Annotated in this window: 92 protein-coding genes, 1 pseudogene and 1 riboswitch (1 of these 94 running past the window's edge); of the genes and pseudogenes, 48 read left to right on the top strand and 45 right to left on the bottom strand. The window is 65.5% G+C overall.

The window, feature by feature from the left end:
* From F3J43_RS17800 to F3J43_RS17790, 3 genes are all read right to left on the bottom strand, one after another.
* Positions 1–8,655 (bottom strand): non-ribosomal peptide synthetase (locus tag F3J43_RS17800; protein WP_166889492.1); only part of this gene is annotated, 8,655 nt, incomplete at its 3' end.
* Between the two features lie 165 nt (positions 8,656–8,820).
* The gene (locus F3J43_RS17795) at positions 8,821–9,597 is read right to left on the bottom strand and encodes an AraC family transcriptional regulator (RefSeq protein ID WP_166889489.1); all 777 of its coding nucleotides are present in this window, start codon (positions 9,595–9,597) and stop codon (positions 8,821–8,823) included.
* Positions 9,598–9,607: 10 nt separating this feature from the next.
* The gene (locus tag F3J43_RS17790) at positions 9,608–10,150 is read right to left on the bottom strand and encodes a helix-turn-helix domain-containing protein (RefSeq protein WP_166889486.1); all 543 of its coding nucleotides are present in this window, start codon (positions 10,148–10,150) and stop codon (positions 9,608–9,610) included.
* 154 nt (positions 10,151–10,304) lie between these two features.
* Here F3J43_RS17790 and F3J43_RS17785 point away from each other — a divergent pair, with 154 nt between their 5' ends.
* Together F3J43_RS17785 and F3J43_RS17780 are read left to right on the top strand one after the other, a co-directional pair.
* Complete coding sequence (locus F3J43_RS17785; protein WP_166889483.1) at positions 10,305–11,087, top strand: aldolase; 783 nt, start codon at positions 10,305–10,307, stop codon at positions 11,085–11,087.
* 33 nt (positions 11,088–11,120) lie between these two features.
* Positions 11,121–12,014: a dihydrodipicolinate synthase family protein gene (locus tag F3J43_RS17780; RefSeq protein ID WP_166889480.1), complete on the top strand. Its 894-nt coding sequence runs from the start codon at positions 11,121–11,123 to the stop codon at positions 12,012–12,014.
* A 98-nt stretch (positions 12,015–12,112) separates the two neighbouring features.
* Here F3J43_RS17780 and F3J43_RS17775 read toward each other — a convergent pair whose 3' ends face one another.
* The 4 genes from F3J43_RS17775 to F3J43_RS17760 all read right to left on the bottom strand — a co-directional run bounded on the left by F3J43_RS17775 (position 12,113) and on the right by F3J43_RS17760 (position 15,651).
* Positions 12,113–12,466 carry a hypothetical protein gene (locus F3J43_RS17775; protein WP_166889477.1) on the bottom strand — a complete coding sequence of 118 codons (354 nt, stop codon included), beginning with the start codon at positions 12,464–12,466 and terminating at the stop codon, positions 12,113–12,115.
* Positions 12,467–12,704: 238 nt separating this feature from the next.
* On the bottom strand, positions 12,705–14,123 hold the full coding sequence (locus F3J43_RS17770; protein ID WP_166889474.1) for a short-chain fatty acid transporter: 1,419 nt from the start codon (positions 14,121–14,123) through the stop codon (positions 12,705–12,707).
* A 137-nt stretch (positions 14,124–14,260) separates the two neighbouring features.
* Positions 14,261–14,917, bottom strand: coding sequence for a CoA transferase subunit B (locus tag F3J43_RS17765; RefSeq protein ID WP_166889471.1), 657 nt, complete (start codon positions 14,915–14,917; stop codon positions 14,261–14,263).
* A 35-nt stretch (positions 14,918–14,952) separates the two neighbouring features.
* Positions 14,953–15,651: a CoA transferase subunit A gene (locus F3J43_RS17760; RefSeq protein ID WP_166889467.1), complete on the bottom strand. Its 699-nt coding sequence runs from the start codon at positions 15,649–15,651 to the stop codon at positions 14,953–14,955.
* Positions 15,652–15,772: 121 nt separating this feature from the next.
* Between F3J43_RS17760 and F3J43_RS17755 the strand changes: the two genes are divergently transcribed.
* Positions 15,773–16,678 (top strand): LysR family transcriptional regulator, encoded by a 906-nt coding sequence (locus tag F3J43_RS17755; RefSeq protein WP_166889463.1) that lies wholly within the window; start codon positions 15,773–15,775, stop codon positions 16,676–16,678.
* Positions 16,666–17,487, top strand: coding sequence for an aldo/keto reductase (locus F3J43_RS17750; RefSeq protein ID WP_166889460.1), 822 nt, complete (start codon positions 16,666–16,668; stop codon positions 17,485–17,487). The genes F3J43_RS17755 and F3J43_RS17750 overlap by 13 nt, the downstream gene beginning before the upstream one ends.
* Positions 17,488–17,512: 25 nt before the next feature.
* Here F3J43_RS17750 and F3J43_RS17745 read toward each other — a convergent pair whose 3' ends face one another.
* A complete protein-coding gene (locus tag F3J43_RS17745) occupies positions 17,513–18,658 on the bottom strand; it encodes an AAA family ATPase (protein WP_166889457.1) in 1,146 nt (381 codons plus the stop codon).
* Positions 18,659–18,672: 14 nt separating this feature from the next.
* Entirely contained in the window at positions 18,673–19,533 is an 861-nt protein-coding gene (locus F3J43_RS17740) for an RNA ligase family protein (RefSeq protein ID WP_166889454.1), read from the bottom strand.
* A gap of 330 nt (positions 19,534–19,863) precedes the next feature.
* On the opposite strand from F3J43_RS17740, the gene F3J43_RS17735 reads away from it, so the two are divergent.
* Both F3J43_RS17735 and F3J43_RS17730 read left to right on the top strand, forming a co-directional pair.
* The gene (locus F3J43_RS17735) at positions 19,864–20,529 is read left to right on the top strand and encodes an HAD family hydrolase (protein WP_166889451.1); all 666 of its coding nucleotides are present in this window, start codon (positions 19,864–19,866) and stop codon (positions 20,527–20,529) included.
* Positions 20,530–20,667: 138 nt separating this feature from the next.
* The gene (locus F3J43_RS17730; RefSeq protein WP_166889448.1) at positions 20,668–21,396 is read left to right on the top strand and encodes a DUF899 domain-containing protein; all 729 of its coding nucleotides are present in this window, start codon (positions 20,668–20,670) and stop codon (positions 21,394–21,396) included.
* Positions 21,397–21,399: 3 nt separating this feature from the next.
* On the opposite strand, the gene F3J43_RS17725 is transcribed toward F3J43_RS17730, so the two are convergent.
* From F3J43_RS17725 to F3J43_RS17705, 5 genes are read right to left on the bottom strand one after another with little or no spacing between them, the layout of a single operon-like run.
* Positions 21,400–21,777 (bottom strand): response regulator, encoded by a 378-nt coding sequence (locus F3J43_RS17725; RefSeq protein ID WP_166889445.1) that lies wholly within the window; start codon positions 21,775–21,777, stop codon positions 21,400–21,402.
* Between the two features lie 44 nt (positions 21,778–21,821).
* The gene (locus F3J43_RS17720) at positions 21,822–23,048 is read right to left on the bottom strand and encodes a hybrid sensor histidine kinase/response regulator (RefSeq protein WP_166889442.1); all 1,227 of its coding nucleotides are present in this window, start codon (positions 23,046–23,048) and stop codon (positions 21,822–21,824) included.
* Complete coding sequence (locus F3J43_RS17715; protein ID WP_166889439.1) at positions 23,042–23,617, bottom strand: chemotaxis protein CheB; 576 nt, start codon at positions 23,615–23,617, stop codon at positions 23,042–23,044. The genes F3J43_RS17720 and F3J43_RS17715 overlap by 7 nt, the downstream gene beginning before the upstream one ends.
* Positions 23,614–24,435, bottom strand: a complete 822-nt coding sequence (locus tag F3J43_RS17710; RefSeq protein ID WP_166889436.1) for a CheR family methyltransferase — start codon at positions 24,433–24,435, stop codon at positions 23,614–23,616. Before F3J43_RS17710 ends, F3J43_RS17715 begins: the two co-directional genes overlap by 4 nt.
* Positions 24,436–24,439: 4 nt before the next feature.
* Positions 24,440–27,889 carry a response regulator gene (locus F3J43_RS17705; RefSeq protein ID WP_205297938.1) on the bottom strand — a complete coding sequence of 1,150 codons (3,450 nt, stop codon included), beginning with the start codon at positions 27,887–27,889 and terminating at the stop codon, positions 24,440–24,442.
* A gap of 272 nt (positions 27,890–28,161) precedes the next feature.
* Here F3J43_RS17705 and F3J43_RS17700 point away from each other — a divergent pair, with 272 nt between their 5' ends.
* The 8 genes from F3J43_RS17700 (at position 28,162) to F3J43_RS17665 (ending at position 37,258) form a co-directional block, all read left to right on the top strand.
* The gene (locus tag F3J43_RS17700) at positions 28,162–28,512 is read left to right on the top strand and encodes a response regulator (RefSeq protein WP_166889429.1); all 351 of its coding nucleotides are present in this window, start codon (positions 28,162–28,164) and stop codon (positions 28,510–28,512) included.
* An 80-nt stretch (positions 28,513–28,592) separates the two neighbouring features.
* The gene (locus F3J43_RS17695; RefSeq protein WP_166889426.1) at positions 28,593–29,792 is read left to right on the top strand and encodes a glycosyltransferase; all 1,200 of its coding nucleotides are present in this window, start codon (positions 28,593–28,595) and stop codon (positions 29,790–29,792) included.
* A 142-nt stretch (positions 29,793–29,934) separates the two neighbouring features.
* Positions 29,935–30,333, top strand: coding sequence for a MerR family transcriptional regulator (locus tag F3J43_RS17690; protein ID WP_166889422.1), 399 nt, complete (start codon positions 29,935–29,937; stop codon positions 30,331–30,333).
* Between the two features lie 20 nt (positions 30,334–30,353).
* The gene (locus F3J43_RS17685) at positions 30,354–31,253 is read left to right on the top strand and encodes a hydroxymethylglutaryl-CoA lyase (protein ID WP_166889419.1); all 900 of its coding nucleotides are present in this window, start codon (positions 30,354–30,356) and stop codon (positions 31,251–31,253) included.
* 679 nt (positions 31,254–31,932) lie between these two features.
* Positions 31,933–32,172 carry a DUF3203 family protein gene (locus F3J43_RS17680; protein ID WP_166889416.1) on the top strand — a complete coding sequence of 80 codons (240 nt, stop codon included), beginning with the start codon at positions 31,933–31,935 and terminating at the stop codon, positions 32,170–32,172.
* A gap of 121 nt (positions 32,173–32,293) precedes the next feature.
* Positions 32,294–33,703, top strand: a complete 1,410-nt coding sequence (gene ccoG, locus F3J43_RS17675) for a cytochrome c oxidase accessory protein CcoG (RefSeq protein WP_166889413.1) — start codon at positions 32,294–32,296, stop codon at positions 33,701–33,703.
* Positions 33,704–33,753: 50 nt separating this feature from the next.
* Positions 33,754–35,163 carry a GntR family transcriptional regulator MpaR gene (gene mapR / locus F3J43_RS17670; protein WP_166889410.1) on the top strand — a complete coding sequence of 470 codons (1,410 nt, stop codon included), beginning with the start codon at positions 33,754–33,756 and terminating at the stop codon, positions 35,161–35,163.
* Between the two features lie 55 nt (positions 35,164–35,218).
* A complete protein-coding gene (locus tag F3J43_RS17665) occupies positions 35,219–37,258 on the top strand; it encodes an ATP-binding protein (RefSeq protein WP_166889407.1) in 2,040 nt (679 codons plus the stop codon).
* Positions 37,259–37,264: 6 nt separating this feature from the next.
* Here the strand turns inward: F3J43_RS17665 and F3J43_RS17660 are convergent, their stop codons facing one another.
* Positions 37,265–38,011: an SDR family oxidoreductase gene (locus F3J43_RS17660; protein ID WP_166889404.1), complete on the bottom strand. Its 747-nt coding sequence runs from the start codon at positions 38,009–38,011 to the stop codon at positions 37,265–37,267.
* A gap of 186 nt (positions 38,012–38,197) precedes the next feature.
* Entirely contained in the window at positions 38,198–39,427 is a 1,230-nt protein-coding gene (locus F3J43_RS17655; protein ID WP_166889401.1) for an acyl-CoA dehydrogenase, read from the bottom strand.
* Positions 39,428–39,566: 139 nt separating this feature from the next.
* Here F3J43_RS17655 and F3J43_RS17650 point away from each other — a divergent pair, with 139 nt between their 5' ends.
* Positions 39,567–40,493, top strand: a complete 927-nt coding sequence (locus F3J43_RS17650; RefSeq protein ID WP_166889398.1) for a LysR family transcriptional regulator — start codon at positions 39,567–39,569, stop codon at positions 40,491–40,493.
* Positions 40,494–40,783: 290 nt separating this feature from the next.
* Positions 40,784–41,938: a cysteine desulfurase family protein gene (locus F3J43_RS17645; RefSeq protein ID WP_166889395.1), complete on the top strand. Its 1,155-nt coding sequence runs from the start codon at positions 40,784–40,786 to the stop codon at positions 41,936–41,938.
* Positions 41,939–41,974: 36 nt separating this feature from the next.
* On the opposite strand, the gene F3J43_RS17640 is transcribed toward F3J43_RS17645, so the two are convergent.
* The 4 genes from F3J43_RS17640 to nfsB form a co-directional block, all read right to left on the bottom strand.
* Positions 41,975–42,172 carry a hypothetical protein gene (locus F3J43_RS17640; protein ID WP_166889392.1) on the bottom strand — a complete coding sequence of 66 codons (198 nt, stop codon included), beginning with the start codon at positions 42,170–42,172 and terminating at the stop codon, positions 41,975–41,977.
* Positions 42,173–42,192: 20 nt separating this feature from the next.
* Positions 42,193–42,330, bottom strand: coding sequence for a hypothetical protein (locus F3J43_RS17635; protein ID WP_166889389.1), 138 nt, complete (start codon positions 42,328–42,330; stop codon positions 42,193–42,195).
* Between the two features lie 138 nt (positions 42,331–42,468).
* Positions 42,469–42,843, bottom strand: a complete 375-nt coding sequence (locus F3J43_RS17630) for a DUF1801 domain-containing protein (protein WP_166889386.1) — start codon at positions 42,841–42,843, stop codon at positions 42,469–42,471.
* A 61-nt stretch (positions 42,844–42,904) separates the two neighbouring features.
* Positions 42,905–43,558, bottom strand: coding sequence for an oxygen-insensitive NAD(P)H nitroreductase (gene nfsB, locus F3J43_RS17625; protein WP_166889383.1), 654 nt, complete (start codon positions 43,556–43,558; stop codon positions 42,905–42,907).
* A gap of 104 nt (positions 43,559–43,662) precedes the next feature.
* Here nfsB and F3J43_RS17620 point away from each other — a divergent pair, with 104 nt between their 5' ends.
* Positions 43,663–44,583, top strand: a complete 921-nt coding sequence (locus F3J43_RS17620; protein ID WP_166889379.1) for a LysR family transcriptional regulator — start codon at positions 43,663–43,665, stop codon at positions 44,581–44,583.
* Positions 44,584–44,626: 43 nt separating this feature from the next.
* On the opposite strand, the gene F3J43_RS17615 is transcribed toward F3J43_RS17620, so the two are convergent.
* The 3 genes from F3J43_RS17615 to F3J43_RS17605 all read right to left on the bottom strand — a co-directional run bounded on the left by F3J43_RS17615 (position 44,627) and on the right by F3J43_RS17605 (position 47,656).
* Positions 44,627–45,523, bottom strand: coding sequence for an alpha/beta hydrolase (locus F3J43_RS17615; RefSeq protein WP_166889376.1), 897 nt, complete (start codon positions 45,521–45,523; stop codon positions 44,627–44,629).
* Between the two features lie 169 nt (positions 45,524–45,692).
* Positions 45,693–46,454 carry an AraC family transcriptional regulator gene (locus tag F3J43_RS17610; protein ID WP_166889373.1) on the bottom strand — a complete coding sequence of 254 codons (762 nt, stop codon included), beginning with the start codon at positions 46,452–46,454 and terminating at the stop codon, positions 45,693–45,695.
* Positions 46,451–47,656, bottom strand: coding sequence for a sugar transporter (locus F3J43_RS17605; protein WP_166889370.1), 1,206 nt, complete (start codon positions 47,654–47,656; stop codon positions 46,451–46,453). The genes F3J43_RS17610 and F3J43_RS17605 overlap by 4 nt, the downstream gene beginning before the upstream one ends.
* A gap of 218 nt (positions 47,657–47,874) precedes the next feature.
* On the opposite strand from F3J43_RS17605, the gene F3J43_RS17600 reads away from it, so the two are divergent.
* A complete protein-coding gene (locus tag F3J43_RS17600) occupies positions 47,875–49,191 on the top strand; it encodes a hypothetical protein (RefSeq protein WP_166889367.1) in 1,317 nt (438 codons plus the stop codon).
* Positions 49,192–49,203: 12 nt separating this feature from the next.
* Here F3J43_RS17600 and F3J43_RS17595 read toward each other — a convergent pair whose 3' ends face one another.
* Positions 49,204–50,256 carry an NAD(P)-dependent alcohol dehydrogenase gene (locus F3J43_RS17595; protein WP_166889364.1) on the bottom strand — a complete coding sequence of 351 codons (1,053 nt, stop codon included), beginning with the start codon at positions 50,254–50,256 and terminating at the stop codon, positions 49,204–49,206.
* Between the two features lie 178 nt (positions 50,257–50,434).
* Between F3J43_RS17595 and F3J43_RS17590 the strand changes: the two genes are divergently transcribed.
* Positions 50,435–51,340 (top strand): AraC family transcriptional regulator, encoded by a 906-nt coding sequence (locus tag F3J43_RS17590; protein WP_166889361.1) that lies wholly within the window; start codon positions 50,435–50,437, stop codon positions 51,338–51,340.
* A gap of 23 nt (positions 51,341–51,363) precedes the next feature.
* Here the strand turns inward: F3J43_RS17590 and F3J43_RS17585 are convergent, their stop codons facing one another.
* The gene (locus tag F3J43_RS17585; protein WP_166889358.1) at positions 51,364–51,960 is read right to left on the bottom strand and encodes a TetR/AcrR family transcriptional regulator; all 597 of its coding nucleotides are present in this window, start codon (positions 51,958–51,960) and stop codon (positions 51,364–51,366) included.
* Between the two features lie 92 nt (positions 51,961–52,052).
* Here F3J43_RS17585 and F3J43_RS17580 point away from each other — a divergent pair, with 92 nt between their 5' ends.
* Positions 52,053–52,667, top strand: a complete 615-nt coding sequence (locus F3J43_RS17580; protein ID WP_166889355.1) for an NAD(P)H-dependent oxidoreductase — start codon at positions 52,053–52,055, stop codon at positions 52,665–52,667.
* A gap of 24 nt (positions 52,668–52,691) precedes the next feature.
* Here F3J43_RS17580 and thpR read toward each other — a convergent pair whose 3' ends face one another.
* Complete coding sequence (gene thpR / locus F3J43_RS17575) at positions 52,692–53,258, bottom strand: RNA 2',3'-cyclic phosphodiesterase (protein ID WP_166889352.1); 567 nt, start codon at positions 53,256–53,258, stop codon at positions 52,692–52,694.
* A gap of 216 nt (positions 53,259–53,474) precedes the next feature.
* On the opposite strand from thpR, the gene lpxO reads away from it, so the two are divergent.
* The 3 genes from lpxO to F3J43_RS17560 all read left to right on the top strand — a co-directional run bounded on the left by lpxO (position 53,475) and on the right by F3J43_RS17560 (position 55,507).
* Positions 53,475–54,374, top strand: a complete 900-nt coding sequence (gene lpxO, locus F3J43_RS17570) for a lipid A hydroxylase LpxO (protein ID WP_166889350.1) — start codon at positions 53,475–53,477, stop codon at positions 54,372–54,374.
* A 146-nt stretch (positions 54,375–54,520) separates the two neighbouring features.
* Positions 54,521–54,859 carry a carboxymuconolactone decarboxylase family protein gene (locus tag F3J43_RS17565; RefSeq protein WP_205297944.1) on the top strand — a complete coding sequence of 113 codons (339 nt, stop codon included), beginning with the start codon at positions 54,521–54,523 and terminating at the stop codon, positions 54,857–54,859.
* A gap of 78 nt (positions 54,860–54,937) precedes the next feature.
* Entirely contained in the window at positions 54,938–55,507 is a 570-nt protein-coding gene (locus F3J43_RS17560) for a GNAT family N-acetyltransferase (RefSeq protein ID WP_166889333.1), read from the top strand.
* 114 nt (positions 55,508–55,621) lie between these two features.
* Here F3J43_RS17560 and F3J43_RS17555 read toward each other — a convergent pair whose 3' ends face one another.
* Genes F3J43_RS17555 through F3J43_RS17540 form a run of 4 tightly spaced genes read right to left on the bottom strand, consistent with a single transcriptional unit; the run spans position 55,622 to position 61,498 of the window.
* Positions 55,622–57,808 carry a lipase family protein gene (locus F3J43_RS17555; RefSeq protein ID WP_286184748.1) on the bottom strand — a complete coding sequence of 729 codons (2,187 nt, stop codon included), beginning with the start codon at positions 57,806–57,808 and terminating at the stop codon, positions 55,622–55,624.
* An 18-nt stretch (positions 57,809–57,826) separates the two neighbouring features.
* On the bottom strand, positions 57,827–58,603 hold the full coding sequence (locus F3J43_RS17550) for a hypothetical protein (RefSeq protein WP_166889326.1): 777 nt from the start codon (positions 58,601–58,603) through the stop codon (positions 57,827–57,829).
* Positions 58,587–59,456, bottom strand: a complete 870-nt coding sequence (locus F3J43_RS17545; RefSeq protein ID WP_166889323.1) for a DUF4123 domain-containing protein — start codon at positions 59,454–59,456, stop codon at positions 58,587–58,589. The genes F3J43_RS17550 and F3J43_RS17545 overlap by 17 nt, the downstream gene beginning before the upstream one ends.
* Entirely contained in the window at positions 59,453–61,498 is a 2,046-nt protein-coding gene (locus F3J43_RS17540; protein WP_166889320.1) for a type VI secretion system Vgr family protein, read from the bottom strand. The genes F3J43_RS17545 and F3J43_RS17540 overlap by 4 nt, the downstream gene beginning before the upstream one ends.
* Before the next feature lie 318 nt (positions 61,499–61,816).
* Positions 61,817–62,021: riboswitch (cobalamin riboswitch) on the top strand.
* On the opposite strand from F3J43_RS17540, the gene F3J43_RS17535 reads away from it, so the two are divergent.
* The 10 genes from F3J43_RS17535 to F3J43_RS17490 all read left to right on the top strand — a co-directional run bounded on the left by F3J43_RS17535 (position 61,977) and on the right by F3J43_RS17490 (position 73,704).
* Complete coding sequence (locus F3J43_RS17535) at positions 61,977–64,256, top strand: TonB-dependent receptor (protein ID WP_502706617.1); 2,280 nt, start codon at positions 61,977–61,979, stop codon at positions 64,254–64,256. It overlaps the preceding riboswitch by 45 nt.
* A 116-nt stretch (positions 64,257–64,372) precedes the next feature.
* Positions 64,373–65,212, top strand: a complete 840-nt coding sequence (gene yghU / locus F3J43_RS17530; protein WP_166889317.1) for a glutathione-dependent disulfide-bond oxidoreductase — start codon at positions 64,373–64,375, stop codon at positions 65,210–65,212.
* A 192-nt stretch (positions 65,213–65,404) separates the two neighbouring features.
* Positions 65,405–67,108, top strand: a complete 1,704-nt coding sequence (locus F3J43_RS17525; protein WP_166889314.1) for an amidase — start codon at positions 65,405–65,407, stop codon at positions 67,106–67,108.
* A 144-nt stretch (positions 67,109–67,252) separates the two neighbouring features.
* Positions 67,253–67,954, top strand: coding sequence for a helix-turn-helix transcriptional regulator (locus F3J43_RS17520; protein WP_166889311.1), 702 nt, complete (start codon positions 67,253–67,255; stop codon positions 67,952–67,954).
* A 14-nt stretch (positions 67,955–67,968) separates the two neighbouring features.
* On the top strand, positions 67,969–68,886 hold the full coding sequence (locus tag F3J43_RS17515; protein WP_166889308.1) for a pyridoxal-phosphate dependent enzyme: 918 nt from the start codon (positions 67,969–67,971) through the stop codon (positions 68,884–68,886).
* 155 nt (positions 68,887–69,041) lie between these two features.
* The gene (locus tag F3J43_RS17510; RefSeq protein WP_166889305.1) at positions 69,042–69,665 is read left to right on the top strand and encodes a TetR family transcriptional regulator C-terminal domain-containing protein; all 624 of its coding nucleotides are present in this window, start codon (positions 69,042–69,044) and stop codon (positions 69,663–69,665) included.
* 34 nt (positions 69,666–69,699) lie between these two features.
* Complete coding sequence (locus F3J43_RS17505) at positions 69,700–70,365, top strand: M24 family metallopeptidase (protein WP_166889301.1); 666 nt, start codon at positions 69,700–69,702, stop codon at positions 70,363–70,365.
* A 276-nt stretch (positions 70,366–70,641) separates the two neighbouring features.
* Positions 70,642–71,739, top strand: a complete 1,098-nt coding sequence (locus tag F3J43_RS17500) for a carboxynorspermidine decarboxylase (protein WP_166889298.1) — start codon at positions 70,642–70,644, stop codon at positions 71,737–71,739.
* A 36-nt stretch (positions 71,740–71,775) separates the two neighbouring features.
* Positions 71,776–73,020 (top strand): saccharopine dehydrogenase family protein, encoded by a 1,245-nt coding sequence (locus F3J43_RS17495; protein ID WP_166889295.1) that lies wholly within the window; start codon positions 71,776–71,778, stop codon positions 73,018–73,020.
* Between the two features lie 195 nt (positions 73,021–73,215).
* Entirely contained in the window at positions 73,216–73,704 is a 489-nt protein-coding gene (locus F3J43_RS17490; protein ID WP_166889292.1) for a signal peptidase II, read from the top strand.
* A gap of 94 nt (positions 73,705–73,798) precedes the next feature.
* Here F3J43_RS17490 and mqo read toward each other — a convergent pair whose 3' ends face one another.
* Positions 73,799–75,310: a malate dehydrogenase (quinone) gene (gene mqo / locus F3J43_RS17485; protein ID WP_286184746.1), complete on the bottom strand. Its 1,512-nt coding sequence runs from the start codon at positions 75,308–75,310 to the stop codon at positions 73,799–73,801.
* A gap of 213 nt (positions 75,311–75,523) precedes the next feature.
* Between mqo and F3J43_RS17480 the strand changes: the two genes are divergently transcribed.
* The gene (locus F3J43_RS17480) at positions 75,524–76,741 is read left to right on the top strand and encodes a putative DNA modification/repair radical SAM protein (protein WP_166889286.1); all 1,218 of its coding nucleotides are present in this window, start codon (positions 75,524–75,526) and stop codon (positions 76,739–76,741) included.
* The gene (locus F3J43_RS17475; protein WP_205297937.1) at positions 76,738–77,574 is read left to right on the top strand and encodes a TIGR03915 family putative DNA repair protein; all 837 of its coding nucleotides are present in this window, start codon (positions 76,738–76,740) and stop codon (positions 77,572–77,574) included. The genes F3J43_RS17480 and F3J43_RS17475 overlap by 4 nt, the downstream gene beginning before the upstream one ends.
* Positions 77,575–77,590: 16 nt before the next feature.
* On the opposite strand, the gene F3J43_RS17470 is transcribed toward F3J43_RS17475, so the two are convergent.
* Complete coding sequence (locus F3J43_RS17470) at positions 77,591–78,061, bottom strand: hypothetical protein (protein WP_166889280.1); 471 nt, start codon at positions 78,059–78,061, stop codon at positions 77,591–77,593.
* Between the two features lie 166 nt (positions 78,062–78,227).
* Between F3J43_RS17470 and yddG the strand changes: the two are divergent.
* Positions 78,228–79,108, top strand: a pseudogene (yddG, locus tag F3J43_RS17465) (aromatic amino acid DMT transporter YddG).
* On the opposite strand, the gene F3J43_RS17460 reads toward yddG, so the two are convergent.
* On the bottom strand, positions 79,089–79,577 hold the full coding sequence (locus tag F3J43_RS17460; RefSeq protein ID WP_166889277.1) for a VOC family protein: 489 nt from the start codon (positions 79,575–79,577) through the stop codon (positions 79,089–79,091). The pseudogene yddG and the gene F3J43_RS17460 overlap by 20 nt on opposite strands.
* Positions 79,578–79,780: 203 nt before the next feature.
* Here F3J43_RS17460 and F3J43_RS17455 point away from each other — a divergent pair, with 203 nt between their 5' ends.
* Together F3J43_RS17455 and F3J43_RS17450 are read left to right on the top strand one after the other, a co-directional pair.
* Entirely contained in the window at positions 79,781–80,599 is an 819-nt protein-coding gene (locus F3J43_RS17455; RefSeq protein WP_166889274.1) for a protein phosphatase 2C domain-containing protein, read from the top strand.
* Between the two features lie 84 nt (positions 80,600–80,683).
* Positions 80,684–80,884, top strand: coding sequence for a hypothetical protein (locus F3J43_RS17450; protein WP_166889271.1), 201 nt, complete (start codon positions 80,684–80,686; stop codon positions 80,882–80,884).
* 124 nt (positions 80,885–81,008) lie between these two features.
* Here the strand turns inward: F3J43_RS17450 and F3J43_RS17445 are convergent, their stop codons facing one another.
* On the bottom strand, positions 81,009–82,346 hold the full coding sequence (locus F3J43_RS17445) for an OprD family porin (RefSeq protein WP_166889268.1): 1,338 nt from the start codon (positions 82,344–82,346) through the stop codon (positions 81,009–81,011).
* Positions 82,347–82,632: 286 nt separating this feature from the next.
* On the opposite strand from F3J43_RS17445, the gene F3J43_RS17440 reads away from it, so the two are divergent.
* Positions 82,633–82,962: a DUF2790 domain-containing protein gene (locus F3J43_RS17440; protein WP_286184723.1), complete on the top strand. Its 330-nt coding sequence runs from the start codon at positions 82,633–82,635 to the stop codon at positions 82,960–82,962.
* Positions 82,963–83,099: 137 nt separating this feature from the next.
* On the opposite strand, the gene F3J43_RS17435 is transcribed toward F3J43_RS17440, so the two are convergent.
* Positions 83,100–83,984, bottom strand: a complete 885-nt coding sequence (locus F3J43_RS17435) for a LysR substrate-binding domain-containing protein (RefSeq protein WP_166889265.1) — start codon at positions 83,982–83,984, stop codon at positions 83,100–83,102.
* 103 nt (positions 83,985–84,087) lie between these two features.
* Between F3J43_RS17435 and F3J43_RS17430 the strand changes: the two genes are divergently transcribed.
* Positions 84,088–85,074: a DMT family transporter gene (locus F3J43_RS17430; RefSeq protein ID WP_166889262.1), complete on the top strand. Its 987-nt coding sequence runs from the start codon at positions 84,088–84,090 to the stop codon at positions 85,072–85,074.
* Here F3J43_RS17430 and F3J43_RS17425 read toward each other — a convergent pair.
* The 9 genes from F3J43_RS17425 to F3J43_RS17385 form a co-directional block, all read right to left on the bottom strand.
* Entirely contained in the window at positions 85,055–85,759 is a 705-nt protein-coding gene (locus F3J43_RS17425) for an HvfC family RiPP maturation protein (RefSeq protein WP_166889258.1), read from the bottom strand. The genes F3J43_RS17430 and F3J43_RS17425 overlap by 20 nt on opposite strands.
* Position 85,760: 1 nt before the next feature.
* Positions 85,761–86,585 carry an HvfB family MNIO-type RiPP peptide maturase gene (locus tag F3J43_RS17420; RefSeq protein WP_166889255.1) on the bottom strand — a complete coding sequence of 275 codons (825 nt, stop codon included), beginning with the start codon at positions 86,583–86,585 and terminating at the stop codon, positions 85,761–85,763.
* An 82-nt stretch (positions 86,586–86,667) separates the two neighbouring features.
* Positions 86,668–87,198: an HvfA family oxazolone/thioamide-modified RiPP metallophore gene (locus F3J43_RS17415; protein WP_166889253.1), complete on the bottom strand. Its 531-nt coding sequence runs from the start codon at positions 87,196–87,198 to the stop codon at positions 86,668–86,670.
* 158 nt (positions 87,199–87,356) lie between these two features.
* Positions 87,357–91,832: an NEL-type E3 ubiquitin ligase domain-containing protein gene (locus F3J43_RS17410; RefSeq protein ID WP_166889249.1), complete on the bottom strand. Its 4,476-nt coding sequence runs from the start codon at positions 91,830–91,832 to the stop codon at positions 87,357–87,359.
* 144 nt (positions 91,833–91,976) lie between these two features.
* A complete protein-coding gene (locus F3J43_RS17405) occupies positions 91,977–92,537 on the bottom strand; it encodes a DUF4174 domain-containing protein (protein WP_166889246.1) in 561 nt (186 codons plus the stop codon).
* Positions 92,538–92,707: 170 nt separating this feature from the next.
* On the bottom strand, positions 92,708–97,225 hold the full coding sequence (locus tag F3J43_RS17400; protein ID WP_166889243.1) for an NEL-type E3 ubiquitin ligase domain-containing protein: 4,518 nt from the start codon (positions 97,223–97,225) through the stop codon (positions 92,708–92,710).
* Between the two features lie 86 nt (positions 97,226–97,311).
* Positions 97,312–101,775, bottom strand: coding sequence for an NEL-type E3 ubiquitin ligase domain-containing protein (locus F3J43_RS17395; RefSeq protein WP_166889240.1), 4,464 nt, complete (start codon positions 101,773–101,775; stop codon positions 97,312–97,314).
* An 87-nt stretch (positions 101,776–101,862) separates the two neighbouring features.
* Positions 101,863–104,223 (bottom strand): DNA polymerase II, encoded by a 2,361-nt coding sequence (locus tag F3J43_RS17390; RefSeq protein ID WP_166889237.1) that lies wholly within the window; start codon positions 104,221–104,223, stop codon positions 101,863–101,865.
* Positions 104,224–104,315: 92 nt separating this feature from the next.
* On the bottom strand, positions 104,316–105,521 hold the full coding sequence (locus F3J43_RS17385) for an MFS transporter (RefSeq protein ID WP_166889234.1): 1,206 nt from the start codon (positions 105,519–105,521) through the stop codon (positions 104,316–104,318).
* Between the two features lie 114 nt (positions 105,522–105,635).
* On the opposite strand from F3J43_RS17385, the gene F3J43_RS17380 reads away from it, so the two are divergent.
* Positions 105,636–106,541, top strand: coding sequence for a LysR family transcriptional regulator (locus tag F3J43_RS17380; RefSeq protein WP_166889230.1), 906 nt, complete (start codon positions 105,636–105,638; stop codon positions 106,539–106,541).
* 48 nt (positions 106,542–106,589) lie between these two features.
* Here F3J43_RS17380 and F3J43_RS17375 read toward each other — a convergent pair whose 3' ends face one another.
* Positions 106,590–107,510 carry a LysR substrate-binding domain-containing protein gene (locus F3J43_RS17375; RefSeq protein ID WP_166889227.1) on the bottom strand — a complete coding sequence of 307 codons (921 nt, stop codon included), beginning with the start codon at positions 107,508–107,510 and terminating at the stop codon, positions 106,590–106,592.
* 186 nt (positions 107,511–107,696) lie between these two features.
* Between F3J43_RS17375 and F3J43_RS17370 the strand changes: the two genes are divergently transcribed.
* The 7 genes from F3J43_RS17370 to F3J43_RS17340 form a co-directional block, all read left to right on the top strand.
* Positions 107,697–108,473 carry a YqcI/YcgG family protein gene (locus F3J43_RS17370; protein ID WP_166889224.1) on the top strand — a complete coding sequence of 259 codons (777 nt, stop codon included), beginning with the start codon at positions 107,697–107,699 and terminating at the stop codon, positions 108,471–108,473.
* 2 nt (positions 108,474–108,475) lie between these two features.
* Complete coding sequence (locus F3J43_RS17365; protein ID WP_166889220.1) at positions 108,476–109,102, top strand: LysE family translocator; 627 nt, start codon at positions 108,476–108,478, stop codon at positions 109,100–109,102.
* 35 nt (positions 109,103–109,137) lie between these two features.
* Positions 109,138–110,238, top strand: a complete 1,101-nt coding sequence (locus F3J43_RS17360; RefSeq protein ID WP_205297935.1) for a hypothetical protein — start codon at positions 109,138–109,140, stop codon at positions 110,236–110,238.
* Positions 110,239–110,331: 93 nt separating this feature from the next.
* Complete coding sequence (locus tag F3J43_RS17355; RefSeq protein ID WP_205297934.1) at positions 110,332–111,078, top strand: hypothetical protein; 747 nt, start codon at positions 110,332–110,334, stop codon at positions 111,076–111,078.
* 86 nt (positions 111,079–111,164) lie between these two features.
* On the top strand, positions 111,165–111,863 hold the full coding sequence (locus tag F3J43_RS17350) for an AzlC family ABC transporter permease (protein WP_166889216.1): 699 nt from the start codon (positions 111,165–111,167) through the stop codon (positions 111,861–111,863).
* Positions 111,860–112,174: an AzlD domain-containing protein gene (locus F3J43_RS17345; RefSeq protein ID WP_011534512.1), complete on the top strand. Its 315-nt coding sequence runs from the start codon at positions 111,860–111,862 to the stop codon at positions 112,172–112,174. The genes F3J43_RS17350 and F3J43_RS17345 overlap by 4 nt, the downstream gene beginning before the upstream one ends.
* Positions 112,171–112,863, top strand: partial view of an AraC family transcriptional regulator gene (locus F3J43_RS17340; RefSeq protein WP_166889213.1) — the 5' portion only. The gene runs 144 nt beyond the window's last position; the window shows 693 of its 837 coding nt (coding positions 1–693); the start codon lies at positions 112,171–112,173; the stop codon falls past the right edge of the window. The genes F3J43_RS17345 and F3J43_RS17340 overlap by 4 nt, the downstream gene beginning before the upstream one ends.

The raw sequence follows: 112,863 nt of genomic DNA, 5'->3' as shown, positions 1-112,863 counted from the left end.
CAGTTCATCGACGTGCTCGCCGGCAATGGCCGCCGGCGGCAGGTGCAGGGTCGCGCCGACGCACAGGGCCGGCCAGGCTTCCCAGGCCATGGCGTCGAAGCCGAAGCCGGCGACGCTGGAGGTGTGCGCCCCTGCGCCCAGTTCGAAGGCGGCGCCGTGCCAGTGCACCAGGTTGGCCAACGTGTGATGCTCGACCATCACGCCTTTCGGCTGGCCGGTGGAACCGGAGGTGTAGATCACATAGGCCAGTTGCTGGTCGTCCAGCCCCTCGACGACCGGGTTGGTGTCCGGCTCGCCGCGCCATGCATCGCCATCCAGCGCGACACTGGCGACCTCGCCCACCAGGCCGGCGGTGGCCGCCTCCACCAGCACCAGCGCCGGGGCGCTGTCGCTGAGCAGGTAGGCAATCCGCTGCGCCGGATAAGCCGGGTCGACCGGCACATAGGCTGCGCCGGCTTTCAGCACGGCGAGCATGCCGACCAGTCGTTGCGGGCCGCGCTCCAGGCACAGCGCCACGCGGTCGCCACAAGCCACGCCACGACGGATCAGGTAATGGGCCAGGCGGTTGGCGCGCTGGTTCAGCTCGCCATAGCTCAGGCGCTGCTCGCCCTGCACCACGGCCAGCGCCTCAGGCGCCTGGGCCTCGACCATCGCCTGCACGGTCTGCCCTTTGGGGTAGTGAACGGCCGTGGCATTGAAGTCCACCAATACCTGCCGAGCCGATACCTCATCCAGCAGCGGCGCGTGGTCGAACGCTTGTTCCGGAGCCTGTTCCAGGCTGTGCAGCAACTGCGCCAAGGCCGCGACCATCCACTGCGCCACTTGCCCGGCCTGAATGCCTTCGACCGCCAGCACGCTGAGGCTGAAACCCTCGCCAAGGTCATCGACGCTCAGGGTCAACGGGTAGTTGCTGCGCTCCTCGCCACCCAGCAGGCGCACGCCTTGCCAGATACCCTCGCCGTCACGAGCGGCCGGGCCGGCACTGTGGCGGTAGTTGAGCAAGGCGCTGAACAGCGGCGCCGTGCTGGCCACGCCGCTGCAGCGCTGGGCCAGGGCCAGCGGTGCATGCTCATGGCCGAGCAGCGCCGACAGCCGCTGGTGGGTGAGTTGCAGCGCCTGCGCCACCGGCAACGCCACGTCCACCCGCAGCGGCAAGGTGTTGATGAACATGCCCAGGGCCCGGTCGGCGCCCTCGCCGCCTTGCAGGCGGCCCATCAGCACGGTGCCGAACACCACGTCGTGGCGACCGGCCAGTACCCCGACCACCCGGGCCCAGGCCAGGTGCATCAGGCTCGCGGCGCTGACCCCGCGCTGCCGGGCCTGCTCACGCACGGCCCGCGCCAGTTCGCCCGGCAGGTGCTGCTCGGCCTGGTCAAGACGGCCGCCATCGCCCTGCACATCGGCCAGGCCGTAAGGCAGGGTCGGCGCCTCGACATCGCCGAGCTGCTGGCGGAAGAACGCTTCATGGGCTGCCTGCGCATCGCCCAGGCATACCTGGGCCACATAGTTGCGGTATGGCACGGCGGCCGGCAGTTGGGCTGCGTGGCCGTCCAGCAGTGCCTGCATCTCCTCGCCGATCACGGCCATGGCGGCGTGGTCGAGGGTCAGGTGGTGGAACTGCAGCAGCGCCACATACTCGCCCTGGCGCGGATCCCGGGCGTAGACCAGGCGCAGCAACGGCGCCTGAGTCAGGTCCAGGCGCTGGTGACGGGCATCGAAACGCGCTTGCAGGCGTTCGAGCACCGCGTCCTCACCCAGGTCTGCGACTTCGCTCAGGCTCAGACGCGCCTGGCGCCAGACCACCTGTACCGGCTCGGCCAGCCCTTCCCACAGCACCGCGGTGCGCAGGATGTCATGGCGGTCGATCACCTGTTGCAAGGCGCCGGCCCAGGCTTGCAGGCGCTCGAGGCTGTCGAAGGCCAGGCGCGATTGCAGCAGGTAGGGGTCACCTTCGTCGGCGCTCAGGTGATGGTAGAGAATGCCTTGCTGCAACGGTGCCAGCGGGTAGATTTCCTGCACGTTGGCGGCGCCGCCCGGCACCGTGGCGACGATACGATCGATGCTGGCCTGGTCGAGGGCGATCAGGCTGAGCATGTCGGGCGTGATGTGCGTGGCATTGCCGGGCACACGGTTGGCCGGGACTTCGATCTCGCGGCCACTGCCCACCGCCGCGGCCAAGGCAGCCAGCGTCGGCTGGGCGAACAGCACGCGCACGTCGGCGTTCAGGCCGGCCTTGCGCATGCGCTCGATCAGGCTTACCGCCAGCAGCGAGTGGCCGCCCAGTTCGAAGAAGTGGTCGTGACGACCGACCTGCTCGACCTTGAGCACCTCGGCCCAGAGCGCGGCCAAGGCCACTTCGATTGCGCCCTGCGGTGCCTCGAAGGTGCGGCTGACCACGGCATCGCTGCCCGGCTGCGGCAGCGCGCGACGATCAAGCTTGCCGTTGGCGGTCAGCGGCAGTGCCTCCAACTGCACGTAGGCCGCGGGCAGCATGTAGTCCGGCAGTTGACCTTGCAGGCGCTCATGCAACTCGGCGATAGCAGGCGCCACGCCGTTGGTGGTGAAGTACGCCACCAGGCGCTTGTCGCCCGGCGCGTCCTCACGCACCACCACCGCGGTGTCGCGCACGCCGGCGCACTCGCCCAGCCGCGCCTCGATCTCACCCAGTTCGATGCGGAAGCCCCGCAGCTTGATCTGCTGGTCGGCACGGCCCAGGTAGCGCAAGGTGCCGTCGGCCTGCCAGCAGACCAGGTCGCCACTGCGGTACATGGTGCCGCCATTGAACGGATCGGCCAGGAAGCGCTCGGCGGTCAGCTCCGGCTGGCCCAGGTAGCCCAGGGCCACACCGTCACCGGCGATATACAGCTCGCCCACGGCCCCCACCGGCAGCAACTGCTGACGGGCGTCGAGCACGTAGCAGCGGCCATTGCCGATCGGTCTACCGATCGGAATGCTGCCCTCGCCCACCTGGGTGATTTCATGGGTGGTGCTGAAGGTGGTGGCCTCGGTCGGCCCGTAACCGTTGAGCAGATGCTGCGGCGCACCGTTGCGCAGTACCCGGGCGATCACCGCCGGGTCCAGCACATCGCCGCCCACCATCAGGTAGCGCAGCCTGCGGAACGCCGGCAACAGGTCGTCGGCGAACTGATGGAACAGCCCCGCCGTCAGCCACAGCACCGTCACGCCCTGCGCCAGCAGCACCTCGCGCAGGGCCTGGCGCGACAGCACCTGGTCCTGGTCGATCACCACCACCGCGCCGCCGTTGAGCAGCGGCGCCCAGACTTCCAGGGTGCTGGCGTCGAACGCCGGGTTGGAGGCGAAGGCCACCCGGTCCTGGCTGTTGAAATCGGCGAAACCGTTGTTGATCGCCAGGCGCACGATGGCCCGGTGTGGCACCTGCACGCCCTTCGGCGTGCCGGTGGAGCCGGAGGTGTACATGATGTAGGCCGCACAGCCCGCGTCCACCGCCAGGCCCAGGTCCTCGGCCGCATGGCCGCCGAGGTCCAGCAGGTCGAGCTCGACACGCCGGGCACCGTCCAGATGCGGCTGGTCGCTATGGGTCAGCAGTACCTTGGCCTGGCTGTCCCCGACCATGAACGCCTGGCGCTCGGCCGGGGCATTGGCGTCCAGCGGCACGAACACCGCCGCGCACTTGCTCACCGCCAGTTGCGCACTCAGCAGGTCGAACGAGCGCGGCAGCAGCAACGCCACCCGGTCAGCCGGTTGCACACCGAGGCCGATGAGGTGGTGGGCCAGGCGATTGGCCTGGGCTTCAAGCTCGGCATAGCTCCAGCGCCGTTGGCCATGTACCACGGCCAGGGCCTCGGGGGCCCGCTGGGCATGGGCTTCGAACAGCGCATGCAGCGGCAGTTCGCGCGGATAGTCGCGGGCCGTGGCATTGAACTGCTGCAGCACCCGCTCGCGCTCGGCGGCAGGCAAGCCCGACAGGCTGTGCAAGGCCTTGGCCGGCGCCTGTTCCAGCGCAGCGACCAGGTGTTCCAGGGCCGTCGCCAGCAACTGGCAGACCTGCCCGCCTTCCACCGCCACGGTCGCCTGCACGGTCAGCCTGAAGTCGCTGCCATAGTCGTCGACGCTGACCACCAACGGGTAGTTGCTGCGCTCCTCGGCGGCGAGCAGCTCGATGCCGTTCCAGGCTGGGCCGTGGGCATCGCTTGATGTGCTGTGACGGTAGTTGAGCAGGCTGGTGAACAGGGCCTGGGACGCCGGCACGCCGCTGCATCGCTGGGCCAGGGCCAGGGATGCCTGCTCATGGGCCAGCAGCCGCGCCAGGCGCTGATGGGTCAGGCGCACGCCGTCGGCAACGCCGGCAGCGCCGACGCTGACCCGCAGCGGCAAGGTATTGATGAACATGCCCAGTGCCCGGTCGGCGCCTTCGCCACCCTGCAGGCGGCCCAGCAATACGGTGCCGAACACCACCTCTTCGCGCCCGGAGAGTTGCGCCAGCACCTGCCCCCAGGCCTGGTGCACCAGGCTGGCGACGCTGATCCCCAGCACCCGCGCCTGCTCGCGCAGGCGCGCGGCCAGGGCCGAGTCCAGCGGCAGACGGCTGTCGCGCACCGCAGCGGCCTCGACCTTCGCCTCGCGCAGGCCGAACACTTCGGTCGGTTCGTCGATATCGCCCAGCAGCTCTCGGAACAGCGCCTCGTCAGCCTCGACATCAGCGCCCAGGCGGGCCTGGGCCACATAGTTGCGGTACGGCACGCTCGGCGGCAGCTCGCGTTCGCCACGTAGCAACGCGCCGACCTCGGCCACCAGTTGCTCGACCGCCGTGTGGTCGAGCAGGATGTGGTGCAGCAGCAGGGTGGCCTGCAAACGGCCGTCTTCGCGATGACTGCTCAGGCGCATCAGCGGAGCCTGGCCCAAGTCCAGCCGGGCGACTTCCAGCGCCGGGCTCAGTTGCAGCGGCGCCTCGCGCCAGACCACCTGTACCGCCTCCTCGAGGCCCTGCCAGTGCAGGCTGGTGCGCAGAATGTCGTGGCGTGCGATCACCTGGTTCAGCGCCGCGACAAAGGCCTCGAGCTCGGCGTCCCCGGCGAAGGCGAAACGTGCCTGCACCACATAGGGGTCGGCCCCCTCGCTGGCCAGGTGATGGTAGAGAATGCCCTGCTGCAACGGTGCCAGTGCATACAGGTCCTGGACGTTGGCCGCGCCGCCGGGGATCTGCGCCAGCACGCTATCGAGCGCGGCCTGGTCGAGGCTGGCCAGCGGCAGCAAGTCCGGGGTGATGTGCGTGCAACCGGCCGTGATCCGGTTGGCCGGCACGCTCACGCCACCTGCTCCGCCGACCGTGGCCGCCAGCGCGGCCAGGGTCGGCTGGCCGAACAGCACCCGCACGTCGGCCGCCAGGCCCTGCTGGCGCATGCGCTCCACCAAGCGCACCGCCAGCAGCGAATGGCCGCCGAGTTCGAAGAAGTTGTCATGCCGGCCAACCTGGGCCACGCCCAGCAGGTCGGACCAGATCGTCGCCAGCGCCTGCTCGGTCGCGCCCTGTGGCGCCTCGTGGCGACGCTGGGGCAATTCAGGGGATGGCAGCGCCTTGCGGTCGAGCTTGCCGTTCGGCGTCAGCGGCATCACCTCGAGGTGCACGAACAAGGCCGGCACCATGTACTCCGGCAACTGCGCCAGCAGCCTTTCACGCAGCTGTTCCGGCGCCTGCGCGACGCCGCTGTACCAAGCCACCAGGCGTGGCCCGCTCTGGGCATGCTCATGCACCAGCACCACGGTTTCACGTACCCCCGGCACCCGATCGAGGGCCGCCTCGATCTCGCCCGGTTCGATGCGCAGGCCACGCAGCTTGATCTGGTGGTCGTTGCGACCAAGGAACTCGAGGCTGCCGTCGGCGCGCTGGCGCACCAGGTCGCCACTGCGATACAAGCGCTCGCCCTTGACGAACGGGCTGTCGATGAAGCGCTCGGCCTGCTGCTGCGCCAAACCGAGGTAGCCGCGGGCAACGCCGGCGCCACCGATATGCAGGTGCCCGGCCACGCCCCAGGGCAGTGGCTGGTCGGCGCTGTCGAGCACGTACAGGCGGGTGTTGTCGATCGGCCGGCCGATCGGCAGCGCGCCCTGGGGCAGCGGATCCTGCGGGTCCAGGGTGAACACGCTGCAATCCACCGTGGTTTCGGTAGGGCCGTAGACGTTGTGCAGGCGCGCCTGCGGCAGGCGCTCGCGCACCTGCCGGGCCAAGGCTTCGGTCAGTTCGCCGCCACCGCAGACGATGTCGGTCAGGCTGCTGCAGCGGGCGCTGTCGGGTTGCTCCAGGAACTGCTGCAGCAGGGCCGGGACGAATTGCACCACGCTGACGCGCTCGTGCTGGATGAGCTCGGCCAGGTACTGCGGATCGCGCTGCCCGTCAGGGCGCGCCAGGACCAGGCGCAGGCCGCTGCACAGCGGCCAGAACAACTCCCATACCGAGGCATCGAAGCTGATCGGGGTCTTGTGCAGCAGCGCACCCTCGGCGCTGGCCGGCCACAGGCGGGCACTCCAGCGCACCAGGTTGACCACGTTGCGGTGCTCGACCATCACCCCCTTGGGCAGGCCGGTGGAACCAGAGGTGTAGATCACATAGGCCAGGTGACGCGGGGTCAGCCCGGCGACTGGCGGCGCGTCGGCCGGCTGCGTCGTCCAGCTCGGCTGGTCAAGGTCGATCAGCGGCGCCGCGCCATCTTGCACCACGTGCCGGGTCGCAGCGTGTACCAGCACCGCCAGTGGCGCGCTGTCGGCAAGCATGTGGCGGATCCGCTCGACCGGGTAGCTCGGGTCGACCGGGACGTAGGCGCCACCGGCCTTGAGGATGGCCAGCAGGCCGACCAGCATCGCCGGGCCGCGTTCGACGCAGACGGCCACTCGCAGGTCCGGACCGACGCCCAGGCCCACCAGGTGGTGCGCCAGGCGGTTGGCTTGCTGGTCGAGCTGGCGGTAGCTCAGCTCGCCGCCGTCGAAGCTCAACGCGATCGCGTCGCCCTGCTCGCGCACCTGCTGCTCGAACAGCGCATGCAGCGGCGTGTCCAGGTCGTGGGCCACGGCACTGGCATTGCACGCCTCGAGCAGATGCTGGCGCTCTTCGCCGGTCAGTACCGCCAGTTGCAGCAATGGCCGCTCCGGCTGCTGCTCGAGGGCCTCGACCAACTCGCCGAACACCTGGCCCAACTGCGCGCACAGGCGCTCGGCGCCCCAGCTGGCCAGGGCCTGGACCGTCAGGCGCAGGTCCTCGCCCAGGTCGTCCACCGCCAGGCTCAGCGGGTAGTTGGTACGTTCCTCGGCACCGATCACGTCGATGCCCGGCGCCACCGGGATCACCTCGGCGGCATCGCCGGCGGCGCTGTGGCGGTAGTTGAGCATGCTGTTGAACAGCGGCGTCGGCGCGGTCACGCCGCTGCAGCGCTGGGCCAGGGCCAGTGGCGCCTGCTCGTGGCCGAGCAGCGCGGTGAGCTGGCGGTGGGTGGCCAGCAGGCCGTCGCGCACGCCCTGCCCGGCCAGGTCGACTCGCAGCGGCAGGGTGTTGATGAACATGCCCAGCGCCTGCTCGCCGCCCTCGCCCGCGGCCATGCGCCCGAGCAGCACGCTGCCGAACACCACCGCGTCGCGCCCGGACAAGGCGCCGAGCAGGCGCGCCAGGCCCAGGTGCATGATGCTCGCCGGGCTGACCCCGAGGGTCCGCGCCTGGGCGCGCAGGCGCCGGCTCAGGGCCGGGTCGAGGGTCAGCCGGGCTTCTTCGACGGGTGCGTCGGCCACCTCCTGCACACCGAAGGCCAGGGTCGGCTCGTCGATATCCGCCAGCATGTCGGCGAAGAACGCCTCGTGGGCCTGTTCGTCCAGGGCCATGCGCGATTCGGCCAGCAGGTCGCGGAACGGTACCGGAGCCGGCAGCCACTCGCCCTCGCCGGTCAGGTGCGCCTGGATCTCGCGGCGCACGATGTCCAGGCCGGTGTGGTCCATCACCGTGTGGTGGAACAGCAGCAAGGCCACCACCTGCTCGCCTTCGCCACGGGCATGGACCAGTCGCAGCAGCGGGGCCTGGCCCAGGTCCATACGGTAGTGACGGCTGTCGAAACGGGCGCGCAGGCAGGCCAGGGCGTCCTCGCCCGGTGCCGGCTGCAGGCATTCGCGGGCCAGCGGGGCGTGGCGCCAGACCACCTGCACGGGGGCATCCAGGCGCTCCCAGCGCATCGCCGTGCGCAGGATGTCATGGCGCTGGATGACCCAGTCCAGGGCCTCGGCGAAGGCTTCGAGGCGCGCCGGGTCGGCAAAGCGCAGCTGCGCCTGCAGCACGTAGGGATCGCCAGTAGCGGCGCTGAGGTGGTGGTAGAGCATGCCCTCCTGCATCGGTGCCAGGGGGTAGATGTCCTGCACGTTGGCCACGCCGCCAGGGACGCTGGCGACAATGCGGTCGATGGCGGCCTGGTCGAGGCTGACCAGCGGCAGCATGTCCGGGGTGATGCGCAGCGCCGGGCTCAGCCACTCGCCGCCCTGCTCCGCGAGCATCTCCAGCAAGGCCGGCTTGTGCGCGGCCAGGGCGTCCCACAGGGCGTCGTCGAGCGCATCGTCGGCGCCATCGACGATCAGGTCGGCCGCCTCGCGCTGGAGTCGGATCGCACGGGTGGAGAGCGCTGCCATGAGTTCGCTGAAGAGCATCGGTAAGCATCCTGCTTTGCCAGTCGGAAATGCTCGGAACGCTAATGGATCGGGGGGGACGGACATGACAGGGGAAGGGGGGACAAGGGCCAAGACCGCGGCGCGCGGCGCCTGGCCGGTGTCTGCACAGTTATCGCGAGCGGCCTCCAGGGGCAGGCAAACCGCTCAGGCTTGCCGGTAATGCCCCGGCGTCGTCGCCAGATGCCGCTTGAACGCCCGTTGCAAGTGGGCCTGGTCGGCGAACCCGGCCTCCAGCGCCACCTCGGCGATCGGGCAGCCGGCCCGCAACCGCGCCCGCGCGTGCTGCACCCGCTGGTCGAGCAGGTAGGCATGGGGCGACAAGCCGAAACGCTTGCCGAACGCGCGGATCAGGTAGGCCCGCGACAACCCCGCCGCGGCACAGATGTCCTCCACGGTCAGTGGGTCGAGACGGTGGGCGCGGATAAACGCGGCGGCCATCTCCAGCCGCGGATGGCGCGCAGCGCGCACCGCCACGCCGCCCTCGAGAAAGCCCGGCAGCGCGGCGAAGAACGCCGCCAGCCGGGCTTGCTTGTCCATGGCCTCGGGGTCGAACAAGACGGCGAACAGCTCGAGCAGCCGTCCATACAAGGTGCCCGAGGTGCTCAGGATCGCCTCGGGCAAGACGAATCCCTGCGCCTGCAGCCAGGGCATGTCGACGAACAGCATCAGGTAGGACCAGGGCTGGCCTTCGAGCGGGTTGCAGGTGTGCACCACGCCAGGGTTCATCAGCACCGTGCTGCCCGCCGCCACCTGGTGCACCTGGCCGCCACTCAGGTAGCTGCTGCGCCCGCCGGTGATGACCCCGATGGAGAAACTCTCATGGGAGTGCGCGGCGTAGCACACCTGGCGCCCATCTCCGACGCGCCGGGCCTCGACGAAGGGCAATGCCGGGTCGCGCCAGAACCGCGAAGCCTCGATCATCGCCCTGCCCTCAACCTTCGCCGCCCTGCACCACCACCAGCAACTGCGCCTGGCGTTCGCCGACCGAACGCAGGCGGTGCGGGGTCTGGGCATTGAAATGCAGGGCGTCGCCGGCCTCCAGCAAGACGCGCTCGCTCATGAAGTCCACCTCCACCTGCCCCTCGTGGACGAACAGGAACTCCTCGCCCTCGTGTTCCTTGAAGGTCGGGTCGCTGAACGTGGTCGGTGGCTGGATCAGGAACGGCAGCAGGCTGCGCTGGCCGACCTGCGAGGTGAGCACCGCATACCCCGGCCCCTCGCCGCCGCCCACCAGCGCCTGGCGCTCGCCCCGGCGCACCAGGCTGTAGCGGGCCTGGCCGTCGTGCTCGCCGTCGAACAGCTCCTCGACATTGACGTTCAACGCTCGCGCCAGCTTCAGCGCGGCGGCGATCGACGGCGTGTTGAGGCCGCGCTCGACCTTGGACAGGTAGCTCTTGGTCAGGCCGGACTTGTCGGCCAGCAGCTCCAGGGTGATGCCCAGTTTCTTTCTCAGCAGTTTCAGTCGGATAGACATGTGACGCGGATTTCCCGAACGAACGCACTTGCTTATGACACTTTGTGTCATATAGGATTATTTGTGTCATCTGATGGCCCGCCCCCTCACCGTCCAAAGCTCGGGGGCGAGCCAGCCCTGACATCCGTCATCACGCCACAGAGGAAAGCGCCCCATGGCCAATACCCTTACCCACAGCAAAGACCAACTGGTGCAAAAGGCACTGACACAGATGCAAGGCTCGCTCGCGGATAATACGTGGACTGTGCGCGAAAAGCTGGCCCTGACCTGCCGAATTCTCTTCGACCACGGCCACGACTCGGGCCTGGCCGGGCAGATCAGCGCCCGCGGCCCGCAGCCTGGCACCTTCTATACCCAGCAACTGGGCCTGGGCTTCGACGAGATCACCGCCAGCAACCTGCTGCTGGTCAACGAAGACCTCGAGGTGCTGGAAGGCACAGGCATGCCCAACCCGGCCAATCGCTTCCACAGCTGGGTTTACCGCGCGCGCCCGGACGTCAGTTGCATCATCCACACCCACCCCACCCATGTCGCCGCCCTGTCGATGCTCGAAGTGCCGCTGCAGGTCTCGCACATGGACCTGTGCCCGCTCTACGAGGACTGCGCATTCCTCCAAGCCTGGCCGGGCGTGCCGGTGGGCAACGAGGAAGGCGAGATCATCAGCGCCGCCCTGGGCGACAAGCGCGCCATCCTGCTCTCGCACCACGGCCAGCTGTCCACCGGCAGCAGCATCGAGCAGGCCTGCGTCTATGCCCAACTGATCGAGCGCGCCGCGCGTCTGCAACTGCTGGCGATGGCCGCCGGCAGCATCAAGCCGATCGCCCCGGAGCTGGGTCGCGACGCCCACGACTGGATCGACCGGCCCAAGCGCCACGGCGCCGCCTTCAACTATTACGCCCGCCAGGCCCTGCGTGCCCATACCGACTGCCTGAACTGATCCCTTTACGCCTTGCTTGCGGAGCCTTGCACAATGACTAACCCATTCCACGGCATCATCGGCTACACCATCACCCCGTTCAGCGCCGACGGCGAACAGCTCGACCTGCCCGCGCTGGGCCAGTCCATCGACCGCCTGATCGCAGACGGCGCCCACGCCATCGCCCCGCTGGGCAGCACCGGCGAAGGCGCTTATCTGAGCGACAGCGAATGGCGGCAGGTCGCCCAGTACAGCCTGGAGCGCATCGCCAAGCGCGTGCCGAGCATCGTCAGCGTCTCCGACCTGACCACTGCCGGCGCCGTGCGCCGCGCCCGCTTCGCCCAGCAGCACGGCGCCGACGCGGTGATGGTGCTGCCGGCGGCGTACTGGAAGCTCAGCGAAGCCGAGATCCTCCAGCACTACCGCGCCATAGGCGCGGCCATCGACATCCCGATCATGCTCTACAACAACCCCGCCACCAGCGGCACCGACATGCCGGTGGAGCTGATCCTGCGCATTGTGCGCGAGGTCGATAACGTGACCATGGTCAAGGAGAGCACCGGCGACATCCAGCGCATGCACAAGCTGCAGTTGCTTGGCGAGGGGCAGGTGCCGTTCTACAACGGCTGCAACCCGCTGGCGCTGGAGGCGTTCGTGGCAGGTGCCACGGGCTGGTGCACGGCGGCGGCCAACCTGATTCCCGAGCTGAACCTGCGTCTGTACCAGGCGGTGCAAAGCGGTGAGCTGGAACAGGCCAAGGCGCTGTTCTACCGGCAGTTGCCGTTGCTCGACTTCATTCTCAAGGGAGGCTTGCCGGCGACCATCAAGGCCGGGCTGGGCATGACCGGCCTGCCGGTGGGCGAACCACGGCGGCCGGTGTTCGGGCTGGATGAGTCGGGGCGCAGCACGCTGAAGGCATTGCTGGACACCCTGCGCAACCTCGACTGATCATTTTCCAGCAGCGGGCAAGTCCACGGCACATCGCGACCGCTCGGACGGTCGCGGTGGGCTTGCCGAAACGATTCGGGCAGGCGCCTGCCCGAATCTCAACATTCGATGCCGATCAACCACTGGGTCTTCGCAGCATTGCTCCGGTCGAGGTCGGCGCGTCGTACGACCGGCGCGGTGCAGCCACGCGGCTCGATATAGGGCTGAGCGACGGCCGCCGCCTCGTTCACCGACAAGGGCTTGCCGTCATCACGCTGGACACTGATATAGAACGGGTTCTGGAACGGAATGATGTAGCTGTCCAGGGTATAGCGCGCGCCTTGGCTTTCGAGGTTGGCATGGTACTCGTCGAAACGGGTCAGGCGGCTGGTGTCCAGCGCGTCCTGGGTGGCGCAGCCTGCCAACAGCGAGCCCATGAGCATGGTGCTCAGGCAGGTCGAAATCGTCTTCATTGCAACTCCTGATGGATGAACGTCTAGTCAAACAAGGCGCGATATTAAATTGACATCACCCGACATGCAATCAGCCATGCCGCGGGCTTGAGCTGATCAGGACGACAAAGGGGTCTGGCTGGCAGAGCAAGTGCCACCGGCGCATCAGTCACCAGCAGGAGCGGTCTTGTGTCGTGGGAGGACCGCAAAGCAGCACCGGCGATCCTTGCCGGCGCGCCATGCAGCCCGCGCCCCCGCCTTACGGCATCACCGGCGGCACATACTGCAAGGTCGTTCCCAGTGCCCACAGCAACACCAGCACCAACGGCACATGCACCAGCAGCTGCACGAACGAGAAGCCGATCAGGTCACGCGCCTTGAGCCCCAGCACACCCAGCAGCGGCAGCATGTAGAACGGGTTGATCAGGTTCGGCAGCGCCTCGGCGGCGTTGTAGATCTGCACCGCCCAGCCCAGGTGATACTGCAGGTCGTTGGCCACCAGCATCACGTACGGCGCCTCGATGATCCACTTGCCACCCCCGGACGGGATGAAGAAGCCCAACACCGCCGAGTACACGCCCATCAACAGCGCATAGGTGTCGTGGGTAGCGATCTGGGTGAAGAACAGCGAGATGTGGTGGGCCAGGGTCTGGGCATCGGCGCCCTTGACCTGGGTGAGGATGGCGGCGATCGAGCCGTACAGCGGGAACTGGATCAGCACCCCGGTAGTGGTCGGCACGGCGCGGGCCACGGCATCGAGGAAGCTGCGCGGACGCCAGTGGAGCAAGGCGCCGAGCATGATGAACAGCAGGTTGTAGGTGTTCAGCCCGGAAATCGCGGTGATCGCGGGCTTGGTGGCGAACTCCTGGTACAGCCAGCCGGCGGCCAGGGCCACCAGCAGCAGGATCAGGATCGGGCTGTGCTCCAGCCATTCGCCCGGCCGGGTGCGCTGCGCCGGCGGCGGCGCGCTGAAGCTCGGGTCGACGCCGCAGTCCGCGGCGCTGCGCGCGCTGTTCGGGCCCGGCGCGGTGGCATAGGCGATGACCAGCGACACGATCACCAGCACCGCCAGCATCACCCCGGACTGCCAGAGGAAGATGGTCTCGGTGAACGGGATCACCCCGGTGATCGACAGGATCGACGGCGGCAGGCTGGCCGGGTTGGCCTGCAACTGCGCGGCCGAGGACGACAGGCCCAGCGCCCACACGGCGCCCAGGCCCAGGTAGGCGGCGGCGCCGGCGGCGCGGTAGTCCATCTTCAGGTCGCTGCGCCGGGCCAGGGCACGTACCAGCAGGCCGCCGAACACCAGCGACAGCCCCCAGTTGAGCAAGGAGGCAAGCATCGAGATCAAGGCCACCCAGCACACGGCCGAACGGCCGTTGCGCGGAATCCGCGCCAGGCGGTCGATCAGGCGCGCGGCGGGCGGCGAGCTGGCCACCACATAGCCGCCGATGACCACGAAAGCCATCTGCATGGTGAACGGGATCAGGCTCCAGAAGCCGTCGCCGAAGGCCTTGGCGGTATCGGTGGGCTTGGCGCCCATGGCCAGGGCGCCAAGGCACACCAGCACCACGGCCAGGGCGGCGAACACCCAGGAGTCGGGGAACCAGCGTTCGGCCCAGTTCGAGCAGCGCAGGGCAAAGCGGGCGGAGCGGCTGTCTTGGATATCAGCGGCCACGATATTTTCCTTTTTCTGATTGTTATAGGACTGAAACGGCGTCGCCCCATCGCGGGGCAAGCCCGCTCCCACGAGGGATGCGTGGTCCTTCGTGGGAGCGGGCTTGCCCCGCGATGGGGCGCTTGCAACGGGGCTGCTTAGAAGGTCATTTCCCGCACATCGTCCGGCACGATCAGCTTGCCGGCAGTCTTCGCGACGATTTCCTCGACACTCACCCCCGGCGCGGTCTCGCGCAGGATGAAGGCGCCGTTCTCGATCTCCAGGTAGGCCAGGTCGGTCAGTACCTTGCGGATGCAGCCGGCACCGGTCAGCGGCAGGCTGCACTTGGTCAGCAGCTTGGATTCGCCATCCTTCGAAGCGTGGGTCATGGTGACGATGATGTTCTCGGCGCCGGCCACCAGGTCCATGGCGCCACCCATGCCCTTGACCAGCTTGCCGGGGATCATCCACGAGGCGATGTTGCCCTCCACGTCCACCTCGAAGGCACCGAGCACGGTGAGGTCGACGTGACCGCCACGGATCATGGCGAAGGATTGCGCCGAATCGAAGATCGACGCGCCACGGCGGGCGGTGACGGTCTGCTTGCCGGCGTTGATCATGTCGGCATCGATGGTGGCTTCGGTGGGAAACTCGCCCATGCCCAGCAGGCCGTTCTCGGACTGCAGCATCACGTCCATGTCGGCGGGCACGTAGTTGGCCACCAGGGTGGGGATGCCGATGCCCAGGTTGACGTAGTAGCCGTCCTTCAGTTCACGGGCGACGCGTTGCGCCATCTGTTCGCGGGTCAGTGCCATGGTCAGGATCTCTTTGTTGTTCTCGAGGACGGCGCTCAGGCCTTGACGGTGCGCTTTTCGATGCGCTTTTCGAAGGTGCCGAGGATGACCCGGTCGACATAGATGCCCGGGGTGTGGATCTCGCTGGGCAGCAGCACACCAGGCTCGACGATCTCCTCGACTTCGACCACGGTGATCTTGCCGGCGGTGGCGGCCAGCGGGTTGAAGTTCTGCGCGGTGTGGCGGTAGACCACGTTGCCGTAGTGGTCGGCCTTCCAGCCCTTGACGATGGCGAAGTCGCCGGTGATGGATTCTTCGAGGATGTACTTGCGCCCGTTGAACTCGCGCACCTCCTTGCCTTCGGCGACCGGGGTGCCGTAGCCGGTGGCGGTGAAGAACGCCGGGATGCCGGCGCCGCCGGCGCGCATCTTCTCGGCCAGGGTGCCTTGCGGGGTGAGTTCGACTTCCAGTTCGCCGCTGAGCAGCTGGCGTTCGAATTCGGCGTTTTCGCCGACGTAGGAGGCGATCATCTTGCGGATCTGCCGCTCTTCGAGCAGCACGCCCAGGCCAAAGCCATCGACGCCGCAGTTGTTGGAGACCACGGTCAGGCCCTTGACGCCACGGCGCTTGATCTCGGCGATGAGGTTTTCGGGGATGCCGCACAGGCCGAAGCCGCCAGCCAGCACCGTCATGTTGTCGGTCAGGCCTGCCAGGGCCTCTTCATAGGTTGCTACGCGCTTGTCCAGTCCGGCCATGCTCAGTCGCCTTTTGTAGTTGTTGGAACCGTACGGTCATCTTCACTGTAGTCGACTGATTTGTTAATTTTGTTTTCGTCATCGATTGATAACTTTTACAAAACAAAGGCTCACCCCCGTCATGAACGTCAAGCAGCTGCGGGCCTTCGTCACCGTGGCCAAGTACCAGAGCTTCGCCCAGGCCGGCGAGCACCTGCACGTGTCGCAACCGGCCCTGAGCCTGACCATCAAGGCGCTGGAGGACAACCTCGGCGGCGCCCTGCTCACCCGCACCACCCGCAGCGTCAGCCTCACCCCCGAGGGCGAGGTGCTGCTGCCCCTGGCCAGGCGCCTGCTGGCCGACTGGGACGACACCGAGGAACTGCTGCGCCAGCGCTTCACCCTGCAACTGGGCCGGGTCTCGGTGGCGGCCATGCCCGCCTTCGCCGGCAACCTGCTGCCGCAGTCGCTGAAGGTGTTCCGCCAGCGCTACCCGAAGGTCAACGTCACCGTGCACGACGTGATCAACGAGCAGGTGCTGGAGCTGGTGCGCCATCGCCGCGTCGAGCTGGGCATCGGCTTCGAGCCCGACAGCAGCGAGGCGCTGCGCTTCCACCCGCTGTACCTGGATCGCTTCGTCGCCGTGGTGCCCGCCGACTCGCCCCTGGCCCGCCTGCCACAGGTGCGCTGGCAGCAACTGCTGGCCGAGGACTTCATCGCCTTGCAGCGCCCCTCGGCGGTACGTCTGTTGCTCGAGCAGCACCTGGCGGCCGGCCATGGCAAGCTGGCGGTGGCCTTCGAAAGCCATCAGTTGGCGACCATCGGCCGCATGGTCGCCAGCGGCCTGGGCGTCAGTGCCGTGCCGGCCTTGTGCATCGAGCAGATGCAACAGCTCGGCGCACGCTGCGTGCAACTGGTGGAGCCCACGGTCGAGCGCCGCATCGGCGTCATCGCGCTGAGCGACCATAAACTGTCCAAGGCCGCCGAGGCGTTGCTCGACGTCCTGCTTGCCCATACCCATCCACAGGAGGTGACATGCGTTATGTGAATCTGGCGGGATCCCGTGTACCGGCCATCGGCCAGGGCACCTGGTACATGGGCGAAGACCCAGGCCGCAAGGCCGCCGAGGTGGCCGCTCTGCAACAAGGCATCGACCTGGGACTGAGCCTGATCGACAGCGCCGAGATGTATGCCGAAGGCGGTGCCGAGCAGGTGGTCGGCCAAGCCATCGCCGGACGCCGCGAGCAGGTGTTCCTGGTCAGCAAGGTCTATCCGCACAATGCCAGCCGGCGCGGCGTGCCGGCAGCCTGCGAACGCAGCCTGAAACGCCTGGGCACCGACTGCATCGACCTGTACCTGCTGCACTGGCGTGGCCAGTATCCGCTGGAGGAGACCGTCGAAGCCTTCGAGCGCCTGGTCGAGCAAGGCAAGATCCGCCGCTGGGGCGTGTCCAACTTCGACCTCGACGACCTGCAGGAACTGGACAATGCCGCCTGCGCCACCAACCAGGTGCTGTACAACCCGGCCGAACGCGGCATCGAGTTCGACCTGCTGCCCTGGAGTCGCGAACAGCGCTTGCCGACCATGGCCTACTGCCCCCTGGCCCAGGCCGGACGCCTGTTGCGCCATCCGGTCATGGCCCAGGTCGCCGAGCGCCATGGCGCCACGCCAGCGCAGGTGAGCCTGGCCTGGGTGACCCGTGGCGAGGGGGTGATCGCCATTCCCAAGGCGGTGGCAGCGGAACATGTGCGGCTGAACGCTGCGGCAGCTGAACTGGTACTGGACGCAGAGGATTGCCGGATGATCGACCAGGCGTTCCCGGCCCCGACGCGCAAGCAGCGCCTGGCGATGGTCTGAGGCAGTGACTGGCGGGCACCGCGCCTCACCCGGTCACGGCCTGGTACGTGACGCGGTGCGCCTCGGTCGGCAGCGGCACCTCCCACTTGAACAGCATGCGCCGGATATCATCGTTGCGCAGCGAGGTGTCGCGCCGCTGGTTGCGCCGCATGATCTCGCCCTCCGGGCGCTCCAGGTAGACGATCTGCACCTGCGCGCCATAGCCGTACAGCAAGTCCAGGGTACGGCTGCGCATCTGCGCCGACAGGTGCGTCGAGTTCCACACGAACGGCCGACGCTCGCGCAGCAGGGCCTTGGCCCGGTCGATGGCATAGTGCGCCGCGGCACCTTCGTTCTGCCCATGGCGCAGGCCCAGGGCCTGGCGCGCATCGTCGAACGACACCACCGGCAGGTGCGGATGGTGACGCGCGGTCCAGGTGTCCTTGCCGCTGGCCGGCAGGCCTGAAAGCATCACCACCGACGAGCCCTCCGGGGCATGCAGCGGATAATCGGGATGCACCCTGGCGCCACGCAGGTACTGGATGCGCGTGTAGTCGTCGGCGAACGCCCGCGGCCCGTGCAGGCAGCCCTCCTCGGCCGCCAGTTCGCGCCACAGCTCGATGGCGGTCAGCACCTCGGCCTTGCCGGCATAGTCGCGGCCCTGCATGTCGGCCTCGGCCACCGCGCAGAGCATCCACACGGGCAGTTCCCACGACAGCTTGTGCAGCAGGAACTCGGCACTGCGGCCGCTGCGGTCGCCCTGCAAGGCGAAGAACGGCAACTGGTGCACGGCGATGATCCGGCAGACCTGCTCGCGCAGCTCGAACGGCACACCGGCGCGCCACAGCAACAGGCGTGCGTCCACCGCGCCACGGCGCGAATGGCCGGGCTGGCCGATGCGCCCGGTCTCGGCGTCGATCACCGTGGTGTCGGGTTTGGCGATGTCATGCAGCAAGGCCGCGAAAAACAGCACGAAGCGCTGCTCGGCGCTGGCCTGCTGATAGGCCGGCTGCGCCAGCAAGGCCTCGACCACCAGGCGGGTGTGAATCCACACGTCGCCCTCGGCGTGGTAGGTCGGGTCTTGCGGGGTATCGGCCAGCCGTGACAGGGCCGGAATGACCGCCAGGCAGGCAGCGGCATCGAAGTCGCGCCCAGGCTCGGGCACGAGTTGTTGCAGTTGTCGAATATCCATTTCGGGATGCTCCTTCAGTAGCCGCGTCGCGGGCCCAGCCAGTCGATGGACAGGCTGGGCGCGTACAGGTCGACGCCGTCGGCCAGTTGATTGGGGATGAACGGTTGGTTGGCATGGTGCTGGTCGGCGTCGAGGATGGCCTGGACGAAGTCCTGGCGAACCCACTTGAACCGCTCGAGGGTCTGGCGCTCGTCCTCGCGCTTCAGGTACAGCCCCTCCATGCGGCTGGAGCGGTCGCACTGGCGCCAGGCACGGGCCAGGTCGAGGCCTTCGCGGCGCAGCACCTGCTCGAACACCTCGCGCCAGCGCGCAGTCTTGGCCAGCGAGTCGCCGACCAGCGCCATCAGCTCGGCCTGACGCCGGGGCGCCGGGCCCTCGTACAGCACCGGCACCGACAGCACCGGCCCGTCCGCCAGCAGGCGTCGGCGCGCGGCGGTCGAGAGGAACAGCCCGGTAGCGCGGTCCCAGATATCGAACTCGCAGAAGTAGTGCGGCAAGTGGTCGTAGAACACCGAATGCTTCTTGTGCAGCCACTCGCCATACAGCACGAAGCGGTCCTCCAGGCGCGCCAGCAACCAGGCCTCATGGGCTACGGCCCATTGCTTGAACAGGTTGAACTGACGCTCGCGACCGCCGCCAGTCAGGTAGTGGCCGCGCGACTGCAGGCGCAGCTCACCGCCTTCGGTGAAGCTGATGCCGGCGTTGGCGCCGTCGAGTTTTTCTTCCACCACCAGCCACTGGCCGACCAGCGAGGCATAGCGGACCTGGCCGGCGTCGCTGTCGCCATCCTGCAGGCGCGAGCCTTCCAGGTGCGGTGTGCGAGGGTACTTGAGCAGTTCGAGGGTGTGCGCGTCGGCACGAAAGTCCATGTTCATGGGTTTCTCCTTGGAAATAGGGAAAAACCGACGACAGGATCAGGCAGGCACAGCGATGAAGCGCCGCCGCGCACGGGCGCGGGCAGCCATCAGGCACGATGGACCGTCGTCGGTATCAGGCGTGTTGGCTGGCGTAGGGCACAGGTTTCACCACTCGGGGAAAGGGTTGCTGGGGCTTGAGGGCGCGCATTCAACAGCATCCGCCACCCTTCGGTCAACCCTGCTGTTCGCCATCGAGTGCCGACGATCCTGCATGTGGCATGACTTTTCCCACGGCGCCTGGCTATGATGGCTGCCTGCTGAATTGATTCTTCAACCACAGGATGCCCGATGCTCACCGCCTTGCTGTTCGACCTCGACGGGACCCTCACCGACACCGACACCCTGCACCTGCAAGCCTTCCGCCAGCTGTTGCACGACTACGACGGCCGAGGGCTGAGCCAGGAGCAGTTCGATGCCCAGGTCAGCGGCCGTTCCAACGGCCTGCTGTTCGCCGAACTGTTCCCCCAGGCCGACGCGGCCCAGCGCCAGGCCCTGGCCGAACGCAAGGAGGCGCTGTTCCGCGAGCTGTCGCCGAACCTGGCGCCCATGCCTGGGCTGCTGCGCCTGTTGAGCCACGCCGAACGGCACGCCATCGGCATGTGCGTGGTGACCAACGCGCCGCGCCTGAACGCCGAACACATGCTCGCGGCCATGAACCTGGGCGAGCGTTTCGAGCATGTGCTGGTGGCCGATGAACTGGCCCGGCCCAAGCCCGACCCGCTGCCCTACCTCACCGGTTTGCAGCGCCTGCAGGCGCAAGCCGGGCAGGCCCTGGCCTTCGAGGACTCGCTGCCGGGCGTCCAGGCCGCGGTGGCTGCCGGGATCTTCACCGTGGGGCTGACCACCACCCAGTCCGAGGCGCGCTTGCTCGAAGCCGGTGCGCGGCTGGTGATCGACGATTATGACGACCCACGGCTGTGGGCGTTGATCGAGCGCATGCAAGCGGCAGGCTGAGTCCGCTCGGCAATCGGCGCCGACGCATGGGGCGCAGGCGCCAGCGTGCACACCACTCGTCGGCCACCCTCGCCGGCCCGTCGAAACCGCCCAGCGCCATTCGACCAGGGAAGAATCCCTGTGCCAGGAGTGGCCCTCATGAACAAGCCCGCAAGCAAGCACCCCGTGGTCTCGCGCAGCCAGTGGCTCGCCGCCCGGGAACAATTGTGGCTGCACGAAAAAGCCTTCACCCACCAGCGCGACGAATTGGCCGCCGCCCGCCGCGCCCTGCCCTGGGTACGGGTCGAGCAGGACTATCGCTTCCACGGGCCCCACGGTGAACTGGGCCTGGCCGAACTGTTCGCCGGGCGCAGCCAGCTGCTGGTCTACCACTTCATGTTTGCCGAAGGCTGGAATGAAGGTTGCCCGGGCTGTTCGTTCCTCGCCGACCATTTCGATGGCGCCAACCTGCACCTGGCGCACCATGACGTCAGCCTGGTAGCCGTGTCACGGGCCCCCTACGCTGAGTTCCAGGCCTTCCGCCAGCGCATGGGCTGGCATTTCCCCTGGTTTTCCTCCCACGCCAGCCGCTTCAACGAGGACTTTGGCGTCAGCGTCGCCACCGACGGCAGCGCCCGCTACAACTACGCGCCTTACTCCGGCAACGAGGCCGAACTGCCCGGCCTGAGCGCCTTCTACCGGGACAGCGACGGCGCGATTTACCACACCTATTCGACCTACGCCCGCGGCCTGGACATCCTGATCAACGCCTACAACTTCCTCGACCTCGCCCCCCTGGGGCGCAACGAGGCCGGCACCATGGACTGGGTGCGCCATCACGACCGCTACGAGGGGGCCAACGCCAAGCCGCACTGCTGCGGTGAGTGACGCCTAGCGCAGTTGGTCGTGGATCTGCTCGCGCAGGGCATCCAGGTCGAAGGGCTTGGCCAGGATCGGCGCCCGCCGGGCGATCGGGCTGCCGGATTCGAGGATTTCCGCCGGGTAACCGCTGATGAAGATCACCTTCAGGTCCGGGCGCAGCTTCACCGCAGGCTCGGCGATCTCCACCCCGGAGATGCCGCCGGGCAGACGGAAGTCAGTGATCATCAGGTCCAGGTGCGGCTTGCTGGCCAGGATCGCGAACGCCTGTTCGCCGTCCTCGGCCACCAGCACGTGGTAGCCCTCGCCGGCCAGGTAGTCGCGCAGGATCATGCGGATCGCCGGCTCGTCCTCGACCACCAGCACTACATCTTGTGCATCTTCGCTCATGACAACGCCTTCGAATTCAACAGGTTGGCCATAGGACCCCAGCCCTACGCAGAGGTTGCCTGCGGCTGGTCGCTTTGTTGCGCCACGATCGGCAGCGGCAGGTAGACACTGAAGGTCGCGCCCTGCCCCTGTTCGCTGTCGACCCGGATCCGCCCACCGTGGGCCAGCACGATCTGCTCGGAAATGTACAGGCCCAGCCCCAGGCCACCACTGGCCTGCTGGGCGGCGATACGTTCGAATTGCTGGAAGATCCGCTGCTGGTCCTGCGCACTGATGCCGATGCCCTGGTCGCGTACCTGCACGCAAGCCTGGCCATCGTCGGCGAACACCCGCACCTGCACCGGCTTGCGCTCGCCGTAGCGCAACGCGTTGGACAGCAGGTTGGCCAGCACCTGCTCGATACGGAACTCGTCCCACTCGCCCTGCAGCGCCTGGCAGCCCAGCAGCTCGATATGCGTGTCCAGGGCACTGGCCTGGGCGCTGAAGTTCTCTACCAGGGCGCGTACCAGTTGGCCGAGATCGAAGACCTTGGGCCGGATCGACAGCTTGCCGGTGCGGATCCGCGACACGTCGAGCATGTCCTCGACCAGGCGGATCAGGCTGTTGATCTGCCGCTCGTCACGCTCGACCATCGCCTTGAGCTTGTCCTCGCTGAACGCCGCCAGGTTGCCGCGGCCCAGGTGCATGCGGCGCAGCTGGGTCTCGAGGATCAAGCCATTGAGTGGCGTGCGCACTTCATGGGAGACGATCGACATGAAGTCGTCGCGCATGCGCACTGCCCGTTCCAGGTCGCCGCGGGCCACCTGCAACTGCGCCAGCAGCAGCGCCTGCTCCTCGCGGCTGCGCTCCAGGGCCTGGAGCTGGCGGTCGAGGGCCTTGCGCTGGCGGAACAGGTCGACGAACACCGAGACCTTGCTCTTCACCGCCAGGGTGTCCAGCGGCTTGTGCAGAAAGTCCACCGCGCCGCTTTCGTAGCCCTTGAACGCGTAGTTCATCTCGCGCCCGGCGGCGCTGACGAAGACGATGGGGATGCTGCGGGTCTTCTCCATGCCGCGCATCAGCTCGGCCAGTTCGAAGCCATTCATTCCCGGCATCTGCACGTCGAGAATGGCCAGGGCGAACTCGTGCTCGAGCAACAGCGACAACGCCTGCTCCGCCGACTGGGCCTGGTGCACCTCGCGGTCTTCGCCCTGGATCAGGGCATCGAGGGCCAGCAGGTTCTCCGGCAGGTCGTCGACGATCAGCAGTTTCGCGGTGATGTGGCTTAGCATGCGCTGGGTTCCAGGGTCGCGAGCAAGTGCCCGATACCGCTCAGGGAGAGGATATGGTCGGGGCGATGCAGGGCCAGGGCGGCCTCCGGCATCAGCGCGACCTGTGCTTCGCGGGGGTCCTGGACCACGGTCCGGCCGCCACTGTTCTTGATCTGCAAAAGGCCCTCGGCACCGTCTTCGTTGGCCCCGGTGAGCAGCACGCCCAACAGGCCCGGGCCATAGGCGTCGGCTGCCGAGGCAAAGAGAAAGTCGATCGCCGGGCGCGAAAAATGCACCGGTTCCTCCTGGCTCAGCGACAGGGTCAGGTCACGTTCCACCGACAGGTGATAGCCCGGCCCGGCCACGTAGATCAGCCCGGGCTCGATGGCCGCCTTGTCGCTGGCCTCGCGCACGGGTCGGCGCAGGCGCCGTTGCAGCACCTCGGCGAGCTGGCTGTGGCGATCGTCCGGCAGGTGCAGCACGCACAGCACCGGGATCGCGAAATCCGCCGGCAACGCGCCGAGCACGCCGAACAGCGCAGTGACGCCGCCCGCCGAGGCGCCGATGACCACCGCGCGCACGCCCTTCATGACTTGCGGTAGATCCGTTCGGGCCGGACCAGCGGCTCGAAGCCCTCGGCGTAGGCGGAAAAGTCCACCGACTCCTTGCTGCCCAGCACCAGGAAACCGCGATGGCACAACGACTCGTGGAACAACCCCAGGGCGCGGTCCTGCAGGCCCTTGTTGAAGTAGATCAGCACGTTGCGGCACGACACCAGTTGGGTCTCGGAAAACACGCTGTCGGTGGCCAGGCTGTGGTCGGCGAAGGTCACGTTGTCGCGCAGGCTGCTGTCCATGATCGCGTTGCCGTAGGCGGCCGTGTAGTACTCGGCGAAGTCGCGCCGGCCACCGGCCCTGCGGTAGTTTTCCTCGTACTCGCGCAGGCTCTTGAGCGAGTAGATGCCTTGCTTGGCGCGCTCCAGCGAATGCGGGTTGATGTCGGTGGCATAGAGGATGGTGCGCTCCAGCAGGCCCTCCTCGCGCAGCAGGATGGCCATCGAGTAGACCTCCTCGCCGGTGCTGCAACCGGCGATCCAGATCTTCAGCGACGGCCAGGTGCGCAGCAGCGGCACCACTTCGTTGCGCAGCGCGAGGAAATGCCCCGGGTCGCGGAACATCTCGCTGACCGGGATCGTCAGGTACTGCAGCAGCTCCATGAACATGCCCGGATCGTGCAGCACCCGCTCCTGCAGCGCCGACACCGTGCGGCAGTCGAACTGGCGCAGGGCATGGAGGATCCGGCGCTTGATGGAAGCGCCGGAGTAATCGCGAAAATCGTAGCTGTACTTGAGGTAGATCGCCTCGATCAGCAAGCGGATCTCGATATCGGTGTTGCGGTCGCTGGTCAAGATGTCAGATTCGCTCCAGTTGCGGCAGCCAGACCCGGATCAACGAGAACAGGCGGTCCAGGTCGATCGGTTTGGCCAGGTAGTCGTTGGCGCCGGCCTGCAGGCAACGCTGCTGGTCGTCCTTCATCGCCTTGGCGGTCACCGCGATGATCGGCAGCTTGCGCCAGCGCGGCTGCTGGCGGATCAGCCGGGTCGCCTCGTAGCCGTCCATCTCCGGCATCATCACGTCCATCAGCACCAGGTCGATGTCGTCGTTGGCCTCCAGGCATTGCAAAGCCTCACGACCGTTCCGGCCGATCTCGACGATGGCACCCTTGTGCTCCAGGGCGCTGGTGAGGGCGAAGATGTTGCGCACGTCGTCGTCCACCAGCAGAATCTTGCGCCCCTCGAACACCTTGTCGCGGCTGCGCGCGGTCTTGAGCATGCGCTGGCGCTCGCTGGACAGCTGCGCCTCGACCTTGTGCAGGAACAGCGTGACCTCGTCGAGCAGGCGCTCGGGCGAGCGCGCGCCCTTGATGATGATCGAGCGCGAGTACTTGAGCAGGTCGGCCTCTTCCTCGCGCGAGAGGTTGCGCCCGGTGTAGACGATCACTGGCGGGAAGCTGCGGATGTCTTCGGCGGTCATGCGCTTGAGCAACTCGTTGCCGAGCATGTCGGGCAGCTTGAGGTCGATGATCATGCAGTCGTAGATGTTCTCGCGCAGCAACGCCAGGGCGTCCTGGGCCAGGGCCACGGCGGTGATCTCGATATCGTCGTCGCCGATTAGGCGGGCGATGCTGTCGCGCTGCAGGTCGTCATCCTCGACCAGCAGGATGTGCTTGAGCTTCTGCGTGAGCTTCTCCTCGAGGCGCCCGAACACCGCCTTGAGCTCCTCGCGACTGGTGGGCTTGACCGCATAGCCGACGGCGCCCATGTGCATGGCCGCCTCGACGCGGTCCTCCACCGAGATGACATGCACCGGGATATGCCGGGTGCCGGCCTGCTCCTTGAGGCGTTGCAGCACGGTGAGCCCGGAATGATCAGGCAGGCGCATGTCCAGCAGGATCGCGTCGGGCAGGTATTGCGCGGCCAGCTCGAAGCCCTCGTCGGCAACGTGGGCCACCAGGCAGCTGTAGCCCAGCTCATGGGCCAGGTCATAGAGGATGCGGGCGAAGTTCGGCTCGTCCTCGATCACCAGGATGCAACGGTTGTCGAACGGCGCCCGCTCACGATCGTCGGCGAAGGCTGGGGCCGGACGCTCGCTCTTGACCGGCGCTGGCACTGGCGGCGCCGGAGGCAGTGCATCGACCGCCGGGCGCAGGCTGTGGACCTTGTCCGGCCCCACCGCAGGCTTGAAGTGTTCGGGCAGGATCAGGCTGAACACGCTGCCCTGCCCCGGGCTGCTGTCGACACTGATCTGGCCGCCAAGCAGGTGCGCCAGGTCGCGGGAGATCGACAAGCCCAGGCCGGTCCCGCCGTACTTGCGGTTGCTGGTGCCGTCGACCTGGTGGAAGGCGCCGAACACCGCCTGCTGCTGGTCGGCGGCGATGCCGATGCCGGTGTCGCGCACGGCGAAGACGATGCCATGGCCGGCCTGCTGGCTGATGCGCAGGCTGACCTGGCCACGCTCGGTGAACTTGATGGCGTTGGACAACAGGTTCTTGAGGATCTGCTCCAGGCGCTGGCGATCGGTGAACAGGTTCGCCGGCAGCGGCTGCTCGAGCGCCACCTCGAAGTCCAGGCCCTTGTCCCGGGCCAATGGCCGGAACATGCTCTGCAAGCCCTCGACCAGACGCTCCAGCGGGGTGTTCTCGGCGCGCACCTCGAGCTTGCCGGCCTCGACCTTGGCGATGTCGAGGATGTCGTTGATCAGGTTGAGCAGGTCGTTGCCGGCCGAATAGATCGACTCGGCGAACTTGACCTGCTCCTCGCTGAGGTTGCCCTCGCCGTTCTCGGCCAGCAGCTTGGCCAGGATCAGCGAACTATTGAGCGGCGTACGCAGCTCGTGGGACATGTTGGCGAGGAACTCGGACTTGTACTTGCTCGAGCGCTGCAAGTCGTCGGCGCGCGCCTGCAGCTCCAGCTGGGCACTGTTCAACTCGCTGTTCTTGCGGTCCAGGGCCTCGGTGCGCTCGGCCAGTTGCTCGTTGGTCTGCTCCAGCTCGGCCTGCTGGGTCTCGAGGTGGGCCTGGGACTCCTTGAGCACCCGCGACTGCTCCTCCAGTTCCTCGTTGGCGGTCTTGAGTTCCTCCTGTTGCACCTGCAGCTCTTCGTTGAGCTGCTGGGTCTCGGCCAGGATTTCCTGCAGGCGCTGGCGATAACGGGCACTCTCGATGGAGATGCCCAGCGCGCCACCGACGCGCTCGAGCAGTTCCAGGTCGCGCTCCTCGAGCGCGCGCAGGAAGCCCAGTTCAAGCACGCCGTTGATCTGCCCATCGTCGCTGGACGGCATCAGTACGCCGCTGCGCGGCAGGCCATGACCCAGGCCGGAGCTCAACTGGTAGTAGTTCTCGGGCAAGGCGTCCAGGCGCAGCAGACGGCCCTGCTGCAGGGCCTGGGCCAGCAGGTCGCCATGCTCGCCCAGCACCTGTTCGCGGGCCTGCTGCTCGGCCTGCAGCCCATAGCAGGCCACCCGCACCAGGCGGCCATGCTCGTCACGCACATAAAGCGCGCCGACCACGCTGCCCAGGTAACTGGCGAAGAAGCGCAGGATGTTGTCGCCGAGCATCGGCAGGGTCAGTTGGCCCAGCACCTGCCCGGCCAGCTGGGTCTGTCCGGCGCGCAGCCAGGCCTGGTGCTCCAGACGCTCGGCCGAGCGCTGCTGGGCCTGCAGGTTGTCGACGTAGCTGGCCGACAACGCCAGCAGGTCGCGCCGGCCAAGGTAGGCCAGCAACGCGCTGAGGGCGACGATGAACAGCACGAAGGCCGAGATCGAGACCACGGTGACCGTGCTGACCTTGTCGTTGCGGGCCATGCGCAGTTGCTGCTCGGTGGCGACGAAGGCATCGAACTCCTTGCGTACCTCGTCGGTGATGCGCTTGCCGCGGCCATTGCCGATCGACTGCTGATAGTCGCCCTTGCCACGCCGCTGGCTGATCATCTCCCCGGCGAAGTCATTCCAGGCGCGCTGCAGCGCCACCAGGCGGTCGATGCGCTCGACCTGCGGCGGGTTGTCCAGGACCATGCCGCGCAGCTTGTCGAGGCTGCTGAAGATACGTGGCTTGGCGACTTCATAGGGGTCGAGGAAGCGCTCGTCGCCAGTGATCAGGAACCCGCGCATGCCGGTCTCCATGTCGATCGACAGCTTGAGCGTCTCGGTGGCGTTGCCGATCACCCGGTCGGTGTGCTCCACCCACTGCATGGCGTTGAGCAGGTAGTTGATCACCACGACGAAGGCCACGGCCCCCAGGAGCCCCACTCCCAGGGGCAGGCCGACATTGCGGCTGAGCAACTTGCGAAAGCTGCGTTGATCCATCGAGGCTGCTTGAATCATCAGAAAAGGCCCGAGCGAAAAAGTCCATTGAGACAGTGTGGCGACTACTTCATGTATGGCTGCCCTGCGCGACACCGACCGGGGAATACTGCGAGTCTAACCAGCTTTCAAGGATCTGGCAGGGCGTTTGGCCAGCATTTGAAGACCGTGTGCGCCAATCGTTCCATCCATTTACCCACGCCGGTAAGCTGGGGAACTTCTGCCTGGACCGCGCGCACAGAGTAGAGACCTTCCACCGAAACAGGATCCGCATCATGCACCTTCTGGTAGTCGAAGACGACGACATCGTTCGCATGCTGATCGTCGAAGTGCTCGACGAACTGGGCTTCACCGCCATCGAGGCGCAGGATGCCGCCGCGGCGCTGCAGATTCTCGAAGACCCCGGCCAACCCCTGGACCTGCTGATGACCGATGTCGGCCTGCCGGACATGCGTGGCGATGAACTGGCCGGCAAGGCCCGTGAAGTCCGGCCATTGCTGCCGGTGCTGTTCGCCAGTGGCTATGCCGAGAACGTGACGGTGCCCGAGGGCATGCACCTGATCGGCAAGCCATTTGGCATCGACCAGTTGCGTGACAAGGTCAAGGCGATTCTGCGCACGCCCTGATCCATCCACCTGACAGCTACCGTGGCGGCGTTCGGCGCGCCTGCATGCTTTAATGGCGCCTTTTGACCCAAGGTTTCCCCATGCCCCAGCTCCTGGTCATCGCCCACGCCTGGCCCGAACCTGAACAGCACAGTGCCGGCCGCTACATGATGCAGATCCTGGACAACTTCCTTGGCCATGGCTGGCAGGTCACCTTCGCCAGCGCCGCCACAGCCGGCGAGTACAAGGCGGACCTGGCCGCGCGGGGTATCCGTGAACACACGCTCGGCGCACAGGCTTCGCTGCAGGGCCTGCCCACCCCCGATGTGGTGCTGTTCGACCACTTCCTGGTCGAGGAGCGCTTCTGCGGCCTGCTCGCCCCCGCCACCCTGCGCCTGCTCGCCCTCCCTGGCCTGCACAGCCTGCGCGAGGCACGCCAGCAACTGCTGCGCCGACGCCTGGTCGAAGGCCTGGATCCCAACGATTTTCACGCCCTGTTCGGCACCAGCGGCCCCGACCTGTTCCGCCTGATGGCCCCCGCCAGCCTCACCCAGCGCGAGCTGGCGGCGATCTGGCGCTGCGACCTGACCCTGGTTGCCTCGGCAATGGAGCTGGACTTGCTGCTCAACGGCTTCGCCGTGGCCGACTACCTGCTGCACCACTGCCCTGCCAACATCACGGTTTCCGGGCAGGCGCACCGGCCGTTCGACGAGCGCCGCCACTTCGTCAGCCTCGGCCCGTTCAACGACGCCACCCAGGCCGATGCCGTGCTGTGGATGAAGCACAACCTCTGGCCGATGCTGCGCCGACGCCTGCCCGAGGCCCAGTTGCACCTGTACGGCGTCGGTGCATCCGAGCGGACCCTGGCCCTGCATGCCCCCGAGGACGGCTTCCATGTGCGCGGAGTAACCGAGGATCCGCAGGCCGTGCTGGCCAGCGCCCGGGTCTGCCTGGCGCCACTGCGTGGCGGCGCAGGGTTCAGCGCCAGCCTGGCGCAGGCCCTGGGCAGCGGCACGCCGAGCGTGGTCACGCCCTTTGCCGCCCAGGCCCTGCAAGGTCACCAGCCCTGGCCCGGCACCATCGCGGCCAGCGCCGAAGGGCTGGCCCAGGCCGCCGCGCAGCTGTACGCCGACCCAGGCGCATGGCAACAGGCGCAGGACGCCTGCAATGCCCTGGGCCAAAGCCTGCAGCGACAAGCTGCGACGCTGTTCGACCGGCTCGAGCACAGCCTCGCTCACCTGGACGAACTGCGCCTGTTCAACTTCACCGGCGCGATGTTGCGCCGCCAGGCGAACGCCTGAGGGTATACCTGGGGCTGCTGCTCTACCGCCGTATGGACGGAGCATTTGTAACGTGCGGCGCGTGGGGGCAATGGCCGTATGCGCTTGACGTATACGTCAACCTGGCTTTAGGTTAGCGCCATTCCCTTTCCCGAGCCCCAGCATGAGCAGCCAGACCTACAGTATTTCCGACCTGTCCCGCGAACTGGACATCACCACCCGCGCCATCCGCTTCTACGAGGAGCAGGGCCTGCTCAGCCCCGAGCGGCGCGGCCTGGAACGCATCTATTCGGCCCGCGACAAGGTCACCCTCAAGCTGATCCTGCGCGGCAAGCGCATCGGCTTCTCGCTGGCCGAATGCCGCGAGCTGATCGAGCTGTACGACCCTTCCGGCGGCAACCTCAAGCAGCTAACCAGCATGCTGGCCAAGATCGCCGAGCGCCGTGCCCAGCTCGAACAGCAGATGCTCGACATCCAGCAGATGCACCTGGAACTGGACACCGCCCAGGAACGTTGCGAGCAGGCCCTGGCCGCCACGCTCAACCAGCACGACCACCGTTGATCCGCCACAGGAAGCCCGTCATGTCATTGCCCAAGAACGTCCGCCTGGTCGAAGTCGGTCCGCGCGACGGCCTGCAGAACGAAGCCCAGCCCATCAGCGTCGCCGACAAGGTGCAACTGGTCGACGACCTCACCGAGGCCGGGCTTTCCTATATCGAAGTCGGCAGTTTCGTATCGCCCAAGTGGGTGCCACAGATGGCCGGCTCCGCCGAGGTGTTCGCCGCCATCCGCCAGCGCGAAGGCGTCACCTATGCGGCCCTGGCCCCGAACCTGCGCGGTTTCGAGGACGCCCTGGCGGCCGGGGTGAAGGAAGTGGCGGTGTTCGCCGCCGCCTCCGAGGCGTTTTCCCAGCGCAACATCAACTGCTCGATCAGCGAGAGCCTCACCCGCTTCGAGCCGATCATGGAAGCTGCGCGCCAGCACGGTGTGCGCGTGCGCGGTTACGTATCCTGCGTGCTGGGCTGCCCCTATGAGGGTTTCGTGCGCGCCGAGCAGGTCGCTCCGGTTGCCCGCGCGCTGCACCAGATGGGCTGCTACGAGGTATCGCTGGGCGACACCATCGGCACCGGCACCGCCGGTGACACCCGCCGCCTGTTCGAGCTGGTGTCGGCCCAGGTGCCACGTGAACAGCTGGCCGGGCATTTCCACGACACCTACGGCCAGGCGCTGGCCAACGTCTACGCCAGCCTGCTCGAGGGCATCGCGGTGTTCGACAGCTCGGTCGCCGGGCTCGGCGGCTGCCCTTATGCCAAGGGTGCCACCGGCAATATCGCCAGCGAGGACGTGGTGTACCTGTTGCAGGGGCTGGGCATCGACACCGGTATCGACCTCGACCGACTGATCGCCGCCGGCATGCGCATCAGCGAGGTCCTCGGCCGTGCCACAGGGTCCCGGGTAGCCCGGGCGCGCAGTGCGCGCTGATTCACACGGCTGTCACACAATTGTGGGTGGAGTGTTACCGCCTACACGCCTGCGGACCAGGAATCGGGTAACAGGGAAACAAATCGACAAGATTTCAGGTCCTACATTTTCCTCAAAAATCCACAAACCATTGATTTTATTGAATTTTAAAAAGTTGGCACGACACCTGCTATATCTCTGGCATAACAAGAACAAAAAACGCGACATCTAATAAAAACAACAGGTAACGGCTCTGACATAACAAGAACAACACGGCAGAGGCGTAGCAAGCAGATTTTTTTGGAGTCGACGTGCTTTCCAGGGGTGTTTCAACGAATCGCCCCGCAGCCTGACACAGAACAACAAAACTACCTGCAAGGTAGCGACGGTCACGGTTGGATCACGTTGGATGAACGCAGGTCAGCGCTCAAAAAAATACGTTTGCTCTTGGCCCCGGATAGGGGCCCCCGCAGCACCGAGACGCATGGCTGACAAAAACAACAACAGGCCGGTCTCCAATAATAAGAAAAGAGCAGGCAACAACGCTTTGAGGGGAGCTTCGGCTCCCCTCAGTGCTTCCTGCCCTCCTGCTTTGACAGCCACGCCCCCCACAATCCTGCCGCCGTCCGTCCAGCGGATCGATGCAGCACGCGCGCCCTCCACGCGGTCACACCCTGTAACCCCACCGGAGGACACCACCATGCCCATAGAAGTCGACCCAACCACACGCCGCTGCACCCTGATCGGCGATGAGCTGCGCCTGGAGGGCGCGGGTCCCGACATCGAGATCGTCACCGACGAACAACTGCGCATGTCGGTGGCGATCCTCGCCGGCCAGCGCCTGCCGATCACCGAGGCAGAGGCCGACGCGCTGACCGTGGCAGGTGCGGTGGATAGCCGCAGGCATTTGAAGAGCAGCGCGCCAGGCTCCGTGATTTAAGGGCTTGGCCATTGCAGGAGGCAATCTGATACGGTTTTTATCGCCATAGCTGAGTCTGTGCTGCAAACAGATCGGCCGCCATAGTGCCCAGGCCTGATCGAGGCCTGACGAGCGATGAACCATGAGCGATAGAATCCCCTTCCGAGTCATCGAGATTGCCCCTGCCGCCAGCCACAAGAGCAAAGGCCAGCTGGACAGCGGCATCCACACCCGCAGCTTCACCGGTTTCTACCGCAACCTGCGGATCGTCTTCGCCGGCCTGTTGTTCGCGCTGTTCTTCGGCACCGCCTGGCTGCAATGGAACGGCCGCCAGGCCGTGCTCTGGGACCTGGCCGAAAGCAAGTTCCACATCTTCGGCGCGACCTTCTGGCCCCAGGACTTCATCCTGCTGTCGGCCCTGCTGATCATCTGTGCCTTCGGCCTGTTCGCCATCACCGTGTTCGCCGGCCGGGTCTGGTGCGGCTACAGCTGCCCGCAGAGCACCTGGACCTGGCTGTTCATGTGGTGCGAGAAGATCGCCGAGGGCGACCGCAACCAGCGCATCAAGCTGGCCGCCGCGCCCTGGGGCGTCGAGAAGCTGGCCCGCCGCGCGCTCAAGCACACGCTGTGGCTGGCCATCGGCCTGCTCACCGGGCTGACCTTCGTCGGCTACTTCACCCCGATCCGCCCCTTGGCGGCCGAACTGTTCAGTTTCGAACTGGGCGGCGTGCCCCTGTTCTGGATCCTGTTCTTCACCGGCGCCACCTACATCAATGCCGGCTGGCTGCGCGAAGCGGTGTGCATGCACATGTGTCCCTACGCCCGCTTCCAGAGCGTGATGTTCGACAAGGACACCCTGGCGGTGGCCTACGACCCCAGCCGTGGCGAATCGCGCGGGCCACGCAAGAAGGGCAGCGATCCGCAAGCCCAGGGCCTGGGCGACTGCATCGACTGCACCCTGTGCGTGCAGGTCTGCCCCACCGGCATCGATATCCGCGACGGCCTGCAGATGGCTTGCATCGGCTGCGCGGCCTGCATCGACGCCTGCGACGGAGTGATGGACAAAATGAACTACGCCCGTGGCCTGATCGGCTACAAGTCCGAGCACAACCTGCAAGGCGGCAGCACCCACTGGCTGCGCCCCCGCCTGCTGGGCTACGCCACCGCGCTGGTGGTAATGATCGGTGCCCTGGTCATCGCGTTGCAGATGCGCCCGATGGTGTCGATGGACGTGATCAAGGACCGTGGCCTGTTCCGCGAGAACGCCCTGGGCCAGATCGAGAACATCTACCTGCTCAAGATCATCAACAAGACCCAGGAACCGCAGCACTATCGTCTGCGCCTGGTCGACGCCGACGGTTTCGAACTGCACGGGCGCACCGAGTTCAGCCTGGCCGCCGGCGAGATGAGCGAGTTGCCGGTGTCGGTGGCGATGCTCGCCGATCGCCCGACCAGCAGTTCCCAGGCGCTGACCTTCGAGATCCAGGACAGCGACCAGCCGGGTGTGCGCAGCACGGCCAACAGCCGCTTCGTCGCGCCGATGAACCGCTGATCCCTTACACTGCCTTCCACCTTGCCTGCAGGCTTTGACAAAACAGCACAATGAAACGCTACGAACGATTCGCCGACGACATTGCCGAACTGATCCGCTCCGGGGTGCTTGGCCCCGGCCAGCGCGTGCCTTCGGTGCGCTACGCCAGCCAGACCCACGGGGTCAGCCCATCCACGGTGTTCCAGGCCTACTACCTGCTGGAGCGCCGTGGCCTGATCCGCGCCCGGCCACGCTCGGGCTACTTCGTCAACGCCCACGCCCCGCGCCCGTTCAGCGAGCCCCTGGCCCAGGCGCCGGCCAGCGAGTCGACCGAAGTCGATGTCAGCGGCCTGGTGTTCTCCATCCTCGACTCGATCAAGGACCCGCACACCGTGCCGTTCGGATCGGCCTTCCCCAGCCCCATGCTGTTCCCCCTGCAACGCCTGGCGCGCTCCTTGGCCAGCGCCAGCCGGGCCATGGACCCACGCATGGTGGTGACCGACCTGTCGCCGGGCAACCCGCAACTGCGTCGACAGATCGCCCTGCGCTACATGGTCGGCGGACTGATGCTGCCGATGGAGGAACTGCTGATCACCAACGGCGCACTGGAGGCCCTGAACCTGTGCCTGCAGGCGGTGACCCAGCCAGGCGACCTGGTGGCCATCGAGGCGCCGGCGTTCTACGCCTGCCTGCAGGTGCTCGAGCGCCTCAAGCTCAAGGCGGTGGAAATCCCGGTGCACCCCCGTGAAGGCATGGATCTCGGGGTTCTGGCGCAGACCCTCGACAAGCACCCGGTCAAGGCCGTGTGGTGCATGACCAACTTCCAGAACCCGGTGGGCGCCAGCATGCCCGAGGCCAAGAAGCAGGCGCTGGTCGAACTGCTGCGCAAGCACCAGGTGCCTCTGATCGAGGACGATGTCTACGCCGAGCTGTACTACGCGCAACAGGCGCCCAAGCCGGCCAAGGCGTTCGACACCGAAGGCCTGGTGATGCACTGCGGCTCGTTCGCCAAGAGCCTGGCGCCGGGCTACCGCGTCGGCTGGGTCGCCGCCGGGCGCTTCGCGCAGAAGATCGAACGGCTCAAGCTGATGACCTCGCTGTGCGCCTCGATGCCGGCCCAGGCGGCCATCGCCGACTACCTGCAGCACGGTGGCTACGACCGCCACCTGCGCAAGCTGCGCTACGCCCTGGAAGGCCAACAGGCCAGCATGCTCGCCGCCATCGCCCGGCACTTCCCAGCGCAGACCCGGGTCAGCCAGCCCTCGGGCGGCTATTTCCTGTGGCTGGAATTGCCCGAGCAGATGGACGCGCTGAAGCTGTTCCACATGGCCCTGGCCCAGGGCATCAGCATCGCGCCGGGGCCGATCTTCTCGCCGACCCGACGCTTCGGCAACTGCATCCGCCTGAATTACGGCAGCCCCTGGAACGACGGCGCCGAGCAGGCGATGGAAACCCTCGGCAGGATCGTGCGTTCGTTCTAGCCGACCAACGGGCAGGCAGGCTACAGTGGTCGCACCCACCCTTGCGGATACCTGCATGCCCGATCGTGAAATCCGTGCGTTGCGCGAGCGCAACGCCGAGCTCGAATCCCGTCTGGCCCAGCTCCAGAACGTTGACAACAGCTTGTACCGCTTCCTGTTCGACACCATGGACGAAGGTTTCTGCGTCATCGAGTTCTTCGATGGCCCGCATGGCCCGCTGAGCGACTATATCCACGTGGTCGCCAACGCGGCCTACGCCCGCCATGCCGGAATCCCCAACGTGACCGGACAAAAACTGCGCGAAATGGTGCCAGACGAGGCCGACGACTGGGTGGCACGTTATGGGGCGGTGCTGCGTACGGGCGAACCCATGCAGTTCGAGCAGGAACTGGTCGCGACCGGCCACGTGCTGTCTGTCACCACCTTCCGCGTCGAACCAGCAGAACGCAACCAGGTAGCTGTCTTGTTCCAGGACGTCACAGAACGACGCCGCGCCGAAACCGCCCTCAAGCAGCTCAACGACCAGCTCGAACAGCGGGTCGCCGAGGCGCTGGCCGAGCGCAGCCTGTTCGCCGAGCTGGTCGAGCGCAGCGTGGCGCGGGTCCAGGTGGTCGACACTGCGCTGAACTTCCTGGCGGTGAACGAACGTGCAGTGAAAGACTTCGAGTTCCTGTTCGGGCACGGCATCAAGGCCGGCGACAACCTGCGCGAGGCGCTGCGCGAATTCCCCGAGGAATTGGCCCGTTCCGAGCAGTTGTGGCAACGGGCACTGGCCGGCGAAAGCTACATCGAAAACATCGTGTATGGACGCAGCGGCTCCCTGCGCCATTTCGAATTGCGCTTCAATCCGTTGCGCAACAGCCTTGGCCTGGTCGTAGGGGCTCATGTGTTCATCTATGACATCAGTGCAAGGGTCGATGAACAGCAGCGCCTGCTCCATGCCGAGGAAGCGCTGCGCCAGGCGCAGAAAATGGAAGCCGTGGGTCAGCTCACCGGCGGCATTGCCCATGACTTCAACAACCTGCTCGGCGGTATCCTCGGTGCCCAGGAACTGGTGCGCCAACGCCTGGAACAGGGCCGCCATGAAGAGATCGGGGAACTGCTCGACACCGCCGGCAACTCGGCCCGGCGCGCCGCCGCCCTGATCCACCGCCTGCTGGCGTTCTCCCGGCGCCAGACCTTGCTGCCCCAGGCCACCGCCGTGTGCGCACTGATCATGGGGATGGAGGAATTGATCCAGCGCAGCGTCGGCCCGGCCACCCATGTCGAAGTGCACTGCGCCGAGGACCTGTGGCCAGCCTTCATCGACCCGCCGCAACTGGAAAGCGCCCTGCTCAACCTGTGCATCAACGCCCGTGACGCCCTGCCCGGCGGCGGGCGTATCGGCATCCACTGCGACAACCAGGTACTCGACGCCCGCCGCGCCGCGCCCCTGGACCTCAAGCCCGGCGATTACCTGTGCCTGAGTGTCGAGGACAATGGCCGCGGCATGACCAGGGAAGTGCTCGAACGAGCCGTCGACCCGTTCTTCACCACCAAGCCACTGGGCCAGGGCACCGGACTGGGGTTGTCGATGGCCTATGGTTTCGTTCGCCAGTCCGGCGGGCAACTGCACATACGCTCGACCTTTGGCAAAGGCTCGCGGATCGAGTTGTACCTGCCGCGCCACAGCGAAGCGCCACAAGAAGAACAGCCCTCTGTCGCCAGCCCCAGGGCACGACTGGACAGCGCGAAGATCCTGCTGGTGGAGGACCAGGCCGCGTTGCGCCTGGTGATTGGCGAAGTGCTGGAGGAGCTGGGCCACCAGGTCGAGGGCGTGGAACAAGGCCCCGCCGCCCTCAAGGCCCTGGATGGGGGATTCGTACCGGACCTGCTGATCAGCGATATCGGCCTGCCTGGCGGCCTCAATGGCCGCCAGGTGGCAGAAGCCTGTCGTGCCCGCCACCCGCACCTGCCGGTGCTGTTCATCACCGGCTATGACGAGCGCGCGGCGCTGAGCGATGGGCAATTGCCACCTCGCACTTCGGTGCTGCTCAAGCCGTTCGAGCTGGACACCATGGCCGAGGCGGTCGCAAAACTGCTCGGCGAGCGCTGAGCCGCGTCAGCGGCCACCGCCCAGGTCGATGAAGCTGCCGGTGGAATAGGACGCCTTGTCCGAGAGCAGCCAGAGGATCGCCTCGGCCACTTCCTCGGGCCTGCCGCCCCGCCCCATCGGCAGGCCCGGCTCGAGCTTGCTGACCCGGTCCGGATCACCGCTCAGGGCATGGAAGCCGGTATGGATATAACCGGGACGCACGCCATTGACCCGGATGCCATCGCCCGCCACTTCCTTGGCCAGACCGATGGTGAAGGTGTCCAGCGCACCCTTGGAGGCGGCATAGTCGACGTATTCGTTGGGCGAACCCAGGCGCGCGGCGACCGACGACACATTGACGATCGCCCCGCCCTTCCCGCCATGCCGACGCGCCATGCGCAGCAAGGCATGTTTGGCGCAGAGCATGGGCCCGACCACATTGGTTTTCATCACCTTGAGCAGGCGGAACTCGGACATGTCCTCGACCCGGCTCTGCTGGCCGATGGTCCCGGCATTGTTGACCAGCGCAGTCACCGGACCGAGTTCCTGGTCGACCCGCTGGAACAATTGCACCACCTCGTCCTCGACGCTGGCATCGGCACGCACGGCAATGGCCATCGCGCCCAGCTCGCGGACCTGGGCCAGCACCGCCTCGGCGGCCTGGTCGTCGGCATGATAGTTGATGCAGATGCGATATCCCTGGCGCGCCGCCTGCAAGGCGGTGGCGGCGCCGATACCCCGGCTGGCGCCGGTGATGACGATGACCTTGTCCATGACTCTGCCAAGTTGCCGGAAAAGACCTACAAGATTAGGGGAAAAGCCGTCATTTGAAAATGCCATCGTCGGGCGCCACGACGACTACTCCAGCGTCGTTGATATCGACTTGGCAGCCAGGGCGTCGACGCCGGCAATCGAACGCCGCCAGCGCCTGCCCCATGAGCACGGCAGCTTCACGCGGCCTCAGTGCCCGCTGCGCAACATTTCCTTCGGCACGTACTTGCCGATCTCGTACTTGCCGACAGCCGCCCGATGCACTTCGTCCGGGCCGTCGGCCAGGCGCAGCGTGCGCTGCATGGCATACATGTAGGCCAGCGGGAAATCGCCACTCACCCCGGCCCCGCCATGGATCTGGATGGCCCGGTCGATCACCTTCAGCGCCACGTTCGGCGCCACCACCTTGATCTGCGCGATTTCGCTGCGTGCCACCTTGTTGCCGACGGTGTCCATCATGTGCGCGGCCTTGAGCGTCAGCAGCCGGGCCATGTCGATCTCCATGCGCGAATCGGCGATCTTGTCGATGTTGCCGCCCAGTCGTGCCAGCGGCCGGCCAAAGGCGGTGCGCTCGACCGAACGCTTGCACATCAGCTCCAAGGCACGCTCGGCCATGCCGATCGAGCGCATGCAGTGGTGGATACGTCCAGGCCCCAGGCGCCCCTGGGCGATCTCGAAACCGCGGCCCTCGCCGAGGATCACGTTGTCGTAGGGCACCCGCACGTTCTCGAACAGCACCTCGGCGTGACCGTGGGGCGCATCGTCGTAGCCGAACACCGGCAGCGGGCGGACGATCTTCACCCCCGGCGTGTCGGTAGGCACCAGGATCATCGAGTGCTGCTGGTGACGCGGGCCCTCGGGGTTGGACAGGCCCATGAAGATCATTATCTTGCACCGCGGGTCACAGGCCCCGGAGGTCCACCACTTGCGGCCATTGATCAGCCACTGGTCGCCGTCGCGCACGGCGGTGGCGGCCATGTTGGTGGCGTCCGAAGAGGCCACGTCCGGCTCGGTCATGGCGAACGCCGAGCGGATCTCGCCACGCAGCAGCGGCTCCAGCCATTGGCGCTTCTGCGCCTCGCTGCCATAGCGCACCAGCACCTCCATGTTGCCGGTGTCCGGCGCCGAACAGTTGAACGGCTCCGGTCCCAGCAGCGAACGGCCCATGATTTCGGCCAACGGCGCGTATTCCAGGTTGGTCAGCCCGGCGCCGTACGCCGACTCGGGCAGGAACAGGTTCCACAGCCCCTCGGCACGGGCCTTGGCCTTGAGCTCCTCGACGATGGCGGTGGGCTGCCAGCGGTCGCCCTCGGCGACCTGGCGCTCGAACACCGGCTCGGCCGGGTAGACGTATGCATCCATGAATGCGCTGACACGCTCGCGCAGTGCCTGGACCTTGGGCGAATAGGCGAAATCCATCGGGGCTACCTTCCGTCAATGAAGAACATGCCGCAGAGCCTAGAACAGCCACCCTTCATCCACCTAGTCTATTTTCTACGTGTATAAACATTCATAACCGATATATGATCAGCCGATAACTCCAACAAAGAGCGGCGCCATGAACCTCAGCAAGGTCGACCTCAACCTGTTCATCGTCTTCGACGCCATCTACACCGAAGCCAACCTGACCCGCGCCGGGCAGATCGTCGGCATCACCCAGCCGGCGGTGTCCAATGCCCTGTCGCGGCTGCGCGAGACCTTCAACGACCCACTGTTCGTGCGCACTGCCCAGGGCATGGTGCCCACCCCGATGGCGCAGAACATCATCGGCCCGGTGCGCAACGCTCTGTCACTGCTGCGCACCTCGGTGCAGGAAAGCCGCATCTTCAACCCGCAGCAAGCCAGCAAGACCTTTCGCATCAGCATGACCGACCTCACCGAGGCGGTGGTCCTGCCGCCGCTGTTCCAGCGCCTGCGTCGGCTGGCGCCGTCACTGGTGATCGAAAGCTTCCTGTGCAAGCGTCGCGAGACCACCAAGGAACTGGCCGCCGGTCGCCTGGACTTCGCCGTCGACGCGCCACTGAACACCGATCCGCAAGTACGCCACGTCAAGCTGATGCAGGACCACTACGTCTGCGCCATGCGCCCTGGCCACCCGCTGGCCGACAGCAAGCTGACCCTGGACAGCTACCTGGGCATGACCCACATCCACATTTCCAGCCGCCGCAACGGCCTGGGCTATGTCGACCTGGCCCTGGGCAAGATGGGCGTGCAACGCCGCGTGGCGCTGCGCTCGCAGCACTACCTGATGGCCTCGCAGGTACTGCAGCAGACCGACATGGTGATGACCGTGCCAGAGCGTTTCGCCCGGCGTCACCAACTGCGCCACCAGCCGCTGCCCGTCGAGGTGCCGGCGCTGGAGACCCACCTGTACTGGCACGAAAGCACCGACCAGGACCCAGCCAACCGCTGGATGCGCGAGCAGATCATCGAACTCTGCGAGCGGGTGGTGGCCCAGGACGAACAGGCCCTGGAAAGCGCCTGATGAATAGCTCGAGGCAGTGCGCCTACAAGCGCGCCCAACTGGCGAATAATCTTTCATCCCTGCGGGAGCCATGAAACATGGGTTCTTGCAGCTGCTTACACAGTGCCCGCAGGGAAAACCGCCTCGATTAGAAAAGTATTTTTTCTACGAAAAAGCGATTCACTAGAAATAAACAGTCAAATCAATACGACCAAGGGCAACCAAGAGAAAAGGCTCATCGCGCTGGCCGGATAGCATTTGCTGCATATGGATATCGACTGGCGGTATCCCTGCACGGACCTGCGCCGACCATGCCCAACGCCCCGCTCTACTTCGACTACGCCGCCACCACCCCGGTCGACGACCGCGTCATCGAGACCATGCTTGGTTGTCTTGGTCGCGAAGCCAACTTCGGTAACCCGGCCTCCAGCGGCCACCTTCATGGCCAGTCCGCCCGCGCCGCGGTCGAGCAAGCCCGTCGCCAGGTGGCCGAACGGGTCGGCGCCGAACCTGAGGCGCTGGTCTGGACCTCCGGCGCCACCGAATCCAACAACCTCGCCCTCAAAGGCATCACCCAAGGGTTCGCCGAGCCAGGCCACCTGATCACCAGCCTGATCGAACACAAGGCCGTGCTCGACACCGTCGCCGAACTCGAACGCCAAGGCTGGTCGGTAACCCGCCTGGCTCCCGACGCCGCCGGCCTGATCCAGCCTTCGGCGGTGCAGGCCGCGCTGCGCCAAGACACCCGCCTGGTATCGCTGATGGCGGTGAACAACGAACTGGGCACCGTCACCGACTTCGCCGCCATCGGCACACAGGTTCGCGCACACGGCGCACTGCTGCATGTGGACGCCGCCCAGGCGGTGGGCAAGGTGGTCATCGACCTGGCGCGCCAGGCGGTGGACCTGATGTCGTTCTCCGCGCACAAGGTCTATGGCCCCAAGGGCATTGGCGCACTGTTCGTCGGCGAGCGGGCGCTGCCGCTGCTCAAGGCGCAGATGCACGGTGGCGGCCACGAGCGCGGCCTGCGCTCGGGCACCTTGGCCACGCATCAGATCGCCGGGATGGGCAGTGCCTTCGCCCTCGCCGGGCAGCCGGGCGATGCCGAGCACCAGCGCCTGCAGCAACTGAGCATGCGCCTGCGCGACGGACTGCTGGCCTTGCCGGGCGTGCGCCTCAATGGCTGCGCCAGCCAGCGCATCCCCCACACCCTGAACCTGTGCATCGAGGCCAAGGGTTTCAACAGCGCCGCGCTGGCCGGCGAACTGGCGTTGTCGTCGACCTCGGCCTGCAACTCGGCCGCCAACAGTGCTTCCCATGTGCTGCTGGCGCTGGGGCTGGCAGAGGCGCAGGCACGCCAGTGCGTGCGCCTGAGTATCGGCCGCTTCACCAGCGCCCAGGACGTGGACAAGGCCATCGATGTGTTCAGCCGGCAGATCGCCGCGGGCACGGCATCCTTGTGGTGACCCAGGCCCCGGTCGCTGCCGGGGCCTGGGCCTCGTTCAGAGCCGCAGGACCGGCCCCTTGATATCGTTCGGCGGCGGGATGTCAGGCCCCCCTGGCAGGTGAGGAGGCGGAACATCCGGCAGCAACCGGGCCGGCGGGAACACCGGCATGATGGTCGCATCGTGGCCGCCGCTGACCAGCTCCAGTTCGTCGCTGCCAAGCATGCGGAGCGTGCGCGAAGTTTCAACAGACATGGGTGTCACTCCTGTGTGGGTCAGTATTCGCCTTTCCAGCCGAACAGATCTTCCGGCCATTCGGGGTACTGTGGTGGCGGGTCGCCGGGACGCTGGCCGCCGACCGCGTCGGTTTCCGCATCGCTCAGTTCGCGAATAGGCTCGTTGGACGGGTTCATCGATCACGCTCCTTGTTGGGGAAAACCGCGTTGATTATCGACCGCGCGGAGCACCTTGACCCTAGGGCTGGTGTACTAGTGTCCTGTCTCGGAAATACGTGCTCTTTTGGCGAGTGGCAACGCTGGCCGGGCGCCGGGCTAGCCCTTGCCCAGGTTGAGCGCGACAGCCGCGCGAACCAGTGCGATGAAGGCCGTCTCGTCGAGCCGGTCGTGCTCGAACAGGTCGATGGCCCGGCGGGTACCGCCATCGAGGCTGGCGTTGAACAGGCCCGTCGGATCCTCCAGACGGGCGCCCTTGGCGAAGGTCAGCTTGAGCTTGTCCTTGTAGCTTTCGCCGGTACAGAGGATGCCGGCATGGGACCAGACTGGCACGCCGCGCCACTTCACCTCTTCCTGCACCTGCGGCTCGGCCTGGTGAATCAGCTCGCGCAGGCGCGAAAGGCGCGGGGCGCGCCAGTCGCCCAGGCTGGCGATACGGGCATCGATCTGTTCGCTGGCGGACGGCACGGACATGACGGGGCTCTCCTCAGGCTCGAGTGCCTGAGTATCGACCATCGCCAGGGACCGTGCCTGATCAGAGGAAGGTGAACACGTCACTGGCCGGCAGACGCGACTTGCCCAGCCCGGCGTTGAAGTCCGCCTCGCTGCGATAACCCAGGCACAGCATCACCACGCTGGTGAAGCCCTGCTCACGCAGGCCCAGTTCGGCATCCAGCGCCTTCGGATCGAAGCCCTCGATCGGGGTGGCGTCCAGGCCATAGGCCGCAGCGCCCAGCAAGGCGGTACCGAGGGCCAGGTAGGTCTGCTTTTCCATCCAGTGCTGCAGGTCCTTCTGGTCGTGACGGTGCAGGTTGACGTAGAAACGCCGGCTCTGGTCCTGGCCTGCCCGGGCCTGATCGTCGCGGAAACGCCCATCCAGGCCTTCCTGGGCCAGTACCTTCTGCAGGTGCGCCTCGGTCATGTCGGTACGCGCGGCGAAAACGATCACGTGGGACGCATTGAGCAGCTTCGGTGTGTTGTAGGCGAAGCCGACCTCGGTGCTCCTGGCCAGGCGAGCCTTGCCTTCGTCACTGTCGGCGACGACGAAGTGCCAGGGCTGCGAGTTGACCGACGACGGGCTGTGGCGCAACTGCTCGAGCAGCGCGTCGATGGTCGCCTGGGGGATGCGGCGGCTGGCATCGTAGGCTTTGGTGGTGTAGCGGCGCTTGGCCAGGGCAACGGTATCCATGATGCGGGAACTCCTCGCAGGTTCGTGATTGAGGCGCATCTTAGCGTTCCGGTTTAAAAGAAAAACCCGCACAATGCAGCAACACTTTCATCCCTGGAGTGAAAATGCTGCGCATCGCCGATCTGGAACTGTTCGTCCGCGCCAGCGCCCTGGGCAGCTTCACCGCCGCCGCCCATGAGGCCAACCTGCTGCCCGGCCAGGTAGCGGCGGCGATCAAGCGCCTGGAACGTGAACTCGATGTACGCCTGTTCGCCCGCACGACCCGCAGCCTGCGTCTGACCGCCGAGGGCGAGCTGTACCTGCCGACCGCCCGGCGTGTGCTCGAGGCGTTGCGCCAGGGGCACGAGGACCTGCATGGCGGTCACAGCAGCCTGCGCGGCGTGCTGCAGATCGCCGCGCCCTCGGACATGGGCCGCAACCTGCTGCGTCCCTGGCTCAGCGAGTTCCGCCGCGCGCATCCGGGCCTGAGCCTGCGTTTTTTTCTCTCCGACCAGTTGGCCGACCTGCACCGCGACCCGGTGGATGTGGCCATCCGCTATGGGCGCAACGAGGACGCCAACTACATCGCCCTGCCCCTGGCCCCCTGGAACCGCCGGGTGCTGGTCGCCGCCCCCGACTACCTCGAGCGGCACGGCCGGCCACGCACGCCGGACGACCTGCAGCAGCACGCCTGCCTGCTGTACCTGCAGCACAACCGGGTGTACGACAAATGGCGCCTGGGCAACCGCACCGTGCAGGTTGGCGGACCGCTGGTCAGCGATGACGCCGATGTGGTGCGGCGCTGGGCGCTCGAGGGCGAAGGCATCGTCTACAAGTCGTGGCTGGACGTCAGCGCCAACGTCGCCGCGGGCGAGCTGGAGATCCTGTTGCCCGAGCACCCGGGCGAGGCGACCCCGGTGACGCTGGTCTGCCCGCACCGCAAGCAGGTGACGCCCGCGGTGACCCAGTTGCACCTGTGGCTGCGTGAACGCTTCGCCGGCCTGCGCCCGGAGGGTGTGTTGCCGCCGGTGGCACCCGGCGTATAGTCACCGACCGCCGCCACACCCCGATCCTGAGCACCCCCGCCCCTCAACACAGGTGCTGCACGAACCACCCCCGCGCCGCCTCGGCCGCCTGCTGGAAATGCCGTGCGTAAGGGTCGAAATGCCCATCCGGCAACAGCACCAGCCGCTTTGGCTCCCCGGCCTGGTTGTAGGCCGCCAGGGCCAGGTCGGCCGGCGTCACGGTATCGCGCTCGGCCACCAGCATCAGCAGCGGCGTCGGGCTGATGCGGGCAATGGTCAAGCCTGGCTCGTACTCGCTGGCCAACTCGCTGGAGCGCAGGGTGACCCGGTTGTCCCAGCCACCGTCCAGGGCCCGGGCCTGGGTGTAGAAGGCCTCGGCATCGTCACCGGCATAAATGCCTGGCTCACCTGCCTCGGCGATCACCCGGCGATAACCAGGGGCACCACCGTCCTGCCGAGCACACCGGTCCCTGGCGAACGCGGCACGCACCTCGTGCACCCGGTCGCCGGCGCGCCGCAGGAAACTCTGGTAGCCACTGATGGTCGGCACCTGCGCCACCACGCAACGCACCCGGCGATCCCAGGCCGCCAGCTGCAGGGCATGCCCGCCGCTGTAGCTGGAGCCCCAAACACCGATGCGCCGAGCGTCCAGTCGTGGTTGCAGGCTCGCCCAGGTAAGCACCTCACGCAGATCATCGAGTTGCTGGCGTGGGTCGATCTCGCCACGCAAGGCGCCGCCACTGCGGCCAAAGTTGCGCTGGTCATACACCAGCACCGCCAGGCCGGCGCCGGCGAAGTGGGCGGCGAAGCGGTCCAGGGCCTGCCCTTTGAGGGCCGCGAAGCCCGGGCTCATGAGCACCACGGGCAGCAGGCCGGATACATCGGGGAGGTAGTACCAGGCATCGAGCTCGATGCCATTGACCGGTATGGACAGGGTCTGGCGGGTGAATGGTGTGGGCATTGCGGGCCTCCGACGGCAGATCGGGCGACCTGCAGCTCAGGTTTGTACGAAAAGCATGGTCATCCATCATTGTGGGAGCGGGCCCGCTCCCACAGGACTTTCGTGCAGAGCTTAGGGCCAGGCAACACATTGCGCTGGCGCGCAATGGTCAAGCTTGAGCGCCAACCGGTCAGATTGCGCCGAACGCGCTCGGCGCACAGCCCATCAACCGGCGAAACGCCTTGGCGAACGCCGCCGGCGACGCATAACCCAACTCCGCGGCAACGTGCCCGACCGGTTCGCCCTGCTCAAGGCGCGGCAGGGCTGCGAGCATCCGCGCCTGCTGGCGCCAATGCTGGAAGGTGCAACCCAGTTCGCTGCGGAACAACCGCGCCAGCGTGCGCACCGAGGCCCCCACTGCCTGCCCCCAGGCTTCCAGGCTGCGCTCGTCGCCTGGCCTGGCCAGCACCGCCGCGCACAGTTTCTGCAAGCGTGGCTCAGCCGGCATGGCCAGGCGCAATGGCAGGTCACGGGCGCGGCGCACTTCGGCGAGCAGCAAGGTCATCAGCAACGCATCGTGGCTATCCGCAGGCGTGTCCTCGTCGATGGGCCGGGCACGCAGCAGCAGTTCGCGCAGCAATGGTGTGACCATCAGGCTCTGCGTCACCTCGGGCAGGCCCTGGACATCCTGATGCACGTAGAGCGTGCGCAAGCTTACCGCGCCACGGGCCCGCAGGCTGTGCGGCACGCCAGCCGGCACCCACAGCCCCTGTTGTGGCGACAGCACCCAGAAGCCCTGGGCACCCTGCAGCTCCATGATGCCGCGCACCGCGAACACCAACTGGCCGGCCTCGTGCCAGTGCGCCTCGAGGCGCTGGCCGTCGGCGTACTCGCGGCACACCGGGCGACAACGCTGGCCGGGGTGCTCGAATACCGGCAGGTGACGACTCACGCCGCCCCGCCGAGGGCCTGGCGGAAGCGCCGGGTGCTGGCCAGTGCCACGACCAGGCCGGCCAGCGCCACGCCGCCACCGACCAGGCCGATGTCGGCCACGCCCAGCTGGCTGCTGACAATGCTGCCGAGCAAGGCGCCGCCACCGATACCGATGTTGTAGATGCCGGAGAACAACGCCATCGCCACGTCGGTGGCGTCCGACGCGAGCTTGAGGGTCTTGGATTGCAGCGCCAGGCTGAAACTCAGGATCGCCACGCCCCAGACCATGCTCAGCCCGGCGAACAGGTAGAAGTTGCCCGACAGCGGCAGCAGCAACAGCAGGCAGGCCGCCAGCGCACCGATGGCACCGACCAGGAAGCCATGAGGAAAGCGCTCGCTGTAGCGACTGAACAGCAGCGAACCGAACACCCCGGCGCCACCGAACAGCAACAGCAGCAAGGTGGTGCGCTCGCCACCGATCTGCGCGACGTGCAGGGCGAACGGCTCGATGTAGCTGTAGGCGGTGAATTGCGCGGTGATCACCAGGGTCACCAGCAGATAGGTGATCACCAGTGCCGGGCGCTTGAACAGGATCGGCAGGCTGCGCAGCGAACCGGAGTTCTGGCTCGGCAGCAGCGGCAGCGATTTCATCAGGCACAGCATGGTTGCCAGCGCGACCCCGGCGATGCACAGGAAGGTGACGCGCCAGCCCAATGCCTCGCCGACCACCCGCCCCAGGGGTATGCCCATGACCATGGCCAGGGTGGTGCCGGTGGCCAGCAGTCCCAGCGCCTTGGCCTGTTGCCCCGGCGGCGCCACGCGCACCGCCAGGGAGGCGGTGATGGCCCAGAACACGGCATGGGCCAGGGCGATGCCGATGCGGCTGACCAGCAGCATGGCGAAGCTTTGCGACAGCCACGACAGCAAGTGGCTGAGGATGAACACCAGGAACACGAACAGCAGCAGGCGTCGGCGCTCGATGTTGCGGGTCATCAGCATCATCGGCAGCGAGGCCAGGGCCACCACCCAGGCATAGATGGTCAGCATCAGGCCGACCTGGGCGGTGGTCATGTCGAAGCTGCGCCCGATATCGCTGAGCAGCGCCACCGGGACGAACTCGGTGGTATTGAAGATGAACGCCGCCAATGCCAGGGCGATGACGCTCAGCCAGCTGCCGTTGCCGGCATTGGGCGGCGTTGCGGTGGGTACGGGACCATTCATGTGAAGACGTTTTACTCCGCGGACAAGGCGATATGACGCACCTCACGGGCCAGGGTTCAAGGCCGGTGACGCACGGTTTGTTATTGGAAGGATGCCGGCATGGTACGCATCGCGCCCAGACCTCACAACCACGGGCGCCGACGGGGTAACATGCGCGCTTGCGTGCACCTTTTTGATGCATGACCACAAGCATCGCGGAACAAGGAGTCCGATCCGCCATGGACAAGCAGCACCCCCAGCAGCAATGGCGCCAGGCCATCGTCGGCTACGCCGAGGCCATCAACCGTTATGTGGCGCAGGGTCGCGCACACGGCTGGGACGATCTCGAAGAGCCCGAAGCGCCCGCCATCGGACACCTGCTGGACGCCTGGCAGGCGGCCCTGCTGGCAATCAACCGCCCCGATACCGCCGAGCAGCAACGCCAGCTGTTCCGTGAGGCCTGGCCACCGGCGCACTTGCCTTTGGTGCCATTGCTCGACGAACAGGCCCAGGGGATCGGCCACCTGTTGCTGCTCGACGACGGCAGCGTGCTGGCGCGCGTCGGCATGCCCCACGAGCGCGGCCAGGTGCTGCGCATCGACAGCCAGGGCACCACCCCGGTGATCGGTGTCGAACATTTCGGCCGCTGCCCGCAGCGGCGCTACTTTGCCCTGGGCAACGCCGAGGGCGTGCGGATCACCGAGGGCTGGGGCGGCCCCATGGTGGCGCGACTGGCCTGGCCAAACGGCCTGGAAGGCCTGCCGGCAGGCTACCCGTTCGAGCCACTGGACCTGCCCCCCACACCCACCACGCTGACCCCCTTCCCCGATGGCAAGCGGGCCTTGCTGGTCAGCGCCGACGGTATCTTCATCCTCGCCAGCGAAGGCGCCACCCGCCTGCTGCCGCGCCAAGGCGACATCCTCGACGACCTGCGCCAGGGCGTCGACCCGGACGATGTCGCCCTGGGCTTGTCCATGGAGCATGCCGCGCTGTCGCCGGATGGGCGCCTGATCGCCCTCGGCGAGCAGTGCGGCCGCCACCTGGTGCTCGATGAACGACTCCTGCCCCTGGCCGAGATCGGCCCGGCCAGCGAGTACCCGCACTTCGCCCTGTTCAACCAGCGCGGCGACCAGTTGATTCTCAACGCCTGCCACTTCTACCAGGGTGGCACCGTCGGCGTGCGGGTCGATGACCTGGCCGGGCTCGACACCGCGCACTACAGCGACGACCCACGCACCCCGCTGCTGCAGGACGGCGCGCGGCTGTACGCAGGCGTGGCCCGCGACGGCGAGTACATCGTCGGCGACGCCCACGGCTACCTGCGCGCATTTGGCGAGGATGGCCGCGAGCACTGGCAGCACTACCTGGGCTCGACCATCAGCGCCATGGACATCAGCGCCGACGGCCGCTCCCTGGTGGCGGCCAGCCATGCCGGGTTCATCTCGCTGATCGCCCTGGACAGCGCCAGGCCTGACTGGCAGATCGGCACCGGGGAGCACGCAGAGGTACGCCGCTGGATCTGCTGGCGCGGGTTCGACAGGCCGCTGGCCTGGTAGCCCGTGCCGGCCTCAGGCCTGGAGGGTCGCCATGTCGATCACGAAGCGGTACTTCACGTCACCGGCGATCATTCGCTCGTAGGCCTGGTTGATGTTGCGGATATCGAGCATCTCGATGTCGCAACTGATCCCGTGCTCGGCGCAGAACTCCAGCACCTCCTGGGTCTCGGCGATCCCACCGATCAGCGACCCGGCCAACACCCGGCGCTGCATGACCAGATTCGCCGCATGCAGCGGCGGCTCGACCGGCTCGATCAGCCCGACCAGGATGTGCACGCCGCCGAACTTCAGGGTCTCCAGGTAGGGGTTGAGGTCGTGCTGCACCGGAATGGTGTCGAGCAGGAAGTCGAAACGCCCGGCAGCCGCGCGCATCTGCTCGGCATCGGTGGAGACGACCACATGGTCGGCACCCTGGCGACGGGCCTCCTCGGCCTTGGCCGCAGAGCGGGTGAACAGGGTCACCTCGGCACCCAGTGCCTTGGCGAACTTGATGCCCATGTGCCCCAGCCCGCCCATGCCGAGCACGCCGACCTTGTGCCCGGGGCCGACGCCATGGTGCTTGAGCGGCGAATAGGTGGTGATGCCGGCGCACAGGATCGGCGCCGCGCTGGCCGGTTCCAGCCCTTGGGGGATACGCAGCACGAAGTGCTCGCTGACCACGATGCTGCTGGAGTAGCCGCCCAGGGTGTTGCTGCCATCGACCCGATCCGGGGTGGCGTAGGTCATGGTCGGACCTTCCAGGCAGTACTGCTCGACGTTCTGCCGGCAGGCTTCGCAGTGGCGGCAGGAGTCGACCATGCAACCGACCCCGACCAGATCGCCGACCTGGTGGCGGGTGACCTGCCCGCCCACTGCGCTGACCCGACCGACGATCTCATGGCCCGGCATCAGCGGGTAGACGGCGATGCCCCATTCGTTGCGCGCCTGGTGGATGTCGGAATGGCAGACACCACAGTAGAGGATCTCGATGAACACATCGTCCGGCCGCAGGCTGCGGCGCTGGAAGCTCATGGGAGCCAGGGGGCTGGTGGAAGACTGGGCGGCATAACCGATGGCGGTGTACATGGACAACCTCTTGCAAGTGAAACGGTTCAGGCGGCGCATTTTGCGCATCCGTATCGCCCTCGCCCATCGCCGATTCTCCGGCATGCATGCCTGATTCTCCGGAATGGGCCACCGTAGCCTGGCGTTGGCCAGCTATTCTGCGAAGATGCGATTGTCCGATTCTCTGCCCGGGTAGACCATGCACCTGACTTGCCACGTGGACGCCAACGCCACCCTCTGTTCACTGATCCGCGCCCTTGCCACACGCCCGGGGTTCGTCCCCACGGCCCTGCCCCAGGTCCAGGTACTCACCTGGGAGCACTATGTGGCCAGCAGCCCGCAGCTCTACGAGCCGAGCCTGATCATCCTCGCCCAGGGCAGCAAGCTCGCACGCCTGGGCCCGCGCACCCTGGAATACGGCGCTGGGCACTACCTGGTGCAGGCGTTGTCGGTGCCGTTCATGTGCGAGACCTTCGCCACCGCCGAAGCACCGCTATTGGGCGTGGCGGTGAACATCGACCGGGCGCTGCTCGGGGAACTGGTGCAAAGCATGAACCTGCCGCCGGATGTGCCGGTTCAGGCGCAGACCCCGCAGTCGATGACCTCCGCCGCCCTCGACGCGCCGATGCGCGCCAGTGTCGAGCGCCTGCTGCAATCCCTGCAGGACCCGCTGGACGCCCGGGTGCTGGGGCCGTCGCGGGTACGCGAAGTGCTTTATACCGCGCTGCGCGGGCCACAGGCCGGGGTGTTGCGGGCACTGGTCGAGCAACAAGGGCATTTCGCCCGCATCGCCGCAGCCCTGAGCTACCTGCGCGAACATTACGCCGAACCGCTGGGCGTGGACGAGTTGGCCGGCCGGGCGAACATGAGCGTGTCGACCTTCCACGAGCACTTCAAGCGCTGCACCGACCTGGCACCGATGCAGTACCTCAAGCGCCTGCGCCTGCTCAAGGCGCAGCAGATGCTGATTGGTGAAGGCCTGGGGGTGGCGCAGGTGGCGCATCGGGTGGGTTACCAGAGCACCTCGCAGTTCAGCCGCGAGTACAAGCGCCAGTTCCAGCGCAGCCCAGGGGAGGAACAGCCGTACCAGAGCCTGCCGGTGTGAGGCGCACTGGCACCTGACCGCCCCTACTGGCGCGACACCATCGCCACGATGGTCGCCTGCAACTCTCGCTTGGCCGTCTCGGTATCCAGCTCCCCGTTGGCGGCGGCCTGGGACAAGGCATCCGCCGCCCCCACCAGCACCCGCAACCCGGCCATGCCAATGTCGCCAGCCGGGGCAAAAGCGGCCAGCGCCTGCCGGCACTTGTCGAGGAACGGCCCTTCATAGGCCCGCTTGAGCGCCTCCATCTCCGGGGAACCGGCCAACGCCGCACTGACCCCGGGAATCTCCCGTCCCTGGCTGGCCACGCAATCGACATAGGCCTCGGCGATCACCCAGGCACGTGCCGGCAGCTCGGCCGCGCACCCGGTCAGGGCCTGGTCGAGCATGGCGGTCTGGCGCGCATCGTACTCCTGGTACAACGCCACCAGCAGGCCGGTGCGGGTCTCGAAATGGTCGTACACCACAGGCTTGGTCACCCCGGCCTGTTCCGCCAGACGGCCCAGGCTCAACCCCTCGGTGCCCTCGTCGCGCACCAGTTGCCAGGCCACATCGAGTAGCTGGCGGCGGCGCTCCTCACGAGAAAGACGCCTGCGCGGGGTGTTCTTGTCATCGCTTGACATCGCTTACCTACCAAAAGTAACTTACCAAAAGTAACTTACTGCGAGTATATAACCCTCGCCCCTCCTGCGCACCTGCCTGTGGAGACACCACCATGCATGCACTGATCGTCATCGGCCACCATGATCCCGACTCCCTCACTCATGCCATTGCCGCCCAGATTGCCACTGGCCTGCAGGCCAGCGGCCACACCAGCGAACTCGCCGACCTGGCCCGGGAAGGCTTCGACCCACGTTTCGGCCTGGCCGACCACGCCGTGCATCGCCGCCTGGCCGCGCCACCGGCGGACGTGCGGGCCGAACAGGCTCGCATCGAACGCGCCGATACCCTGGTACTGGTCTATCCCATCTACTGGTGGTCCTTGCCGGCCCTGCTCAAAGGCTGGGTCGAGCGAGTATTCAGCAATGGCTGGGCCTTCGACTATGCCGCTGACGGCAGCACCACCAAGCGGCTGCAGGGCATGACCGCACACCTGGTCGGCGTGGCCGGCGCCGATGTCGGCACCTTCCAGCGCCACGGCTACGACGAGGCGATGCGCGTGCAGATCGAACATGGCATCTTCGATTACTGCGGCGCCCGGGTCCTGAGCTCGATCTTGCTGGACGACAGCGAGGGGCGTGACCCGGCCCGGCATCTAGCGACAGCGCACGCCTTGGGCGCAGGTCTGTTCAGCAACACGCGACGCCATGAACCTGCGACCGCGGGTTGAGTTCAACGTGCCGCCGACCTGCGCCTATTGGCGCTGAGCGGACACCGGGGCCTCCATCGCCCATTGCGCCAGTGGCCAGTACCGCCCCTTGCGCGACTCGAACAGTACAAAATGGCGAGCGTTCAGGAAGAACTCGGGGGCCTCGCCGGCTTCGGGTACCTGGTCCCGATAATCTCGCGACAGCGTGAGGTGCGGTCGATAGTCCCGCGACTGCGCCGCGAGGCCCAACGGCAACAGCGCCTGTTCCAGCGCATACACCAGTTGCCGCAGGGCTGCCGGCGCCTGCGCCGGCTCCAGTACCAACGCACTGGCACGCGGCCAGGCCTGCAGGCGATCCAGCAGCAGCCGCAACGGCGCCCGTGGGCGGCTCAACTGGTCGACCGCCGCACAGATCGCCGGCACCTGCGCGGCATCGACATCGCCAAGAAACAGCAAGGTAACGTGGAAGTTCGCTGCCGGCACCGGCTTGCCGCTGCGCAGACCCAACCCACGCCGCCACTGCGCCATGGCCCGGCACTGGGCGTCGCTGACCGGCAAGGCGAAGAACAGACGCTTGAACGGGGCACCGCTGGGGCGCGGATCCTGGACCATGTGGCACTCCCTGGCGGTGGGCGAAGGCTTCGAGTGTACCCTGCTGCGCGTAGGAAAATGACCGAACAGCCAGTTGAATCGTTTGCGCAAACCGTAGGGCATCCCACTTAAGTCGGGCGGATTTGTCGTAACAATAAGTACAAACACGCGCCACGATTGTTTATGCTGGCGGGCTTACGCCATGGCGCATGGCCATTTTTCGACAAGTAAACGTCCATGAAAATCGCACTCGTACTGATCTTCGTCCTCTCGATCGCCTATGTTCACCTGCGCGGCCGGGTTCGTCACAAGCTGACCCGCCAGCTCGGTGACCACTCCAGTTTCCTGGCCCCGGTCAACGCCTTCCTCTACCTGTTCTCCAAGCACCCGGCCAAACCTTACCTGCCCGTCGAGGCCTTTCCCGAGCTGCAGGTACTGCAGGACCACTGGCAGGAAATCCGCGCCGAGGGGCAGCAGTTGCTGCAGGCGGGCGAGATCAAGAAATCCGACAACTATGACGACGTCGGCTTCAACTCGTTCTTCAAGACCGGCTGGAAACGCTTCTACCTGAAGTGGTACGGCGAGAGCCACCCGTCGGCGATGACCCTGTGCCCGCGCACCACCGAGTTGCTGCAAGGCATCGGCACGGTCAAGGCGGCGATGTTCGCCACCCTGCCGCCGGGCGCCAAGCTGGTGCGTCACCGCGACCCGTACGCAGGCTCCTACCGCTACCACCTGGGCCTGGACACACCGAACGACGACGGCTGCTACATCGACGTCGACGGCGAGAAGTACTCCTGGCGCGACGGTGAGGGCGTGGTGTTCGACGAGACCTACATCCACTACGCCGCCAACACCACCGAACACAACCGCATCATCCTGTTCTGCGACGTCGAGCGCCCGCTCAAGTACCGTTGGGCCAGCGCGTTCAACCGCTGGTTCAGTCGCAACGTGATGGCCGCGGCCGCCGCACCCAACGATGCCAACGACAAGACCGGCGGCATCAACCGCCTGTTCACCCGCATCTACAAGATCCGCGAACGCGGCAAGGCGATGAAGAAACGCAACCGTACCCGCTACTACCTGGAGAAGTGGGCCGTGGTCGCGGCGCTGGTACTGGTGTTCATCTACATCTGAAACAGCTGTCGCCAACGCGGGGCAAGCCTGATCCCACCATCCGTGGGAGCGGACTTGCCCCGCGTTCGTTTGCGCCTGGAGAAACCCTTGCCTTCGACTAGCCTGAAAGCTCCTGTTGCCAACCTGACAAGGTGAACACGATGAGCATGATGGACTGGGACGCCTACCGTAAGCAGTTGATGGCCGGCATCGGCGATCTCAAGCAACTCTCCCCCGACACCGTGGCCGGCTACATGACCGCCAGTGGCGCCGGTGCCAAGACCAATCACCTGGATGCCAAGACCCGCGAGCTGATCTCCCTGGCCGTGGCGGTCACCACCCGCTGCGATGGCTGCATCGCCGTGCATTCGCAGCAGGCGGTCAAGCACGGCGCCACTCGCGAAGAAATCGCCGAAGCCCTGGGCGTGGCCGTGGCGATGAACGCCGGTGCCGCGCTGGTGTACTCGGCCCGGGCCATGGATGCGGTGGGCAAGGCCAACGGCTGACCCGCCGCGGCGTCGTCGCCCTTGCGCGACGGCGCCGCGCCACCCAGACTTGGCGGCCTAGCCACAGCAGGAACCGCCATGATCCATATCCGCCCCATGACGCCCGACGACTTCGAGCGCTTCTGGCCCACCTTCCAGGCCATCGTCCAGGCCCGCCAGACCTACGCCTTCGACCCCGCCCTCACCTACGATCAGGCCCGCGCACTCTGGTTCGAGGCCCCACTGCGCACGTTGGTCGCCGAAGACGCCGGTGAGTTGCTCGGTTCGTACTACCTCAAGGCCAACGCCGGCGGCCCTGGCAGTCACGTGGGCAACTGCGGCTACATGGTCTGCGAAAATGCCCGGGGTCGCGGCGTGGCCAGGCTGATGTGCGAACACTCGCAGAAACTGGCCCGCCAGGAGGGCTTCCTGGCACTGCAGTTCAACTCGGTGGTGGCGACCAACGAAGTGGCCGTGGCGTTGTGGCACAAGCTCGGTTTCGAGACGGTCGGACGACTGCCCAGGGCCTATCGCCATGCCGAGCTGGGCCTGGTGGACAGCCTGGTGATGTACAAGTGGCTGGCCGACGAGCCGGTGCTGGAGAAACCGCCCCTGCTGATCGGACGCAAGAACATCGAGGCACGGGTGTCGCGCCGGCGTGGGCGCTAGCTTGTTGCGCGACTTCGGCACTGCCTGTGAGGCCAGCATTGCTTGAGAACGTCATGCCGCGATGGTCTCGCTGGCGTGTTCTGTTCGGGGCTGGCGACGGTGCGCAGCCCGCCATCAGCCTTGAATGATTGAATCGATATCGAGGGGACGCGATGCTCCGCCAGGGTGGCCAAGGATTGCTGCGAATGCCTCTTCATCGTTGATGGCTGGAAGCGGCGCCTTGGCCAACTGCTCGACCGCTTTGTTTTCCGGATGCGCGTCCCAGCGTTTCAGGCTCTGTGCCAGCACTTCGGCCTGTCGTGACAGCGAGCCATAGACATCCGCCCCCTGGACCCTCGCCCAGCGCAAGGTCTGCATTCGCTCGAGGGTCGCGCCGATCTTGTAGACCTCGCGCTGGAACGCATCCAGCGCCTGCTCATGGGCCTCGACATACTTGGACGGACGCCCTCGCTGGCTGCGGATCCTGTATTGCAACTGGTCCTTGACGTTTTTCAGTTGACCATCCAGCGCGCTGAACTCAGCATCGGTGATCTTCGGCCGCTCGAGCGCCAGTGCCTCCTGCCAGCGACGAAGCGTGGCCCAGCTGGCGGGGATGTAGCTGCCCACCATGGAGTGGTTGTCGAAATGAAATGCCTGGGCGATCAGCCCAGGCCGGTCAGGCAGGCCATTGACTTGCTGGACGGCCAAGGCACAGGCCGCATGCTGGGTGATAGTGTCGCAGCCAGGCTGCCAGAGAACCGAAGAAGGTGCTTGGCCGCCGAAGTCCACAGGCAGGAAATGGTGGAGCGTGCCGTGGTGCTCGTAGGGCTCTCCGGTCAGGTTGGTGATGCCTGCCGCGAATAACGAAAGGCCTGCCGGGACGTTCACGAAGGAAACCACCGCGCCGAAACCGTAGACCTTGGATTTGCTATTCAGCCAGGTGCCCGGCACGCTGGGGATGGGGTCGTTGTGGTTGACCATGCGGTAATGCGTCAGGTCGGCGGCTTCCTTGACGAATGTTGCATCAGCGGCTCTTGGCGAGCCGTATGTGTAAAGAACAATGTCCAGCTTATATATTTTCTGGCGGCGTAACATCTCAGAAGCAAGCAAAGCAATAGCCCCACCTAGACTATGCCCACACATGATCAGCTTCTGGCCAATATAAAATTTCTGGAGGTACTGGAGCGCAAATCCATAGACGCGTTGAGCCGCTTCATAGAATCCCCGATGCACCTTTCCAGCGCCCTCCTGAAACGGAACTTGATATGCATCTGCATCCCGCAGGAAGTCCGGCCCCTCACTGGTACCACGTACAGCAATGACAATCACTTCGTCGTTGTGCGTGACAAACGCTTGGGTGTCGGTACTGTAATCTTGGTCACGGTCATCTAGAAAATGGATGCTGCCAGGAGTTTCTTGATCACTTCCTAGCTCCGGGTTATTTGCTGGATACAGAACGGGGTCAAAAGGTACGACCTCCAGGCGCTTGGAATACGGCACATCTTCATACAACGGGTAGAATGCCTTGATTTGCCCGGCGTCAGCCTTCCAGATTTCATCGAACTTCGCCAGGGCGTCACCAAACCAGTTACCCACGCTCGGAGCCTGTTCAAAAGTAACAACATTTTCTTGAACTGGAATCTCGTCCGGCTCCTGGCCGAATGGGTTATAGCTCAAGGTGGCCATGATCGCGAGTTGATACAGATTCAGCGCACAGAACTGCGAATCGGTGGACAACACTGGACACAACGCTCGTAGCGGGCGGACTTCCAGAACATTATGTCTGTTGGGAAGCAGACAGACGCCTTGCTCACCACTCTTGCGCATCAAGCGTCTTAAACCTTCAAGAGGTGGATATTTTGCGTCGACCTTAGGCGGCAGATGTGCGACATGATTGACAAAATCACGAACCTCTACCTGATAAAAAGCATCCGCGCAGGCTTGCGCGGGGTTGTCTTGGGTGCGCGAACCGTCCTTGTGCAGATGACGAGTTTGTTCGGCTCTAACTTGAAGTTCAGTTATTGGCAAAGGGTAGCTCGTTCTTTGCATCCTACGTAAATAAGTGAGCTCCTGCCCTTTGTACTCATCCAGAATAATCACCACCACTGGGCCGGCAAAGTGCCCATTCACCTTACCAACCCCCATGGAGTCGAGCCGCCCCTGATAAGTATGACCCTCCGCGTCGACAACCTCATAAGACAGTCCAGCATATGGTTGCCCTTCGCCAAACTCATCTACCAATTGAAAGCTGGTCCACTGCCCTTGAAAAGGGCAGGCATAGACACGATCACTTAAAGGATGTGCCAGCTGTTTTTCCAGCATTGTCACTAGACGACCTCCTTATTCCGTACAACCCGGATAAATAGTGCATACGCGACCATCCGGCATTTTGAAACTACTAAAGTCCTTATAGTTACCAAGGCAATACGAATCACGATCTTCGAAGCCTTTCCCCATACAACGCTTCCAGCCACCAGGAACCTTAACCCACGTATCCCCCCAGCCAGGCCTTTCCTCATCAGCCATTTTTATTTTCAGCTTCACTGTTTTACCGGGCAACTGATCGAGGGTGTATGCGCCAATGGGTCGACCTTTCACCACGCGCCCCTGTGCATCCATGGCCTTGCAATCGAGCAACTTTATTATGTACCGCTCGGGGCCGACCGTACGGAATAGCCACTGGCACTGGCCGTTAAACTCACTCACGCCAGAAGAGTCAAACTTACCTTTTATTGCCTCATCAAAACTGACACGCGTCGCAACAGCGGCTGAGTGAGCGCTAAAGTCAGAACGACCTTCCCCATAGACTGCATAAATCCCCAGCTCGACACGATAGATAACAAGCGGACAACCCTTGACCGTCCGATAGATGGGCACCTCTATGCTAGGTTTGTATTTCTCCCTATGAGGCATCCGCCATCGCTGGTTGTAGCCAACGTGGGGTTTCTTGACTGTACACCGCTCTCTATTGACTGGCACATACTGCGCAAGCGCCTCGTAAGTAAAACCGGAAGGCATATCAGTTGTGAAAATGAAGCTTTCCGATTTGGCAATAGCACAGCCGGCCGCCAGGACCATGAAGCCCCCGACAGACAGTCCTTTAAATATCCGTATCATTGAAACTTTCCCCCTGTAAAAATCGCACTTCCTGATAAACCCGCTGAAAATGATCTTCCGGCGTTTCCCCAAATCTCGCCTGCCAACGTGCCATTTGTTTACCGTCCACATCCTTCAACGCCTGAATCAGCAAGAACTCCAAGCGCTCCGGCCATAGCCACCCCCACTCGTCAGCCCGCTCCAGCAGCCCCTTGAGCCACAATTGCGGATCCTGCCGCTGCGCCACCCGGGCGTAGGCCTCCACATGCTCCGCAAGCAAGTAGCGATGGGCATTGAGTTCACGCATATAACCCGCTTGCTGCCGATCAGTCGGCACATGCCACCAGGCAGGCTCTTGGGGAACCGGATAGCTACCTGGCGCCGGATTCCCCTGAACGCGCCACTGCTCCCCCTCCCAGTAGCAAATGCTGATGGCCGGCCCGAGATACTCAGGTAGTTGCCCCTCGGCCAAATGCCTCAGCGCCCGGCTCAACACACGGTTGTCGTGAAACCGGTACAGCGCCTGATGCGGCCGCTCGCCGACAATCAACCGCTCGCGCCAATGCTCGACCAGCCCTTTCAACCCCACCTGCGGCGCAACGCTGGCCAGCCACCCCCAGTTCCGTTCGGGCGCCTTGAACAACGTGTCCAGCAGCCCATCGTGGGGGGTGTCGATCAGGAACATGAAGGGCCCCGCATCCACCAGTTCGGCGACCGGCGTATCGCCGTAGACGCCGTGAAACGACTCAAGCACGCAGTGGTTCAGCAACGCCTGGCCCGCTTCGGTCTCACCCTCGGAGTCGAGGATCAGGCACAGCGCATGCCCCAGGCGATGCTGCTCGGTCATCCATTGATTCGGCGCAACGCTACTCATGGCGTGGCTCCTGCGCTCAGGCCACCCTTGCAGGCCTCGCAGATGGGGCAGAAATCAGGCCCTTGCACTTTGCACAGCAGCATCGATGCACGTTGGGACGGGGCGATCGCCGGAGGCAGCGAAGCTACTGCCAGCGCCGCCTGGCTACCTGGCATTACCGGGTTGGCCGCCGTGCCCGTGGCCGGCACGCCGCCGACCACGATCTCGGTGCTGCTGAAGATGCCGCCCGGGCCGATCACGAGGTGCTGGTCGCCACCTTTGAGGGTGATGCTGACGCCTGCATCGAGAACCAGGCTGGCCCCCGCCTTCAGGTGCACCTGCTGTCCAGCTTCGACGACCAGGGCCTGGCCTACTCGGGTATGACTGCTGTTGGCGACCTGCAAGTAGTCGTTGGCCTTGAGCTCGACCTTGCGGTCGGCAGCGACGGTGCGCTGCTCTTCGGCTTCCAGCAGCGAGATGCTGTTGCCCTTTATGGTTTCATGGCGCTGGTTGCCGACCTCGAGCAGGCTGTCGTGGCCAACCCGCTGCTCCAGGTCGCGCTGGGCACGCAGGCAGATCTTCTCCTGCCCGGCACGGTCCTCGATCGACAGTTCGTTATAGCCGCCGCTGTGCGGGTAGCTGCTGCTGCGCAGCACGGTCCTGGTCTTGTGCGCAGGCAACAGGTAGGGCGGCGGCGTGCGCTGGTTGACCACGCAGCCGGTGATCAGCGGCTGGTCGGGATCGCCTTCGAGGAAGGTCACCACCACCTCCATGCCGACCCGCGGAATGGTCACGGCACCGAAGTTCTCGCCAGCCCAACTGGACGACACGCGCAACCAGCGGCTGCTTTGCTCGTTGCCCGGCCCGGCACGATCCCAGTGGAACTCGACCTTGACCCGTCCGTACTCATCGCAAAAGATTTCTTCACCCGCAGGTCCGGTGACACGGGCCGTCTGGCTCACCAGGGCCACCTGGCGGGTGACCAGCGGCGGCCGGTAGAACACATCCCAGGGAATGGCGCTGAAATGGTTGCGATAGCCCTGGAGGAAACCATCCGCTGTATCGCTGCCGCTGGCCACCGACTCTTCGAGCACCTGTGGCTGCCTGCCCTGGTGATGGACCTCCAGCAGCAGCCACAAGTCGTTGAGTTTCTGTCGCGGGTGACCGCTCAGGGTGAAGAAATGCCCGCTGCGCAGCGTCGGCTGATCGCTGTGCCCATGGGCCAGACGATAGTCGACGCGGTGACGCTCCAGCGCCTGCTTGGCCAACTGCTTGCCGCGTGCCAGGCTGTCCATCGCCTGCGGGTAGCGATAGTCCTCCAGCGCCGGGGTGAACTCGGCCAGGTACTGGTTTTCCAGCACCAGGCTGGGTCGCTGCCAGTCGTAGTCGCGGCGGCTGGCCTTGTTGGTGCGGGTACTCAAGCGCATGGAAAACGCACTGATCACCGGCTGATCCGCCACCAGGCCACTGCCCTGCCGATAGTGCGTGGTGTCGAGTGTGGGGAAGAAGGCCTGGTCGTCGGTGAACACCAACTTGTGGCCATCCTCGCTGTGCTGGTGATGCCAGGCGATGCCTTCCTCGCTGCACAGGCGCTGGATGAAGGCGAAGTCGCTCTCCCCGTACTGCGTGCAGTACTCGCGCTTGGGGCTGGCCCCGACATGGAAGATATAGCTGTCGGCGAGGATGCCGTGGGCCTGAAGTACCTGGGCGATGATCTTCGGCACCGTCTGCTGCTGGAAGATCCGCTGGTTGTGGCTCAATTGCAGGTAGTGCAGCGAGGGCACGAGCGTAAGGTGGTAGCGGGTCAGACGTTTGCCTGCCTGTCCGACGAGCATGTCCTCGATTCGCCCGTGCAGCCCTTCACCGCCCAGACCAAAGCGCAGGAACGCCGGCTGGCCCAGCAGGCTTTCCAGGTCGACCTCGGGGTTTTCGCTGACCAGTTCGATGTGGATCGCGTAGAGGCTACTGAGGGCTTCGGTTCCGGCAAAGGCGAGTACCTGGAAATCGTGACGAACCGTCGGGATGAGCAGGTCGAAATACGCCGTGCTGGCGGAGTCGAACATAGGCTTGTCCTTAAGAAGGGCATGACAACAACAGGCCTTGGCCTGGTCTCCCCACTCCCTTGGGGATATGCATTGCACGTTTGGAAAACGCAGGCATGGGTGCTTGAAACGGCACCGACAGCCCTGCGAGCCGATGAGCACGGCAAGCGCCTGAAGCGCGCTGATCGCGACAAATTTCCGGGCTCAACCTACAGATCGACGTAGATAAAAACTTGCTGAAAACACCACCCCTCAAGAGAAAGCGAAACGTCCTACGCAATTCACCTACCTGCGGTTGCCGAATGTGTAAACATTTGACGCCCTGTCGATTCGATGGTCAGATGCGCGCCAGTTTCAGGTGCCCTGCGCCGCCGCGCGCAGGGTGAAACGGGAAGCCGGTGCGTCGTTGTCACGACAAGTCCGGCGCTGCCCCCGCAACGGTAAGCGAGCGAACCCTTCGACAGACCACTGTGCGACTGCATGGGAAGGTGAAGGCTTCATGCCCCTCGCAAGCCCGGAGACCGGCCTGGAACCTCACTTGGCAACCCGCGGTGGGCGGGCGCAGGCCGGTATCCGCGTGCGCGCCTGCGTCACAGGGTTCGCCCATGCGTGTTTTTCCACCGGGATGCATCTCTTCCTGCAGCAGTGGAACGACATGTCCCGATTCAACCAGCTTCACACCCTCGCGGCCTGCCTGGCCGTGTCCCTGCCGACCCTGGCCGACGAGCGCAACGCCCCGCTCACCCTGCCCACCACGGCTATCACCGACAGCCGCGATGCGCAAGCCATCGACCTGGCCACGCCAACCCAGGCCGGCTCGCGCCTGAACCTCAACGCCCTGGAAACCCCGGCCAGCACCAGCAGCCTCAGCGAAGCGCAGATCATCGGGCGCAACAACCAGACCGTGCAGGATGCCGTGACCCGCTCGCCGGGCATCACCTTCATCGGCACTCCGGGCGACGGCGGTACCGGCCTGTCGGCGCGCGGCTTCACCGGCCAGAGCTCGGTGATGACCCTGCTCGACGGCTCGCGGATGCATGTCGGTGCCGGCACCCTCACCTACCCGGTCGACCCGTGGATGGTCGAACGCATCGACGTGATCCGCGGCCCGGCCTCGGTGCTGTATGGCGAGGGTGCCACCGGCGCGGTGGTCAATGTGATTCCGAAGAAACCCTTCACCGGCGAGATCCGCAACCACCTGCGCCTGGGCTATGGCTCCTGGGACCGCCAGCAGCTCGGCCTGGACAGCGGCGGCAGCCTGGACGAGCGCCTGAGCTATCGCCTCACCCTGAACCAGCAGGCCGGCAATGGCTGGGTCGACCGCACCGACTCGCGCAGCCTGACGCTGTCGGCCGCCCTGCGCTTCGATGCCACGGACGACCTGAGCTTCACCCTCTCCCACGAGCGTGGCGACGCGCAACCGGCCAACTACTACGGCACCCCGCTGATCGACAGCCATCTGCGCGACAGCCTGCGCAACAAGAACTACAACGTCAGCAACGACCAGCAACGCTACCATGACGAATGGACGCGCCTGAGCAGCGACTGGCAGATCAGCGACAGCCTCAGCGCCAGCAACCAGCTGTACTACATCAAGAGCCGCAGGCATTGGCGCAATGCCGAGTCGTATACCTGGGATGCACAGGCGGCGCTCGTCCAGCGCGGCCGTTTCATGGAGATCCGCCACGGCCAGGAACAGGTCGGCGATCGCCAGAGCTTCACCTTCGATCACAGCCTGTTCGGCCTGGCCAGCAAGACCGTCGTCGGCGCCGAGTACAACAGGATCCGTTTCACCGTCGACAGCAATGCGCCCTACGACGATGGCGGGCGCGATCCGCTCGCCCCGTGGCAACCGGCGCCGGGTAGTTTCCACAGCGCCAGTGCGACCCGCCCGCAAACCTTTTCCAAGGTCAGCACGTTCTCCCTGTTCGGCGAAAACCGCACCCAACTGAGCGATCGCCTGTCGCTGGTCACTGGCCTGCGCCGCGACCAGAATCGTCTCGACTTCCACGACCTGAGCAGCAGCACCCGTTCCGACCGGAGCCTGCAAGGCGGCAACTGGCGTGCCGGCCTGGTGTTCGCGGTGACCGACGCGTTGTCGCTGTATGGCCAGTACTCCACCAGCGAGGACGGCGTCGGCGACCTGCTCACCCAGCGTCCTGGCGACCGCCTGGACCTGACCGAAGCCCGGCAGACCGAAGTGGGCCTCAAGCAACGGTTCTGGGAGGACCGCGGCGAATGGACCCTTGCGGCCTATCACATCGTCAAGAAGAAACTGCCGGTCTACAACCAGGTGACCCACGACAGCCAGCAGGCCGGCCAGCAGACCTCCGACGGCCTGGAGGCCAGTGTCGAGCTGGCGCTGGGCAACCAGTGGCACGTTTCGGCCAATGCGGCGCTGCTGCGCGCCAGATACGATGACTTCATCGAGCTGGACGGTAACGACATGCCCCAGGACCGCGCCGGCAAACACCCGCAGGACGTCCCGCGGCGCACCGCCAACCTCTGGCTGAGCAAAGGCTTCGGCCAGGACCTCGACGCCGGCCTCGGCCTGCGCTATGTGGACGTTCGCTACAGCAGCGCAGCCAACGACCAGCGCGTACCCGGCTACACCGTGGTCGACGCCAACATCGGCTGGCAGGTGCTGCCCGACGTGCGCCTGGGCCTGCAGGTGAACAACCTGTTCGACAGGGTGTACGCCCAGTCCAGCTACAGTGGCGAGCAATGGCTGCTGGGCGCGCCACGCTCGTATTTCGCCACGCTCGACTACAGCTTCTGAATCGGCGATGCATCGGGCGCAGGCGCTCGATGCATTTGCCCCGGGCAGCGAACCCATGGCATAGATGCGGGTCCATCCCTTCATGTGACCCGCACGTCATCACCGGAGAGCCACCCATGAGCAAGCCCGCCTACGTACCGCCCAAGGTCTGGACCCACCAGGCGCCTTCCGGCGGCCAGTTCGCCAGCATCAATCGCCCCGTGGCCGGCCCGACCCACGACAAGCCGCTGCCGGTGGGCAAGCAACCGTTGCAGCTCTATTCGCTGGCCACGCCCAACGGCGTCAAGGTCACCATCCTCCTGGAAGAACTGCTCGCCCTCGGCCACGCCGGTGCCGAGTACGATGCCTGGCTGATCCGCATCGGCGAAGGCGATCAGTTCGGCAGCGGTTTCGTCGGGGTCAACCCGAACTCGAAGATCCCCGCCCTGCTCGACCGCAGCGTCGAACCGCCGGTGCGGGTGTTCGAGTCCGGCTCGATCCTGCTGTACCTGGCCGAGAAATTCGGGGCATTGCTGCCCAAGGATCCTGCCGCTCGTACCGAAAGCCTGAACTGGCTGTTCTGGCAGATGGGCGCGGCACCCTACCTGGGCGGCGGGTTCGGCCACTTCTATGTCTATGCCCCGGAAAAGTTCGAGTACGCCATCGACCGCTTCAGCATGGAAGCCAAGCGCCAACTGGATGTGCTCGACCGGCGCCTGGCCGAGAGCGCCTACCTGGGTGGCGAGGCCTACAGCATCGCCGACATCGCCGTGTGGCCCTGGTACGGCCAGTTGGTGCGCGGCAACCTGTATGGCGCGGCGGAGTTTCTCGCGGTGCACGAGTACCCGCACGTGCAGCGCTGGGCCGAGGCCATCGCCCAGCGCCCGGCGGTGCAGCGCGGCACCCGGGTCAACCGCACCTGGGGCGACGAGGCCAGCCAGGTGCGCGAGCGCCACTCGGCCGCGGACCTGGACTGAACCGCCACCTCTGTCCGGGGCTGCTTCGCGGCCCCGGCAAGTCCAAGCCGGACGCCCTCATCGGCACGATGACAGCGCTGGCCGCTGCATGCCGTGCTGCATAAAGGCTTTTCCCCCGCGCAAGCCTGCGTCCACCGCAGCCTTCTTGTACACTCGCCGCACTAGCCCCCACCTGTACATTTTGGTGACAGCATGATCGAGGTAACCGAGGTTTCCATTGCCGAACTGCGCGACGCGCTCGAGTCCGGCCGCACGACCGCCGTCGAACTGGTCAAGGCCTACCAGGCGCGTATCGATGCCTATGACGGCAAGGACACCGCCACCGCCCTGAACGCCGTGGTCGTTCGCAACCCCGAGGCACTCAAGGAAGCCGAAGCCTCCGACGCCCGCCGCGCCCAAGGCCAGACCCTCGGCCCGCTGGACGGCATTCCCTACACCGCCAAGGACAGCTACCTGGTCAAGGGCCTGACCGCCGCCTCCGGCAGCCCGGCGTTCAAGGACCTGGTCGCCCAGCGTGACGCCTTCACCGTCGAGCGCCTGCGCGCCGGCGGCGCCATCTGCCTGGGCAAGACCAACATGCCGCCCATGGCCAACGGCGGCATGCAGCGTGGCGTCTATGGCCGCGCCGAAAGCCCGTACAACGCCGCCTACCTGACCGCGCCGTTCGCCTCGGGCTCGTCCAACGGCGCCGGTACCGCCACCGCCGCCAGCTACAGTGCCTTCGGCCTGGCCGAGGAGACCTGGTCCAGCGGCCGCGGTCCTGCATCGAACAACGGCCTGTGCGCCTACACCCCATCGCGCGGGGTCATTTCGGTACGCGGCAACTGGCCGCTGACCCCGACCATGGACGTGGTGGTGCCCTACGCCCGGACCATGGCCGACCTGCTGGAAATCCTCGACGTGGTGGTCGCCGATGACGCCGACACCCGTGGCGACCTGTGGCGCCTGCAGCCATGGGTGCCGATCCCAGCCGCCTCCAGCGTGCGCCCGGCGTCCTACCTCGACCTGGCAGCAGATGCCACGTCGCTCAAAGGCAAACGCTTCGCCGTGCCACGCATGTACATCAATGCCGACCCTGACGCCGGCACCTCGGAAAAACCCGGCATCGGTGGCCCGACCGGCCAGCGCATCCACACCCGCGCCAGCGTCATCGCGCTGTGGCAACAGGCGCGCCAAGCCCTGGAAGCCGCCGGCGCCGAAGTGGTCGAGAGCGATTTCCCACTGGTCTCCAACTGCGAAGGTGATCGCCCGGGCGCACCGACCGTGTTCAACCGTGGCATCGTCAGCAAGGAATTCCTCCACGACGAGCTGTGGGAACTGTCCGGTTGGGCCTTCGACGATTTCCTGCGCGCCAACGACGACCCCAAGCTCAACCGCCTGGCCGATGTCGACGGCCCGCAGATCTTCCCCCACGACCCGGGCACCCTGCCCAACCGTGAGGACGACCTGGCCGCGGGCATGGACGAGTACGTCAACATGGCCAAGCGCGGCCTGAAGACCTGGGACCAGATCGCCACCGTGCCCGATGGCCTGCGCGGCCTCGAACAGACCCGCAAGCTCGACCTGGAAGACTGGATGGACGCCCAGGGCCTGGACGCGGTGCTGTTCCCCACCGTGGCCGACGTCGGCCCGGCGGACGCCGACGTCAACCCGCAGTCGGCGGACATCGCCTGGAGCAACGGCATCTGGGTCGCCAACGGCAACCTGGCGATCCGTCACCTGGGCGTACCGACCGTCACCGTGCCGATGGGCGTGATGGCCGATATCGGCATGCCGGTGGGCCTGACCTTCGCCGGCCGTGCCTACAGCGACAACAATCTGTTGAAATTCGCTGCCGCGTTCGAAGCGACCGGCTCGCGCCGGATGATCCCGCCGCGCACGCCTAAGCTGGGCTGACCCTGCCTGCCCGCTTCTACTGCATCTGTAGAAGCGGGCTTGCCTGGCGTTGAAAGCATTGCTCGCCAAATCGCTCGCCAAATCGCTCGCCAAATTCAACCATCTGTGTAAAATTCAACACAGAATTGAATCAGGCGCCCCTCCATGTCCACTCTCGCGCTCCAGCACGAACGCCAACTCACCCTGACCGTCCTCAAGGCCGCCATCCAGGCCCTGGGCAGCGTGATCCCCGGCAACCTCGAAATCCTTCTGCACGACCTCGACCACCCGGAACACTCCGTGGTGGCGATCGTCAACGGTCATCTTTCCGGGCGCCGCGTCGGCAGCCCGATCCTCGCCGCCCCCGAACAGGACCAAGGCTTCAAGGCCCTGATGCAGGCCGCCACCGACCAGCAAGGCTGCCAACCGCTGGTGCTGCCCGACTACCCCACCACCCTCAAGGGCCGCACCCTGCGCAGTGCCACGGCGATCTTCCGTGACAGCGCCGGGCAAGCGTTTGCCAGCCTGTGCGTGAACAGCGACGTCACCGGCCTGGACGCCGCCATGACCTTCCTGCGCCACTTCCAGCCGCTGGGCGCGACACCTGCTCCGACCAGCAGCGCCGAGCCTGCCGAGATGACCGTGCTGATGAGCGAGATCATCCAGGACGCACTGCAGCGCAAGGGCCAGGGCCGCATGAACAAACAGGCCAAGGTCGAGGCCGTGCGAGTGATGCAGGAGCGCGGCCTGTTCATCGTCAAGGGTGGCGTGGAGAAAGCCGCCGAGGCCCTCGGCGTCACCCGCTATACCGTCTACAACTATCTGGAGCAGCTGCGTGGCGAACAGGCCACGGCTGTCCGCGACTGAGCCCGGAGCGCACCATGCCCTTGCATATCCATACCCCTCTGATCGAATCCCGTCCCCTCTCGCTGAGCACCGGCCGCACGGTCTGGCTCAAGCTCGAGGCCCTGCAGCCCAGCGGTTCGTTCAAGCTGCGCGGAGTCGGCCATGCCTGCGAAGTCCACCATGCACGCGGTGCTCGGCATTTCGTTTCATCCTCGGGCGGCAACGCCGGGCTCGCGGTCGCCTATGCGGGGCGCAAGCTCGGCGTGCCGGTGACCGTGGTGGTGCCCGAGACCACCCCTGAGCGGGCCCGTGAGCTGTTGCGCCTGGAGGACGCCACGGTGGTGGTGCAGGGCAGTTCGTGGCAGGAAGCCAACCAGCACGCGCAGACACTGCTCGGCGCCGACGATGCGTTCATCCACCCGTTCGACGACCCGCTGCTGTGGACCGGCCATGCCAGCATGATCGACGAAGTGGCCGAGGCAGGTTTCAAGCCCGACGCGGTGCTGCTGTCGGTCGGTGGCGGTGGGCTGCTGTGTGGCGTGATCGAAGGCCTGCAGCGCAATGGCTGGCACGATGTACCGGTGCTGGCGGTGGAGACCGATGGCGCGGCGTCGCTGCACGGAGCCATTGCCGCCGGCCATACGGTCGAGCTGTCGCGCATCGCCACGGTGGCCACTTCGCTGGGCGCCAAGCGGGTCGCCGAACAAGCGCTGAAATACAGCCAGTCACACCCGGTGCACAGCCACCTGGTCAGCGACCGCGAAGCGCTCATGGCCTGCGAGCGGCTGCTGCGCGACCACCGCCTGCTGGTAGAGCCGGCGTGCGGTGCGGCCCTGGCCCTGCTCGAGCACCCCGAGGCGATGGCGGCCTGGAACCATGTGCTGGTGATCGTCTGCGGGGGGGCCACGGCCACCCTGGAACAGATCCATGCCTGGCTGGAGCAGGCGCGATAGCCTGGCGATACCAAGACAGCCACCACGCAGCCTGCTTCGCCAGCAAGGCTGCTGGCTCCTGCCACCCAAGGCAGGACGGAAACGGCGATGGCTGTCGGTGAATCACTCATCGCTATATACTTTTGAATACATCGATTCAGAAGTAGCTCCACGCCATGCCCACCATCCGTGACCGCAACCTGCAACTGATCCTCGACGCCGCCAGCGAGGCGTTCGCCCAGCATGGCTTCGCCGCCGCCCGGGTCGACGATATCGCCCTGCGTGCGGGCCTGCCCCGGGCCAATGTCTTCTACTACTTTCGCAACAAGCGCCTGCTCTATGCCGCCGTACTCGACCTGGTCATGGAGCCGCTGCTGCACGCCTCACGCAGCCTGGTACCGGAAGCTGCGCCCGAACAGGCACTGCCACGCTACTTCAAGGCCAAGGCCGAGGTCGCGCGCCAGCACCCGCATGCGGTGCGGGTCTGGCTCAAGGAAATGCTGCATGGCGCACGACAGCTGCCAGACGCACGCGCGCAGGACATGCAGCGCAGCGCGCAGCAATGCCTGGCCTGCCTGACCCAATGGATGGAGCGTGGCCTGATCGCGCGGACCGCGCCGGAGCATCTGCTACTGTTCCTGTGGTCCACCCCGCTGGCCAGCTTCCGCTTTGGCGATGCCCCCGGCAACTCGGCGCGGGTCAGGCCTACGCGGGCCGCGACCCAGGCCTTGGCCGACATGCTCCTGCGCGGGCTGCGCCCACACCCGTTACCCGCGGGGCAGAAAGCCCTATCGCTATAGCAATACAAATACAACGAAAACGAGGATCACCTGCATGAGCACGGCCAACGCCGCCAAGGAAGCCGTAGGCGCTGCCTATCAGCTGGAACTGATGAAGCATGCCCAGCGCATGACCTGGGACGCCGTGACCCGCATCGCCCAGGGCGTACACCCCGGCATGCGCGAATCCCAGGCCCGTCAGCTGGCCGAGCAGGTGCTGACCGAGCTCGGCATGCAGCGCATCTGGCACCCCACCCACATCCGTTTCGGCGCCAACACCCTCAAGACCTTCAAGCAACGCTCCGATGGCGACCCGCAGTTGGGCGAGCACGACATTTTCTTCATCGACATGGGCGTGGTGTGGCAAGGCCACGAAGGTGACGCCGGCGCTACCTTCACCACCGGCGCCGACCCGCAGATGATCGCCTGTGCCGCCGCGGCCAGGACGCTGTTCGGCGAGGTGCAGGCGCACTGGCGCAACCAGGGGGTGACCGGTGTCGAGCTCTATGACTTCGCCGCCGCGCGTGCGCAGGCCATGGGCTGGACACTGAACCTCGACATCAAGGGTCATCGGGTCAGCGATTTCCCCCATGCCATCTACCGTGCCGGCGACCTGGGCGACTTCGCCGGGCAACCCAACGCCGGCCTGTGGATCCTGGAGATCCAGATCGCTCACCCTGAGCTGCCTTACGGCGCCTTCCACGAAGACCTGCTGGCCTGAACGCACATGGCACCGGCTGAGCCGGTGCTCGTGCCAGCGCACACCCTCCATCGGATTCTCCCTTCCCCTGGCCAAGCGCCCATCCGAATAGTCACATTGCGCTGTTCTACTGCGCCTGTCTCAAGCACAGAGACACCTTCACCCGCACTGGCCGGCACCGGGATGGCCCGCACCGCTGGCAACTCGGACGAAATGCGCCTCGCGCCCTTTCGTACCGCGGCAAGTGAAGGCACAATGCGTGTCCTTTTTTTGGCCGGCCTGGCCGGGGGCCTTTAAATGATCAAGACGCCGTACTACCTCATCGACAAACAGAAACTGCTGGGCAACATGGAAAAGATCGCCTATGTCCGCCAGCAGTCCGGGGCCAAGGCCCTGCTCGCCCTCAAGTGCTTCGCCACCTGGTCAGTGTTCGACCTGATGCAGCAGTACATGGACGGCACCACCTCCTCCTCGCTCTACGAGCTCAAGCTCGGCCGCCAGAAATTCGCTGGCGAGACCCACGCCTACAGCGTGGCCTGGGCCGACGACGAAGTCGAAGAAATGCTGGAGAACTGCGACAAGATCATCTTCAACTCCATCGGCCAGCTCGAACGCTTCGCCGAACAGTCCGCAGGCAAGGTCCGCGGCCTGCGCGTCAATCCGCAGGTGAGCAGCTCCGACTACCTGCTGGCCGACCCGGCGCGTCCGTTCAGCCGCCTCGGTGAATGGGACCCGGAAAAGATCGAGAAGGTGATCGAGAAGATCTCCGGCTTCATGTTCCACAACAACTGCGAGAACGGCGACTTCAGCCTGTTCGACAAGATGCTCACGCACATCGAGGAGCGCTTCGGCCACCTGCTGCACAAGGTCCAGTGGGTCAGCCTTGGCGGCGGCATCCACTTCACCGGCGAAGACTATGCGGTGGACGCGTTCTGCGCGCGCCTGAAGGCCTTCTCGGAACAGTACGGCGTGCAGGTCTACCTGGAACCGGGCGAAGCGGCCATCACCAACAGCGCCTCGCTGGAAGTGACCGTGCTCGACACGCTGTACAACGGCAAGCACCTTGCCGTGGTCGACAGCTCGATCGAAGCGCACCTGCTCGACCTGCTGATCTACCGCCTCAACGCCAAGATGGCCCCCAACGATGGCGAGCACACCTACATGGTCTGCGGCAAGTCGTGCCTGGCCGGCGATATCTTCGGCGAGTATCAGTTCACCCAGCCGCTGCAGATCGGTGACCGCCTGTCGTTCGTCGACACCGCCGGCTACACCATGGTCAAGAAAAACTGGTTCAACGGTCTGAAGATGCCTTCGATCGCGGTCAAGCAGCTCGACGGCAGCGTCGAACTGGTGCGCGAATTCGGCTTCGACGACTACGTTTCCAGCCTGTCCTGACGGACAGGCCCTTTGAAGTAAGGAGCAACAGGTAAATTGAAGAAGAACGTTCTTATCATTGGTGCAGGAGGTGTCGCCAAGGTGGTGGCCCACAAGTGCGCGCAGCATAACGACGAACTCGGTCGTATTGCCATCGCGTCACGGAACATCTCCAAATGCCAGGCCATCATCGACAGCGTCAAGGCCAAGGGTAGCCTCAAGGTACCCGCCGACATCCAGGCCTTCTCGCTCAATGCCCTCGATGTCGAGGCGACCAAGGCACTGATCCGCGAGACCGAATCGCAGATCGTGATCAACGTTGGTTCCGCCTTCCTCAACATGTCGGTGCTGCGCGCCTGCATCGATACCGGTGTCGCCTACCTGGACACCGCGATCCACGAAGAACCGGGCAAGATCTGCGAAACCCCGCCCTGGTATGGCAACTACGAGTGGAAACACCTCGAGGAGTGCCAGCAGAAGAACATTACCGCCATTCTCGGTGTCGGCTTCGACCCGGGTGTGGTGAACAGCTACGCGAAACTCGCGCAGCAGCAGTATTTCGACCGCATCGACTCGATCGACATCCTCGACGTCAATGCCGGTTCCCACGGCAAGTACTTCGCCACCAACTTCGACCCGGAAATCAACTTCCGCGAGTTCACCGGGCAAGTGTGGAGCTGGCAGAACAGCCAGTGGACCAGCAACACCATGTTCGAGGTCAAGCGCACCGACGACCTGCCGGTGGTGGGTTCGCAGAACCTGTACCTCACCGGCCACGACGAAGTGCACTCGATCTCGAAGAACCTCGACGTGCCGAACGTGCGGTTCTGGATGAGCTTCGGCGAGCACTACATCAATGTGTTCACCGTGCTGAAGAACCTCGGCCTGCTGTCCGAGCAGCCGGTGAAGACCGCCGAAGGCCTGGAAGTGGTGCCACTGAAAGTGGTCAAGGCCGTGCTCCCCGACCCGGCCTCGCTGGCCCCGGGCTACACCGGCAAGACCTGCATCGGTGACCTGGTCAAGGGCACCAAGGATGGCCAGCCGCGCGAGGTGTTCATCTACAACGTGGCCGACCACGAAGAGGCCTACGCCGAGACCGACAGCCAGGGCATCTCCTACACCGCCGGCGTGCCGCCGGTGGCGGCTGCCCTGCTGGTCGCCCGCGGCCAGTGGGACGCCGGGCGCATGGTCAACGTCGAGGAACTGCCGGCCGAGCCGTTCCTCAAGGCGCTGGACCTGATGGGCCTGCCGACCCGCGTGAAAGATGAGAAAGGCGATCGTCCGTGGGACGCTGAAGCCTAAGCTGCACGAAGAAGGGGCGCCAACAGGCGCCCCTTCTCTTTTTCCGTCACCGCGCCAGGTCCTGCCGGGCTGCCGAAGCCCTCGATTGCGCACCCGAACTTTATGTCCGGCCATGCCTGCGCTATCTTCGCCACGCTGCCGCGACAGCCGCCAATACCGGACGGAACCCTCCGCGCAGCGAAGGAAAATGCCAGCATGCTCTCCAGTCGTACCCTCACCCTGATCCTGGGTGTCGCCTTCATCATCCTCGACCAGTGGGTGAAACTGATCGCCCTGGTGGCCCTGAAGGACCACAGCTACGTCCTTGGCAGCCAGCCACTGTGGCTCGACATCAGCCTGAGCCTCAACCCCGGCGCATTCCTGAGCCTGGGCGCCGGGCTGGCGCCTGTGCTCAAGCTGCTGGTGTTCGTGCTGGCCGTCGGCCTGGTGTGCTGCTGGGCCAGCATCTGGGCCTTCAAGCAGTGGCAGCACGCCCCGGTAAAGGCTTGCGCTGCCTGGTTCATCGCCGTCGGCGGCCTGTCCAACCTGATCGACCGAGTGAGTCGCGACGGCCATGTGGTCGACTACCTGGTGCTCAACCTCGGGCCGTTGCACACCGGCGTGTTCAACCTGGCGGATATCGCCATCATGGCCGGTGCGGCCGTGCTGCTGGTGGACGCCTTGACCCGCCCCGGCAAGGGCTGAGGAGCGTCCCGCAAACAGCTCCAGCAGCGCCTTGTCGAAGACCAGGCGCTGCCACTGGCCCGCTCGCGCCCTCCCCGCATGCAACCTGAAAGCGCTATTGCGCCGGCGCCAGTTGCAGCACCTCGTTGGTGTAGCGCCACTCCTCCTGCACCTTGTCCGGATGCTCGTTCAGGCGAATGCCATAGGACGGCACGATCTCCCTGATCTTCGCCTGCCACTGCGGTGTCGCCAGCTTGTCCTTGAACACCCGGTTCAGCAGGTCGAGCATGATCGGCGGCGCGGTCGAGGCCCCTGGCGAAGCGCCCAGCAGGCCGGCGATGCTGCCGTCCTTCGAGGTGACGATCTCGGTGCCGAGCTTGAGTACCCCACCCTGGTTCTCGTCCTTCTTGATGATCTGCACCCGTTGCCCGGCCTGCCACAGGCGCCAGTCTTCCTTCTTCGCCTCGGGGAAATAGGTCTGCAGGGCCGCGAAGCGGTCATCGTCGGATTGCAGCACCTGGCCAATCAGGTATTGCACCAGGTCGAACTCGCGTACTCCGACCCGCACCATCGGCCAGGTGTTGTGCAGCGACATGCTGGCGAACAGGTCCAGCAGCGAGCCCTCCTTGAGGAACTTGGTGGAAAAGGTGGCGAACGGTCCGAACAGGATCATGCGCTTGCCATCGAGCACCCGGGTGTCCAGGTGCGGCACCGACATCGGCGGCGCGCCGGTGGCGGCGATACCGTAGGCCTTGGCCATGTGACGCTGGGCGATGGCCGGATTGTCGGTGACCAGGAACGAGCCCCCGACCGGGAAGCCGGCGTAGTCCTTGGCCTCGTCGATGCCGGACTTCTGCAGCAGCGGCAAGGCGGCGCCGCCGGCGCCGATGAACAGGAACTTGGCATCGGTGGCCGCCGTGCTGCCGTCCTTGAGGTTCTTGTACTCGACATGCCAGCTACCATCGGCGTTGCGGGTGATGTTCTCGACCTCGCTGGACAGTTTCAGGTCGAAATTCGGACGGGTCTGCAGGTAGCCCACATACTGGCGGGTGATTTCACCGAAGTTGACGTCGGTGCCGATCGGCGTCCAGGTTGCCGCCAGCTTCTGGTTGGGGTCGCGCCCCTCCATCATCAACGGCACCCATTTGGCGATCTGCGCGTTGTCCTCGGAATACTGCATCGGCTTGAACAACGGGCTGGCCTGCAAGGCGTCATAGCGCTTCTTCAGGAACTTGATGTTGTCATCGCCCCAGACGAAGCTCATGTGCGGGGTGGTGTTGATGAACGAACGCGGGTTCTTCAGCACGCCCTGACGCACCTGCCAGGCGAGGAACTGCCGGGTGACCTGGAACGACTCGTTGATCTCCACCGCCTTGCTGATGTCGATCTTGCCGTCCTTCTCCGGCGTGTAGTTGAGTTCGGCCAGCGCCGAGTGGCCGGTCCCGGCGTTGTTCCAGCCGTTGGAGCTCTCCTCGGCGACCTTGTCCAGGCGCTCGACCATCTCCATCGACCAGCCCGGCTCCAGTTCGCTGAGCCAGATCGCCAGGGTGGAGCTCATGATGCCGCCGCCTACCAGCAGCACGTCGACCTTCTTGTCCTCGGCGGCCTGGGCGGTCCCCAGGCCCATGGCAAGGCACAGGCCCCCGAGCAGCCATTTCGTCTTGTGGTTGATCTTCATGCGCACTCCCGCTTTCAGCTGTCCATGATCTGGAGATGAATCTGCAGTGAAGCGTAGCTGAGCGAAACACTGGGGTATTGCCGAAACGCAATGAAGCCCTGCACTTGCCATGAGCCACGGGGCGGAATACTGTATACACATACAGTACAACAGATCATTCCCATGCAACTGATCGCCAAGCTCGGCATCCTCGCCGACGCCGCCAAATACGATGCCTCCTGCGCCAGCAGCGGCGCGCCCAGGCGCAGTTCTCGTGGCCACGACAGCCTCGGCGCCACCGATGGCATGGGCATCTGCCACAGCTACACGCCCGATGGCCGCTGCGTTTCGCTGCTCAAGATACTGCTGACCAACTTCTGCCTCTACGATTGCCAGTACTGCGTCAACCGCCGCTCCAGCAACGTGCCACGCGCCCGCTTCAGCCCTGAGGAAGTGGTGCGCCTGACCCTCGACTTCTATCGGCGCAATTGCATCAGCGGCCTGTTTCTCAGCTCTGGCATCATCCGCTCGGCCGACTACACCATGGAGCAGTTGATCCGCGTCGCCCGCCTGCTGCGCGAAACCCATGGATTCCGCGGCTATATCCACCTCAAGACGATTGCAGATGCCGATCCGCTGCTGATCGAGGAAGCCGGGCTGCTCGCCGACCGCCTGAGCGTCAACATCGAGCTGCCCACCGACACCAGCCTCAGGCGCCTGGCACCCGAGAAAAAGACCAGCACCATCCACCAGGCCATGGCCGTGATCCACCAGGGCCAGCAGGCCGTCGCCGGCGAGCCGCGCGCGCCCCGCTTCACCCCAGCCGGACAGAGCACCCAGGTGATCGTCGGCGCCGACGCCACCGACGACAGCACCCTGCTGCGCAACGCCGAATCGCTGTACCACGGCTATGGCCTCAAGCGCGTCTACTATTCAGCCTTCAGCCCGATCCCCGACAGCCCCGCCAGCGTGCCGCTGGCCGTAGCGCCGCTGCTGCGCGAGCACCGCCTGTACCAGGCCGACTTTCTCCTGCGCGGCTACGGCTACAAGGCCGGCGAACTGCTTGCCGACGGCAACCTGGAGCTGGACATCGACCCCAAGCTGGCCTGGGCCCTGGCCAACCGCGAGGTGTTCCCCCTCGACCTGAACCGTGCCGAACCGGCGCTGCTGGCGCGCATCCCTGGCATCGGCCTGCGCAGCGTGCAACGCCTGGTGGCCTTGCGCCGCGAACGCAAGGTCCGTTACGACGACCTGATCCAGCTGCGTTGCGTACTGGAAAAGGCCCGCCCGTTCATCGTCACCAGCGACTACCGCCCGGCCCAGGGCGATGTACGCAGCGGCCTGCTGCGTGAACGCTTGCGCGAGCCCCAGGCGCCCGTGCAGATGGGGTTGTGGGGATGATCGCGCTGGACTGCGACGACTGCTTCGCCACTTGGCGTAACCAGGCACGCCGCTTGCTCGGGCATGGCGTCGACCCGGCCGAAGTGACCTGGAACCAGGGCCCGATGGGCGATCTTCTGGCCGCGGTCGCGCCACTGCCCGACGGCCCTGGCCCGTTTCGCGCGCGGATACCGGCATCGTTGCTGGCGCAACTGGAACAGGCTGGCCGCTACCGTGGCGAGCAACGTTGGAACCTGCTCTACGAAGTACTCTGGCGCGTCGCCCATGGCGACCGTACCGCCATGCTCGCGGGCGACCGCCTGGGGAGCGAGCTGCAACGGCGGATCCGCCAGGTCGGCCGCGAAGCCCATCACCTGCACGCCTTCGTGCGCTTCGTGCCGTTACCCGCCAGACTGGCCGAGCACTTGCAACTGGACCTGGTCGCCTACCACGAACCGGCCCATGACGTGCTCGACAGCGCCGCCGGCCATTTCGTCGACCGTCTGGGACGCCAGCGCTGGCTGATCGCGACCCCGCGCGAAGGCATCCGTTTCGATGGCCAGACCCTGGACTACCACCGCCAGTGCCCGGAAGACTGGCGGCAATGGGCGCGAAACGCCGAGGATCCGGAGGCCGAGCTGTGGCTCACCTACTACCGGCACACCTTCAACCCCGCACGGCTCAACCCCGACGCGCTGCGCCAGCACCTGCCCGAACGCTTCTGGCGCCACCTGCCAGAGGGCCCGCTGATTCCCGAACTGGTCGGCCAGGCGCGCCATGGCAAGCAGCGGGACGGCCAGGCGTGGGAAGTAGCCCAGCAGGCAGGCAAGCGGATCAGAAAAGCTGAAGGTTAAGTTGTCCGCCCACACGTCAGTCGATGAACAGCCCTGTACGTCGGCGCCGCTCGTCCGCTTCACGGCAGTCTTGCAACAATGCCTCGAGATGCTCTTCGAGCGCTTCCCAGCCAAGCACACGAAGCGCCTCGGCCGCCGCTTCCCGCAGCGCAACCCAATCCGGCTCCCGGAAAATCGGCCAGTCGCCACAACGCAAGGCCTCCTCGCTCAAGCCCTGGGCATGTCGCCAAACAGCCGCCAATGCCTCGCGCACTCGCGCTGGCAACTCCCCACCCCACGCCTCGAGCGCATCATGCACAGGCACGATGCGCCCGTACCAGGCCTCGCAGGCCGGGCACATCGGCGTGCTGTTGACTTGTGTATCCGCGTCCAGGGCCAGGTAGTCCAACGCTGGATACAGCGCTCCAAGCCCGAGGATGAGCCGATAGCGTTCCTCACCGAACCACTGCCAGACCTGACTGGCAAAATCGCCTTCTTCCGGTTGCACCAAGATGCTCTCCCTGTACCGCATCGACGTGCGATGAAGTCGCCATTCTAGAGCCAGTGCCTGCAGAATCCGAATATCCGCGGACCACTCTGACACAAGATTTGTCGCCAAGGTGTCCAGACTTATAGACTGGCGGGCCTTCCTTCGAGGTTCGCCCATGGCGCACATCACCGGGCGCAACGCGACCCTCTGCGGCCTGGCCGCCATCCTGCTGTGGAGCACGGCCTCGGGGCTGATCCGTGGTGTCAGCCAGCACTTCGGCGCCATTGGTGCGCCGCACTGATCTATACCCTTGGCGCCTTGTTGCTGGTGGCCCTGCTGGGCAAACCGCGCCTGCGCAAGGCCACGCCGCTCTACCTGGTCAGCGGCTCGGTCCTGTTCGTGACCTACGAGATCTGCCTGTCGCTGGCGCTGGGCTACGCCCTGGACAGCACCCAGGCCATCCAGTTGATGGTGGTCAACTACCTGTGGCCGAGCCTGACCGTGCTACTGGCCATCGTCATGAACCGGCAGGCCGCGCGCTGGTACATCGTGCCAGGTACCGTCCTGGCGTTGCTCGGCATCCTCTGGGTAGTCGGCAGCGACGGCCTGGCGCTGGACAGCGTGCTCGCCAACATCCGCTCCAACCCGCTCGGCTACGGCCTGGCTGCCAGTTGCGCGATCACCTTCGCGTTGTACTGCAACATCACCCGACGCTACGCCAACGGCCAGAACCATGTGGTGCTGTTCTTCCTGCTCACCGCCGTGGTGCTGTGGGGTAAATACGCCTTGAGCCAGGAAATCTTGCCAGCCTTCAGACTCGGTGCCAGCCTCGAGCTGGCCGGTGCCGGGCTGGCCATCGCCGGTGGTTACGCGCTATGGAACATCGGCATCCTGCGCGGCAACCTGACATTACTGGCCACCGCCTCGTACTTTGCCCCGGTGCTGTCCTCGGCGTTCGCCGCGCTGTGGCTCGGCGCCTGGTTGAGCGGCCAGTTCTGGCAAGGCGCGGCACTGGTCACCCTGGGTTCGCTGCTGTGCTGGCAGGCTACCCGTCCGCGCGACTGAGCGCAGCCTCGATGGCAGCGATGTCGATCCGGTCCATGGTCATCATCGCCTCGAACGCCCGCTTGGCAGCCGCAGGGTCAGGGTTGGCGATGGCCTGGGAAAGGACCCTCGGGGTGATCTGCCACGAGATGCCCCACTTGTCCTTGCACCAGCCACAGGCATTGGCCTGGCCACCGTTGCCGATGATGGCATTCCAGTAGCGATCGGTCTCGGCCTGGTCATCGGTGGCCACCTGGAACGAAAACGCCTCGCTGTGCTTGAAGGCGGAACCACCATTGAGTCCAAGGCAGGGGATGCCCATCACCGTGAATTCCACGGTGATCACATCCCCGGTCTTGCCCGCAGGATAGTCCCCGGGGGCCTTGTGCACGGCGCTCACCCGACTGTCGGGAAAGGTGCTGGCGTAGAAGTTCGCCGCGTCCAGGGCGTCGCCATCGAACCACAGGCAGATGATGTTCTTGGGGGTCATGTTCGCGTCTCCCGCGTGCCGAAGAAGTCACCCGAGTCTACCTCCCCAGCCCGCCCGGGCCGGCTTCGGCGATCAACGGCCGCGGATGTGCTTGCGCCCAGGCAGGCAAAGACCTGGGCCAGATCGCGGGTTTGACGCGCGCGCCAAGAGCGTTCAAGGTCGTGGCTTCGTGCTGGATTCCAGCCCCTCGACACGGAGCCCCCATGCATTTCGACCTGATCCAGACCCTGAGCCTGGCCGGCAAGCCCGACGTTCCCAACGATGACCGGATCGGCTGCGCCACGCGCCATGCCTGGGTCATCGACGGTGCCACCAACCTCGGCCCGCCCGGCCTGCTGGGCGAGCTCGGTGGCGCCGCCTGGCTGGCCAGCGCCGCGCAACGCGCTTTTGCCAGTGCCGACGAAGGGCCGTTGCAGGGGATCTGCGAACGCGTGTTCGATGCCCTCGCCCGTGACTACGCGCGTGATCGCCAGCGCGAACCTCTGGCGGCCTGGGAGCTGCCTCGCGCAGCCTTTGCCGCAGTGGCACTGGAGGGCGATAGCCTGGTCTGCGCGCACCTGGCCGACTGCGTGGTGCTGCACCGCGGCCAGGACGGCATCGCCTTCCTCACCCCGGAGCCCGACCGCGAGGCCGAGCGCGCCGAAGCCGCCGCCCTGGGCCCAGGTACTGGCGCCCATGGCGTGCGCACCCCTGCGGTACTTGCCGATCGCCGCACGGCCCGCGAGCGGCCACGGGCGGTACTGGGCGTCGATCCGCAAGCCTCCCGGGATGGCACCTTGTACACCCGTACGCCAGTGGCACGCGGCGACGACCTGCTGCTGCTGAGCGATGGTTTCGCCGCGCTGTTCGACACCTACCAGGTCCACACCCCGGCCAGTTTCTTCGAGCACCTGTGCCACCACGGCCTCGACGGACTGGCGCGGACACTGCGTGCCATCGAGCAGGAGGACGCAGCCTGCCTGCGCTATCCGCGCTTCAAGATGAGCGACGATGCTTCCGCCCTGTGGTTGCGCATCGGCTGATGCGGCATGTCCCTGTCCGACGTCGTGCGTTGATCCGTTGAAACTCCCGCGACACTACGTCGGTCACACCCTTGAGCCTGCAACATGGGCCGCAAGCCAAAGGAGAATGGACATGCCCTACCCTCCCACCTCACTCACTGGCGTCGCCTGGCCTTGGCTGGCGTGCTGGTCGCCTGCGTGCCCCTGGCCAGCGCCAACGCTGTACTGCTGGTCGGCGCGGTGGTCTCGCCGGACAGCAAGCGCGCTGGAAAACCGGTCCGGAACCTGATGCCCTGGCCATCGTGATACAGCCCGGGAAAAACAGCTGAGTCTTGTATCGCATTGGTAAAAAAAGGCGCCTCTGCGAGGCGCCAAAGTATCCACCCGTAACCAAAGGAGCGCGTCGGCTGCTCTGGGTGAATGCGCCAACTCAGAGAATCGACAGCGGGTACTCGACGATCACCCGCACCTCGTCCAGGTCCGACTCGAAGGCCGTGGCTCGAGTCGTGGCCTGGCGCACGCGCAACGACAGGTCCTTGGCCGGACCGGTCTGCACCACGTACTTGACCTCGATGTCGCGCTCCCAGCGTTTCTGCCCGGTGAGCGGATCGCCGTTGCCGTCGCGGCGCATGTAGTAGGCGTTGGCGTGGCTGTAGTCGGCGTCGCTGCCGCGTCCGTAGCGCGTCATGAATGACAGTCCGGGAATGCCGTAGGCGGCCAGGTTCAAGTCATAGCGCAGCATCCACGAGCGCTCCTTCGGCGAGTTGAAGTCGCTGTACTGGATGGAGTTGTCGAGAAAGATCGAGTCGGACTGGCGCAGGTAGTCGAAGTCGTTGTCGCCGTTGTTGCGCTGATGGGTCAGGGCCACCGTGTGGGCGCCGTAGCGCACGCCAAGCTTGGCGCTCCAGATATCGGTGTCGAAACGCCCCAGGCGTTGGCGCCCCTCGTCCCTGGCATTGTAGAAATTGAAAGCACCGATCAGCGCCAACTGCTCCGACAGCGGCCAGATCATGCTGGTACCCGCGTAGTACTGGTTCCAGACATCCTTCAGACGACTGCCGAACAGGCTGACACTGACGTTGTCGTTGATCGCGTAGTCGCCACCACCGTAGGCGATCCAGGGCGAGTCCACCGGCCCGCCATAGAAGGTCACGAAGGTGTCGCGCAGGTCGCTGGACACCGGCTGGCTCATCCCATGCAACCGCCCGGCCTGCAGCGTCAGCCCCGCCAGGCTGGTGTTCTCCAGGGTCACGCCGCGAAAGCTTTCCGGCAGCAGGCGCGAGTCGCCAGCCGCGACCACCGGGTTGGCCGGGAACACATCGCCAACTCGCAGCACGGTGTCGAGCAGGCGTACCTTGGCCGCACCGCCGACCTTGGTGTATTCGTCGCGCGCCTGGCCATCGCGGTCCACCGGCAGCACGTCGAACGAGCTGCGCCCGCCGTTACGCCCGCCGCCGGTGTCGAGCTTGAGCCCGAGCATGGCGAAGGCATCCACGCCAACACCCACGGTGCCTGGGGTGAAGCCGGACTCGAAGCGGGCGATGATGGCGTGGGCCCAGGCCTCGGAGTAGCCATTGTCGCTGGCCTTGCCACGGTGGTAGGTCGGCGCCGGGCCATCACGGTGGTCGCGGTTGAAGTAGTAGTTGCGGTTGAGCACGCTGAGGCGGCTGCCTTCGATGAACCCCTCCGGCGACGGCTCGGCGGCCCAGGCGCCAGGGCCGCTCAGCGCCAGCAGCGCGGCCAGGGGAAGTGTTGGACGGTTGGTCATCCGATGCTCCTTCGATTGGCTGTTCTTGTTGTCGGGCCTTGGCGCTGGAGCGTCCCTGGTCTGGCCAGATGCGCGCGCACCCAGCCCCTTCGGCCGAGGCAGATGCTCGCCGCTGGCGGATAACGGGAAGGTGAGCGCAGGATTACAATCGCGTCATGGGGGACGGGAACTAGGGGGTGGGCATCACGCCAGGCGACCTTTCACATCTGTAACCCTGCCGTCATGCCCCTGTGGGTTGGCCGTCGCTAGCGTGGACTGCGAAATCCATCTCCCGGAGGTTCGCACCATGACCCTGCTACGACCGACCTTGATCGCCGCCCTGCTGGCACTGTCCCTGTCCGCTCAGGCCACTGGCTTTTCCCAGCAGCGCAACGAACAACTGCTCCAGGACCACCAGCAGGCGGTGGCCGCCTATGCCGCGAAACGCGACAAGCCCATGCCGGACATCGTCGACTACCGCTACGGCATGAAACTGGACGTCGCCCGCTTCGTGCGCCAGTCCGGCGATCCGCGTACCTGCAACGTGGTGCCACGGCTGATGACCTTCGAGGACAGCCAGGGTACCTTGCGCACCGTGCGCTACGTGGTGCAGTCGCAGTGCATCAACAACAAGTAGCCGCGAGCGCCAGAGAGAACACGAACCACTGAAGGATCGCCCCATGCGAAGGGCTATCGGTATCCGAGGTAGTTGGCACGGGACGGGGTGATATCCGAATGACAGACCACTGATGGGCAGCTACCCATCCAGCCACCTCACGGGCCGGAGAGGAAGCTCACCAGTTGTCGACCATGGGAACTCAACACGTCCCAGCCACGGAAGCAGATCCTCAATTCCAGGGTCGCCCAGCGCTCCGCCAGGGCCACCCGGCGCACCGCGAACTCCTGCTCGGCGCGCAGTGCCGCGGTCTCGGGCAGCATGGCGATGCCTGCATGCTGTGCCACCAGTTGGGCAATGGCCTCGAAACTGGGCGCGCGGACCCGCACCTTCAGCGGCATCGCCAGGTTCATCGCCAGTTCCTCGATGAAGCGCTGCATCGCCCGCTCGGCCGGCAGGCAGACGAAGGCAAAGCCCAGGGCATCGGCCAGGTGCAGGTCGACGCGCCCGGCCAGGGCATGATCGGTCGGCACCAGCAGGACCAGGCGCTCGGTACGGAACGGCAACGACACCACGCCATCGTTGACCAGGTTGCCGTCGTACACACCGATCTCGCACTCCCCGGCCAGCACCATCCGCAGCACATCGACACTCTTGTGCTCGACCAGTTGCAGATCGACCTCCGGGTAATCGGCAAGGAAAGGCCCGAGCACCGCGGGCAGCAAAGTACTGTTGCTCACCGTGGAGGCCGCCAGGTGCAGGTTGATGCGCCGCTGACCGGCCAATTCCTTGAGGGTGTCGCGCAGTTTCTGCGCCTCGCCCAGCACGCCACGGGCCGACTCCAGCACCAGCCGACCGGCCGGTGTCAGCTGCATGCCGTCGGCCTTGCGCACGAACAGCGTCAGGCCACAGCGTGCTTCGAACTGGCGCAGACGCGTACTCGCGGCCGACACCGCCACCGGAAAGGTCGCCGCCGCCTTGCTCAGGCTGCCGGTGGCAGCGATGGCGGCGAGCAGCCGCAGGTCGGGCAGATCGAAGTGCATGCTGACTTCTCCAGAATAGAACGCCATGTTCGAGAAAAAGCGATTCTAGCGCACCGGCATTCGCTCCAGAATAAGCCGCAACGCCACCGGTTACGGACTGCCCATGCCAAACCTGCCCGCCCCGCTCCACCGTGCCCTTGCCAACGGCAGCCTGTACGCCGTACTGGCGGCCCTGGGCTTCAGCTTCAAGGCCATCTTCGTCAAGCTCGCCTATGCCGCAGGTCCGGTGGACGCCATTGCCCTGCTGGCCTTGCGCATGGCCCTGGCGCTGCCACTGTTCGCCTGGCTGGTGTGGTCCAGCCGTGGTCGAGGCGATACGCCACTGACCTTGAGTGACGGGATGCGCGTGGCGCTGCTCGGACTGTTCGGCTACTACCTGGCGAGCCTGTTCGACTTCTATGGCCTGCAGTTCATCAGCGCCGGCCTGGAGCGCCTGATCCTGTTCACCTATCCGACCCTGGTGCTGCTGATCCAGGCCGTGATCCAGCGTGAGCGGCCCTCCCTGCGCACCCTGGCCGCCATGGGCCTGTGCTACCTAGGGTTGGGTATCGCCTTCGTCCACGATATCGGCACGGCCGGTGGCGGCAACCTGGTGGTGGTAGGCTCGCTGTGGGTGTTCGCCAGCGCGGTGACCTATGCCCTGTACTATTCCGGCACCGGCATGATGCTCAAGCGCATGAGTTCGATGCGTCTGGCCGGGTTGTGTGGCACGGCCTCGTCACTGATGGTGCTGGCCCACTACCTGCTGGTGGCGGATGTCGCGCCATTGCTGCAACTGCCGGGGGCAGTGTGGGGCAACGCGGCACTGATGGCGCTATTCTCGACAGTGCTGCCGATCTACTGGGTGGCCCTGGCGATCCAGCGCATGGGGCCGACCCACACTGCTGCGGTGGGCAACCTCGGGCCAGTACTGACCGTGCTGGCCTCCTGGGCGATTCTCGGCGAGCAGGTCTCGCTGTACCAGATCGTCGGCCTGGCCCTGGTGCTGTTCGGTGTATCGCGGTTGAAGCCGGCGAAGAAGGCCGAAGCGCAGCCAGGCTCGCTCCGGCAAGACCGCGAAGACAGTGGGCTCAACGGGTCCCGACAATGATGCCTTGCTCGCGCAACTGCTCCAGCAGCATCAGCCCCTGGCGCTGCACCTGGTCATTGCCCAGCGCCCGCAAGCGCTCGCGGCCGGTACCTGGCAACCCCACGAGCACCTGCCAGGCCAGCGGTGCGATACGGGCAAAACGCACCTGCAGGTCGCCATCGCGGTAGACCAGCAACAAGGTCGGCGCTTGCCCGGGTTCGGTCGGCTGGTAGTCCGGGCCGATGCGTTCCACTGGCCAGCGATAGGCCAGAACCCGTGCCACGCAGGACAGCAGCGGTTCACCATCGAGCAGGTCGCCCTGCGGATCATGGGCTGGGTCCTTGGCGTCACTCAAGTACAGCTGGGCCTCGACCCATTCGTAGTGCGCCAGCTCCAGTTGCCAGGGCGCATCGAGCTCGATGCCCTGCAGGTAATCGATGAAGGCTTCGGCAATCTCGGTGAACAGCGGCGTCTGGCTACGGTAGCGGGCGTAGAAATCGGCGACCCGCGCCTGCCAGCGCGCCTCGCCCAAGGTACTGCGCAGCACTGGGAAACTGCCCGCCAGCAGGCCCTCGATCGCGCCGAGAAACAGCTCGCGATAGACCTTCAGGCGACGCGCCTCGATACCGGGTGGCGGTGGATTGGCAACAGGATCGCGCAAATGCCGGGCCAGGGTGAATTGCTGCGCACGCAGTGTCGTGGACATGTCAGCACGCTCCATGGGCCAGTTGCAGTGCGCGGATGCGCGCCGTTTCTGCCAGCAGCTCGGCCAGCGGTGGGTAGTTGAAGTCACGTTCGAGCACCGTCGGCTGCGTGCCGAAACGCTGGCAGGCGCTGGCGAACAGGTCCCAGACATCTTCCTTGACCGGCGCGCCGTGGGTGTCGACCTTGAGGTCCGCGGCTTCGTCGTAATGTCCGGCCACATGCATGCCCACCACCCTCTGCACCGGCAGGCCGGCCAGGAATGTCTGGGCGTCGTATCGGTGGTTGCAGGCGTTGACGAACACGTTGTTGACGTCCAGCAGCAAGTCGCAGTCGGCCTCGTCGAGCACCGCTCGGATGAAGTCGAGCTCGTCCATGGCCTGATAGGGGGCGGCGTAATAGCTGATGTTTTCCACCGCGATGCGCCGGCCCAGCACATCCTGGGCCTGGCGAATACGTGCAGCGACATGCTCTACGGCTTCTTCGGTGAACGGGATCGGCATCAGGTCATACAGATGACCGTCATCACTGCAGTAACTCAAGTGCTCGCTGTACAAACGCACCTGATGACGGTCCATGAACTGCCGGGTTCGCGTCAGCAATGTCATGTCCAGCGGCTCGGTGCCACCGAGCGACAACGACAAACCGTGACAGGCGATGGCGAAGCGTTCGGCCAGGCGCTCTAGGCCCTGGCCGAACGCACCGCCGACGCCGATCCAGTTTTCCGGGGCGCACTCGAGGAAGTCCACCGCGCCGCTGTCCAGCTTGAGCAGTTCGGACAGCAGGCCACGGCGCAACCCAAGGCCTGTATTCAATGAGGTGGGGGTCATGCGCGGACAGCTCCTTGAAAAGGATCGAGGTGCAAGGCAGGCCCAGTCGGACCTGCCCTGCAATCAGCCGTATGAGCTGGGCTCAGTGCTGCTCGGCCAGATGGCTGAACAGCCCTTCGGGCATGGCCTTGCCATTGGCCTTGAAGATCGCTGCCAAGTGATCATGGGCCTCCTGCTCGGAGATGAAGCCATCGTGGTTGCTGTCGATCTTGTCGAAGTCGCCAGCACGGTCCTTGGCAACCGCGAGGAACTCCTCGCGGGAAACCTTGCCATCGTGGTTGGTGTCGGTGCGTGCGAACGATGCGTCGCCACATTTGCCTTCACCGCACTTGCCCTCGGCACCGGCCTTGGCACTGGCACCACACTTGCCCTCGCCACACTTACCCTCGGCCTTGGTGGCCTTGCCGCTGGCGCCGCACTTGCCTTCAGCCTGTGTGGCCTTGCCGCCGCCACCGCACTTGCCCTCACCGCATTTACCTTCGCCCGGGGTCTTGGCCGAGGCCAGCTGGTAGCCCTGGGACAGGGGTTCTACGGCAAAGGCTGTGTTGCCCATGAACATGCCGCCGATCAGGGTGGCACCGAGCAGGCCGAGCGTGTTTCGAGTCGATTTCATGATGAAGCTCCACGTGTGGTTGAAAAGTGGAGCCATTTGGCCGCAGCGGTGTGTCGTCGGTGTATCGCGACAGACGGTGTTTTGTATGGCAGCACGTCAGATCGACACACAGATACAGAGTGATACATCGACTCAGGCTCCGCCGAAGCACGACACATTCACAGGAGAAGCTCCGTGCCGCCGGCGGGGGTGTCCATCGCTGCGAACGTCAAATCGATCATCAAGCGTCTCCTGGCATTGCCTTGTGCCCTTTGGATATCGCCCACAGTGTCCTTCCTCCCCGCCGCTCCAGCGGCTTGAGACTCCTCGAGCACTGCCTCCAACTGTCGATGGAAACTTTCATCCAGTTGCACGAACCGGGCCTGATAAGCCTTGTCCATGAATTCGCTCCAGAACGGCTGGTCGACCAGCCAGCTCGCCAGTTCGCTTTGCGATTCATGCGCCAGCACTTCATCGCGGATCCGTCCGATACGCAACACATCGAGGCGCGCATCCTGTGGGTAGGCCATCTCGTCGGCCTCGATAGGCAATTCCAGGTGTTCGCGCAGTGCCAGCTGATACCCCATGACCACTTCCAGCGGGTCGATGTTCTGGCGGGTAGGCCAACGAGGAATGCGCTGACTCACCAGTTCCTCGACCTTGTACAGCCGCCATAGACGTCGACCAAAACGAACCAATGCGGCCTGGGCCTCATCGGGGCGAGCTGCCTCGGCGACACTCCAGGCTTTCATGCGCACCTCCAGCATGCTGAAGCGCCAGAGGTGACCATCCTGGCACGTCAAGCCATCATCGACGTGGGCAAACAGCTCGTCACGCAAGCGCGCGTTAGACTGCATGCCCTGCAACATCCGGTACACCCGGTTCGCCAGAAGACGTGGCTGCTGGCGGAATCGTGCAGTCTTTTGCAACAGGCCCAACAATGACATGACGCCCGCAGAGTGGGCGCTCGCCTGCAGTTGTGTCCAATATCCGACCAGGTTCTGGCGCACCTCGGCAGGTGCCGCTGTCGCCCAGCGCTCGGCCACCACACTGCCAGACTCCTCGTCCTGTGGTGCGCTACGCAAGCGCTCCAGTTGCGAGCTGTCCAGGGGATTGCCATCCAGGTGTATGGTCCGCCCAGTCCAGGAAGGCAGGCCCATGAGCTCCTGCGGCAAGCGGGTGATCCGGTTGTCCCGCAGGTCTGCCAACTCCAGCAGCGGACAGTCCTCCAGGCCATTGGGCGGTGAATCGATCTGGGTATTGCGCAGACGCAACTTGCGCAGGCGCAGCATGCCGCTGACCGAGAAGGACCTGCCCAACGGATTATCGGCAAGGTTGATGTACTCAAGGTTTTCACAGCTGGCCAGGACCGTAGCCTGGGCGGTGTCCAGGACGATCTGGTTGTTGTACAGCTCCAGTACTGTCAACTTGTCGAGCGCGAGCTGGTTGGGCAGGCGCGTCAACCGGTTGCCTTTCAGACGCAGCACGCGCAGATTGGGAAAGGCTTCAAGGAAGGCAGCTGGCACACCAGGCAAGCCCATTCCCTGGAAACCGAGTTCAGTCACCTGGGAGAAGCGGATACCCGCTGGCAGTACAGGTAGCTGGCCAGGGTGCCCACCAGTGAACAGCACACTATCCACCCCCTCCCCCGGTGCAGGAATACGCCGCCAGGCATCGATCAAGCGTTCCTTGATCATGCCCCGTACCGCTTGGCTACCGGCATCCTGATGGCTTGCGACATGCCACTTGTGCAGGGTCTCCTCCAACTGGAGCAGTTGCTGGCGCAGCCTAGGCAGCGCTTCCCACACCTGTTGCCCTTCACGCTCCAGGTCCGCCAGCCATTGCACTATCTGCTCGACATCGAAACAGGGATAGATACGCCGCACCTCGGGGTACAAGGCGCTGGGGCCCAACGCCCGTATCGCACCTCGACCACTCAAGGGGAAACCGATCCGCTGTGCATCCAGCCGCTGCAATGCCGCCAGGGCCCCCCGATGGGTCGGGCTCAGCAATCGCTCCACTTCACCCCGGCGCTGGGCAGCCTCCTGTCCCAGGCGGCTCTGCAGCCTCGCAGGGAAAGGTTCCCCCAATGCCAGGGTTGCTCTTTGCTCCTCGTTCAATGCTCCCGCCATCACGGTGAACAGCTCACCCGCAGCGCTGTTGGACAGCCCGCCAGCGAACAGGCGGAATTGTCCATGGTCATGTACCAGGTCCAGGCTTGCCATGTTGCCAGAGGTATCGAACAGCAAAGGACCATTCACCTCACCCTCGAACAGGCGCCAGCGTATTTGGGGTGCACCCGCCACATGCTTGAGCATGCCCAACGCGACACGGGCCAGGTCGCTGGTCTGCGGGGTTTCCAGCGCGAAAGCCTCATGCACGCGAATGGCGCGGACACGTAGCGCCATGCTGCGCGCGGCCTCCGCGAGGCGCAGAGGAACACGTCCTGTGGTGGTGAAGCGCTGGCTATCCTCGACACTGGCCTGGCGCAGGAGCGCCTGGGCAGCGCAGCGGTGCAGCCCTGAAAACTGGCGCAGCAAGCCTTCGCCACGTTGCCCCAGCCCTTCGCTCCAACGCCGATAAAGCTCTCCCAGCAATTGCCGGCGCTGACGCTGGACCAGCGAGGCCAACGCCGGACCGAATACGTCGGCGGCACCCGGCAATCCTTGGGCGGCTTGCAACGCTTCGAAGTCCCACACGGGCACACCCAGTCTCAGCTTGTTTTCCACTTCGATCACCCGTTCGGCCATGCGCACACGCATCGCGGTGTCGAGCAGCTCAGCCGGCACCGCGTCTGTGCGCACGTGCAGGGCGCGCAACTGGTCGGCATCCAGGCCATGGATCGCCATGACCTGATCGATCTGTTCGTCATGCAGGGGGCGAAACGCCTCGCCCAACCGGCGAAACATCTGGTGAACATCCGACCAGCCTGCCGGGTCATCGCACTGCAGGCGCCAGCCGCCTGCCCCCATGCGACTCAACAACGGCCCATGGCCGTTGCGCGGACGCACTTGCAGTTGCCGGTCCGCAGTACGCTGCACCGCATAATAGTGCCCGTCCATCTCGACCCAACGCTGGTCGTTCAAGCGATGGATCCCTTGCTCATCCACTTGCGCTTCCTCAGGTGGATGGGCGCTACGAAACGGCACGAGATCCATTGTCCAGAGCTTCTCTTGGCCATTCTCCAGGCGAGTCGCCACCAGGCCGTCGACTGCGCCAGCACCCGGCAGCGAACGCGCCAACAGCTTGCCGCCAACCACCATGGCAGCGATTGCAGCCAGGCGTTTGCCGACATCGAAAAAATGCTCCACCGCTTCGTGCATGTCGCCGTCGAACCAGGCCTCGATACCTTCGAAGACCGCACCGAGCACCTCCCAAGCGAGCAGCGCCAGGAATGCCAGGGCAATCTCGGGCACGAAAAAGCTGGCCAGACTCAACAGCAACCAACCGTCCGAGGCCAATCGCTGATGGTGGTCACGCTGTAGGCGTTGATCCAGTTGCGCCACAGGGGACAGGACCACTGCGGCATCGGTCATCACCTTGAGACTGTGTGCAGTCGCCAAATGCGAGAAGAGTGGACGTGGGTAGTCCTGCAACTGCTCGTTCAGGTCGCGGGTGGCCCACTGTGCCAGATCACCCAGCGAATCTCTGACCTGGGCGAAGAACGCGGCACGTTCGGCCAGCGGCACGAAACGCTTGAAAAAGCCTTGATACGCAGACTCGCGCAAGCGTTTGCCCGGCACCTGCCGGGCAAACGCCTCCAGGCTGTCGAAGGCACTCCAGGGCCCATGCGGATCGCCTGGAATGTATGCCAGCACACGCTTGCGGTTCTTGCCGAAGAGCAGCCCGTCCTCTTTGACATCCAACACCACGATCTGCTCGAGCCGGCAGCCGAACAAGCTCAGTTGCCTGGCCATGACCTCGTCCCCTTCGAGGCGTCCCGGTACGCCACTGCGACAAAGCCCGAGAATCAGTTGCAGTTCCTGATCGTCCAGCGTGCCGTGGTGGTAACGGGCCTTGTAGGCCTCCATCAGCATGTCCGCCTTGAGCGTCTGCTCCAGCAACGAGGGCACATCCACCTGCTCGTCATGGTCGCTCCATGGGGTATGCAGTACGCCATCCAGATGCGCCTGGTAGCGAGCCCCTAGATCGAGCTCGCGGCACAAGCGGGCGAACTCGATGGCAGATGGATGCTGCACTTCCTTGCCCTGCGCATCCTCCAGACAGTTGCCCTCTCGCTGCCCGCCCTCCTTCGCCTCGCCCGCGGTGAAGTTCCACAGCACCGCCTCCATCAACGGGATGGTGCGGTACTCGACTTCGTGGATCGGGGCCCGGTTCGGCCCCCAACTGGTGACCGGCCTGAACACGCCCTGGTCGAAGCGCATTGCTGCCGGGTCGAAGCTCGGATCAAAGCCTTGCAGCGCCTCCCGCACCACCGGCACGGTGAAATGATCGATGCGCTGGACTTGCCTGAGCCGCGTCGCTATCAAGCGCCGGCCACGCAAGCTGGTTTTCATGGCCTGGCTCAACTCATCGAGTTGCTCGCCAGTCAGGTTTTTCAGCCAGGGCGGTTGCCGGTTGGCAATCAGGTTGTCCTGGTAGGCTTGCGCCAGTATGTGCGGGTCAGGTCGTGGAGTGTCGTCTACGTCGGTCATGCCCGTGCCTCTTTCATGTTTGAAGGCACGAGACTAGGCGTGGAGGCTGGCCGGGGGCGTCTAGTTACTTACCACACAGGTCCGCAAGCAGCTCGGAAGGGACAAGGCAAACGGTCCCTCGCTAATGCGAGGGACCGTACGGGGTCAATCATCCAGTGGCTTGGGGGGAGCGGCGGGCTTGGCCGGTTTGGCCGGCTTGCCCTTGCCATCCTTGGTCTTCGGCTCGGCCGGCACGACAGCCACTGGTTCCGGCGCAGTGATCGCCTTTTCGCTGGCGGGCAAGTCGTCGACCGCCTTGAAGATCACCTGGGGGTCGAGCTTCTCGCCACTGTCATCGTCCTTGAGCACATGAAGCTCACCGTCCTTGCCCACCAGGATCACCTTGGTACCCTTGCTGGCGCCAAGCTTGAGCTCTCGGATCAGGGCCATGGTGGTCTGCTGCTCGAGGTTCTTGTCCTCGCGCTTGCCCATCATGTTGGCGACGCTGAACAGTACCAGGTTGCGTTCGGTGAACCCGGCCTTGGTCGCCGGATCCTCCAGCGCCTGGTTGAGCCCACGCAGGGTCGGGTCCGCCGAGCTGGGGGCGATGACCACCAGCGGCCTGGCCTTGCCCAGCTCCTTGGCCAACGGCGCGTCACTGTCGGCAGCGAGCAACGGCCCGGCAACCGCGAGCAGGGTGGCGAGGGTCAGTGACCGAACGAGCATGCATATCTCCTTGTTCTCTCGATAAAACCAAAGACTACGGATCAGCGAGAAAGATCCGGCGAGGCAGCCTAAACCAGCTGACAGAACAGAGGGTCCCAGAAAGGTAACCAGCCATTACCAGGACCCCGGCGCTGACCTGAGCATAGCCCAATGCGCCAGGGACACCGTCTTCAACGCAGCGGGTCTTGCAGCCGCGCCAAGGTGAGTTCGAACAATAGCGCCTGTCGGGCCGCCTGCCGTTCATCACGGATCTGGTTCATACGCGCCAGGCGCTCGTTGTCGGGGACCGTCTCGAGTCCCATCAGCCGGGCAAGGCGTTCGTGGTAAGGCGCATCGAGACGATCCAGACGCTCACTTTCCACCGTGCTCAGATGCGTTTCCCAGAATGCCCGCCCAGCCAGCGAGCGGGCCAGCGTCTCGGGCGACTCGGCATCGAGTATCCGTTGTCGCGCCTGCTCGACCTGCCGACGGTCCAGCCTTGCGGTTTCGGCAAACAGCATGTCCTGTGGCTGGGCCGGCAGCGCCAGCGTGTCACGCAAGGCCAGGCGATAGGCCAGCATCACCTCGAGCTCATCTGGATTGCCTCCCGAAGCCCGCCGCCCAAGCACATCCTCACGGGCGATGGCATCAACCTGCTCCAGCCGCCATAACTGCTGCCCCAAGTGCAGCAACGCGTGCTGCCGACCGCCCTCGCCGGCCTCGCGTTGCGCCCGCCAGACCTGCATCTGCAGCTCAAGCTCACTGAAGCTCAGCGCCACGCTGTCCTGGCAGGTCAAGTTGTCGGTGACCTGCGCAAACAACTGCTCGCGCAACTCGACATGCTCGCGCATGGCTTGCAGCATGGCGAACACACGCCCAGCAAGGGCGCGGGCATTGCGCCGGAAGTCCGCGGTTTCCGGCAGACGTGCGAGCAGTGCGAAGAAGTCCGCCGAACGCGACTCGGTCTGCACATCCTCCCAGCTGGCGGATTGCTCGGTGCGGTGCAGGCTATCCGCAGCATCCAGCCAGCGCTGCCGAGGCGAGAGGCTGGACGGCCCTTGTGCTCCTTCGACACCGGCTGCGCCCGGTAACAGGTTGCTCAAGCGTTGACGCTCGGCCGCCGTCAGTGGGTTGCCGCTCAACAGGATGACTCGACGGATCCACAAAGGTGATCGATGGAAGCGCTCGGGCATGGAAGTGAGCTGATTGTCGCGCAGGTCCGCCAGCAGCAGTTCCGGGCAGTCCGGCAGACCGGGCGGCATCCGGTTGATCCCGGTGGCCCGCAGGTGCAGACGACGCAGGTGGGCCATCCCGCTCACATCGAAATCGCGGCCCAGCGGGTTGTGTGACAAGTTGAGGTATTCCAGGCCGTCACAACCCGCCAGCATCGCCGCCTGCTCGGCGTCGAGCACGATCTGGTTGTTGAACAGGTCCAGTTCCCGCAGTTGATCGAGTTGCGTCAGCCGCCCCGGCAGGCGGCTCAGGCGGTTACCCGCCAGCTCCAGTACGCGCAGGTTGGGAAACGCACGGATGAACGCGTCGGGCACACGCTCCAGATCCATGCCCAACAACGCCAGTTCCTGGATATGCGCGAAACTGACCTCACGCGCAAACTCCGGCAGACTGCCAGGCGTCACGGCATAACTGATGAAGCGCAAGCTCACCCCAGCCAGGTCGATACCCTGCCCTGCCGCCGGCCGGCGTTGCCAGCAGTTGGCCAGGGACTCCATGAGGTAGCGGCGCTCATCGCCCTGACGTGGGTCGGCGGCCTGTCGCGTCCAGCGCTGCAGGTGCCCCTCCAGCGTTGTCAGTTCCCGCGCCAGGCGGGCAAGTTCGTCATCGATGCTCCCCCCTGTCCGCTGCAGGTCGTTCAACCAGGCCAGTACCTGGGCATCGTTGAAGCTCGGATACACTGCACGCACCCTGGCGAACAAGGCCTGCGGCCGGCCCCGACGTGAATCGCTACCTGGGCTGCGCCCGCTCAACGGGTAGCCCAGGCGACCGTCGTCAAGGCGCAAGGGGGCCCGGAACCAGCCACCCCGTGCGCCTGCTCCCAGCCACTCGGCCAGTTGCTGGCGGTGCTGCGCTGCCTGACGGGCGAGCAGCACCCGCAGATTATGGGCAACGGGCTCGCTCACGCCCATCGCTGCCCACTGCCGGTCCTGGTAGGCCCGCGTCATGACCTCGAACAATTCTCCGGGGCCTGCGATCAGCTGGCCCTGTGCCGTGTTCGCCAGGAACTGTCCACGAACATGCACCAGGTCGACATCGCGGATCCCTTCCTGCGCCTGCAGCAACACGGGGCCACGCAAGCTCCCTTCGAACAACCTCCAGCGCACCCCCTGCGCGACACCTGGCAGATAGCGCAGCAGGCCAATGACCGCACGCGCCAGATCGGCATTCTGCGGAGTGTCCAGGTACAACCCTTCGAGCACTCGCGCCACCCGTATGCGCAGTACGCTGGCCCTGGCTGCTTCGGCCAGTCGCAATGGCACCCGGCCGGTATCGGCCAACCGTTGCAGATCGGCGGCGCCCGCCGAACGCAGCAATGCGCCTGCGGCACGCCGATGCAAGGTCGGGAAGACCCTGCGCAAGGCCACGACGCCGGCATCGTCGCTGGCCTGCAGGCGCTCGTAGATGCGCTGCAACAGCAGGCGGCGCTGCACCCAGACCTGTTCGGCCAGCTCAGGGTCGGGCAGGTCGTCTGCACCTGGAAGGCCTCGTGCCTCGGCGAGCAGTGAGGTGTCAGTGACCCGCTTCCCTGCACGCAGGTCGCTCACCAGGCGGCGCACATGCTGATCAAGCCTGGCGCGAACCACGGTATCGACCAGCTCTGGCTCAGGCACCCGGCCATGCACATGCAGTGCCCGCACATGATCGGCGGTCATGCCATGGATGGTCAGCACATCGTCGATCCGCTCATCGTCCAGGCCCTGGAAGCGTCGCCCCAACCGCCGAAACATCACGCGGGAATCGGCCCATTGTGCCGGTTGCTCGTATTCGAGCCGCCAAGCGCCCGCGCCATTGCCGTCGAGCACCGGAGCGTGTCCGTCCACCGGGTTCAGTTGCCAGCGCCCATCCACCGCACGCTGGCGTACCGGATAGCCCGTGCCGTCCATGTCGATCCAGGCTGCCTCGCCGACATGCAGGATGTCCTGCGCATCGCGTGTACCTGCCAGCACAGGAGGCGTCCCCTGGAACGGCCGCAGGTTCTGCTGCCATAGCTTCATCGTGCCATTCTCAAGCTGCGCCGCGACCATGCTGTCGACCAGTCCCGAGCGCTGCCAGGCCCGACTGGCCACGACCACGCCGGCAGTGGTGACCCCGATCAAGGCAAGATCGGTCGCCACGTTGAGCAGATGATCGAGCGCCTCGCTGTCATCCCCCTCGCGCCAGGCATCGACCCCCTGGAACACTTCGCCCAGCAACTGCCAGGCTGTCATCGCCAGCAAGCCGACACCGATCAGAGGCACGAAGAGACCGGCCAGGTTGAGCAGGGTCCAGCCCTGGGCTGCAAGGCGCCGGTCGTGCTCGCGCCGGACCTCCAGGTCGATGGCCGTCGTGGGGACCGCGATCATCGCCGCATCGTCCTTGATCTGCAGGATCTGCGCCCGCGCCAAGTGGTCGAACAACGGCGAAGGGTACGGGTGCATGTGCTCGTCGAGATCGATATTCGCCCACTGCGCCAGGTCGGCGTAGCCACTGATGACCGGGCCGAAGAAACGCTGGCTGTCGCGGCGCCGCACGAAGCGGCTGAAGAACTGCTGGTACGCCGGCAGGCGCAGGCGCTGCCCCAGCACGCGTCTGGCGAACTGCCGCAGGCTGGCTTGAGCGCTCCAGGCCCCATGGGGATCGCCTGGTATGTAGACGAGTACCCGCTTGCTGGTGTTGCGCAGCCATCCTTCGTCGATGATATCCAGCACGACGATCTGCTCCAGTGGGCAACCCAGCAACTGCAAGCGCTTGGCCACCACCGGCGCGCCGTCCACACTCAACAGCAGATCGTGCAGGCACAGGCTGGTGATCAACTGCAGCTCGGTGTCGTTCAACACCCCCTCAAGCCTGGCCTTATGGGCGTCGACCAACATGCTCCAGCGCGTGACACTGGCAAACACCGCCGGGACGGAATCGGCAGACGTCGCCGAGGTCCCCTCGAAGACCTCGGCGAGATGATGCTGATAGCGTTCTCCCAGATCGATCTCACGACAAAGCTGCGCGAACTCGACCGCAGAGGGCGGCCTCAGGCTGCCTTGCGTCGCACTGGTGAGTCGATTGCCTTTTGGCTGCCCCCCGGACAGGGCCTGTTGCGCGGTGAAATTGCGTAGCGCGGCCTCGAGCATGGGGATATCGCCGTACACCACCTCGGTGAGGTGATAACCCACCGGCTGGGCGTCGATCACCGGCTCGCGGTGCCCCTGGATGAAGCGCCATTGCGGCAGGCTGAACGTACTGCCGAGGCGCGCCTGCAGTTCACCTTCAAGCGTCGTGCGGGCGAATCCGGCCAAGGGTTGCACCTGGGCCAGGATTCCCTGCAGGCGCCGTCGCGCCTGCAAGACCTGGCGCAAGGCGCTGCCCAACTGCGCCAATTGCGCAGTTCCGGCCTGACGCAACCAGGCAGGCAATCGCCGGGTGATCAGATGGTCCTGGTAACGCTGCTCGCTCGCCAGCAGCGGCATCAGCTCCGAGGCGGGATGCTGTGATGCGGTCATGACGGTGTCCTTCACGGTTGAAAGACACGAGCCTATGGCTTGTCATCGGACGAACGACGGCAGATATCTACCACGGTTGCAGCAAGCTACCACTTGACCTGGACCTTCCAGCGCCAAGTGCCGTACTTCAGGCTCTCGAGCGTAAGGCTCAGCCGCTCCCCCAGCAGCCAGGCATCCACCTGTTCCTGAATATTCCGACTAGCCTGCTCATAGCCTGGCCCCGGGCTGAGGGCCTCGACTTGAGAGCGGAAGCGTTTGGGCACCTTGAGTCGAGAAGGGTGCATTTCCTGGAGATGTTTGACCCAGAAGTCGCGTTCGAGCAGGGACAACGCCAGTACCGAGGCCTGCTGAGCATCTCGAACGTGAGTTCTGGCAGCCGCGATGTCGCTGGCTGTGACATCGGCGATGGATTCATAGAGCATCATGCTTGGGTTCAACGGCAAGTCGAGGTCATGTACCAAAGCCTGGCGATAGGCCAGGACCACCTCCACCTCTTCCGCCCCCCGATTCGGCAGGCCGACCGCGTGCTGACGGGCGAAGGCATCGAGCGCCTCGAGCCGCCAGAGTTGCCCGCCGAGCCTCAACAGCGCGGACTCCGTGTCATAGGCAAGTTCACGTTGCTGTGCTTCCCAGACCCGTACACGGACCTCCAGATTACCGAAACAGAGCGTGGCATTGTCCGAGCAACGTTCGTAATCGGATGCTGCGAACAACTCCTTACGCAAGGCCTCGTTTCCTTCCTCGTCCATGACCTCCAGCATGGCGAGCAGTCGCTGCGCCAGAAAGCGGGCAGTAGTGTCGTAACCAAAATCGGCAGAGCTCATCAGCCGACGCAGCAACCTGAAAAAACGTTCCGACCCAGGCCTGGTCTCGACATCCCGCCAGTACGTTGCCAGGGCCTTGCGCTTTTCCGGGGGCATGTAGTCCTGCCAGCGCAGGCGATCAGGTATCTCGCTGTTTTCTGGCTCATACCAGCTCCTGATCGGCTCCACCGGTAGCGTCACATTGCAATTGACCAGACGAACTCGCTGCTCGCGCCACAGCCGGGAGCCAAGCAGATTATCCGGCAGGCGCGACAAGCGATTCTCGCTCATGTCCAGATGGTTAAGCTGAAGGCTGTCCAGCGCCCCGATCGGCAAGTTCGTCAATCGCGTTTCGGCCAACAGCAGGGTATTGAGCTGCGGCAGCGTCCTCACTGAAAAAGACCTGCCCAGCGGGTTGCGGGAGAGGTTCAGGTACCTGAGCTCGGTACATTCACCGATGATCGCCCCCTGCGCCTGGTGGAACACCAGTTGGTTATCGGACAAATCGAGAAAACGAATCTGCCCGCGAAGTCTGGCGGGCAACGGCAACTGATCGAGCCGGCAATGGGTGATTTCCAAGGTATGCAGGTTGGGGAAGGCCTGCATGAACTCGTCGGGAATCTTTCTTGTCTTCAGCCCTCGCAAGACCAGGGCTTTGATATGCGGGAACCGTACCGTTGGCGGAAAGTGCGGCAACGTGCGGATCCCCAGGTCGACCTGGGAAAACATTATGTCTTCCGACAGTGCTTCCAGCGGCGGCAAGGTGAATCGCCAGCAATCGACCAGTGCCCGCTTCATTTCCCCGCGTGCGTGCCACTCCAACGTGGCGATTCCGTTGCGACGCCAGAGCCTCAATACCTGGCGCATGCTCTCGAACTGCGCCTCCAGCTCGTTCAGGGCCTTGTCCGTGTCCTGCGCCACGGCAGGGATTGCCAGCCACTGGCGAAGCCGTGCCGAGCTCAAATCAGGATACAAATGACGCAGCCGGGCAATGGCAGAGGTAGGCGAATTGTAGGCAAAGTGCTGCTGGCCACCGGCCATAGGGTAGCCCACCCGACCATCCGCAAGTCGCACGGGTAGACGCAGGCCGGGGGTAACCGTCGATTGCACCGGCGCACTTCGTCGCGAGGCCTGCAAGCGCAGCAGCACCCGACGCGCCTGTATCGCGAAAGGTTCGCCAATCCCCATGACGACCCGCTGCGACGGCTCGAAGGCCTCCGCCAGCACCTCGAACAGCTCCCCTGGCGCAGCGGGCTCCATGCCTTGCTGATCGTACAGCGTGAACACCCCCTCCTGATGGACCAACAGCCGCTCCTCCCCCTCCGTGGCAGACCGGTAGATCGGCATCAGGCCATCATCGTCGCGCAACACCCAACGTCGGCCAAACGCGCTACCGGGCAGGGTATCGAGCAGCTTCAGCACCTCTCGGGCGAAGACGAAGGTCTGCGGGGTATCGATGAACAAGCCCTCCGCCAGGCGTGCAGCCTGTATGCGCAAGACCCGCGCCCTTGCCCGCCGGGCCAGCGACAGCGGCACCCGCCCAGTGTCGAGCAGGGCCTGGTTCTCGGCCTCGCTCGACTCGCTCAGCAGCTGCTGTGCAGAAAGGCGGTGCAGGCTGGTGAAGTCGCGGCACAGGACCGCCACCTCGCCCTCGACGACGTTCTGCTCATCGTACAGTGCCTGCAGCAAGTCGCGGCGCCGGCGCCAGACCACCTCCGCCAAGTCCTCGGATGCGCCCATCGTCCCTGCCAACAAGTCCCGCACCTTCTCCAGCAAGGCGGGTTCGCGGATCTGGCTGCCGGCTTGCAACTGATTCGCCAGGTCACCCAAGCGATTGGCGAGCCGCACGCGCAGCACTGTGTCGATCAGTTCGGCCTCGGGTGGACGGCCATACACATGCAGCCCTCGCAGGTGATCGTCCTCCAGGCCGTGGGCCGTCATCACATCCGCGATCTGCGCATCATCGAGCTCTGCGAACACGGTACCCAGACGCCGGAACATACGCGCAGTGCCACGCCACTCAGCCGGCCGCTCGCTCCACAGGCGCCAGGCTCCCGCACCGTTGTGCTCCAGCAGGGGAGCGTGATTGTCGTAAGCCTCCAGATACCAGGCGTCCTCCTGCTCCTGATACACGCGCAAGTAGCAGCCATCCATCTCGATCCAGCGTTGCTCGCCCAGCTGATGGATACCTTGCGCATCGAGGGTGGCCTCGAGGGGAGGCGGCACGACGCTGTAAGGTGCCAGATCCTGGTTCCATAACTTGCTGCTGCCATCACCCAGTACCGCGGGAACCATTCGGTCGACCATCGCGCAACGTTGCCAGACGCTCTGCGCAACCTTGATACCTGCTGCGGTTGCCCCAATCACGGCCACATCCTTGGCCACGTTGAGCAGGTGGTCCAGCGCCGCGCCGGTGTCTCCTTCGCGCCAGTCCTGCACGGACTGGAACACCTCGTCCAGCAGCTCCCAGGCCATCACCGCCAGCATCATGGCGCCGATGGCCGGTACGAAGAAGGCCGCCAGTCCTGCCAGCGTCCAGCCCAGGCCCTGCAAGTGTTTCTCATGGGCTCGCCGCACCTCCTGGTCGATCTCGGCAGTCGGGGTCGCGATCAATGCGGCGTCATCCATGATCTGCGCCACGCGCTGGGCGGCCAGGTGCTCGAACAACGGCAATGGATAGGCCTTCATGTGCTGGTCCAGGTCCCGCGTGGCCCAATCCGCGACATCGTCCAGACGATCGCTCACCGCGGAGAAGAACGCGGCGCTGTCACGCTGGCGGACGAAACGGCTGAAGAAGCGTCGGTATTCGCTGCTACGCAAACGCTTGCCCAGGCCGCGACGGGCGAAAGCCTCGAGGTCGTCCGCCACATTCCAGGCGCCCTGCGGATCCCCCGGGATATACACCAGAACACGCCGGCTGGTAGTACGAATGATCCCCTCATCGAGCACATCGAGGACCAGGATCTGCTGCAGGTCGCAACCGAACGCCTGCAATTGCTTGGCCACGACAGGTATACCGGCGAGGCGCCCGACGGTGCCGGTACGGTACAGGTCGATCACCAATGCCAGCTCGGCATTGTCCAACTGCCCCTGCGCACGCGCTTTGAAGGCATCGACCAGCAGGGTCGAGGCGTACAACTCGCTTAAGCGTTGCCGAAACGTCTTTGCGTCGGCCGTTGGCCCTTGCGGGCCATCTAGCACAGCGGTCAAATGCTGCTGATATTGGCCCCCCAGGTCCAACTCGCGACAAAAGCTGGCGAATGCATGAGCCGTTGGCTGCTGCAATGGCTGCTCGGCGGCATCTACGAGCCTGTTTCTTCGAGACTGTCCCTCAGACTGGGTCTGTTCAGCGGTGAAATTGATCAACGCGGCAGACAGCAACGTCGTGTCGTAGTAATCGGAATCCTGTGTCGGGACTCGACTGGTGATGTAGCTGCTGCTGGGTGAGGTGAAGTAATACCACTGCCGGAAGTAGAGCCGTTCCACATCGACCTTGATCGCGTAACGCGCCTCCACCGCCTGCTGCAGGCGTGCCCTGGCGAAACGGTCGACAGGCTCCACCCGCGCCCAGATGCCCGCCAGCCGCTGCCGACAGAGAAGCCCCGATTGCAAGGCTTGCGCCAGCAAGCCGAAATTGCTGGGGTCGACCTTGCTCATCCAGGCCGGCAAGCGCCTGGCGATCAGGCTATCCTGATAACGCTGGGCAACCGCCAATGCATCTGGTCGTTCATCCGTGCTTGCGTCCATGTCTTCACCTGCGTTCGAATTGAATGCGGCAGGCTAGGCAATCGGATTGGCGGAAAGGCGCTAGATAGCTACCACACGCCCGGCTGCTCAGAACAGCAGGAGCTGGCGCTCGGTCAGGGTGCCGAAATCATCGCCGACGAAGGGCAGGATGGCGTCGGCCACCGGCTGCAACTGACGGCTCAGGTAATGCTCGTAATCGACCGGGGCCTGCAGGTTCTCCAGTGGCTCCGGCCCGGCGGTGGTGATGACATAGCTGATCCAGCCGCCACGCTGGTACTGCCGGGGTCTGCCAAGACGGCTGTTGTAGTCGTCCGCCAGCCGCGCGGCACGGACATGGGGCGGCACGTTGCGCTGGTAGTCGGCCAACGGCCGGCGCAGGCGCTTGCGGTAGATCAGCAGTTCGTCCTGCTCGCCAGCCAGCGTGCGCTGCACGTATTCGCGCACATAGTCGCGATAAGGCTGGCCACGGAAGATCCGCCCGTACAGCTCCTGCTGGAACTGCCTGGCCAGCGGCGACCAGTCGGTGCGCACCGACTCCAGCCCCTTGTAGACCATCTGCTCGCTGCCGTCATCGCGGCGTACCAGGCCGGCATAGCGTTTCTTGCTGCCCTCGTCGGCCCCCCGGATGGTCGGCATCAGGAAGCGCCGGTAATGGGTTTCGAACTGCAGTTCCAGGGCACTGTCCAGGCCCAGGGTCTGCTGCAGGTGCTCGCGCCACCATTGGTTGACCTCGGCCACCAGCGCGCGACCGATACCTGCCGCGGCCTCCTCGTCGTGGGCGCCCTTGAGCCAGACGAAGGTGGAGTCGGTATCGCCGTAGATCACGTCATAGCCACGGGCCTCGATCAATGCCCGGGTCTGGCGCATGATCTGGTGGCCGCGCATCGTGATCGAGGACGCCAGGCGCGGATCGAAGAAGCGACAACCGCTGGAGCCCAATACGCCGTAGAAGGCGTTCATGATGATCTTCAGCGCCTGCGACAGCGGCGCGTTGCCAGCACGCTTGGCCGCCTCGCGCCCCCGCCAGACCCGCTCGACGATGGCCGGCAGGCAATGCTGGGTACGCGAGAAGCGGCCACCGCGAAAACCTTCCACCGAGTGCGCATCGTCCGGCTGGCGCAGGCCTTCGACCAAGCCGACCGGATCGATGAGGAAAGTGCGGATGATCGACGGGTACAGGCTCTTGTAGTCGAGCACCAGCACCGAGTCGTACAACCCGGGGCGCGAGTCCATGACGAAGCCGCCGGGGCTGGCTTCGTCCGGGCGACTGCCCAGGCTGGGCGCGACGTAGCCGAGGCGATGCATGTGCGGGATGTACAGGTGGCAGAACGCGGCCACCGAACCGCCGCTACGGTCCACGGCCAGGCCGGTGACCGAAGCGCGCTCCAGCAGGAAGTCCAGCAGACGCGTGTGCGCGAAGATCCGCGTGACCAGCTCGCAGTCCTTGAGGTTGTAACGGGCCAGGGCTGGCTTGTCTTCGGCGAACCGGCGGTTGATTTCGTCCATCCGCTGGTAGGGCGTGTCGATGGCCTTGCCTTCGCCGAGCAGTTGCTGGGCGACGCTTTCCAGGCTGAACGAGGGGAAGCTCCAGGTCGCCGAACGCAAGGCCTCGATGCCGTCGATCAGCAACCGCCCGGGGGCTTCGGCGAAGAAGTGGCTGCGGCTGCCGTGCTCACGCAGGTGCAAGGGCTCGCCGTCGCGTCCCAGGCACAGCGGCACGTTCAACTGCCGGGCATGCTCATGCAGCAGGCGCAGATCGAACTGCACCAGGTTCCAGCCGATGATCGCGTCCGGGTCATGGCGGGCCAGCCACTGGTTGAGACTGACGATCAGGCCGGCGCGGTCTGCGCAGTAGTGCAGTTCGAAATCCACCGCCGCCGCGTCGCCGTTGGCCGGGCCGAGCATATAGACCGTGCGCTGGCCGCAACCTTCCAGGGCGATGCTGTACAGCTCGCCGCGCTCGCTGGTTTCGATGTCCAGCGACACCAGGCGCAAGGGCGGGCGGTAGTCCGGATCGGGCTTGAGCTGGGCTTCACAGAGCGTCCCCTGGGCATCGGCACGGCCATCGAAACGCACCGGCGCGGTGATGAAACGCTCCATCAGGTAACGCTCAGGGGGGCGGATATCGGCTTCGAGCACCTCGACACCAGCGGCGCGCAGGCGTTTTTCCAGGGCGATCAACTGACGGTGCTGACGGCAATACAGGCCCAGTACCGGGCGCTGGTCGAAATCGCGCAGTTGCAGGGGCCTGAGCTCCACGCCCGACTCGCCGGCCAGCAGCACCCGGGCATGCTCGGCCTGCGCCGCGGGCACGAACGCCACCGACGGCTGCGGGGCCAGGCGCAAGCGCCTGGGGCCATGATCGGTGGCCAGCCAGAACTCCACGCAAGTGCCTTCGGGCGTGTCATGCCAGTGACGGGTAAGGACAAAGCCCTGTTGCAACTGCACCGCGTGAACCTCGGGAAAGCAGAATCGGAAAGCACCGATTCTACCGCGCCCCGGGTGCTGGCGCCTCATCGCTGGCCGGTGCTGTCAGCGCCCTACTGGCGCGCGCCCACGACAAACCCCGCGCGACGTCCGCCCAAGGCCAGCAGCCAGGCGAGCGCGACCAACCCCAGCACCACCGCGCCAAACGACGCTACCCCCATGCCCGTCAGCAACAACCCGCCAATGATGCCCCCCAGTGCGATCGCGCTGTTCCACACCGTCACCAGCATCGACTGGGCCACATCCCCGCCCTCGCCTGCCGCATCGGCACAGGCGGTCTGCAGCAGGGTCGGCGCACCGCCGTAGGTCAGCCCCCACAAGGCGACACTGGCATGCACCAGCCAGGCCTCACCCTGCAGGTGACCGAGCGCCAGGGTCGCCAGGGCGAAGCCCGCCAGGCACAGCAGCACCAGCCGGCGCAGCTGGCGATCGACGCCCAGGCCGACCAGTACGATGCCGGCCAGACAAGCCAGGCCGAAGGTCATCAGTACCTGGCCGACCGCACCGTCCATGCCTACTGCCGCCAGCAACGGCACGATATAGGTGTAGAGAATGTTGTGGCCAAGGATCCACGCCAGGATCACCAGCAGCACCCGCGTCACCCCGGGCGTGCGCAGCACGCTCAGCACCGCCGGACGACGGCCGGCAGCCTGGCCGGGAAAGTCCGGTACCGCCCGCAGCACCCAGGCGACCAGCAGCAGCGCGGCCAGGGTCACCACCACGAACGTGGCCCGCCAGCCCAGCCAGGCGCCGAGCCAGGTGCCGATGGGCAACCCCAGCGACAAGGCGATGGGCTGGCCGAGCATGGCCACCGCCATCGCCTTGCCCTGCTGCGCCGGCGCCACCATGCGCCGTGCATGCCCGGCGATCAGCCCCCAGGCCAGGCCGGCGGCGGCACCGGTCATGAAGCGCAGCAGCAGGGTCAGCACGTTGTTGTCCGACAGCGCGGTCAGGCCATTGAACAGAACGAAGCCGCCAATCGCCAGCAGCAGCGCGCGACGGCGGTACCAGCCCTGGGTCAGGGTCACCAGCGGGATGGCGGTGAGCAGCGAGCCCAGTGCATAGGCGGTGACCCATTGCCCAGCCATGGCCTGGCTGATGGTCATGCCCTCGGCGATCTGGTCCAGCAGCCCGGCCGGCAAGGTCTCGCTGAGGATGGCGATGAAACCGGTCAGGGCCAAGGCCAGCAAACCGCTCAAGGGCAGGCGCGCGCTGGTGGTTGGAGCGGCGACGCACGCCGCCGGGGAAGGTGAAGTCATGGATGCCTCCGGCTATCGATCAAGGCCGTCATGGTGCGCTGCCGATGCATTGAGGAAAAAGACGGGTAGAATTCCGCTCACTCAGGACACTGGTGTCCGTAATCGGAGCGCAGCATGGACAGCCTCAGCGGTTTCGTGGTCTTCAACCGGGTGGCCGAAACTCGCAGTTTCGTCGCTGCCGGCCAGTCGCTGGGCATCAGCGCCTCGGCGGTGGGCAAGCGCGTCGCCCGCCTGGAAGGCCGGCTGGGCGTGCGCCTGTTTCACCGTAGTACCCGCAGCATCACGTTGACGGCCGAAGGCGCGTTGTTCCTCGAGCGCAGCAAGCGCATCCTGGCCGAGATCGAAGCCACCGAGCAGGCACTGTCCCAGGCCAGCGGCACGCCGCGAGGACGGTTACGGGTCAGCCTGCCGCAGGTGACCGGGCTGGTGATGCCGGCGCTGGCCGAGTTCATGGCCCGCTATCCGGACATCGAACTCGACCTGGACTTCAGCGACCGCATGGTGGACATCATCGGCGAGGGTTTCGATGTGGTGATGCGTGGTGGCCAACCGCTGGACTCGCGCCTGAACGCCAAGTTCCTCGGGCACTTCCAGCACCGCCTGGTGGCCTCCCCCGCCTACCTGGCGGAGCATGGCACGCCGCAACACCCGCGTGACCTGGCAGGCCACCGCTGCCTGCACTACCGCTTCCCCAGCACTGGCAAGCTGGAAGTCTGGCCGCTGCGGCGGGAGCACCCCGAGCAGGACTACGACATCCCCATCGCCATGGTCTGCAACCATGTCGAGACGCGCATCTGCTTCGCCCTCAACGACCGCGGCATCACCTGCCTGCCGGATTTCAGCGTGCGCAGGGAGCTGGCGACCGGCAGCCTGGTGAGTGTGCTGGACAGCTTCATGGAAAGGCGCGGCAGCTTCTACCTGCTATGGCCTTCTGGCCGTCAGGTGCCACCCAAGCTGCGCGTGTTCATCGACTTCATGCTCGAACACGTGCTGCCAGCCCGGGAGCGGCCAACCGGATGAACCGTCACCGGCACTCGCCGCCATCATCCGGTCGTTCAGCAAACGACTTCAACCGTACAGGTAGCTGATGTCCTTGTGCGCCAACGCCGGCACCTGCGCCACCAGATAATCACGCAGCTTGTGCATCTGGTGGGCCTTGGGGCTGGCCTTGAGCCAGGTCATGTAGTAGCCATCCCCCGTGGCCACGGCCTGGGGGAACGGTGTGACCAGGTTGCCCGCCGCCAGGTCGGCGCTGGCCAGCACCAGGTCGACCACCGAGATTCCCAACCCCTGCTGGGCTGCCGAAATACCCTGGTCGAGGGTATCGAACACCTGGCCCTGGTCGATGCTGATGTCCAGCGCATCCAGGCGCGCCAGCCAGCGGCGCCAGTCGCGGCGGTCCGGTGAAGGGTGCAGGAACTCGCAGTCCTGGAGCACCGACAGCGGCGGTGCGGGGTCGGCGAGGTAGGTGGGATGGCAGACCGGGATCAGCCACTCGTCGAACAGCTTCAGGCTCTCGACCTCGGCCGGGAAACGGCCGTTGCCCAGCAGGATGGCGCAGTCATAGGGCTCGGAGTAGAAGTCCACCGCATCGATGTCCATCCATACGCTGGACAGTTGCACCGCGCAGCTGTTGTCGGCCTTCTTGAACCCGTCCAGCGCCCGCAACAGCCAACGCACGGTCAGTGTCGACGGCGCTTTCAGGCGGATTCCGTAGCGGTCCTGGCGCAACAGCGCGCAGGCGTTCTCGATGATCTTGAAGCCGACCTTGAGCTCCTGGGCCAGCAGCCGGCCATGTTCGGTCAACCGCAGCTTGGGGCCGCGACGCTCGAACAGGTCGCAGCCGAACAGGGCTTCGAGGGTCTTGATGTGATGACTGACTGCGCCCTGGGTCAGGGCCAGTTCCTGGGCGGCGCGGGTGAAAGAGCCGTAGCGCGAGGCCACTTCGAAGGCGCGCAAGGCATGCAGGGCTTGAATCCGTTCCGACATCGGTGCTGTCCAAAGCATGAATGGGGCTAATAGTAGGTCATAGTTCCAGGCGTTTTACAACGTATGACCCTTCTCGGAAAATGCCGGTAAATAACAAATATTTATCGATAAACCGCATGGATATGCCGCCAACGTACATAAAGTCATTCCGACATATCACTTGATTCAGCAACACCTGGGGAAATCATGTTTACGGGTTATGGAAACTGCTATCGCCTGGATGCGCTAGAGCTGGCCGATGAACATGTCCAGAACAGGCAGCACTGGACGTACAAGACCATTCAACACTTCAAGGAAACCCTCGCCGATCCCGACTTCCCGTGCCTGTTCGGGCGCAAGGCGGTGACCGCGCGCACCTGCCACATCATCTTCGCCCGTGCCGGGCAACTGGCCGAGGACATCGCCCACGGACTCACCGACTACATCCGCACCATCGAGCCTATCCCGCTCAAGCAACGTATCGGCAACCCCTTGCTGGTGTTTCTCGAAACGGCGACAGACTCCACGCTGCGCCAGCAACAGGCACTTGCCTGGCGCGTGCTGGGCGAGCTCCACGCTCGCGATCCGCAGCCCTGGCCCCAGGAGGTGCCACAGGATCCGCACGACAGCCAGTGGTCATTCTGCTTTGCCGGAATGCCGCTGTTCATCAACATGAGCTTCCCCGGCCACCAGGCCATGAGAAGCCGCAACCTGGGCCGGCACATCGCCTTCGTCATCAACCCGCGCGAAAGCTTCGACGAAGTGGCCAGCGCCAGCACCGAAAGCGGCCAGCGCATCCGTGCCCGGATCCGCGAGCGGGTCCGCGTCTACAACGACGGCGTGGTCCCCGATGCCCTGGGCTTCTTCGGCCAGGACGGCAACTTCGAATGGCAGCAGTACCAACTGCAGGAACCCGGCTCGCTGAACCCGGCGCGCTGCCCATTCCAGGCCCGCGCCACCCCTGACACACTGATCGAGAACTGAACGTGAATACCGCACTGACCGCCACCTACGCCCTCACCGTCCTGCTGCTGATCGCCACCCCAGGCCCGGTGGTGGCCCTGATCGTCAACACCGCCGCCGCCTCTGGCTCGCGCAAGGCGCTGTTCACCGCCGTCGGCACCAACTGGGCCTCGCTGGTGCTGATCGGCGCCGCGGCCTGGATCATCATGACCAGCGCCGCCATCGACAAGGCCTGGCTCAGCGGCATGAGCCTGCTGGGCTGCCTGTTCATCGGCTACATCGCCCTGGGCACCCTGCGCGAAGCGCTCCAGACCCCGGCGCAAAGCGCGCCCGCCGAGCCCCCGCCGGCTGCCCGTGGCGGTCTGCTGCAGGGGTTCATGGTCGGGATCTCCAACCCCAAGGACATCATCTTCTTCATCGCCTTCTTCCCGCAGTTCATCCAGATCACCGAGTCGTTCGGCAAAAGCATGGCAGTGCTGTCGGCACTGTGGATCGCCATCGATTTCGCCGTGCTCAGCCTGTACATCTTCGCCATCGGCAAGATCGCCTCGCCACGCAGCAGCCGCCTGATCAGCCTGGCCTCGGGGGTCGCATTGCTGCTGATCGCCGCCGTCGGCCTGGCCTACAACCTCAAAGAACTGGCGGCCTGATCCAGCCGCCTTGCGACCACGACGAAGGAGCGCCCATGACCACGATCGACACCACCACGGCCGACCTCATGGGCACTTCGCTCCACCAGCAGCAGGACTACCAGCGCTTCCTGCAACTGGGCAGCCGTCGCGCACCGCAGACCCTGTACGTGCATGAACGCGGCTACCGCTCCGGGGCCATCAACACCGACGCCCTCGGCATGCGCTACAGCCATTGCGCCGGCCGGCGCCACTCGGTCGCCGAACGCGGTGGCGCGGCACGGGTCAACCTGCTGGTGGGCGGCTCCGCGGCGATGGGCATCGGCGCCAGCTCCGACGAGCACACCGTGGCGTCGTACCTGTCGGAACTGACGGGCGAAGTCTGGCTGAGCCTGGCAGGCTGCGGGCTCAATGCCACCCAGGAGCTGATGATGTTCCTCACCCATCAGCACCGTTTCGGCCAGATCGGCCACGTGGTGGTGCTCAGCGGCTTGAACACGCTGGCCCAGGAAGCCCTGGTGGAAATCCTCGCCGGTGCCCAGGACCCGCACCATGCTCAGCACTACCAGGCATTTCTCAACCGCTTCAACGAAGGCGTGCAGGCCGACGTCCCAGCGCGCCGGGAGTCCTTCTGGCAGCGCCTTAGCCAGGCCATGGCGCCACACCGCCCTGACCCTTGGCCAACCCTGGACAACCTTCCCGGCCCCGACAAACGCCTGATCCGGGCCGCCGACAGCATTGGCCGGACGCTACGCCAGTGGGACCGGTTGCTGGCCGACGGCCACACCACCCTCACCTTCATCCTCCAACCCCTGCTGCCCTGGTGCAGGGAGACGCTGCCGGCCCCCGAGCAGGCCATGCTCGAACAGCTCGACCGGCAGCCGTCGAACTTCGATCGCCTGATCGGCAACGCCCACGACAGCCAGTTGCACATGGCCTTCTTCCGGCGGATCAAGAACCAGGCCGAGCCGGTGCCCTGCTACGACATGAACTGCATGCTCAGCAGCTCCCCGGTGTTCGACGAACACCTGTTCGCCGACCGCCTGCACTTCAATGACCTGGGCAACAATGCCCTGGCCAAGGTGATCACCGCCAAGCTGGGCCTGGCCCAGGAAAAATACACATTACGTAAAATGACGCCGGTCAAGCACACCTGATCGAAGGGTTCCCGGGCTTTCAGCGAATGGCCATGGGTGGCTAGAATAGCCCGTCGTCGTATCCGATCCGCCTGAGGCACACGCATACCTGTCATGACCATCGAAGCCGCCCAGCTGTCACCGCCCTCGCGCCCGAACCGCAAGCGCCGCATCCGCACCGCGGGTGCCGTGTTCCTGCCGCTGCTGATGGCGACCTTGACCGTCCAGGCGCTGGAGGTGAACATCGACCCCCATGCCGACCTGCTCTATCGCCAGGCACTGCCCCTGCTGGAGCAAGCCGATATCCAGGACGACAGTGCCAGCCCATTGCGCACCGCTCACGGCGACCCCGAACTCAGTCGCCAGGGCCAGGCCATGGCGCGAACCTTGCCCACCGCAGTGGCGCTGCTGAAGAAGTCCGTCGCCCTTGGCCATCCGGTCGCGCAATATCGCCTGGCGCTGTACTACACCACCTACCTGCCCGCCGGGCAGATCGCCGACGCCGCCTGCCCGCTGCTCGAGGCCAGCCTCAGCCAGGGCTTCGCGCCACCGGCACTGGCCATTGCCCATTGGTGTTCACCCTATAACGCCAGCCCTGCCTACCGCGAGGCACTGGCGGCGATCCCCAGCATGGCCACCCTGTACGCCGCCTACTACCCGCAACCGGCCAGCCACCTGGCTTGCAGCCGCAGTCGCCCGCAAGGCCTGGAAATGCAATGGGGACGTCAACGCGACTACCAGGCCGAAGTCTACCGCCTGCTCGGCGAGCTCGATCCGTCACAGCGCCAAGTCCTGTGGCGCAAGGCCGTGGACATCAACGGCTGCGTGGCAGCCCGCCAGCGACTGACCAGCCACCGCTGAGCGCCGGGCAAACAAGCAAGATCGTTCAAGCCAGCCACTGCGCCCTCTGGCATGCTGGTCTGCCCTGTCGATTCGTTGCCCTGTCCATGTCCAGCCCACCCGTCGCTCGCCAAGCTTTTCTCCATGGCGCCATTGCCATCCTGCCGCTGTCCCTGGCCGTCGCGCCCTGGGGCCTGCTGGCCGGGTCGATGGCCATCGAAGCCAACCTCAGCGCCTGGCAAGGCCAAGGCCTGTCCGCCATCGTCTTCGCCGGTGCCGCGCAACTGGTGGCGATCGGCATGCTCAAGGGTGGCGCCAACCTGTTCTCGATCCTGCTCACCACCCTGCTGCTGACCTCGCAGCACCTGCTCTACGGGCTGTCCATGCGCCCTGTGCTCTCGGGCCTGCCGACCCGCTGGCGGCTGGGGCTGGGCTTTTTGCTCACCGACGAGTTCTTCGCCCTCACCAGCCACCACGACCAGCAACAGTTCAACCGCTGGTATGCCCTTGGCGTGGGCCTGACCTTCTACGTGGCCTGGAACCTGTTCACCCTGGCCGGAATCATCCTTGGCCAGAACATCCCGCACCTGGACCAGCTGGGACTGGACTTCTCCATCGTTGCCACCTTCGTCGCGCTGATCGCGCCCCTGGTACGCAACCTGCCGACCGTGGTGTGCGTGGCGGTATCGCTGTTCTGCTCGGTACTGTTCAGCTACTGGCACTGGGAAACCGCACTGGTCGCGGCCGGCCTGCTGGGCATGGCCGCCGGCTTCGTCTGCCAGAAATTCGCAGGAGCTCGCGCATGATCTGGCTGCTGATCTTCGCCATGGGCGCGGTGGTGTTCCTCAACCGCTATGCCTTCCTCGAACCGCGCCTGCCGCTGCGTCTGAGCTCCAACGCCCGGCAGTTCCTCGGTTTCGCCGTGCCGGGCATGCTCACCGCGATCTGCGGGCCGATCATCTTCCTGCCCGGCCACCAGCTCGACCTCAGCCCGCTCAACCCCTACCTGCTCGGCTCGCTGGTGGCCATCACCCTGGTACTGTTGACCCGCAGCGTATTGCTGAGCATGCTGGCGAGCATGCTGATCTTCTTCCTCCTGCGCAGCTGGCTGGCATGAGCACACCCCAGCGCGAACAGACCCACTTGTGGCAGGCACCGGCTCTGGGCGATGTCGAGATGCTGCACGCCCGCTATTTCCAGCAGCGCTTCGCCCCGCACGTGCACGAAGGCTACGTGTTCACCGTGATCGAGTCCGGCGCCCAACGCTTCTGGCACCGAGGCAGCGAACACCTGGCACCGGTGGGCAGCATGGTGCTGATCAACCCCGATGAGCTGCACACCGGTGCCACCGCCCATGAGGCCGGCTGGCGTTACCGCGGTTTCTATCCCGAGCATGGACGAGTCACCGGGGTGCTCGACGAACTCGAGCTGGGCCGCCACGGCATGCCGCATTTTCGTGAGAGCGTGATTCACGACCCAACGCTGGCGACCGCCTTCAGCCAGGTACACCAGTTGTCCGAATCTGGGGCCAGCGCACTCGAGCAGCAGACCGCCTGGCGCCAGGCGGTACTGGCGCTGGTCCAGCGCCATGGCCATTGCGCCGAACCCCGTGCACCAGGCCACGAGCCGCTGGCCGTGGCCCGCGCCCGGGAACTGCTGGAAAGCCAGTTGGCCGATCCGCCTTCGCTGGAAGCCCTGGCAATGGCGGTGAATCTCTCGCCCTTCCACTTTGCCCGGGTGTTCCGCCAGGCCACCGGCCTGCCACCCCATGCCTGGCTGAAGCAGCGTCGCCTGGCCCGCGCCCGG

It is taken from the genome of Pantoea sp. Cy-639 (genome assembly GCF_011752525.1).
In the GTDB taxonomy this organism is placed as follows: Bacteria; Pseudomonadota; Gammaproteobacteria; order Pseudomonadales; family Pseudomonadaceae; genus Aquipseudomonas.
Note: the sequence above shows the minus strand (reverse complement) of the source record. Positions and strands in the feature narration are given on the sequence as shown.

Coding starts and splice junctions, on each gene's coding strand:
- F3J43_RS17795 (WP_166889489.1), bottom strand. CDS start 9,597: ATGATCGAGGCTTCGCGGTTCTGGCGCGACCCGGCATTGCCCTTCGTC.
- F3J43_RS17790 (WP_166889486.1), bottom strand. CDS start 10,150: ATGTCTATCCGACTGAAACTGCTGAGAAAGAAACTGGGCATCACCCTG.
- F3J43_RS17785 (WP_166889483.1), top strand. CDS start 10,305: ATGGCCAATACCCTTACCCACAGCAAAGACCAACTGGTGCAAAAGGCA.
- F3J43_RS17780 (WP_166889480.1), top strand. CDS start 11,121: ATGACTAACCCATTCCACGGCATCATCGGCTACACCATCACCCCGTTC.
- F3J43_RS17775 (WP_166889477.1), bottom strand. CDS start 12,466: ATGAAGACGATTTCGACCTGCCTGAGCACCATGCTCATGGGCTCGCTG.
- F3J43_RS17765 (WP_166889471.1), bottom strand. CDS start 14,917: ATGGCACTGACCCGCGAACAGATGGCGCAACGCGTCGCCCGTGAACTG.
- F3J43_RS17760 (WP_166889467.1), bottom strand. CDS start 15,651: ATGGCCGGACTGGACAAGCGCGTAGCAACCTATGAAGAGGCCCTGGCA.
- F3J43_RS17755 (WP_166889463.1), top strand. CDS start 15,773: ATGAACGTCAAGCAGCTGCGGGCCTTCGTCACCGTGGCCAAGTACCAG.
- F3J43_RS17750 (WP_166889460.1), top strand. CDS start 16,666: ATGCGTTATGTGAATCTGGCGGGATCCCGTGTACCGGCCATCGGCCAG.
- F3J43_RS17745 (WP_166889457.1), bottom strand. CDS start 18,658: ATGGATATTCGACAACTGCAACAACTCGTGCCCGAGCCTGGGCGCGAC.
- F3J43_RS17740 (WP_166889454.1), bottom strand. CDS start 19,533: ATGAACATGGACTTTCGTGCCGACGCGCACACCCTCGAACTGCTCAAG.
- F3J43_RS17735 (WP_166889451.1), top strand. CDS start 19,864: ATGCTCACCGCCTTGCTGTTCGACCTCGACGGGACCCTCACCGACACC.
- F3J43_RS17730 (WP_166889448.1), top strand. CDS start 20,668: ATGAACAAGCCCGCAAGCAAGCACCCCGTGGTCTCGCGCAGCCAGTGG.
- F3J43_RS17725 (WP_166889445.1), bottom strand. CDS start 21,777: ATGAGCGAAGATGCACAAGATGTAGTGCTGGTGGTCGAGGACGAGCCG.
- F3J43_RS17720 (WP_166889442.1), bottom strand. CDS start 23,048: ATGCTAAGCCACATCACCGCGAAACTGCTGATCGTCGACGACCTGCCG.
- F3J43_RS17715 (WP_166889439.1), bottom strand. CDS start 23,617: ATGAAGGGCGTGCGCGCGGTGGTCATCGGCGCCTCGGCGGGCGGCGTC.
- F3J43_RS17705 (WP_205297938.1), bottom strand. CDS start 27,889: ATGGATCAACGCAGCTTTCGCAAGTTGCTCAGCCGCAATGTCGGCCTG.
- F3J43_RS17700 (WP_166889429.1), top strand. CDS start 28,162: ATGCACCTTCTGGTAGTCGAAGACGACGACATCGTTCGCATGCTGATC.
- F3J43_RS17695 (WP_166889426.1), top strand. CDS start 28,593: ATGCCCCAGCTCCTGGTCATCGCCCACGCCTGGCCCGAACCTGAACAG.
- F3J43_RS17690 (WP_166889422.1), top strand. CDS start 29,935: ATGAGCAGCCAGACCTACAGTATTTCCGACCTGTCCCGCGAACTGGAC.
- F3J43_RS17685 (WP_166889419.1), top strand. CDS start 30,354: ATGTCATTGCCCAAGAACGTCCGCCTGGTCGAAGTCGGTCCGCGCGAC.
- F3J43_RS17680 (WP_166889416.1), top strand. CDS start 31,933: ATGCCCATAGAAGTCGACCCAACCACACGCCGCTGCACCCTGATCGGC.
- ccoG (WP_166889413.1), top strand. CDS start 32,294: ATGAGCGATAGAATCCCCTTCCGAGTCATCGAGATTGCCCCTGCCGCC.
- mapR (WP_166889410.1), top strand. CDS start 33,754: ATGAAACGCTACGAACGATTCGCCGACGACATTGCCGAACTGATCCGC.
- F3J43_RS17665 (WP_166889407.1), top strand. CDS start 35,219: ATGCCCGATCGTGAAATCCGTGCGTTGCGCGAGCGCAACGCCGAGCTC.
- F3J43_RS17660 (WP_166889404.1), bottom strand. CDS start 38,011: ATGGACAAGGTCATCGTCATCACCGGCGCCAGCCGGGGTATCGGCGCC.
- F3J43_RS17655 (WP_166889401.1), bottom strand. CDS start 39,427: ATGGATTTCGCCTATTCGCCCAAGGTCCAGGCACTGCGCGAGCGTGTC.
- F3J43_RS17650 (WP_166889398.1), top strand. CDS start 39,567: ATGAACCTCAGCAAGGTCGACCTCAACCTGTTCATCGTCTTCGACGCC.
- F3J43_RS17645 (WP_166889395.1), top strand. CDS start 40,784: ATGCCCAACGCCCCGCTCTACTTCGACTACGCCGCCACCACCCCGGTC.
- F3J43_RS17640 (WP_166889392.1), bottom strand. CDS start 42,172: ATGTCTGTTGAAACTTCGCGCACGCTCCGCATGCTTGGCAGCGACGAA.
- F3J43_RS17635 (WP_166889389.1), bottom strand. CDS start 42,330: ATGAACCCGTCCAACGAGCCTATTCGCGAACTGAGCGATGCGGAAACC.
- F3J43_RS17630 (WP_166889386.1), bottom strand. CDS start 42,843: ATGTCCGTGCCGTCCGCCAGCGAACAGATCGATGCCCGTATCGCCAGC.
- nfsB (WP_166889383.1), bottom strand. CDS start 43,558: ATGGATACCGTTGCCCTGGCCAAGCGCCGCTACACCACCAAAGCCTAC.
- F3J43_RS17620 (WP_166889379.1), top strand. CDS start 43,663: ATGCTGCGCATCGCCGATCTGGAACTGTTCGTCCGCGCCAGCGCCCTG.
- F3J43_RS17615 (WP_166889376.1), bottom strand. CDS start 45,523: ATGCCCACACCATTCACCCGCCAGACCCTGTCCATACCGGTCAATGGC.
- F3J43_RS17605 (WP_166889370.1), bottom strand. CDS start 47,656: ATGAATGGTCCCGTACCCACCGCAACGCCGCCCAATGCCGGCAACGGC.
- F3J43_RS17600 (WP_166889367.1), top strand. CDS start 47,875: ATGGACAAGCAGCACCCCCAGCAGCAATGGCGCCAGGCCATCGTCGGC.
- F3J43_RS17595 (WP_166889364.1), bottom strand. CDS start 50,256: ATGTACACCGCCATCGGTTATGCCGCCCAGTCTTCCACCAGCCCCCTG.
- F3J43_RS17590 (WP_166889361.1), top strand. CDS start 50,435: ATGCACCTGACTTGCCACGTGGACGCCAACGCCACCCTCTGTTCACTG.
- F3J43_RS17585 (WP_166889358.1), bottom strand. CDS start 51,960: ATGTCAAGCGATGACAAGAACACCCCGCGCAGGCGTCTTTCTCGTGAG.
- F3J43_RS17580 (WP_166889355.1), top strand. CDS start 52,053: ATGCATGCACTGATCGTCATCGGCCACCATGATCCCGACTCCCTCACT.
- thpR (WP_166889352.1), bottom strand. CDS start 53,258: ATGGTCCAGGATCCGCGCCCCAGCGGTGCCCCGTTCAAGCGTCTGTTC.
- lpxO (WP_166889350.1), top strand. CDS start 53,475: ATGAAAATCGCACTCGTACTGATCTTCGTCCTCTCGATCGCCTATGTT.
- F3J43_RS17565 (WP_205297944.1), top strand. CDS start 54,521: ATGATGGACTGGGACGCCTACCGTAAGCAGTTGATGGCCGGCATCGGC.
- F3J43_RS17560 (WP_166889333.1), top strand. CDS start 54,938: ATGATCCATATCCGCCCCATGACGCCCGACGACTTCGAGCGCTTCTGG.
- F3J43_RS17555 (WP_286184748.1), bottom strand. CDS start 57,808: ATGCTGGAAAAACAGCTGGCACATCCTTTAAGTGATCGTGTCTATGCC.
- F3J43_RS17550 (WP_166889326.1), bottom strand. CDS start 58,603: ATGATACGGATATTTAAAGGACTGTCTGTCGGGGGCTTCATGGTCCTG.
- F3J43_RS17545 (WP_166889323.1), bottom strand. CDS start 59,456: ATGAGTAGCGTTGCGCCGAATCAATGGATGACCGAGCAGCATCGCCTG.
- F3J43_RS17540 (WP_166889320.1), bottom strand. CDS start 61,498: ATGTTCGACTCCGCCAGCACGGCGTATTTCGACCTGCTCATCCCGACG.
- F3J43_RS17535 (WP_502706617.1), top strand. CDS start 61,977: ATGCCCCTCGCAAGCCCGGAGACCGGCCTGGAACCTCACTTGGCAACC.
- yghU (WP_166889317.1), top strand. CDS start 64,373: ATGAGCAAGCCCGCCTACGTACCGCCCAAGGTCTGGACCCACCAGGCG.
- F3J43_RS17525 (WP_166889314.1), top strand. CDS start 65,405: ATGATCGAGGTAACCGAGGTTTCCATTGCCGAACTGCGCGACGCGCTC.
- F3J43_RS17520 (WP_166889311.1), top strand. CDS start 67,253: ATGTCCACTCTCGCGCTCCAGCACGAACGCCAACTCACCCTGACCGTC.
- F3J43_RS17515 (WP_166889308.1), top strand. CDS start 67,969: ATGCCCTTGCATATCCATACCCCTCTGATCGAATCCCGTCCCCTCTCG.
- F3J43_RS17510 (WP_166889305.1), top strand. CDS start 69,042: ATGCCCACCATCCGTGACCGCAACCTGCAACTGATCCTCGACGCCGCC.
- F3J43_RS17505 (WP_166889301.1), top strand. CDS start 69,700: ATGAGCACGGCCAACGCCGCCAAGGAAGCCGTAGGCGCTGCCTATCAG.
- F3J43_RS17500 (WP_166889298.1), top strand. CDS start 70,642: ATGATCAAGACGCCGTACTACCTCATCGACAAACAGAAACTGCTGGGC.
- F3J43_RS17490 (WP_166889292.1), top strand. CDS start 73,216: ATGCTCTCCAGTCGTACCCTCACCCTGATCCTGGGTGTCGCCTTCATC.
- mqo (WP_286184746.1), bottom strand. CDS start 75,310: ATGGGCCTGGGGACCGCCCAGGCCGCCGAGGACAAGAAGGTCGACGTG.
- F3J43_RS17480 (WP_166889286.1), top strand. CDS start 75,524: ATGCAACTGATCGCCAAGCTCGGCATCCTCGCCGACGCCGCCAAATAC.
- F3J43_RS17475 (WP_205297937.1), top strand. CDS start 76,738: ATGATCGCGCTGGACTGCGACGACTGCTTCGCCACTTGGCGTAACCAG.
- F3J43_RS17460 (WP_166889277.1), bottom strand. CDS start 79,577: ATGACCCCCAAGAACATCATCTGCCTGTGGTTCGATGGCGACGCCCTG.
- F3J43_RS17455 (WP_166889274.1), top strand. CDS start 79,781: ATGCATTTCGACCTGATCCAGACCCTGAGCCTGGCCGGCAAGCCCGAC.
- F3J43_RS17450 (WP_166889271.1), top strand. CDS start 80,684: ATGGGCCGCAAGCCAAAGGAGAATGGACATGCCCTACCCTCCCACCTC.
- F3J43_RS17445 (WP_166889268.1), bottom strand. CDS start 82,346: ATGACCAACCGTCCAACACTTCCCCTGGCCGCGCTGCTGGCGCTGAGC.
- F3J43_RS17440 (WP_286184723.1), top strand. CDS start 82,633: ATGACCCTGCTACGACCGACCTTGATCGCCGCCCTGCTGGCACTGTCC.
- F3J43_RS17435 (WP_166889265.1), bottom strand. CDS start 83,984: ATGCACTTCGATCTGCCCGACCTGCGGCTGCTCGCCGCCATCGCTGCC.
- F3J43_RS17430 (WP_166889262.1), top strand. CDS start 84,088: ATGCCAAACCTGCCCGCCCCGCTCCACCGTGCCCTTGCCAACGGCAGC.
- F3J43_RS17425 (WP_166889258.1), bottom strand. CDS start 85,759: ATGTCCACGACACTGCGTGCGCAGCAATTCACCCTGGCCCGGCATTTG.
- F3J43_RS17420 (WP_166889255.1), bottom strand. CDS start 86,585: ATGACCCCCACCTCATTGAATACAGGCCTTGGGTTGCGCCGTGGCCTG.
- F3J43_RS17415 (WP_166889253.1), bottom strand. CDS start 87,198: ATGAAATCGACTCGAAACACGCTCGGCCTGCTCGGTGCCACCCTGATC.
- F3J43_RS17410 (WP_166889249.1), bottom strand. CDS start 91,832: ATGACCGACGTAGACGACACTCCACGACCTGACCCGCACATACTGGCG.
- F3J43_RS17405 (WP_166889246.1), bottom strand. CDS start 92,537: ATGCTCGTTCGGTCACTGACCCTCGCCACCCTGCTCGCGGTTGCCGGG.
- F3J43_RS17400 (WP_166889243.1), bottom strand. CDS start 97,225: ATGACCGCATCACAGCATCCCGCCTCGGAGCTGATGCCGCTGCTGGCG.
- F3J43_RS17395 (WP_166889240.1), bottom strand. CDS start 101,775: ATGGACGCAAGCACGGATGAACGACCAGATGCATTGGCGGTTGCCCAG.
- F3J43_RS17385 (WP_166889234.1), bottom strand. CDS start 105,521: ATGACTTCACCTTCCCCGGCGGCGTGCGTCGCCGCTCCAACCACCAGC.
- F3J43_RS17380 (WP_166889230.1), top strand. CDS start 105,636: ATGGACAGCCTCAGCGGTTTCGTGGTCTTCAACCGGGTGGCCGAAACT.
- F3J43_RS17375 (WP_166889227.1), bottom strand. CDS start 107,510: ATGTCGGAACGGATTCAAGCCCTGCATGCCTTGCGCGCCTTCGAAGTG.
- F3J43_RS17370 (WP_166889224.1), top strand. CDS start 107,697: ATGTTTACGGGTTATGGAAACTGCTATCGCCTGGATGCGCTAGAGCTG.
- F3J43_RS17360 (WP_205297935.1), top strand. CDS start 109,138: ATGACCACGATCGACACCACCACGGCCGACCTCATGGGCACTTCGCTC.
- F3J43_RS17355 (WP_205297934.1), top strand. CDS start 110,332: ATGACCATCGAAGCCGCCCAGCTGTCACCGCCCTCGCGCCCGAACCGC.
- F3J43_RS17350 (WP_166889216.1), top strand. CDS start 111,165: ATGTCCAGCCCACCCGTCGCTCGCCAAGCTTTTCTCCATGGCGCCATT.
- F3J43_RS17345 (WP_011534512.1), top strand. CDS start 111,860: ATGATCTGGCTGCTGATCTTCGCCATGGGCGCGGTGGTGTTCCTCAAC.